This is a genomic window from Comamonas sp. C11 (genome assembly GCF_024496285.1).
Classification (GTDB): domain Bacteria; phylum Pseudomonadota; class Gammaproteobacteria; order Burkholderiales; family Burkholderiaceae_C; genus Comamonas; species Comamonas testosteroni_F.
In genome coordinates, this window is record NZ_CP101743.1 from 3,832,797 (window position 1) to 3,948,139 (window position 115,343).

Sequence of the window (115,343 nt, forward strand, 5' to 3'; positions counted from 1 at the left end):
TATGAACCGCCGGCCACCGCATGGGACCGCGCTGGATTTTCTTCAGGCAAGCCTGCCCACTTTCACAGTGTTTCGTTAGGCTCTACGCCTCCCCCCCTGGTTATTCTCACTCCACGCTTGGAGTCATTTCATGCACCTTAATGAACTCAAGGCACTGCACGTGTCTGAAGTCTTGAAGCAGGCCGAAGCGCTTGAGATCGAAAACGTCGGTCGCATGCGCAAGCAGGAACTGATGTTCGCCATCATCAAAAAGCGCGCCAAGGCCGGTGAACAGGTCTTCGCCGACGGCGTGCTGGAAATCCTGCCCGATGGCTTCGGCTTCCTGCGTAGCCCCGATACCAGCTACACCGCCAGCACCGACGACATCTATATCTCGCCCAGCCAGGTGCGCCGCTTCAACCTGCACACCGGCGACATGATCGAAGGCGAAGTGCGCATCCCCAAGGACGGCGAGCGCTACTTTGCCCTGACCAAGCTCGACAAGGTCAACGGCGGCCCACCCGAGCAAAACAAGCACAAGGTGCTGTTTGAGAATCTGACCCCTCTGTTCCCCAAGGAGCAGATGCGCCTTGAGCGCGACATCAAGGGCGAAGAAAACATCACCGGCCGCATCATCGACATCATCGCCCCCATTGGCCGCGGCCAGCGCGCGCTGATCGTGGCACCGCCCAAGAGCGGCAAGACCATGATGATGCAAAGCATTGCGCACGCCATCACCGCCAACCATCCCGATGTGCATCTGATGGTGCTGCTGGTGGACGAGCGCCCTGAAGAAGTGACGGAAATGCAGCGCTCGGTCAAGGGCGAAATCATTGCCTCCACCTTTGACGAGCCGGCTACCCGTCACGTGCACGTGGCCGAAATGGTGATCGAGCGCGCCAAGCGACTGGTGGAACTGGGCAAGGATGTGGTCATCCTGCTGGACTCCATCACCCGCCTGGCCCGCGCCTACAACAACGTCGTGCCCTCGTCAGGCAAGGTGCTGTCGGGCGGTGTGGACTCCAACGCACTGCAGCGCCCCAAGCGCTTCTTCGGCGCGGCCCGCAATGTGGAAGAAGGCGGCTCGCTGACCATCATCGCTACGGCACTGGTCGACACCGGCAGCCGCATGGACGAAGTGATCTTTGAAGAATTCAAGGGAACCGGCAACAGCGAACTGCACCTGAACCGTCGCCTCTACGAAAAGCGCGTGTTCCCAGCCATCGAACTCACCAAGAGCGGTACACGCCGCGAAGAGCTGCTGCTGGCTCCCGAGATTCTGCAAAAGACTCGTATCCTGCGCCAGTTCATGTACAACATGGACGAGATCGAGTCCATGGAACTCATGATCAAGAACATGAAGGCCACCAAGAACAACGTGGAGTTCTTCGACATGATGCGTCGCGGCGGCTAAGGCCTCTTCGTGCATCGAGACAACAAAGCCCCGCCTCGCGGGGCTTTGTTGTTTCTGCCGCTTGACTCCATTAATTGACATAGCTCAAACTGGCTTGCAAGCCGCCCCTCAATACTAGGGATATACATCTATACAAATCTTGCGATAACCGGAAGCCAAAAGCTTTCAAGTCGCAGGTTCTGCATTCATGGCCCTTTCAGCAAATCGCACACCACCCTACAACACCACATCGACGCGCCTGCTGGCAGCAGCCACATTGCTGGCAGCGCTGGCAGCCTGCAGCCCGACGGTGCCGATTCTGCAGCCACAGGCCCAGGCCAAGCTCCCGGACAAGTGGCCTCAGGAGTGGACAAAAAAGCAAGAGAACGCTGCGGCAGCAAATACGGCATCGATTGGCTGGCAAGACTTCTACCTTGACCAAAACCTGCAGGAGCTGATTCGCGCAGCTCTTGCCCACAATCAGGACCAGCGCCTCGCCTTGCTGCGTGTGCAGGAAGCCCAGGCCGCCTATGACATACAGAGTGCTGCTCGACTGCCGACGATCGGCCTTGGCAGCAGTCATGGCAGAGCACGTGTTCCCGCCGACCTCAACGCCAGTGGCCGCTCCGTCGTCGCCGGCGATCAGCAAGTCTTTGTCGGCCTCAACAGCTGGGAGCTCGATCTCTGGGGCCGTGTCAAAAGCCTCAGCGATGCCGCTTTAGGCAATTATCTGGCGCTGGATGCCACGCAGCATGCGGTTCAATCCAGTCTCGTCAAGCAGGTAGCGCTGAATTATCTGGCACTGCGCAGTCTGGATGAACGCCTGACCCTGACCCAGCGCACGATTGCCAGCCGCGAGGAATCGCTGCGCATCTTCAAGCGCCGCACCGAGGTGGGGTCCACTTCACGCTATGCGCTCACGCAGGTACAGACTCTGGTTCACCAGGCCAAGGCCATAGGCACCCAGCTGGCACAGCAGCGCGCGCTGCAGGCCAATGCACTGCTGCAGCTCACGGGAATGGATGCAGACCGCTTGCCGCAAAGCAGCTCCACCGCCGTGATCCTGAAACCCATTCCCGAAGGTCTGCCGTCCGATCTGCTGACACAGCGCCCCGACATCATTGCCGCCGAGTACGGCCTGCAGGCCGCCAAGGCCAATGTATCGGCCGCGCGCGCTGCGTTTTTGCCTCGCATCGCCCTGACCGGCAGCTGGGGCACAGCCAGCGCGGAGCTCGACGGCCTGTTCAGAAGCGGCAGCCGTGCCTGGCAGTTTGCTCCCACGATTTCGCTGCCGATCTTTGACGGCGGCCAGCGCCAGGCCAACCTGAATCTGCAGGCCGTGCGACAGAACATGGCGGTCGTCCAGTACGAAAAAACCATAGAGACCGCAATGCGCGAAGTGCTGGATGCACTGTCCAGCCGCACCATGCTCGAGCAGCAGCTCGTGGTGCTGACCGATCAGCGCGCTGCACTCAAGGAACGCGCCCGACTGGCGCGGCTGCGCTATGACCAGGGAGCCTCGCCCTATCTCGATGTGCTGGATGCCGAACGCGACCTGCTGAGCGCCGAGCAGCAACTGGTTCAGGGCCGTGAAGCCTTGCTGTCCACCCAGGTCGCTCTCTATGCCGCTTTGGGCGGAGGCTACTTTGCTCAAGGCCAGAGCAGCGCCCCCACCTCTGCGGCCCTCCAACCTTGACCAGCGAATCCATGTCCATGAACAAGAAATTGACCATCGCCGCGCTCATCGTTGCCGCAACCGCCCTGGGCGCTTATGGCTGGCAGCAATGGCGCAGCGCACAGGCATCCGAAGGCCTGATCAGCGGCAACGGCCGCATCGAGGCCACCGAAATCGACGTCGCCACCAAATATGCGGGCCGCATCGCTGAAATCCTGGTGCAGGAAGGCGAGTTCGTGAAAGCCGGTCAGCCACTGGCGCGCATGCAGATCGAAAGCCTGCAGGCCCAGCAGCGCGAAGCCATTGCGGGCCGCGAACGCGCCTCTCATGCGGTGACCTCGGCACGCGCCGAAATCGCGCTGCGCGAAAGCCAGTACGCTGCCACCATGGCCACTGTGGCCCAGCGCGAAGCCGAACTGGATGCAGCGCTGCGCCGCGTCAAGCGCTCCGAGACACTGGCACGCGAAGGTGCTTCATCGGAGCAGGAACTGGACGACGACCGGGCCCGGGTCCGCGGCGCCCAGGCCGCGCTGAAGGCTGCCGAGGCACAGGCCACGGCAGCCAAGGCGGCCATCGACGCAGCCAAGGCCCAGACCATAGGTGCGGAATCGGCGGTGACGGCCGCTGCCGCCACCGTCCAGCGCATCGATGCCGATGTGAAGGACAGCGAACTCACCGCCCCGCGCGATGGCCGCGTGCAATACCGGCTGGCCCAGCCCGGCGAGGTGATCGGCGCCGGCGGCAAGGTGCTGAACATGGTGGATGTCTCGGACGTCTACATCAGCTTCTTCCTGCCCGAGACCGTGGCTGGCCGAGTGGCCCTTGGCACCGAGGTGCGTATCGTGCTGGATGCGGCCCCGCAATATGTGATCCCGGCTCAGGTGTCCTTTGTCGCCAGCACCGCCCAATTCACGCCCAAGACCGTGGAGACGGCCAGCGAAAGACAGAAGCTGATGTTCCGCGTCAAGGCACGTATTGCACCGGACCTGCTGCAAAAGCACCTGACTCAAGTCAAGACAGGCCTGCCCGGCGTGGCCTGGATCAAGCTCGATAAAGAGCGCGAATGGCCGACCAAGCTGGAGCTGCGCACCGGCGACGCGTCGGCCTCGTGAACATTGCGGTCCCATTTGCCATGACCCAGCATGTAGCCACCTTGCGCGATGTGACGCTCGCCTACGGCAAGACGCAGGCGCTGCGCGGACTGAGCCTGGAGATTCCTGCAGGCATCATGGTCGGCCTGATCGGCCCTGACGGCGTGGGCAAGTCAAGCCTGCTGTCTTTGATTGCCGGAGCGCGCGCGCTGCAGGGCGGCGAGATACAGGTGCTGGGCGGCGACATGCGCAGCAAAAAGCACCGCGATGCCGTCTGCCCCCGCATTGCCTACATGCCTCAGGGACTGGGCAAGAACCTCTACCCCACGCTGTCGGTCGAAGAGAATCTGCAGTTCTTCGGGCGCCTTTTCGGTCATGACGCGGCCGAGCGCCGGGCGCGCATTGACGATCTGACCCAGAGCACCGGACTGCAGAAATTCCTCTCCCGCCCTGCCGGCAAGCTCTCGGGCGGCATGAAGCAGAAGCTGGCGCTGTGCTGTGCCCTCATCCACGACCCCGACCTGCTGATTCTCGACGAGCCCACGACCGGCGTGGATCCGCTGGCGCGCGCGCAGTTCTGGGATCTGATCAACCGCATCCGCGGCCAGCGCCCGCAGATGAGCGTGATCGTGGCCACGGCCTATATGGACGAGGCCCAGCGCTTCGACTGGCTGGCGGCCATGGATGACGGACTGATTCTGGCCACCGGCACCCCCGCCGAGCTGCTGGCGCGCACCGGCATGCCGGCGCTGGAAGCCGCCTTCATCGCCCTGCTGCCCGAGGAAAAAAAGCGCGGCCATGCCGCCGTGGTGATCCCGCCGCTGCAGACCAGCGATGACGACATCGCCATCGAGGCGCGCGATCTCACCATGCGCTTTGGCGATTTCGTGGCCGTGGACCATGTGAATTTCCGCATTCGTCGCGGCGAGATCTTCGGTTTTCTGGGCTCCAACGGCTGCGGCAAATCGACCACCATGAAGATGCTGACCGGGCTGCTGCCCGCCAGCGAGGGCGATGCCTGGCTGTTTGGCAAGAAGATCGATCCGCATGACGTGGCCACACGCCGGCGCGTGGGCTATATGTCCCAGGCCTTCTCGCTCTACGGCGAGCTGACCGTGCTGCAGAACCTGGTGTTGCACGCCGAACTCTTCCATGTGGATCCGGCCGAGATCCCTGCGCGGGTCGAGGAAATGCTCACCCGCTTCGGGCTCACAGAGGTGCGCGAGACGCTGCCCGGCAATATCCCGCTGGGCATGCGCCAGCGCCTGTCTCTGGCCGTGGCCATGGTGCACAAGCCGGAGCTGCTGATTCTCGACGAGCCCACCTCGGGCGTGGACCCCGTGGCGCGCGACCAGTTCTGGCGCTTGCTGATCGAGCTCTCGCGCCGCGACCGGGTGACGATCTTCATCTCCACGCACTTCATGAACGAGGCCGAGCGCTGCGACCGCATGTCCATGATGCATGCGGGCAAGGTGCTGGACAGCGACCGGCCCGCAGCCCTGACCGCCAAGCGCGGCGCGGCCACACTGGAGGAGGCCTTCATCGGCTATCTGGTGGAGGCCTCGGGCGAGGCAGCGCCCGTGCTTGATATCAAAAAGGAAGCTGCTACCGCTTGCTCGGACTCGTTTTCAGCATCAAAAGACGCTGATTCCAATTCAGGTCAATCGCAACAAGCTACTGTTTCCGCAGCGCACTCCAGCGGCACCGGCTTCAGCCTGCAGCGCCTGTGGAGCTATCTGTGGCGCGAGTCGCTGGAGCTGCAACGCGATCCCGTGCGGGCCACGCTGGCCCTGGTGGGCTCGCTGGTCCTGATGGTGGTGATCGGTTTCGGCATCAGCATGGACGTCGAAGACCTGCACTTCGCAGTGCTCGACCGCGATCAGAGCACCATCAGCCAGAACTATGTGAACAATCTCGCAGGCTCGCGCTATTTCATTGAAATGCCTCCCATCCAGGACTACGCGGACCTGGACCGGCGCATGAAGAGCGGCGAGCTGGCGCTGGCCATCGAGATACCGCCCGGCTTCGGCCGTGATGTGCTGCGCGGCTCGAAGGTAGCCGTGGGCGCCTGGTTCGACGGCGCCATGCCCCAGCGCGGCGAGACCGTCAAAGGCTATGTCCAGGCCATGCATCAGCTGTGGCTGGTACAGCAGGCGCGCGAGCGACTGGGCATACAGCTAGCCAGCCAGGTCAGCCTGGAAACCCGCTTTCGCTACAACCCCGATGTGAAAAGCCTGCCCGCCATGGTGCCGGCCGTGATTCCGCTGCTGCTGATGATGCTGCCCGCCATGCTCACGGCCCTGGCCGTGGTGCGGGAAAAGGAGCTGGGCTCCATCGTGAACCTGTACGTCACTCCCGTGACCCGCATCGAGTTTCTGCTGGGCAAGCAACTGCCTTATGTGGTGCTGGCCATGCTGAACTTCTTTCTGATGTGTGCCATGGCGGTATTCGTGTTCGGCGTGCCCATGACCGGCAGCTTCCCCCTGCTCGTCATGGCCGCCCTGCTCTTCAGCGTCATTGCCACGGGCATGGGACTGCTGGCCTCTGCCGTCACCAGCAGCCAGATTGCCGCCATGTTCTTTGCCATGCTGGGCACCTTGATTCCAGCCACGCAGTTCTCGGGGCTGACCGATCCGGTGTCCTCGCTCGAAGGCGCCGGTCGCTGGATTGGCGAGATCTACCCGGCCACCTATATGTTCGCCATCAGCCGCGGCGTCTTCAACAAGGCGCTGGGCCTGCACGACCTGGCACCGACCTTGCTGCCGCTGCTGATTGCCGTTCCCGTGATCATGGGCGTGGCCATCTGGGCTCTGCCCAAGCAAGAAAAATGATGAAGCTCCCCCTGAGCTGCTGCGCAGCTTCCCCCTCTCTCGCTAACGCGGGAGGGGGACGACAGCCTCGCTGCGGGGCGGCCCTTGCTCGCTGTCCTGGCGGTGGGCCAGCGCCAGTTTCAGCAGCAGCCCCTCGTTTTCGTCATGGAGAAACACCATGTGGCATAGCCTGAAAAATATCTGGCGCCTGGGCGTCAAGGAGCTGTGGAGCCTGTGGCGCGACCCGGTGATGCTGGTGCTCATCGTCTACACCTTCACGGCCTCGGTGTACACCGCGGCCACGGCCATGCCCGATACGCTGCACAAGGCGCCGATTGCCATCGTCGACGAAGACCAGTCGCCACTGTCCGCACGCATCACCTCGGCGTTCTACCCGCCTCAGTTCATGCCGCCGCAGATGGTGGATTTCAGCCATGTGGATCCCGGGCTGGATGCAGGCGATTTCACCTTCTCGCTGACCATTCCTCCCAACTTCCAGCGCGATGTGCTGGCCGGCAGAAAGGCCGAGCTGCAGCTGAACGTGGATGCCACGCGCATGAGCCAGGCGTTCTCCGGCAGCGGATACGTGCAGCAGATCGTGCTGGCCGAAGTCAACGAGTTCGTGCAGCGTCACCGGGGAGGCAGCGCACTGCCCGTGGACCTGGAGCTGCGCGCCCGCTTCAACCCCGGACTGAACAAGATCTGGTTCGGCGGATTGATGCAGATCATCAACAACGTCACCATGCTCTCCATCATCCTCACGGGCGCGGCGCTGATCCGCGAACGCGAGCATGGCACCATCGAGCATCTGCTGGTCATGCCCGTGACGCCTACCGAGATCATGCTGGCCAAGGTCTGGTCCATGGGCGCCGTGGTGCTGCTGGCGGCAGGTGTCTCGCTCAATCTGGTCGTGCGCGGCGCGCTCAAGGTGCCCATCGAAGGCAGTCTGCTGCTGTTCATGGCAGGCTCGGCCCTGTGTCTTTTCGCAACTACGGCCATGGGCATCTTCCTGGCCACGGTGGCGCGCAGCATGCCGCAGTTCGGCCTGCTGATGGTGTTGACGCTGCTGCCGCTGCAATTGCTGTCTGGCGGCATGACACCCCGCGAATCCATGCCCCAGCTGGTGCAGGATGTGATGCTGTTCGCCCCCACCACGCATTTTGTGGAGCTGGGTCAGGCGATTCTGTATCGCGGCGCTGGCATAGAGACCGTGTGGAAGCCCTTTCTGTGGCTGGCAGGAATCGGCGCCGTGCTGTTCTGGCTGTCGCTGATGCGGTTCAGAAAAACCTTGTCGAGCATGGCCTGAGTTCTGGCCGGGCGCCACGGCAACCATGGCGGGCGTATCGCCTGTTTCTGCTGAAAGTCTTTTGCCTTCCAGCTTCAAAGCCTCGACCCATGCCATTCACCATTGAAGAACGCCAATCACTGCTTGCCCTCAAGGGCGTGGGCACGGCGGTGCTGAGCCGGCTGGAATCCCTGGGCTACGGCTCGTTCGCCCAGTTGCGTCAGGCCAGCGCCCTGGACATCGTCGCCAAGGCCTCGGCCCTCACAGGCTCCAGCTGCTGGAAGAACAGCCCTCAGGCACGCGCGGCCATCCAGGCGAGCATCGATGCGGCCAGGCAATGCCCGGTGCAAGAGAGCGAAGCCATTCGGTAAGACGCGCAACCGCCCAGTCTCTGCTCTGGGCCACCATGAATACCTGCATGGCACCTTCAAGCCCGGCCGCCACTCGATGCATGTCAAAAAGACTATGAGTGCGCGAGAAGCCGCACCGTATCGCGGGCGGCCACCCACTCCTCATTCGTGGGCTCAACCCCCACCAGTACCCGGCTGTCTGCAGATGAAATGACCGGTGCATGGGCTGCATTGGCCCGCTCATCCAGCCCCAGGCCCAGCCATGCCAGATCGGCGCAGACGCGGGCACGAATCTCCTCGCTGTGCTCGCCAATGCCCGCCGTGAACACCAGCATGTCCAGCCCGCCCAGCGCAGCGACCAGAGAACCGATCTCGCGCACGATGCGGCGTACAAAGAGGTCCAGCGCGATGCACGCCCGCTCGCCAGCCTCACCGGAATCCCGGACATGGCGCAGGATCACACGCGGCTCGGACGAGACGCCCGACACGCCAAGCAGCCCCGAGTCGTGATAGAGCAGATGCCCCACCTCTTGAAGCGTCAGCTTCTCGATCTCCATCAGATAGAGCACGGCCCCCGGGTCCAGCGCCCCGGTGCGCGTGCCCATCATCAATCCGTCCAGGGCCGAGAAGCCCATGGTGGTCGCCATGCTTTGCAGCTGCTGCATGCCGCACAGGCTGGCGCCACTGCCCAGATGGGCGACGATGGTGCGCCCCCTGGCCCTGTCGCCATGACGCTCGGCCAGCGCGGTCGCCATATAGGCATACGAGAGCCCGTGAAAGCCATAGCGGCGCACGCCACGCTGCCACCATTCGTAGGGCAGAGGAAGGATCTGCTCCACCTTGGGCAAGCTGTGATGAAAGCCTGTATCGAAGCAGGCAATCTGCACGATGTCGGGCCGCTCGCGCAACAGGATCTCGATGGCCTCCAGCGCAAACGGCTGATGCAGCGGTGCCAGCGGCACATAGCTGCGCAAGTCTCGCAACACGCCTGCATCGATGCGGGTGGACTCGAAATACTTGCTGCCGCCATGCACCACCCGATGGGCGATCGCCGCCACGGGCCGATCCTCTAGCCGGGCCGTGATGCGCTCGCGGATGACGCGCAGCGCATCGCGATACGGATGCTCTGTGCCCAGTTCGATGGCAAAGGGCTGGACGCCGGTTTCGCCGAAGTCGGGACCGGGCCCGCCAATCCCCTGTACCTTGCCGTTCCACAGAGGCTTGCGCGGCAGCGGTGGAGCGGCCTCGAATACGGCGAACTTGATGCTCGACGAGCCACAGTTCAGGACGATGATCACGGAATTGCTCATGGCAGTACCTTTGTCTGCCGACAGGGCACAGGCTGAAGCAACGGCCAGCCTGGCGCCATCGACCATGCTTTTCAGGGCGGCGTCTGCCGGTAGTGATGTGCGAGCAGCAGCGCAATCGCGCAGGATGCAATGCGGGATTCGCGCGAATCCGCGCGGCTGGTCAGAACGATGGGCACCTTGGCGCCAAGCACGATGCCTGCGCTGGCGGCGCCGCCCAGGTACATGAGCTGCTTGGCCAGCATATTGCCGCTTTCCAGATCGGGCACCAGCAGGATGTCGGCCTGACCGGCCACCGGCGAAGTGATGCCCTTGGTACGCGCAGCCTCCATGGAGACTGCATTGTCGAAAGCCAGCGGTCCGTCCAGCACGCCTCCGGTGATCTGGCCCCGGTCGGCCATCTTGCACAGTGCGGCAGCATCCAGCGTCGCGGGCATGTTGGGGTTGACCGTCTCGACGGCGGCGAGGATGGCGAGCCTGGGCCTGGCCACCCCCAGAACCTGTGCCAGCTCTATGGCATTGCGCGCGATATCGGCCTTCTGCAACAGATCGGGGGCCAGATTGATGGCCGCATCGGTGACGATGAAGGGGCGCGGGTAGCTGGCCGTCTGCAACACAAAGCAATGGCTTACACGCCTCTTGGTGCGCAGCCCGGCACTGCTGGCAACGACAGCCGCCATCAGCTCGTCGGTATGCAAGCTGCCTTTCATCAGTGCCTCGACTTCACCGCTGGCAGCGAGCCTGACACCATGCTCGGCAGCTGCATGGCTGTGCGGAACGTCCTCGATGCGCAGGCCCTGCAGCTCGAACCCCTGTGCAAGAGCAACCGCCTCCAGCCTGGCGCGCGGAGCAATCAGGACCGGCTCGATCAGCCCCAGCCGATGCGCATCAAGCGCAGCGGACAGGCTGGTGGCATCGCAGGGATGGACCACCCCCACGCGAACCGGCGGCAGTTCCTTGACAGCCGCCAGCAGGCGGCTCAGGCCGTGATGGGAGGCAACGTCAAGCGGCTGCGCTGCGCCGCCGGATGACATGGAAACCGCTTGCTGCGGGGATGGCTGCCGGGGCTGTGCATCGTGGACGCAGAGCAGCGTCAGCGTGCCCGCGTCACGGGAGGCAACGGTGACGCGCAGGCTGTCGCCGACGGCTATGCCCTCAAACGGCTGCTGCGCCATGTCTGGGCTCGGTTGACTCATCGCGCTCCTTTCTTGCCGCGTGATGCGGCCGGTTTACGTCGCTCGGCAGCCGCAGCCCGCTGGGGAGCTGCAGGAGCCTGTGCCAAAGCCGGCGCCAGCTCCAGAGGCTCCTGGATACGAGGCTGCTGCGCCAGCGCGGCCTGCTCGAACAAGGCCTGTACCTGCTGCAAGGCCTGTCTCACGGCATCATCCTCCGCGCCTGGCTCCTTATCGATGGCTGCCATCTGGGTGATGGCTTCAGCGGCCTTGCGGATGGTGTCGGCAGGCGTGTTCTTCAGCAGGCCGGGAATGGCTTCGATGGCGGCGCTGCCGCATTGCCTCATCACCAGGGTCTGCTCGCGGATGGCGGCTCGCAGCTCGGCCAGAGTCCAGCGCCCAGGCGCTTGCTGCTCCAGCAATTGCGCAGCCAGGTGGTAGTAGCGCTCGTCCACAGCGCGACGCTGGGACAGCACGCTCAGCAAACCGCGCAGCGTGGCTTCGAGCACGCCCCCCTGATCCACACTGCTCTCGATCTGTCGCTGCCTGTCCGCCATCAGCGCCAGATGCTCGGGGGTGGAGCCAGGATGCTGGCGCACCGCTGCGCTCTCGCCATGAGCATGCCCCGCCAGCGCCTGCATGAGCGGCGAGCCATAGAGCATGTCGAACCACAAGGCGTAGATATGATCTCGCCGGTCGCGGAAATCATCGAGAGCGCGATCCAGTGCGGCCGAGCACCGCTGCTGCATCTGCAACCAGGGATTGGCCTCATCCACGGGCTGGCGATGTTCGCGTATGTATTCGGCGCTGCTGCGTATCAGGCAAGCCAGCGGATGCTGGCTGCTCCAGGCCTCGAATTGCAGGCGCATGGGATGCAAGGTCTGCAGCCAGTGTGCCGATTGGGAAGTACTCAGCGCACGCACCCAGGGTTGCCATATGCTGCGATACAGAGCCAGGTTGATGTCGGATACCCGGGCCGCCGCGTCGAAACGGCGATCGGACTCGGGATCGGGCTTGACGATATCGCGCACTTCATCGATGCCGCTGGCACGGATGCTCAACAGATAAGGATCATGGAGCAGCTTTTGCTCCTGCTTCGTGGCATCGTCCACGCTGGCGCGATAGATGCCTGCCGGCAGCAGATTGATCTGCTCGATGGCACTGGCGAACTTGCGGTGCTGCTTGCTGCCGACGGCGCCCGAAACAAAGATGCCCAGATGACCGATGCTGTCGTGCGTGCTGAAGATGATGGTCTGGTCATGAGCGCGCACATCGTCGTCACTGGCGTACAGATCGGTGATCCAGCCCAGAGCCTGGGCCGGCGGCGTGATGTTGTCGCCATAGGAGCAGAACACCAGGATGGGCGAACGGATATTGCGCAGATCGATGCGCACCCCGTCCGATGTCAGCAACTGGGCCGTCGACAGCTTGTTGCCGATGAACAGCTTGTCGACGATGTACTGCATCTCCACATCGTTGAGGAAGACATAGCCGCCCCAGTATTTCTCGAAGTCTATATAGCGCTCGGCTTCGGTGTCGGCATTCGCATAGACCTTGTACTGCTTGCTCCAGAGCGTGTTGGCCGGATCGAGCTGCTCGAAGTTCTGCACCAGATGGGCGCCGTCGAAGCGGCCGTTACCCAGATCGCTGGCCAGTGCCGTCATCCAGCTGCCCCCGAGAAGCCCGCCCGAGTAGCGCATGGGATTGTCGCCGGCCCAGTACGACAGGGGCGCTCCGGCAACAATGATGGGCCCGAACAGCTCGGGCCAGACAGCGGCCGTCATCAGGATCTGCCAGCCCGCCTGGCAGTTGCCGATGACCGCCGGCTTGCCCTCGCTCTCGGGGTGAAGCTCGGCCACGCGACGCATGAACGCGGCCTCGGCACGCATCACGTCCTCCACCGTCTGACCAGGTACGGGATCGGGCAGAAAACCGACGAAGTAGCAAGGGTGACCGGCCTCCAGCGCCGCACCGATCTCGCTATGGGGCTTGAAGCCACCTATGCCCGGGCCATGCCCGGCGCGTGGATCTATCACGACGAATGGACGCTTGGCGGGGTCGGCAGGTCGATCTTCGGACGCCTGGATACGCACCAGGCCATAGTTGACAGGTCTTGGGAGGTCCAGCCCCGACATCACGAGTTCCGCGGGGAAATGCAGCACGTTCGGCATCCTGGCCTCACGCTGAGTCCGGTACTGGTCGCCCACCTGCCGCTCGATGTCGGCATACAGCACGGCACGTTGAGCGGCATCCACCGCATAGGCCCCGGCGGCCCGCCACCATGCAAAAGGATCAACAGACCCGTTGGTCGACGGACCGATCCCGCTGGGTTTGTTCATGTCGTGCTCCCAAGGTCACAGTCTTCTCTCTCAAGAAGCTTCAAAAACAATAGCTTCCAGCGCTTTATGGATCACCATAAAACGCCGAAAACATCGGATTTTTACAATGGAGAGCCAGCTGACCAGCCGGCCCGCAGGCGGCAGCGCCGCCATCTTTGGCTGAAGCTGCGCCAGCCTGTTGCCTACTTCTGCGCCGCTTTGCCGCTCTTGTCCTGGGCGGGGTCCTGAGTTGCCGGCGCCCAGGCAGACAGCCATTGCTTGAAGATGTCCTGCAGTGGCAAAGCGGGCAGATTGGGCGCGCCGTCTGCACGCAGGGCCTCGGCCACGGATTTTTGCCAGGCCTCCAGGGCCTGCTGCAGACCGCTGGCAAAAGCCTGCTGGTTCTTGATCGCGATATCACTGGCGCTCTTGGCATCACTCATGCGGTCTTCGAGCCTGCGCATGAAAGCCTCGGCGGGCAGGCTGGCCAGTGATTGCCAGTCTTCAGCACGCAGCAGGCTTTGCAGCTCCGCCGTGGTTTCACTGATGCCTGCAGCACTGGTCTGCTGCGCGGCTGCCAGCCAGCGATGGCCACTTTCACGCATAAGCTGAGCGATGCGCAGTTGCAGCTCGGCATTGGCCTTGAACAGATTCAGAGGGGTCGCTTGAATGCTCATATCGTTCTCCCTATGGTGATGGTAGAGCCTATCGAGAGGCTGGCGGGCCGTCCGGCATATCACCGTGACCAAACGGCTTTTGAAAACTCAATGCCCGAGCACGTACTGGCCCGGAGCGTCATACAAGGGCCCGCCGCTCGTGCCGCCCATGCGCGGCGGAGCTATCGGTGTGCCGGATCTATTCTTGAGCCACTCGTCCCATGCCGGCCACCAGGAGCCCTGGCGCTGCTCGGCCTCCTGCAGCCACTGCTGGGCGACAATGTCCCGAGCGCCGACAGGCCGAGTGAGCAGCTGATAGCGGCGTCGCGGATGACCGGGCTCACTGACAATGCCGGCGTTGTGGCCGCCACTCGTCAGCACAAAGGTGATTTCAGCCGCAGTGTGATGGTGCAGCTTGAATACCGATTGCCAAGGCGCTACATGATCGGTAAGCGTTCCCACACAGAAGATGGGCACTTGCAGATTGAGAAGCGAGACCGGCTTGCCATCGACCGGATAGCGGCTTTCACTGAGATCGTTATTCAGAAACAGACGGCGCAGGTATTGCGAGTGCATCCTGGCAGGCATGCGCGTGGCGTCGGCATTCCAGGCCATGAGATCGCTCATCGGTGCCCGCTCGCCCAGCAGGTATTGATTGACCATGCGCGACCACAGCAGATCATGGGAGCGCAGCATCAGGAACGCGCCCGCCATCTGATCGGCGCGCAGATAGCCTTGCTGGGCCATCTGAGCCTCAAGCAGGCTGACCTGCGCTTCGTCGATGAACAGCGCCAGCTCGCCAGGTTCGGTGAAATCGGTCTGCGCGGCCAGCAAGGTCATCGATGCCAGACGCTCGTCTCCATCGCGCGCCATCGCGGCCGCCACAATGGCCAGCAAGGTCCCACCCAGACAATAGCCCGCTGCGTGCACCTTCTGCCCCGGGACGATGGCCGTGACGGCATCCAGCGCAGCACGCCAGCCCAGCTCGACATAGTCGTCCATGCCCAGATCTCGATCGCCGGCATCGGGGTTCTTCCAGGAGACGCAGAACACCGTATGTCCCTGATCGACCAGATACCTGATCAGCGAATTGTGCGGCGACAGATCCAGGATGTAGTACTTCATGATCCAGGCCGGCATGATCAATACCGGCTCGGGATGGACCTTGTCGGTTGTCGGCGCGTACTGGATCAGCTCCATCAACGGGTTGCGCAGCACCACCTTGCCAGCGGTGACGGCCACATCGCGCCCCACCTGAAACCCCTCGCAGCCCGCAGGCGGCATGTTTGCGAGCTGCGCGTGCACATCTTCCATCAGGTACTGGAAGCCACGCACCAGATTCGCCCCGCCCTCTTTGACGGTGCGCTCCAGAACTATCGGGTTGGTGGCAAAAAAGTTCGCAGGCGAAAGCATATCCAGCCACTGCCTGCCCCAGAATCCGACCAGACGCTCGTGGTGTCTTTCAACACCCGGAACGCCTTGGGCGGCAGCCTGCCACCAGCGCTGCTGAGCGGCAAGGCCCGCACTCATGACCGTGAACGGCCATTGCTTCCATTCAGGATCCTGAAAGAGACGCTCCGCCTCCTGTGTCTGTGGCCCGCCATAGCAAAGCCTGACCCATTCCTCCAGCGCCAGCCTTGCCAGATCCAGACGCTTTCCCGGACTGATGGCAAGGTTGCCCGCCCAATCCATCCAGGCCTGCCATTGGGACTCGGGGGAAACCGACAGCCATTGCTGCGCCCACATCGCACGCACAGCTTGATCAAGTTGCTGGCTGGAACTGAACTGAGCTTCGGCCTTGCGGTCAACCATAGCGGCCCCTTTTTTGCTGCATGGCAATAACGCAACATCTTATGCGCTGCAGAAGTTGTTGCATAGTCACGACCTACCGGGGGTTGAGCCACATCAAGCTCCCGCAGCCGGAAGCGCTCCGGCATGCGGCGGCCGGCCCCAAACACCGGGCTGCTGCAGCTAAAAGAACTCTGCAGCCTTGTCTGGATCAGGCCTGCCACCGAAGCTATTGGTCATGGTTTGCAAGCTGAACGCACACCACCGCCTGCTGACGCAAGCAGCGCTGTTTTCTCATTGTGTGCAATAATGGAGAGCTTTTATGCGGAAAGTACACCGGACAGGCTGGTGCGGCTCCCGCACTTGACCAAAGGAAAGATCATGAAAGAAGGCATTCACCCCAATTACCGCGAAGTTCTGTTCGTTGACATGTCCAACGGCTTCAAGTTCGTGACACGTTCTTGCGTTTCCACCAAGGAAACCGAAAACTTCGAAGGTAAAGAGTACCCTCTGTTCAAGCTGGATACCACTTCTGAATCGCACCCCTTCTACACTGGCACACAAAAGTCGGTGGACAACATGGGTGGCCGCGTGGAGAAGTTCCGCAACCGCTTCGGCAAGAAGTAATTCTTACTTTTTTGCTGAAAAGGCAGCCCGGGCAACCGTGCTGCCTTTTTCTTTTTTGGGTGCCGCTCGACGGAATCCCAATGCTCCTATCATCGGAGCACCAAGCGCTTTGACCTCAAGCGCTTTCGCCTGATCTGGCCGTGCAAATTCGCACAGCCGCTACTGGATTGATTGCGTGAACCAGCCCACACCCGCCATCGTTGCCCAAAGCGCTGTACGCCGCCTGCCGCGCTGGGCCCTGCTTTTGCTGTGCCTGGCCTATGTGATTCCCGGCTTTGTCATGCGCGGCCCCTGGCGCTCCAACGATATGGAGGCCTTTGGCTACATGCGCGAGCTGGCGCTGGGCAAGACCGACTGGCTGGCCCCCAAGCTCTCGGGCCTGGCTCCCAGCATGGACGGTCTGCTGCCCTACTGGCTGGGTGCCTTGTCCTTGCAGGGTTTCGAGTGGCTGCTCGGCGCCGAAATGGCGGCGCGCCTGCCCTTCATCGCCTTGCTGGTCGTGACCCTGGGCGCCACCTGGTGGGGAGCCTACTACCTTGCACGCACGCCTGGTGCGCAGCCCGTGGCCTTTGCCTTTGGCGGGGAAGCCCAGCTGATCGACTATGCCCGCGCCATGGCCGATGCAGCTTTGCTGGCCCTGGTTGCCTGCCTGGGCCTGGCCCAGCTCTCGCATGAAACCACCAGCTATGTCACGCAGCTGGGCTGCACGGCGCTGCTGTTTTTTGCAGCTGCGGCCATGGCCTATCACCCCAGGAAGTCAGCCGCGGCACTGCTATTCGGCCTGCTGGGATTGGCCCTGAGCGGCGCCCCCACTCTTTCCGTGCTGTTCGGACTTGGCTGCGGCGTGATCGCCTTCACTCAGCGCAGCTGGGGCGACAATCCCGGCCGCGCCCACCGTCAGGCCCGCACCTGGGCCGCAGCCTGGCTGGCCGCCACGGTGCTCGCAGCCAGCCTGACCACGGCCCTGGATCAATGGGTCTGGCATCTGGTGGACTCGTTCAAGGACTGGGAAGCCCTGCTGCAACTGCTGCTGTGGTTCTGCTGGCCTGCCTGGCCCCTGGCTTTGTGGACGTTGTGGGTCTGGCGCCGCCAGATTGCCTTCCCCGGCCACAACCCGCATCTGTCCATCGCCCTGCTGTTTGCCACAGTCCCGGTGGCTGCCTGCCTGAGCAGTACCCCGGCCGATCGGGCACTGCTGCTGGGGCTTCCCGCCATCGCCACCCTGGCCGCCTTCGCCCTGCCCACTTTCCGCCGCAGCATCAGCGCGCTGATCGACTGGTTCACGCTGCTGTTCTTTACGGCATCCGCAATTGCCATCTGGGTGGTCTGGCTGGCGTTTCAGACCGGATTCCCGCCCAAGATCGCAGCCAATATTGCGCGTCTGGCTCCGCAATTCGAGGCCAGCATCTCCTGGCCCACGGTCATCGTGGCACTGTTCGCCACGGCCGGCTGGTTTGTGTTGGTGATCTGGCGCACCTCGCGCAATCGCGCAGCCATCTGGAAGAGCCTGGTGCTCCCGGCCGGAGGCGCCACACTGAGCTGGGTGCTGCTGTCCACACTCTGGATGGAGCCGCTGGATCATGCTCGCAGCTATGAATTCCAGATGACACAGCTGGGCAGCGAACTCAGGCAGAACGGCGCCACAAGCTGCGTGCTGACCTACGGCCTGGGCCGTTCGCAGATTGCGGCCGTGCGCTACTACACTCATGTGGACACCGCGCTGCTGCGCCGCAGCGCCCCTGGCGACTGCGGCTGGGCGCTGGTCGATGCAGACCGCTGGGCGGGCGATCACAATCGCAAGCTGCGCCAAGGCTGGAATGAAGTCAGCCGCATCACCCGTCTGGCCGGTCAAAAGGAAGTTCTGGTACTGCTCAAGTACACCGGCCCCAAAGCCGCACCATGAAAGGCGAGCTGCAATACATAGGCCGGCATGCAGGTACCGTGCTGGCCGGGCAGCTGGCCGTCATGGCCTTTGGCACCACCGATACCATCGTGGCCAGCCGCTATTCCAACGATGCCGTGGCCACCCTCTCCGTAGGGTCGGCCATTTTCATCAGCGTCTATGCCTCACTGATGGGCATTTTTCAGGCTCTTCTGCCCTTGTGGTCCGAACAGCGGGGTGCCGGTCTGCCGCAGGCCATCGGCCATTCGCTGCGCCAGTCCATGTATCTGTGTGCACTGGCCTGCGTGCTTGGCATGGCGGTGCTGCTCATGCCCGGCGCACTGCTGCGCTGGACCGATGTGCCCGATGCGCTGCAACTGGAGGTCAAGCGCTATCTCGCCGTACTGGCCTGGGGCTTGCCACCGGCGCTGCTGTTTCGCATCTACAGCGCGCTCAACCAGGCGCTAGGCCAGCCCAAGCTGGTCACCTGGCTGCAACTCATCTCGCTGCTGATCAAGATTCCCTTGTCCATCTGGTTCACCTTTGGCGGCTTGGGCCTTGCCCCCCTGGGAGCAGTGGGCTGCGCACTGGCCACGCTGCTGGTCAACTACACCATGTTTGCCGTGGCCCTGTGGCTGATGCGCACTCAGGATTTCTATGCTCCGCTGGCGCTTTGGCAGAGGCTGGAGCGCCCTGACTGGCTGCAGCTGGGCCGCTTCTGCCGCCTTGGCATCCCTGCAGGCCTGGCCATTCTGGTGGAAGTCACCTCCTTCACCCTCATGGCCCTGTATGTGGCAAGGCAGGGCTCGCTCTCGTCTGCCAGCCACCAGATCGCCGCCAATCTGGCCGCCATCTGCTATATGGTTCCGCTGTCCCTGGCCATTGCGACCAGCGCCCGCGTCAGCTACTGGCGCGGCGCCGGTGACGAAGCCCGGGCCAGCACGCTGATTCAACAGTGTTTCAAGCTTGCTCTGCTCATCGGTATTGCGACAGCAGCTACGCTCTTGATCGCTCGCACCTGGATTGCAGACATCTACACCGACTCCCCGCGGGTGCTGGCAATGACGTCCTGGCTGCTGATCTGCGTGGCTGCATACCATGTGGCGGACTGCGTGCAGACCTATTGCATTTTCGTGCTGCGCTGCTATCGCGTGACCGTTGCGCCTCTGGTGATTTATTGCCTGCTGCTGTGGGGCGGCGGCCTGGGCCTTGGCTACTGGCTGACCTACCGATGGCAAGCAGCCGAAGGCTGGCTGGACTGGCAGGCCACGCCCATGCCCTTCTGGGTTTGCAGCGCGGCAGCCCTGTTTGTCACAGCCATGGCCTTCAGCAGCATTTTGCACAGAGCCATACGACCTCCAAAGCTGCAGGCCCAGCCCAGGGCCTCCTAATGAGAAAGTGCCTTGGCGGGTACTTCAGCAGCTGCCCGCACACGGCTGGGCGGGAAGGTGACGGCGAATTCCGACCCCTTGCCCAGCTCACTCTGGATGCTGAGCCTGGCGCCATGCCGCTGCAGCACATGCTTGACGATGGCCAGCCCCAGGCCAGTGCCGCCCGTATCGCGTGAGCGGCTGCGGTCCACGCGATAGAAGCGCTCCGTCAGACGCGACACGTGCTTTTCGTCGATGCCGGGGCCGGAGTCCTTGACGGCAAAGCGGGCCGATCCATCGGGCAGCAGTTGCCAGCGCACATCGATCTGCCCACCGGCCGGCGTGTAGCGCATGGCATTGGCCAGCAGATTGGAAAACGCACTGTGCAGCTCTGCGCTCGCACCTGCCAGATCTCCGGCCTGCCGCAGCGCCTGCTCATCAGGAAAGTTCAGCACATGGGGTTTGGCCTGTTTGCGCGTCAAGGCATTGGACAGGCCGCGAGCCTCGTTCTCACAGCGATTGAGCAGCTGCGCCACCGACACCCAGTCATTGTTGCTGGGCAGCGGGCTTCCCTCCAGGCGCGACAAGGTCAGCAAGTCCTCGACCAGATGCTGCATGCGCTCGGCCTGCTGGGCCATCAGCTCCAGATAGCGCCTGCGCTCGTCTTCCTCGAGCGGCAGGTTCTGCAGGGTCTCGACAAAACCGGCCAGCACGGTCAGAGGCGTGCGGATTTCGTGCGAGACATTGGCCACGAAGTCGCGGCGCATGGCCTCGGCCTGCTCCAGCGCCGTCACATCGCGCGCCAGCAGCAGCTTGCGCCCTTCACCGTAGCCGTAGAGCTGCACCGACAGCTTGACCGGCCGCGAAGGTGTGCTTTCGCGCCCCTGCATGACCAGGTCATGACTGAAGTCCTGCGCCGCAAAATAGGCACTGAACTGAGGATCTCGCACCAGATTACCAATGCTTTGCAGCACATCGCGCTCGGCATCAAAGCCGAACTGCTTGGCAGAAATCTGATTGCACCATTCGATGCGGCCCTGTGCATCGAGCAGCACCACACCATTGGGACTGGCCTGCAAGGCAGACAGAATGTCATTGAGCCGCTGATCGCCCTGCTGCACCTGCTGCACGCTCTGGCGAATCCAGCGGCGCATGCGCACGCTGGCCTCGCCCCAGATCCCTGCCAGATTGGGCACCGCGCCCAGCTCCGACTGACGCAGCCAGTGCAGCAGACGCGCGCCATTCCAGCTGTCCACCAGCCACCATATCCAGCCGCCGATCAAGGCGCCCGTCATGGCAGCCACGCATTGCTGCAGCACCGTCGCACCGGGTGCAACGAGATAGGCCCACAGCAGCCATACCACCACGGCTGCCGCGACCTGAGAAGCCAACAATCGAAAACCACGCCACCCCATATTTGCTTTCAGTTGTGATTTTTGACGACCCAGCCAGGCCGGGCCGAGGTTCGGGGGGAAGTGCTGTCAGGCCATGGCCTGGGCGCTGAAGCGGTAGCCCGCACCGCGCACGGTCTCAATCAGAGCACCCGCCACACCCAGCGATTCTCGCAAGCGCTTGACGTGCACGTCCACGGTGCGCTCTTCAATGAAGACATGATCGCCCCAGACCTTGTCGAGCAACTGCGCACGGCTGTGCACGCGCTCGGGGTGCTTCATCAGATAGTTGAGCAGCTTGAACTCGGTGGGACCGATCTTGAGCAGATCGCCCTGCCAGCTCACGCGGTGGGCCGCGGCATCCAGCACCAGCTCGCCAATGCTGACCTTGTCCTGCACCTGCTCAGGCGCACGGCGGCGCAGCACGGCACGAATGCGGGCCAGCAGCTCCTGGGTGGAAAAAGGCTTGGTGATGTAGTCATCCGCACCGGCATCCAGGCCAGCCACCTTGTCGGGCTCGTCGCCACGCGCCGTCAGCATGAGGATGGGCACGGCCTTGGTACGGCTGTCGGCACGCCATTTGCGAGCCAGAGACAGTCCGCTGGCACCGGGCAGCATCCAGTCGAGCAAAATCACGTCGGGCAGCACGGCATCAAGCTCGCGCTGCGCCGAAACACCGTCTTCCGCCCATACGGGCTGGAAGCCGTTATGCCTCAAATTGACCGCGATCAACTCTGCAATCGCAGGTTCGTCCTCCACGATGAGGACCATGGGCATCTTCTTCATCCCTGAGTAGCCTCCGTCTTACAACACCGCAGATTCGATTTCGGCCATGGTCTGATGGCGCACATCCTTGCCCTCGACCAGGTAGATGATCAGCTCGGCCACGTTCTTGGAGTGGTCGCCGATACGCTCGATGGCCTTGGCCAGGAACAGCAGGTCCAGGCTGGCGGAGATGGTGCGCGGATCTTCCATCATGTAGGTGATGAGCTTGCGCACAAAGCCGTCGAACTCTTCGTCGATCAGATCGTCTTCACGCAAGATGGCAACCGCCGCCTTGGTGTCCAGCCGGGCAAAGGCATCCAGGGTCTTGCGCAGCAGCTCGGAAGCCATCTGTGCCGCCATGCGCAACTCGCCGCTGGGCAGCGAACGGGCAGCGCCGCTTTCGATGATGGACTTGACCATGCGGGCCATCTTGCAGGCTTCGTCGCCCATGCGCTCCAGGTTCGCCGTGGCCTTGGAGAAGGCGATCAGCAGGCGCAGGTCGCGGGCCGTGGGTTGGCGGCGTGCAATGATGGACGACAGCTCATGGTCGATCTCGACCTCCATGGCGTTGACGCGCTGCTCGGTGCTGATGACCTGCTCAACCGCCTCGGTACTGAAGCTGGTCAGTGCATAGACGGCATTGCTGATCTGCGACTCGACCAGACCGCCCAGCTCCATGACGCGGGCAGAGACACGATTGAGTTCGGAGTCGAACTGCGTGGACAAATGTTTTTCTGTCATTTTTAAGTCCTTAGCCGAAGCGGCCTGTGATGTAGTCTTCCGTTTCCTTGCGCTGGGGCTTGAAGAACATTTTTTCGGTGTCGCCAAACTCCACCAGATCCCCCAGGTACATATAGGCCGTGTAATCGCTGCAACGGGCGGCCTGCTGCATGTTGTGTGTCACGATGACCACGGTGTAGTCGTTCTTCAGCTCCGCAATCAGCTCCTCGATCTTGGCCGTGGAGATGGGGTCCAGCGCCGAGCAGGGCTCGTCGAGCAGCAGCACCTCTGGCTTGATGGCAATGCCGCGCGCGATGCACAGACGCTGCTGCTGCCCGCCCGACAGACCAGAGCCGCTTTGCTGCAGCTTGTCCTTGACTTCGTTCCACAGTGCCGCCTTGCGCAGCGCCCACTCCACGCGGTCGTCCATGTCCGAGGCGTTTAGATTCTCGAACAGCTTCACGCCGAAAGCGATGTTGTCATAAATGGACATGGGGAACGGCGTGGGCTTCTGGAACACCATGCCGACCTTGGCACGAATCAGGGCCACATCCTGCTTGCTGGTCAGCAGGTTGTCGCCGTCCAGCATGATCTGACCTTCGGCGCGCTGCTCGGGATAGAGCTCGAACATGCGGTTGAAGGTGCGCAGCAGCGTGGACTTGCCGCAGCCCGAGGGGCCGATGAAGGCCGTGACCTTCTTCTCGGGAATATCGAGATTGATGTTTTTCAGCGCGTGAAACTTGCCGTAGTAGAAGTTCAGGTCGCGCACGGCCAGCTTGATGTTGGCGGGAGCAGTGGTTGCAGTCATGATCTTGAACTTTCGAATTATTTCTGGCGGGTGATGAAACGCGCCAGGATATTCAGACCCAGCACAGCCACAGTGATGAGGAAGACACCGGCCCAGGCCAGTTGCTGCCAGTTCTCATACGGGCTCATGGCAAATTTGAAGATGGTGACCGGCAGGCTGGCCATGGGCTTGCTCATGTCTGCATTCCAGAACTGGTTGTTCAGCGCCGTGAACAACAGCGGAGCGGTCTCGCCAGCAATACGGGCCACTGCCAGCAGCACACCGGTGATCACGCCGGCGCGGGCTGCGCGCAAGGTCACCATGATGATGACCTTCCACTTGGGCGTACCCAGCGCATAAGCTGCTTCACGCAGGCTGGCCGGCACCAGCACCAGCATGTTTTCCGTGGTGCGGATGACCACGGGAATCACGATCAGCGCCAGCGCGATCACGCCGGCCATGCCGGAGAAGCTCTTGAAGCGCACCACCACCACGGTATAGACAAACAGACCGATGACGATGGAGGGTGCCGACAGCAGAATGTCGTTGACGAAACGCGTGGTGGAAGCCAGCCAGCCTTTTTTGTCGTACTCGGCCAGGTAGACCCCTGCCATCACGCCGATAGGCGTGCCCACGAAAGTGGCCAGCGCCACCATCATCAGCGAGCCCCAGATGGCATTGGCAATACCGCCCTCCTCGTTGGGGGGAGGCGTCATCTGCGAGAACAGGGCGAAGTTCAGACCGCCCAGGCCCTGGCGAATGGTTTCCCAGAGAATCCAGACCAGCCAGAACACGCCAAACAGCATGGCTGCCATGGACAGGGTCAGCGCGACCTGATTCAGATGCTTGCGCCTGTTGTACTTGGCCTGACGCACCGCAGCCAGATCGGCTGCATCGAGCATTTTGGAGGAGGTGGAAGTCGGGCTCATGAGCGGGCTCCCTCGTTCTTCTGCAGACGGTTGAGCAGCAGCTTGGAGCAGGCCAGAACCACGAAGGTGATGAAGAACAGCACCAGACCCAGATAGATCAGCGACGCCTGATGCAGGCCCTCGCCCGCTTCGGCAAACTCATTGGCCAGCGCCGAGGTGATACTGTTCGCAGCCTCGAACACGGACAGGGAATTGAGCTGGTTCATGTTGCCGATCACAAAGGTCACGGCCATGGTCTCGCCCAGTGCGCGGCCCAGGCCCAGCATGACACCGCCCAGCACGCCGGTCTTGGTATAGGGCAGCACCACTTTCCAGACCACTTCCCAGGTCGTGGAGCCCAGACCGTAGGCCGACTCCTTGAGCAGCGCCGGCGTGACTTCGAACACATCGCGCATCACGGAGGCGATGAAGGGGATGATCATGATGGCCAGAATGATGCCGGCCGACAAGATACCGATACCCACGGGAGGGCCGGAGACAAAAGCGCCCAGATAGGGCACACCGGTCAGCAGGTTCTGCAGTGGCTGCTGCACATAGGTGGCCAGCACGGGGCCGAACACCATCAGGCCCCACATGCCGTAAACAATGGAGGGAACTGCAGCCAGCAACTCGATGGCAGTGCCCAGAGGGCGCTTGAGCCAGGCAGGCGAGAGTTCCGTCAGAAACAGGGCAATGCCGAAGCTCACGGGCACTGCAATGATGAGCGCGATGGCCGAAGTGGCCAGCGTGCCGTAAATCATGACCAGACCGCCGTATTGATCCTGCACGGGGTCCCAGACACTGCTGGTCAGAAAGCCCAGACCATATTCGGAGATGGCGGGCCAGGCACCGAAGATCAGCGAAACCATGATGGCCAGCAGCAGCACCAGCGTCAGAATCGCTGCGCTGCGTGCCAGGCCACCAAACAAACGATCCGCCATACGTCCCGAGATCATCGGAGCACGTGGCGGAGAGGGAGAGCGTCGCTTGGCGGCATCGGTGGGGGCTGCAGCCAGCGAACTGGAGGGCGACGTAGTGGACACGTGAGCGCCTTTATTCGCAAAGGGTTGAAACAAGCAGCGAACATACCGTCCGGCACGGCAGCCCGCTGCTCACTGATGACACGAAATTACTTGGAAACAACCTTGCCCGAAGTGTCCTTGATGTCGTTCCAGGACTTGAAGATCACGTTCTTGACAGCGTCGGGCATGGGCACATAGTCCAGGTCGGCGGCAGTCTTGTCACCTTGCTTGTAAGCCCAGTCGAAGAACTTCAGCGAGGTGGCGGCCTGAGCAGGCTTTTCCTGAGTCTTGTGCATCAGGATGAAGGTTGCCGAGGTGATGGGCCAGGCGTTCTTGCCGGGCTGGTTGGTCAGGATCTGGTAGAAGCTCTTGGCCCAGTCAGCGCCAGCAGCAGCCGCCTTGAAGGTCTCGTCGTCAGGAGAGACAAAAGTGCCTTCCTTGTTCTGCAGCTGTGTGTAGGTCAGCTTGTTCTGCTTCACATAGGCGTACTCGACATAGCCGATGGAGTTGGGCAGGCGACCCACAAAGGCGGCAACGCCTTCGTTACCCTTGCCGCCGGCACCGGTGGGCCAGTTCACGGCCTTGCCTTCGCCCACTTTTTCCTTCCACTCGGCATTGACCTTGGAGAGGTAGTTGGTGAAGCCGAAGGTGGTGCCGGAGCCGTCAGCGCGGCGCACGGGAGCGATGGCCGCGTCAGGCAGCGCCACACCGGGGTTCAGAGCCGTGATGGCGGGGTCATTCCACTTGGAAATCTTGCCCAGGTAGATATCGCCCAGCACCTGGCCCGACAGCTTCAGCTGGCCGGGAGCCACGCCCTTGATGTTGACCACGGGAACAATGCCGCCGATCACGGTGGGGAACTGAACCAGGCCCTTCTTGGCCAGTTCCTCATCCTTCAGGGGCTCATCGGAAGCACCGAAGTCCACGGTCTTGGCTTCGATCTGCTTGACACCGGCGCTGGAACCCACGGACTGATAGTTAATCTTGACGCCAGTGGCCTTGTGATAGTCGGCAGCCCACTTGGAATACAGAGGAGCCGGGAAGCTCGCACCGGCACCTGTGGCTTCCTGGCTGGCGTTGGCAATACCCGCTGCAGACAGAGCACCAGCCACCAGAACGTGAATCAAGGACAACTTCATGAAACGACCTCTTAGGGTTGAAAGATTCGATGGAGTGAACTTTAAAAACCTTTTATGACAAGGTCGTGACATGAAAATTTCAAGGCGCAACCGAGTGAAAGACCTCCAGCGCAGTCATGCGAGTGTCATATTTCATTCGCAAACTGCTGAGCCTTGACCCTCAGACCCGACCCGGGTAACAGCTTGTCGCAAGGCTGGAGTCTGATCGCCGGCAATATATGACATAGTCTGTCACACAGCGTGACCGCACTCTGACGGCCCAATCCGGCAAAAACCTGCAAATACCTGACTTGGCAGAGGTTGAACCCAGCGCCCAACAAGCTCGATGACGGCCCATATTGCATATTCCACTGCCCAGTGCATGTGTCGCCAGTTCCATCACGCTCATGCTCTGCCCATGCCCCAACCCGCATAACAACAACGCATTGATTGGCTCAGAAATGGCTCCTGAATCGCTGCTTGCCGCCGTAGACCTTGGCTCCAATAGTTTTCGCCTTGAAATAGGCCGCATCGGCTCGCATCAACGCATCGAGCGTGTGGAATATCTCAAGGAAACCGTGCGCCAGGGCAATGGCCTGAACTCGCGCCAGGAACTCTCCCGCGAAGCCATGGAGCGCGGCTGGGAATGCCTGGCTCGCTTTGGCGAGCGCCTCCGGGGCTTTGATGCCTCGCATGTCCGCGCTGTAGCCACCCAGACTCTGCGCGAGGCACTGAATGCCGACGAATTCGTGACGCGTGGTAGCCAGTTGCTGGGCTTTCCCATCGAAGTCATTGCCGGCGAGGAGGAAGCCCGGCTGATCTATCGCGGCGTGGCCAGCTCGCTGCCGCCCAGCCAGCAAAAACGCCTGGTCATCGACATTGGCGGACGCTCCACCGAAATCATCATCGGCCAGCACAGCCAGCCCCTGCAAGTGGCATCGTTCGCACTGGGCAGCGTCTCCTGGAGCAGCCGTTTCTTCAGCGACGGCGCACTGAACAAGGCCAACTTCCAGGCTGCCGTTGCCGCCGCCAAGCAATGCCTGACCCAGGCCCAGTTCGCCTACCCGGGCACGGCCTGGGACTGCGCCTATGCCTCCTCCGGCACGGCCAACGCCGTGGCCGATGCTCTCACAGCCCAGGGCCTGGACGGACAGGTGATCACGCCCGCCAAGCTGCGCTACCTCTACGAGCTGCTGCTGGACATCGGTCATGTGGAGCGCCTGCGCATGCCGGGCCTCAAGGAAGATCGCCGCCCGGTGGTCGCAGGCGGCATCAGCGTGATGATGGCCGTGGTCGACCTGCTGGGCATTACCGAGCTGGAAGTCGCACAGGGCGCACTGCGCCAGGGAGCTTTGCACGACCTGCTCGACCATGAGCCCCCTGCCGACAAGGAAGCCGCGGAAGTCGGCGCGCTGCAGCTGGACTTCGGCGTGGACGTACCCCATGCCCAGCGCGTGCAGCGCATTGCCACCCAGCTGTGCCAGCAAATCCTGCCCGCAGAAACCGCACCGCTGAGCACTCAGGCCCTGGCCATTGCCGCGCAGCTGCATGAGGTGGGCATGCGCGTGGCCCTGAGCGACTATCACCGTCACGGCGCCTATATCGTCGAGCATTGTGGCCTGGCCACCTGGGAGCCCGAGCTGCGCCAGCGCATCTGTCAGCTGGTGCTGGGTCACCAGGGCAAGCTGCGCAAGCTGGAGGACGCCATCGAAGAGCCGCAGCTGGCCCTGCCACTGATGGCACTGCGCATTGCCGTGCAGTTGAGCCATACCCGCCGCGACCCTGACATGCAGGGCATGCAGATCAAGCGTTCGGGTTCGGAATGCAAGCTCTCCACTCCTTCGGGCTGGATGCTGACCTACCCGCAATCCGCCCGCCTGCTCGAGGAGGAAGCCATGGCCTGGAGCAAGACGCCCTGGAGCCTCAAGCTGCAGCTGCGCTGATATCACCAGCCAGGCCGCAGCGCGGCCTGCAAAAGACAAAGGGACTGCGAGGCAGTCCCTTTGTCTTTTGCTCTGTAGAGCCCCCTCAAAAAGATAGCTGCAAGCACCTGTCAAACAATGATTTCAATACTAGAAATATCTGAAAACATTGCATATCAGGCGCAAGACGCTCCTCTTTTCAGCGTATTCAAACGCTCTTGCCGCCGTAGCGCACCATCAGGGCCTGCTGGGCGCCCTTGCCCTCCAGCGGACGCACAGGCTTTTGGTAAATGCCCGAGGCATCCAGCGTCCAGGCATCGCGGTCGTCGCCCAGATAGGCCACCAGGCACTCGTCGATCACGCGCTGGCGCAGCTTCTTGTCAAGCACCGGCCAGGCCAGCTCCACGCGGCTGAGCATATTGCGATTCATCCAGTCGGCACTGGACAGCAACAGCTCTTCTTCCTGCCCCCAGGCAAAGTAGAAGACGCGTGAATGTTCCAGAAAACGGCCGATGATGGAGCGCACGCGGATATTGTCCGTCACGCCCGGGCGCTGTGCCGGCAGCATGCAGGAGCCGCGCACGATGAGATCGATCTGCGCGCCCTTGCGACCGGCCTCTACCAGGGCGCGAATCAGGGGCTCATCGGTCAGCGCATTCATCTTGAGCACCATGCGCGCCTTCTCGCCCCGCGCCGCTGCGGCGGCCACCAGGCCGATCAGCTCCAGCATGCGGTTTTGCAGATGGAACGGCGCCATGACCAGCTTTTGCAGCTTGGGCATGGTGTTATGGCTGGACAGGTGGCGAAATACCGCATCCATATCGGCCGTGATCTCGTCATCGCAGGTCAGCTGGCTGATGTCGGTGTAAAGGCGCGCGCTGCGGGCGTTGTAGTTGCCCGTGGACAGATGCGCATAGCGCTTGAGCTGGTTGTTGCGCTTTTCACGACGCGTGATCAGCAGCATCTTGGCATGGGTCTTGAGGCCGACCACGCCGTACACCACCTGCACGCCCAGCGACTCCAGCTTTTCCGCCCAATTGATGTTGGCCTCTTCATCAAAGCGCGCCTTGAGCTCCAGCACGGCCAGCACTTCCTTGCCGCGGCTCACGGCCTCGGCCAGCAGGCTCATGATCTCGGAGTCGGTGCCCGTGCGGTAGATGGTCTGCTTGATGGCCAGCACCTGCGGATCGTTCACGGCCTCGCGCAGCAACTCTAGCACGCCATCAAAGCTCTCGAAGGGCTGGTGAATGATGATGTCGCTCTTGCGCATCTGCGCCAGGATGGAGCGGCCGGGCACGAGCTGCGTGGGCCAGGCAGGTTTCCACTTGGGAAACAGCAGGGCCGGGTCGTCGACCAGATCGATCAGCTGCATCTGGCGCACCAGATTCACCGGCCCCTTGACGCGGAACAGCGCCTCGGCGGGCAGCCCGTATTGCTCCAGCAACAGGTCAGAGAGCACCACCGAGCAGGACGAGGACACCTCCAGACGCACCGCCTGGCCGTAGTGGCGGTGGTGCAGGCCCTGGCGCAGGGCCATGCGCAGGTCGACCACATCGTCTTCATCCACGGCCAGATCGGAGTGGCGGGTGACACGGAACTGCGAGAACTCCGACACTTCGCGCCCCGGGAACAACTCGGCCAGATGGGCACGCACCACGCTGGAGATGCTGACAAACAGCTTTTGCTTGCCCGAGATCTTCTCGGGCAGGCGGATCAGGCGCGGCAAGGCACGCGGCACCTTGACGATGGCCACTTCATTGGCCCTCCCGAAGGCATCCACACCATTGAGGCGCACGATGAAATTCAGGGCCTTGTTGGCGACCTGCGGAAAGGGATGCGACGGATCCAGCCCCACTGGCATCAGCAAGGGCTGAACCTCGCGCATGAAGTACTCGCGCACCCATTTGCGCTGCGCCACGCTGCGCTCGCCGTGAGAAACCAGGCGAATCGCATGCTTGTCGAACGCGGGAATGATGGACTGGTTATAGAGCTGGTACTGCTTGGCAACCAGGCCGTGGGCCGTAGTCATCAGTCGCTCGAAGCTGGCGCGCGAGTACGGCCCCTGTTCATCACCGACCTTGGCGGCCGAGACATGGGGGGCGCAGCGCACCTCGAACCACTCGTCGAGATTGGAAGACACGATGCACAGATAGCGCAGGCGCTCGAGCAGCGGCACATCCTCGCGCTCGGCCCAGTTCAGCACGCGCTCATTGAAGACCAGAATGCTTTGATCGCGGTCCAGCAGCTCCAGAGTCGGCTCGATCACAGGCGGCATGGCTACCTCGTTCTTGGACGCCGCTCGGCGTCGGCGCGGCGCTTTGGCAGGGGCAGAAGAAACCGGTGTCGCAGCGTCGGAAACGGCACCGGGCACACCATGGTGCCCGGCCGCCCCGGCTTGCGCAACTGCAGCCGGCTCGCTCGCGGAGTTGACGACCGCCGTCGTAACGGGAGACACAAGCGAGATATGCGCCAGACCCAGGGAGGCAGGTCCCGCCTCATGCACCTGACTGTCGGTCTGCGAGGTCACTGAAGAAACTGCAGCCGGATCCTGCCCTGAAGATGAAGTGATGGAAGTGGGAAAAAAAGAGTCGGAACCAGATACGGATTGGGACATGTGGCAGCAGCCTGCGAAAGCTTGAAGCACCCCTGAGGGCATGTCCGCAGTCTGCCCATGGTTTATGACAATTAGATGACCAAAAGATGACTGTCATCATTGTTCATGACAGTCATCAGGGTTTGCACAACTTCAGCTGGCCCTGACCACCTCGGCCAGGCGCTCGGCACAGTTGCTGGCCATGTCCGCACTCCTGGCCTCGACCATGACTCGCACCAGGGGCTCGGTACCGCTGGGACGGATCAGTACACGGCCATCGCTGCCCAGCAGCTTTTCGACCGCTGCCTGCTCACCGGGCAGCTTGGCGTTGCTCTTCCAGTCCTGGCCAGGCTGCAAGCGCACATTGATCATGACCTGGGGAAACAGCTTCACGGACTCCAGCCACTGGGCAATGGTCTTCTTCGAGCGCACGCAGGCCTGCAGCACCTGCAGTGCGCTGACCAGGCCGTCACCGGTCGTGTGCTTGTCCAGCGCCAGCAGGTGGCCCGAGCTTTCGCCGCCCAGCTGCCAGCCCTTGGCATTGAGCGCTTCCAGCACATAGCGGTCCCCCACCTTGGCACGGACAAAACCCACGCCCTGCTCCTTGAGCGCCTGCTCCACCGCCATATTGGTCATCAGGGTTCCAGCCACACCGCTGACTACGTCGCCGCGAGCCAGACGATCGGCCGCCATGAGATAGAGCAGTTCGTCGCCGTTGTAGAGGCGGCCTTGCGCATCGACCAGCTGCAGGCGGTCGGCATCGCCGTCCAGCGCCACGCCATAGTCGGCATTGTTGGCTCGCACCGCCCTCACCAGCGCTTCGGGATGGGTCGCGCCAACTCCCTCATTGATATTCAGGCCGTCCGGCGAGCAGCCTATTTCCACCACATTGGCACCCAGTTCGTGAAAGACCTTGGGAGCAATCTGATAGGCCGCCCCATGGGCCGCATCCACGACGATCTTCAGGCCGCGCAATGACAGGCTGTGATCGAAAGTGCTTTTGCAGAACTCGATATAACGGCCGGCGGCATCGGCCAGACGTCGCGCCTTGCCCAAAGAGGCTGAATCCACCCAGACGGGATCTTCCTTGAGAGCGGCTTCCACATCCTCTTCCCAGGAATCAGGCAGCTTGGTGCCCTCGGCACTGAAGAACTTGATGCCGTTGTCATAGAACGGGTTGTGGCTGGCACTGATCACCACCCCCAGGCTGGCGCGCTGGGCGCGCGTCAGATAGGCCACGCCCGGTGTCGGCAAGGGGCCAAGCAACATGACATCGACACCGGCAGAGTTGAAGCCCGACTCGAGTGCACTCTCCAGCATGTAGCCGGAGATGCGGGTGTCCTTGCCGATCAGCACCAGAGGGCGCTCTTGCGTGCGGCGCAACACGCGCCCCACGGCATGCGCCAGGCGCAGGGCAAAGTCAGGCGTGATGGGCGACTTGCCCACCGTGCCGCGAATCCCGTCGGTGCCGAAATACTGTCGTGCCATATTCTCGTTGTCCTTTTTAGATTCAATATCTCTGTCATCATGCCTGCAGCGCTTGCGCATCATGCATGGCCTGCCAGACTGCCAGCGCAGCCACCGTATCCCTCACATCGTGGACACGCACAATTTTGGCCCCACGTTCGACCGCCAGCAATGCCGCCGCGACGCTGGGCACCATGCGCTGATCCACAGGCAGGCTGGTCACCTGCCCCAGGGAGCCCTTGCGCGACCAGCCCGCCAGCAGGGGGAAGTCTAGGCCCAGCAGCTCACGCTGATGTGCAAGCAAGGCAAAATTTTGTACCACGCTCTTGCCAAAACCAATACCGTAGTCCCAGGCGATGCGGGAGCGAGCAACGCCGGCCTCGAGCAAAGGCTGAGTCACCTGCAGCAGAAAGTCCCGAACTTGAACCACGGCATCGCCCTGCAGATGCTCCAGATGCATGTCTTGCGGTGTCTTGTGCATATGCATCAGGCACACGCCACAGCTGGCGTGCCTGCTCACCACCTCAAAGGCACCGGGCTGGCGCAGCGCCCAGATGTCGTTGATGATGTCCGCCCCCAGATCCAGAGACGCGGCCATGACTTCGGGCTTGTAGGTATCGATGGAGATGGGCACGTTGAGCTTGACGGCTTCGCGCAGCACGGGCAGAACGCGAGCCAGCTCGTCTTCAAGGCTCACAGCGGGCGAGCCCGGCCTGGTGGACTCGCCACCTATATCCAGAATATGCGCCCCTTGCTCCAGAAGCCGCTCCGCATGAGCCATGGCCTGGGATACACCGGCATGCCTGCCTCCGTCCGAAAAGGAATCCGGAGTCACATTCACGATGCCCATGACCTGAGGCTTGTCGAGCTGCAAGAGAAAACGCGAGGTTTGCCACTGTTGCGACATAAATCTTCCGATATCTGAGAGTGCAAAAACAAAAGGCCCCTGAGGGACCTTTTGTGTATGAGGCTTGGCGCTCAAGCCGTAGTCGGCGAAGGCTCGGCATTCGATGCGGGATTGCCTCCCGAGGAATTGCCACCATCCGACGAGGGTGGGTTGCGAGGCGTCCAGTCCTTGGGAGGACGAGGCTCCTTGCCTGCCATGATGTCGTTGAGCTGCTCGGCGTCGATCGTTTCCCAGTCCAGCATGGCCTTGGCCATGGCATGCATCTTGTCGCTGTTGTCTTCGATCAGCTTGCGCGCCAGAGCATATTGCTCGTCGATGATGCGACGCACTTCGTCGTCCACCTTCTGCATGGTGGACTCGGACAGATTGGAGCCACGGCTGAAGGTTCGGCCCAGGAAAGGCTCGCCTTCCTGCTCGGAGTAGACCATGGTGCCCAGCGCATCGCTCATGCCGTAGCGCGTCACCATGTCACGGGCGATCTGGGTCGCACGCTCGAAGTCGTTCGACGCACCAGTCGTCATCTGGTTCATGAACACTTCTTCGGCAATGCGCCCACCAAACAGCATGGCGATCTGGTTGAGCATGTACTCCTTGTCATAGGAGTAGCGGTCCTTCTCGGGCAGGCTCATGGTCACGCCCAGCGCACGGCCGCGCGGGATGATGGTGACCTTGTGTACGGGATCGCACTTGGGCAGCAGCTTGCCGATGAGAGCATGGCCGGCTTCATGGTAGGCCGTATTGCGGCGCTCTTCCTCGGGCATGACCATGGTCTTGCGCTCGGGGCCCATGATGATCTTGTCCTTGGCCTTCTCGAAGTCCTGCATCTCCACGGTGCGCGCATTGCGGCGTGCCGCCATCAGCGCAGCTTCGTTGCAGAGATTGGCCAGATCGGCACCCGACATGCCGGGCGTGCCGCGCGCGATGATGGCGGGGTTCACGTCCTGGCCCACGGGGATCTTGCGCATGTGGACATTGAGGATCTGCTCGCGGCCGCGGATATCAGGCAGCGTCACATAGACCTGGCGGTCGAAACGACCGGGACGCAGCAAGGCGGCGTCGAGAATGTCGGGGCGGTTGGTTGCCGCCACCACGATCACGCCGAGATTGGTCTCGAAACCATCCATCTCGACCAGCATCTGGTTCAGAGTCTGCTCGCGCTCGTCATTGCCGCCGCCCATGCCGGCGCCGCGCTGGCGGCCAACGGCGTCGATTTCGTCGATGAAGATGATGCAGGGTGCATTCTTCTTGGCGTTCTCGAACATGTCGCGCACGCGGGCTGCGCCCACGCCGACGAACATTTCAACGAAGTCGGAACCCGAGATCGAGAAGAAAGGCACCTTGGCTTCGCCCGCGATGGACTTGGCCAGCAGCGTCTTGCCGGTACCGGGAGGGCCGACCAGCAGCAGACCGCGGGGAATGCGGCCACCGAGCTTCTGGAACTTGTTGGGGTCCTTGAGGAAGTCCACGACTTCCTTGACTTCTTCCTTGGCCTCATCGGCACCCGCCACATCGGCAAAGGTAACGGTGTTGCTGTTCTCGTCGAGCATGCGCGCCTTGGACTTGCCGAAGCTGAAGGCGCCGCCCTTGCCGCCGCCCTGCATCTGGCGCATGAAGTACACCCATACGCCGATCAACAGCAGCATGGGTCCCCAGCTCACAAGCAGCGTCATGAGCAGCGAGCCTTCTTCACGTGGCTTGACGTCGAACTTGACGTTGTTGTTGATCAGGTCGCCCACCAGACCGCGATCGAGGTAGGTGGCGGTGGTGCGGATCTTGCGATCATCGGTGGTGGTGGCTACGACCTCGGTACCACCGGCACCTTCCTGAATGGTGGCGCTCTTGATACGGTTGTTGCGCACTTGCTCCAGGAATTCCGAGTAGCCAACATGAGAGGCACCGCCAGCACCTCGGGTGTCAAACTGTTTGAACACCGTAAACAGCACCATGGCGATGACCAGCCAGACGGCGACTTTTGAAAACCACTGATTGTTCAAGCGGGGCTCCAATGGAATATTCAGACGTAAAGGCCCGGAGGGGACTCCAGACCTAGTTGAGGTTCATTTTAGGTGTTTCAAGCGCCCAGGACGCCTATTTCCCCCTATAGCGGCCATAGGCAAGGTACGGCCCTGCGGGCAATCGGCCCTAAGCCTGTGTTTTATCAAGGCTTTGCGCTATCAGTTTCACTGGTTTGCTGCAGCAAACCATGAGGTCAAATGCCCCTATGCAAGCCGGCAACTCCGTCAAGAGCCCTGCTTGAGACCCATCCCCACCAGGAAAATCTCGGCAGACCGGTCGCGCGATGCCTTGGGCTTGATGGGCTTGACCACCTTGAAGGTCTGCTTGAACAGATCCACCAGCTCGTTATAGCCGCTGCCGTGGAACAACTTGACCACCAGCGCGCCCTCGGGCTTCATGTTGTTGATCGCAAAATCGACGGCCATCTCGATGAGCACCGCAACTCGCGCACCGTCCGTGGCACCATGGCCCGACAGATTGGGCGCCATATCCGAGACCACCACGTCGGCCTTGCCGCCGCCCATGGCCTCTTCAAGTTGCGCCAGCACCGCCTCTTCACGAAAGTCGCCCTGGATGTAATGCACGCCCTCGATGGGCTCCATGGGCAGCAGGTCCAGCGAGATGATGCGGCCGTTGAGTTCGCCCACAGCCGCACCGCTGGGCGAGAGACGGCGGCGCACATACTGACTCCAGGCGCCGGGCGCGCAACCCAGGTCCACCACGGTGTGGCCGGGCTGAATCAGCTTGAGCGACTCGTCAATTTCCTTGAGCTTGTAGGCCGCGCGCGCACGATAGCCGTCCTTTTGGGCAGCTTTCACATACGGATCATTGATGTGATCGTGCAGCCAATTCTTATTGACCTTCTTGCTTTTGGTTTTGGTTTTCATGCCTGAATTCTCGCAGCCTTGATAATACGGGTATGCCCCAAATTGAATTAACTCCCGCACAGCGCCGGGAACACCGCGCCGAAGCCCACCATCTGGACCCCGTCGTCCTCATCGGTGGCGATGGTCTGACCACTGCCGTTCAAAAGGAAGTGGACGCCGCACTCAATGCCCATGGTCTGATCAAGGTCCGCGTTTTCGGCGACGACCGTGCAGCCCGCGAGCAGATCTATCAACAACTCTGCGACGAGCTGAACGCAGCTCCCATCCAGCACATCGGCAAGCTGCTGGTGCTGTGGCGCCCTATTCCCGAAAAGGAAAAGGCCTTTGACGAAGACCGCATGCCCGGTCCTCGCGACGTCAAGGTACTCAAGTTCGGCCGCGCCGGCCAGAAGCCCGAAGTCAAGCAACTGCGTGTGCTCGGCAACCAGCGCCTGACCGCCGGCGGCACCATCAAGCGCGCCAAGCCCAAGCAGAAGTCGGTCAAGAAAGGCCGTCAGGACTGATCTGCCGATCCGCCCTGCCTGCCTGCCCACCCGCCTTTTTTCTTCGCCTAGACCACCAAGCCATGGCTCAGACCACACAGCAGCAACGCCACATTCTTTGCATGAAATGGGGCACCAAATACGGCCCGGAGTACGTCAACCGACTCTATGCCATGGTGCGCCGCCATCTCAGCGGAGATTTTCGCTTTGTCTGCCTGACCGACAGCACAGAGGGGATTCGCTCCGAAGTGGAGTGCTTTCCCATCCCCGACCTGAACATCCATCTGGCGCCCGGCCAGCGTGACGGCGCCTGGAAGAAGCTCACCACCTTCGAGCGCGACCTGCATGGCCTCAAGGGTCAGGCTCTGTTCCTGGACCTGGACGTGGTGATTGTGGGCAGCCTCGACGAGTTCTTCACGCTGCCCGGCGAGTTCCGCATCATTCACGACTATCCGCGTTTCTGGCGCTTTGGCGAACGCATTGTCGGCAACTCATCGGTCTACCGCTTCGAGCTGGGCGCCCATGCCGATGTGCTGGAGCATTTCCGCTCGCACACCGAAGAGATGCGCGGCAAGTACCGCAACGAGCAGGAGTATCTGTCACACTTTCTGCACAAGCAGGGCAAGCTCGACTACTGGCCTGCCGCCTGGTGCCCCAGCTTCAAGTACTACTGCATTCCGACCTGGCCCAGCAACTACTGGAAGGAGCCAGTGCCGCCGGCCGATGCGCGCATCGTGATCTTCCACGGCGAGGTGAACCCGCCCGATGCCCTGGAAGGCCGTCGCAACAAGCGCTTTCGCCATATCGAGCCCGCCAGGTGGATAGAGAAGGCCTGGGGCTGACTGGCTGCCGATGCAGCCGCAAAAACAAAAGGCGTTGACCGCGAGGTTCAACGCCTTTTTTGTGCCTGCCTTACCGATGGATCAGCGATATTTGGCATCAACCAGCGGATGCCCCTTCATGCGCGAGAGAATGGACAGCGGGCTGGCAGCCGGGTTGTATTCGCTGCCTGGCGGCAGAAACAAGGTCTGCTCCAGCATGTACTGCCCCGACATGACGGCATGCACTGCCTGATCGGAGAAACACACCCAGGTGGAACCTGCCGCGAAAGGCACGGTCTCCTGGGGAGCATTTTTCTGATAGTCAGGATCGCCCTTCATGCCGTCATGCAACTGCAGCATCAGATGATCGTATTCGCTGCGATAGGACTTGGTCACATGCAGCAGCTCCAGCGCCTTGGCCTGCCAGGCACTGTAGGGCTTGGCACGCGGCACAAAACGCTTGGCTACATCGGTGAACGGCTCGCCCACTCGCCAGACCCGGGGCTGGCCATCCGGATTGACATTGGTGAAGACGCGCAGAATGCGCTCGCCATAGTTGGGCCGCGAAGGAAAGGCATCCACATGCATGCGCTTGTCGTCGGCGCGCCAGGACTGCGCCCGCGTTTCCACCTGCGAAGGGCGGTAGCTGGTGGGAGCCATGCGTACCACCGGCATATAGGCGGGGAACAGGCCGGCGATCAGCGCCGTGGCCTGCTCGCGAAAGCGTCCGACCATGGCTGCCACCTGCGCCTGCATGGCCTCGTCGCCCGCAACGCCCTTGATCGAGCCATCCACATTGAGGCTGATATTGCGCGTCTTGGGATCGCGCACATCGGGGCGCAGCAGCGCTTTTTCCTGCTCGGTCAGCTGGAAGCCCAGCCGGGGAAAGTACAGCACCTTGCCGGCCTCGACGGCAGCAGTCCATTCATCGCGCCCCTGGACATTGCTCCAGTCGGTCGCGTCGATTTTTACGATTTGAGATTCCATGGCTTCGGCAGTGTACTCCCCGCAGTCGGAGCGGGCTTGCACTGGATCAAGCCGGCTTGCGGGCACCCGCCACACGCCACAGCACGATGGCGGCGCACAGCCACTGCAGCGCATACATGCCAGTGCCCACGCTGTGCCAAAGTTTGAGATTCTCGCGCGCCACGATCTTGGGCGACACGCCATACTGCACCAGCAGGGCCAGCAGCATGCCTGCGATCACAAAACCGATAGCTGCTTGCGCCCATTGTTCAAGCTTTTCAGCATGTTTCCGCTTTGCAAACACCAGCAGGAGAGCGCAACACGCTATGGAAATCCATGTCTGCGCCGCAAACAGCTTGGCCGCCATAAAGCCCGCCAGAGCCGGCGTAGGCAGATGGGAAAACAGCATGGGCACAGCCACAAAGCCGATGGCGCTCAGGCTGCCCCACCACAGAGCCGCAAAGAAAACAGGCAAGCGTTCAAACATAGTTACTGATCCAGGTAATCGGCGCGACACCCAATTCAGCAGAGACAGCAAGCAAGGGCCGCCCCGCAGCGAAGCTGTCGTCCCCTTGAGGGGAAGGCGCAAAGCGCCTCAGGGGTGGTCAAATATATTTAACGCCTACGATCTCGTAGCGACGCTCGCCGCCAGGTGCCTGCACCACGGCGGTATCGCCCTCTTCCTTGCCGATCAAGGCGCGGGCAATCGGGCTGGACACATTGATCAGGCCGTGCTTGAGGTCGGCCTCGTCCTCGCCCACGATCTGGTAGGTCACGGCCGAGCCGCTGTCTTCATCTTCCAGGTCCACGGTCGCACCGAACACAACGCGGCCGCCGGCATCCAGCTCGGTAGGATCGATCACCTGCGCGGCAGACAGCTTGCCTTCGACCTCGATGATGCGACCCTCGATGAAGCCCTGCTGCTCCTTCGCGGATTCGTATTCGGCGTTTTCGCTCAGGTCACCCTGGGCACGGGCCTCTGCAATGGCTTGAATGACGGCGGGACGATCCACCGTCTTCAGGCGTTGCAGTTCCACCTTGAGCTTTTCTGCTCCGCGCTTGGTGATTGGGATGGTGGCCATGATCGAGTCTCCAAATTCAGCAAACGCCGCGCCCAGCGCGGCACCTCTCGCACAGGCCTGAGTGACAACGTCAAACAGGGGCCTGTGCCCCAAAAGCAAACCGCCGCACGTTGCCGCGCGGCGGTTCAAATACATTACCGCAGATTATGCCGTGTTTGCAGTGGCACAAGTGCGGTAAAAACCCGGCAGCCCTTGCGGGCTGCTTCGGGCGTCAGCCTTTTCAGGCCTTGGTCAGCATGGCATGCAGCTCTTGCACCGAGTGCACGTCCAGGCTGCCGCGCATGGCCTTCATGCCTTCCACGGCCGCTTCCGCGCCGAAGATGGTGGTGAAGGTGGTCACACGTGCCAGCAGTGCGCTGGTACGGATCTGGCGCGAGTCGGCGATGGCGTTGCGGCGCTCTTCCACGGTGTTGATGACCAGGGCTATTTCGCCATTCTTGATCATGTCCACGATGTGAGGACGGCCTTCAGTCACCTTGTTGACCGCTTGCACTTCCAGGCCAGCTTCAGCAATCGCTGCAGCCGTGCCGCGTGTGGCGCACAGGCTGTAGCCCATGGCAACCAGTTCCTTGGCCACGGCCACGGCACGGGTCTTGTCGTTGTTCTTCACCGACAGGAAGACCTTGCCTTCGGCAGGCAGGTGCACGCCGGCGCCCATCTGACTCTTCACAAAGGCTTCGCCAAAGGTCTTGCCCACGCCCATGACTTCACCGGTGGACTTCATCTCGGGGCCGAGAATGGTGTCCACGCCAGGGAACTTCACGAACGGGAACACGGCTTCCTTGACGCTGAAGTAAGGCGGTGTGACTTCCTTGGTGATGCCCTGCTCGGCCAGTGTATCGCCGGCCATGCAGCGTGCAGCCACCTTGGCCAGTTGCACGCCGGTGGCCTTGGAGACGAAGGGCACGGTGCGCGAGGCACGGGGGTTCACTTCCAGCACGTAGATCACGTCCTGGCCGTCCGCTTCCTTGATGGCGAACTGCACGTTCATCAGGCCCACCACATGCAGGCCTTCGGCCATGGCTGCGGTCTGGCGCTTGATCTCAGCGACGGTTTCGGCCTTCAGGTAGTAAGGGGGCAGCGAGCAGGCGGAGTCACCGGAGTGAACGCCGGCTTGCTCGATGTGCTCCATCACGCCGCCGATGTACACGGCACCGGTCTTGTCGCGCACGCAGTCCACGTCGCACTCGATGGCGTTGGACAGGAAGTGGTCCAGCAACACGGGAGAGTCGTTGGAGACCTTCACGGCTTCGCGCATGTAGCGCTCGAGGTCGCGCTGCTCGTGCACGATTTCCATGGCACGGCCGCCCAGCACATAGGAAGGACGCACCACCAGGGGGTAACCCAGGCCGGCCGCCTTTTCCAGGGCTTCGGCTTCGGTACGCGCAGTGGCGTTGGGAGGCTGGCGCAGACCCAGTTCGTTGAGCAGCTTCTGGAAGCGCTCACGGTCCTCGGCGGCATCGATCATGTCGGGCGTGGTGCCGATGATCTTCACGCCTTCGCGCTCCAGGCCCAGGGCCAGCTTCAGAGGCGTCTGGCCGCCGTACTGCACGATCACGCCTTCGGGCTGCTCCACGTCCACGATTTCCAGCACGTCTTCCAGCGTCAGGGGCTCGAAGTACAGGCGGTCGGAGGTGTCGTAGTCGGTGGACACGGTCTCGGGGTTGCAGTTGACCATGATGGTTTCGTAACCATCTTCGCGCATGGCCATGGCAGCGTGCACGCAGCAATAGTCAAACTCGATACCCTGGCCGATACGGTTCGGGCCACCGCCCAGCACCATGATCTTCTTCTTGTCCGTGGGAGCGGCTTCGCACTCTTCGTCATACGTGGAGTACATGTATGCGGTGTTGGAAGCGAACTCTGCCGCGCAGGTGTCCACGCGCTTGAAGACGGGACGCACCTTCAGCGCCTTGCGCGCTTCGCGCACGGCCTTGTCGCTGGTGTGCAGCAGCTTGGCCAGGCGGCGGTCGGAGAAGCCCTTTTGCTTGAGGCTGCGCAGGGTCTGGGCATCCAGAGCCGCCAGGGCGCCTTCGCCCTTTTCTTCGTAGAGCTTGTCCAGCTCGAGTTCGATCTTGACGATCTCTTCGATCTGCACCAGGAACCACTTGTCGATCTTGGTGATGTTGTGCACCTCGTCCAGCGACCAGCCGGCAGCGAAAGCGTCGCCCACATACCAGATGCGGTCGGGACCGGGCTCGCCCAGTTCCTTTTCCAGGATTTCGCGATCCTGGGTCTTTTCGTTCATGCCGTCCACGCCCACTTCCAGGCCGCGCAAGGCCTTCTGGAAGGACTCCTGGAAGGTACGGCCGATGGCCATCACTTCGCCCACGGACTTCATCTGCGTGGTCAGGCGGTTGTCGGCAGCGGGGAACTTCTCGAAGGCGAAACGCGGGATCTTGGTGACCACATAGTCGATCGAGGGCTCGAACGAAGCAGGGGTCTTGCCGCCGGTGATTTCGTTCTTGAGCTCATCCAGCGTGAAGCCCACGGCCAGCTTGGCCGCGATCTTGGCGATGGGGAAGCCCGTGGCCTTGGAAGCCAGTGCCGAGGAACGCGAGACGCGGGGGTTCATCTCGATGACGATCATGCGACCGTCCTTGGGATTCACCGAGAACTGCACGTTGGAGCCACCCGTGTCCACACCGATTTCACGCAGGACGGCCAGAGATGCATTACGCATGATCTGGTATTCCTTGTCGGTCAGTGTCTGGGCCGGCGCCACGGTGATGGAGTCACCGGTGTGCACGCCCATGGGGTCCAGGTTTTCGATGGAGCAGACGATGATGCAGTTGTCGGCGGTGTCGCGCACCACTTCCATCTCGTACTCTTTCCAGCCCAGCAGGGATTCCTCGATCAGCAGCTCGTTGGTGGGCGAAGCCTCCAGACCGCGCTTGCAGATGGTTTCGAATTCCTCGGGGTTGTAGGCAATGCCGCCGCCGGTGCCACCCAGCGTGAAGCTGGGGCGGATGACGGTGGGGAAGCCCATCTGCTTTTGCACGGCCCAGGCTTCGTCCATGGAGTGGGCGATGCCGGAGCGTGCGGAGCCCAGACCGATCTTGGTCATGGCGTCCTTGAACTTCAGACGGTCTTCGGCCTTGTCGATGGCTTCGGGCTTGGCACCGATCAGCTCCACCTTGTACTTGTCCAGCACGCCGTTCTTCCACAGGTCCAGCGCACAGTTCAGCGCGGTCTGGCCGCCCATGGTGGGCAGGATGGCATCGGGGCGTTCCTTGGCGATGATCTTCTCGACCGTCTGCCAGGTGATGGGCTCGATGTAGGTGACGTCGGCGGTGGCCGGGTCGGTCATGATCGTGGCAGGGTTGCTGTTGATCAGGATGACCTTGTAGCCCTCTTCGCGCAGGGCCTTGCAGGCCTGCACGCCGGAGTAGTCAAACTCGCAGGCCTGACCGATCACGATGGGACCGGCGCCAATGATCAGAATGCTTTTTAGGTCGTTGCGCTTAGGCATTTTTGTGTTTCTCCATCAGCGCTGTGAAGCGGTCAAACAGATAGCCGATATCGTGCGGGCCGGGCGATGCTTCGGGGTGACCCTGGAAGCAGAAAGCGGGAACATCGGTGCGCTCCAGGCCTTGCAACGTGCCGTCAAACAGGCTGATGTGCGTGGCGCGGGCATTGGCGGGCAGCGACTCCAGTTCCACCGCAAAACCGTGGTTCTGGCTGGTGATGCTGACGTGGCCGGTGTCCAGGTCCTTGACGGGGTGGTTGGCACCGTGGTGGCTGTTCTGCATCTTGAAGGTCTTGGCGCCGGAGGCCAGAGCCATGATCTGATGACCCAGGCAAATGCCGAACACAGGCATCTTGGCAGCCATGATCTCTTGCACAGCGGCAATGGCGTAGTCGCAGGGCGCGGGGTCGCCAGGGCCATTGGACAGGAACACGCCGTCCGGATTCAGAGCCAACACATCCTTGGCAGGCGTCTGGGCAGGCACGACGGTCACATCGCAACCGCGCTCGGCCAGCATGCGCAGAATGTTCTTCTTCACGCCGAAGTCATAGGCCACAACCTTGAACCTGGGCGATTCGAGCTTGCCGTAGCCTTCGCCCAGCGTCCACTCGGCCTCGGTCCATGGGTAGGACTTGTCGGTGGACACGACCTTGGCCAGATCCAGACCCTTCATGCTGGGGGCGGCCTTGGCGGCGGCAATGGCCTCGTCGATCCTGGCCTGGGTGACTTCTTCACCAGCGGCCAGACCCACGATTGCGCCGTTCTGCGCGCCTTGATCACGCAGCAGTCGCGTGAGCTTGCGGGTGTCGATGTTGGCGATGGCGACGGTCAACCCTTCGCTCAGGTACTCGGACAGCGTCTGAGTGCTTCGGAAGTTGCTGGCCAGCAAAGGCAGGTTCTTGATGATGAGACCTGCGGCATGGATCTTGTCAGCTTCGACGTCTTCAGGATTGACACCGTAGTTGCCGATGTGCGGATACGTGAGCGTCACGATCTGCTGGCAATAGCTGGGGTCTGTGAGGATTTCCTGGTAGCCGGTCAGCGAAGTGTTGAAAACGACTTCGCCAACGGTGGTGCCTTGCGCACCAATCGAGTTGCCAATAAAGACCGTGCCGTCTGCGAGCGCCAGAATGGCGGATGGGAAATTTCCCTTGAGAGACAAAAGCACTGGGTTCTCCGGTTTTTTAATTACGGTTACGCCCAACGAAGCCCCGGCGTGTGCGCTGGGACATTTGTGTCTGCAGGGAATGGCGAGGAAGCGTCGCTAGGCGTATGAAGGAATGCTTGAAAGCCGCCCATTATAGGCTCTGTCCGCTTCACCCCTTTGAAGCGCCCCGGGATTACCCTCTACGGCGTAGCATGCTTACGCTGCTCGCATGCAGGCAGATCGCGGCGGCAGCAGCCACATTGAGTGACTCCTCACCTCCGGGCTGCGCAATGCTGATGCGGTGGCTCGCCATCTCCATCAGCGCATCGCCCACGCCCTGCCCCTCATGGCCCATGGCCCAGGCACAGGGCCATGGCAGATCTGCCTCATGGATCAATGTCCCCTGATGGGAGCTGGTCACTACCAGGGGGACTTGCAGGCCTTGCACATCATCGACCGATGCCGCCTCGACCAGATGCAGTCCGAAGTGAGCACCCATTCCAGCGCGCAGCACCTTCTGGCTCCACAGCGCGGCCGTGCCCTTGAGCGCCACGATCTGGGTGAAGCCGAAGGCCGACGCGCTGCGCAGGATGCTGCCCACATTGCCGGCATCCTGGACGCGGTCCAGCACCACGGTGGCAACGCCCGGCTGCACCTGCACACCCGCATCCCAGTCCATCACATAGCCCATGCGGGCGGGAGATTCCAGAGCGCTGATCTCGTCGAACAAGGCATCTGCCAGCACCACGACCCTGCTGGCGACCTGCACCCACTCCTCGGGCGCCTGAGGCCAGAAAGACTGCGCAAAAACGGCAAGCTTCGGTTTCAGACCCCGCACCAGGGCCGCACGGCAAAGATGATCGCCTTCAAGCCAGACCTGCCCCTGTTTGCGATAGGCCGTGCTGTCCTGGGACAGACGGCGCAGTTCTTTGACGAAAGCGTTGTCGCGCGAATGAATGTCCGTGACCTGGGGGCGTGCAGCCATGTCGACCTCTGAGAAAAAACAAGAACCCGGCATGCAAGCACCTGGCCGAGCCTGAAACGAGAACACGACTTACGCAAAACGGGTTCAGGCCGGGCGACTGCCTCAGAAGGCAGGCCGTTGCGGCACTCTTGTTTGCGCAAGTCCCAAAGAAGATAGAACGCCCGACGCGGCCCTGCACCGTACTCGGGAATGCAGACAATGTCGATCAGGCGCGCATCAGACGTAGAGCGATGCCTGCGACATCTGCAGGCTGGACGTCACACCCGACAGCCCGGTCTCGCAGAGCACAGGCTGCGCCGTGCCGCCTGCACACACCTGGCCAGCTTGCAGCACCTGGGCCACGGGTGCAAAGGAGCGCCGATGCTCTGCCGTCGCACCATGGGCGCGCAAGGCCTGCAGATGCGCGGCCGTGCCATAACCCTTGTGTCCGGCGAAGCCATACTGCGGGTACTGGGCGTCCAGACGTTCGCACCAGCGGTCGCGCGTGACCTTGGCCAAAATGGACGCTGCAGAAATGGCCTGCACCAGCGAGTCCCCCTTGACGATGGCCTCGGCCTGCACATCGATCTGCGGCAGCTGGTTGCCATCCACCAGCACCAGCACGGGCTTGAGACGCAAGCCCATCACCGCACGACGCATGGCCAGCAGCGTTGCCTTGAGGATGTTGATCTCATCGATCTCCTGCACCGAAGCCTGAGCTATGCAAAAGCACAGCGCCTTGGCACGGATTTCGTCGTAGAGCACCTCGCGGCGGTTGGCCGTGAGCTTCTTGGAGTCATTAAGCCCGGCAATGGGCTTCAGATCGTCCAGGATGACGGCGGCAGCCACCACCGGGCCGGCCAGCGGGCCGCGCCCTGCCTCATCCACCCCGGCAACCAGCCCGGGCGGATGCCAGGGCAGGCAGCCTTGCTCAAGCAGCGGGGGTGGCAATGATTTTTTGGATCGCATGGGCAGCCAGTTCGGCAGTATCGCGGCGCAGTTCGTGATGTAGCGCGGTGAAGCGCTCAACCAGCGCTTCAATGGTGGCAGGAGAATCCTGGCTGGCTCTGAGCCAGCCCAGTGCGGCCTGGGCCAGTGCCTCTGGAGTTGCAGCATCCTGCAGCAGCTCGGGCACGACAAAATCGCCGCACAGAATATTGGGCAGCCCCACCCACGGCTGTAGCTGTTTGCGCTTCATGAGGCGCCAGCTCCAGGGATGCATGCTGTAGCTGATGACCATGGGGCGCTTGTAGAGCGCGGCCTCCAGCGTGGCGGTGCCGCTGGCGATCAGCGTGCAGTCGCAGGCTGCCAGCACATCGTGGGACTGGCCCTTGACGATGAGGCATTTGCCCTGCATGCCGGCCTCGGCAGCAATGCGCTGCACCTCTTCGTACAGCGAAGGCACGGCCGGCACCACGATCCGGGTCTGAGGCAATGCCTTCTGGACCAGCGCCGCCGCCTTGAAAAAGCCTGAGGCAATGTAGCGCACCTCGGAGCGGCGGCTGCCGGGCAGCAAGGCCAGCACCAGACCCTCTTCGGCCAGGCCCAGGCGCGCACGCGCGGCCGCTCTATCGGGGCGCAACGGAATCACCTGCGCCAGCGGATGACCGACGTAGGTGGCTTCAATGCCGTGCTGGGCCAGCAGTTCGGGCTCGAACGGAAAGATGCACAGCACATGGTCGGCCGCGCGACGGATTTTCTCCACGCGATCGGCACGCCAGGCCCAGATCGAAGGGCAGACAAAGTGCACGGTCTTGATGCCGGCTTCACGCAGGCTGGTTTCCAGCCCCAGGTTGAAGTCGGGGGCATCCACACCGACGAAGACCGAGGGCGGATGCGCAATCAGGCGCTGACGCAGCTTTTTGCGAATACCAAGCAACTCGGCCACGCGAGCCAGCACTTCCCAGCTGTAACCGTGCACGGCTAGGCGCTCTGACTGCCACCAGGCGTCAAAGCCGCGCTCCTGCATTCTGTCACCGCCTATGCCCATGGAGCTCGCATCGGGCCAGCGCTGACGAAGACCGTCCAGCAACAGCGAAGCCAGCAGATCGCCCGAGGCCTCGCCTGCCACCATGGCAATGCTGGGCGCTATGGAATCTGGAGCAGCTTGCGCCTGCTTATTAGACATTTCAGAGCTATTCACGTCTCAAACTCAGATAGGGACAGCGCGAGTCGCTATCAACGTGTAATGCCGTTGCTTGCCGATGCCAGAAAGGACTGCATGAAGTCCACGTCCTGCACGGCTTCAGGCGTTGCCGACTTGATCGCATCCATGGCCGCAATGGCATGTTCCAGCGTCAGACCCTGGCGGTACAGCAGCTTGTGCATTTCACGCACGGCGGCAATTCGTGCATCCGAGAAGCCACGACGCTTGAGACCAATCAGATTCACACTGCGAGCGGCCAGCGGATTGCCATCCACCGTCATGAAGGGCGGCACATCCTTGTTCACATGGGCCTGAAAGCCCACCATGGCATGTGCACCTATGCGCATGCGCTGCAGCACACCGGTCAGGCCACCAATCGTCACCCAGTCGCCGACATGCACATGGCCCGCCAGCGTGGTGTTGTTCGCCAGCGTGGTCTGGTTGCCAATGATGCAGTCATGCGCGATATGCACATAGGCCATGATCCAGTTGTCATTGCCGATGGTCGTCTCGCCGCGATCCTGAGTGGTCCCCGTATTGAAGGTACAGAACTCGCGCACCGTGTTGCGATCGCCGATCACCAGACGCGTGGGCTCGCCCGCATACTTCTTGTCCTGGGGCTGCGCACCCAGCGACGCGAACTGGAAGATGTGGTTGCCTTCACCAATGGTGGTGTCGCCTTCGATCACGCAATGCGCACCCACCTTGCTGCCGGCGCCAATGCGCACCCTGGGGCCGATGACGGCATACGGCCCTACCGACACCGAGGTGTCAAGCTGGGCCGCAGGGTCCACCACGGCGGTGGGATGAATCAAGCTCACAGCCGCCATCAACGCTTATCCCACGTGACGCATGGTGCACATCAGCTGAGCTTCAGCGGCCACTTCGCCATCCACGCTGGCGACGGCGTTGAACTTCCAGATGCCGCCGCGCACGCGGTCGATGGTGATCTCCAGAGCCAGCTGGTCTCCCGGCACCACGGGGCGCTTGAAGCGAGCCGAGTCGATGCCCACGAAATAGTAGATATTGTTTTCATCGGGCACCTGGCCCATGGCGTCGAAGGCCAGCAAGCCGGCTGCCTGGGCCAGAGCTTCAAGAATCAGCACGCCGGGCATGACGGGACGGCCGGGGAAATGACCGGTGAAGAACGGCTCGTTGAAGGTGACGTTCTTGATCGCCTTGATGCGTGTGTTGCGCTCAAGCTCCAGCACCCGGTCCACCAGAAGAAAAGGATAGCGGTGAGGCAGTTGCTTGAGAATTTCTTGAATATCCATCATCAATTTCCGTTGTTGCTTTGCCGGCCCTCAGCCAGCGCTTGTTCAAGCTTCTTGACCCGCTCCCGGAGCGTGTACAACTGCCTGAAGGTTGCAGCGTTCTTTTCCCATTGCTCGTTCTCTTGCAACGGAAAGATGCCTGTATAAAAACCTGCCTTGGGCAAGGAGCGAGTGACCATGGAGGTCGGCGAAATCACCGTACCATCCGCAATCGTCAAATGCCCCAGAATATTGGCGGCTCCACCGATCTGGCAGCGCTTGCCGATGCGCGCACTGCCGGCAATACCGGTGTTGCCGGCAATCACCGTATGCGCACCAATGTGCACATTGTGGGCAATCTGCACCAGATTATCGATCTTGACGCCATCTTCAATGACTGTGTCATCAAGTGCCCCACGATCCACGCAGGTGTTGGCACCGATTTCCACATCGTTGCCGATGCGCACGGCCCCCAGTTGCTCTATCTTTTCCCATTGGCCCGCCGAGGGCGCAAAGCCGAAGCCGTCGGCTCCGATGACCACACCGGGATGCAGAATGCAGCGCTCGCCCAGTACACAGCCCTGGCTGATGGTGACGCGCGATTTCAGCACCGTATCGGCACCGATGACCGCGCCTGCCTCCACCACACATTGCGGCCCCACATAGGCACTTTCATCCACCTGGGCCGTGGCATGCACCACCGCAGTCGCATGGATGCCGCGCGGCTTGCCGCCCTGCTGGTGCGCCTTCCACCACTGGGTGGCCCGCGCGAAATAGGCATAAGGATCGGCCGTGACAATGCAGGCGCCACGCTGCGCAGCTTCATCACGCATCGTCGGCGCCACAATGACACAGGCCGCCTGTGAGGCGGCCAGTTGCTGGCGATAGCGGGGATTGCTTAAAAAGCTCAGATCACCGTGACCCGCAGAGTCCAGCGGCGCGATGCGCGAGATGGTCATCTCGCGCTCGCCGCCGATCAGTTCTCCACCGAGCGCATCGAGAATCTGTCCCAATAGAACGCTCACAAAAGTATCCTTGGGATTACTTTGTGCCGTTCAGGGCCTTGATGACCTTGTCGGTGATATCAAACTTGGGGTTGATATACACGGCCTCTTGCAAGATGACGTCGTACTTTTCAGTCTCGGCCACTTGCTTGACAACCTTGTTCGCACGATCCAGCACGGTGGCCAGCTCTTCGTTCTTGCGGGCGTTCAGGTCTTCCTGGAATTCACGGCGCTTGCGCTGGAATTCACGATCCTGATCCACCAGTTGACGCTGGCGCGAAGCACGCTGGCTCTCGGACATGGTGGTGGCTTCACGCTCGAACTTGTCCGAGGCGCTCTTCAAGGAATTGCCCTGATCGACCAAATCCTTTTCACGCTTAGAAAACTCCTGCTCAAGCTTGGCTTGGGCAGCCTTGGCAGCGGATGCCTCACGGAAGATACGATCCGTGTTCACAAAACCGGCCTTGAATTCCTGTGCATGCGCAGAGACGGCCATGGCGCCAAGCAGCACAGCCAGAGAAAGATGGCTAGAGAGAGATTTCATTAGAAAGATGTTCCGATTTGGAATTGCAGTTTCTGGATTCTATCGCCGGTTTCCTTACGGATTGGCTGAGCATACGCCAAACGCAGAGGGCCCAGCGGCGAAATCCAACTAATACCGATACCGGTGGAAGCACGCAAAGTTCCCAGATCCATGCTTTCACCTTCCGCCCACACATTACCCACGTCCACAAAGCCGAACAGACGCAGTGTTCTGTCATTACCGGCACCTGGGAACGGAACCATGAATTCGCCATTCAAGGTCAGCTTGCGCGTACCACCCAGGGCCAGATTGGTGTTCACGGAATCGTGCTTGCCCAGGGAGCCTTGCTCGAAGCCGCGCACCGAGCCCAGACCGCCCGAGTAGAAGTTCTTGAAGATGGGATAGGGATTGCCGCCAAGACCCTTGCCCCAGCCCAGTTCACCGTTCAGGGCGATGGTGTACTTCTTGTTCAGCGGGATATATTGCTGAATCTGGTAATTGGCCTTCGCATAGCGCATGTCGCTCATGAACGATGCTTCCAGATTCACACGCTGATAGCGGCCGGCATTCGGAGCCAGCGCGCTGTCGCGATTATCGCGAGACCATCCCAGCGTCAGAGGGATACCGGTCTTGGAGCAGCCGATATTCGCACCGACGGCGCCACCGCAATATTCGTTGTAGACCTCGGGCATATAGGTGCCCGGCTTGATCTCATTGCCTTCGACACCGGCACCGAAGAAGACGGTGTCCACTTCGCTGAAGGGCACGCCGAAGCGCACGCTGGCACCCTTGGTGATGATCTTGTAGGCGCCATCGTCATAGTAGGGACGGATGGTGCGGTAGTACAGGTCATAGGTGCGCGAGATACCGGTATCCGTGAAGTACGGATTGGTTGTCGACACCACCATGGTGCGGTTGTACTTGCTGGTGTTGATGTCCAGGCCCAGATAGTTGCCCGAGCCAAAAACGTTTTCCTGCTTGATACCGAAGGACAGCGAGACCTTTTCGGCGCTGGAAAAACCTGCACCCAGCTGAATCGAGCCCGTGGGCTTTTCAACCACATTGATCATCAGGTCGACCTGATCGGGAGAGCCTGGCACTTCCTGGGTTTCGATTTCAACCTGGGTGAAGAAGCCCAGACGGTCGACACGGTCGCGCGACAGCTTGATCTTCTGGCCGTCATACCAGGAGGCCTCGAACTGGCGGAACTCGCGGCGAATCACTTCGTCGCGGGTCTTGTTGTTGCCGCTGACGCTGATGCGACGGATATAGGCGCGACGCGAAGGCTGCGCTTGCAACACGATGGCCACGCGATTGTTGGCGCGATCGATCTCGGGCACAGCTTCGACCTTGGCGAAAGCAAAACCGAAATTGCTGTAATAGTCGGTAAAAGCCTTGACGGTCTCGGAAACCTGGTCGGCGTTATAGGGTTCGCCGGGCTTGATCTTGACCAGCGACTTGAACTCGTCGTCGCGATCCAGGTAGTTGCCTTCGAGCTTCACGCCGGAGACCACATACTGGTCGCCTTCGTGAATGTTCACGGTCAGGCCGATATTTTGCTTGTCCGGAGAAATGGCAACCTGTGTGGACTCCACACGGAACTCCAGATAGCCTCGCTGCAGATAGTAGGAGCGCAGCGACTCCAGGTCGGCATTGAGCTTGTTGCGCGCATAACGGTCAGACTTGGTGTACCAGCTCATCCAGTTGCCGGTGTCCTGGTCGAACAAGTCCTTGAGCGTCGATTCCTTGAAGGCCTTGTTGCCCACAATGTGGATTTCGTTGATCTTGGCCGGCTCGCCTTCGGAGACGGTGAAGGTCAGGTTCACTCGGTTGCGCTCGATAGGCGTCACCGTGGTCACCACTTCAGCGCCATACAGGCTGCGGTTGATGTACTGGCGCTTGAGCTCTTGCTCGGCGCGATCAGCCAACGCCTTGTCGAAAGGACGGCCATCGGCCAGGCCCACGTCACGCATGGCCTTGAGCAGAGTGTCCTTGTCGAACTCCTTGGTGCCGGCAAAGTTCACCTCGGCAATGGTGGGGCGCTCTTCCACGACCACCACCAGCACATTGCCATTGGCTTCGAGGCGCACGTCCTTGAACAGACCCAGAGCAAATAGCGAACGAATGGCAGCAGCGCCCTTTTCGTCGTTGTAGTCATCGCCCACGCGCAAAGGCATGGAAGCGAACACCGTACCGGGCTCCACTCGCTGCAAACCCTCGACGCGGATATCTTGAACTTTGAAGGGCTCCAATGCCCATGCCGCTTGCGCAGCTAAAACCATAGCAGCCAGGGCAGTTGCAGAGCGCACGCCCAAGCGATTGAAATGTTTTTTCATGAGTGGAAATCGCCGCGAATGCGGCCTACCGTAGCGGTAAAAATTAGCCCCAGAGCCGGTTGATATCGTTGAAAAAGGCGACTGACATCATCAGCAATATGACTGCGACGCCTGCACGCTGCAGTCTTTCAGCCCAGACATCAGAGACACTGCGCCCCGTCAAACCTTCCCAAAGATAATACATCAGGTGCCCACCATCCAGAACGGGCAATGGTAGCAGGTTGAGAACGCCCAGGCTGATGCTGATCAGCGCGAGGAACGACAGGTATTGCACCAGTCCCATGCTGGCGGACTTGCCCGCATAGTCTGCGATCGTCAAAGGACCGCTGATATTCTTGAGCGAGGCCTGACCGATCAGCATGCGCCCCATCATGCGCAGTGTCATGGAAGACAGCTCCCAGGTCTTGTGCACACCGGCACTCAGGCCATCGAGAAAGCCGCGGCGCACCAGCACCATTTCCGGCTGGCTGCCGATGACGGCGTTCACACGTGCAGTTGCAGCTTGCCCATCCTTGCCAGGTACTATTTCCGGCTGCACCCGCAGATTCAGACGCTGGCCCGCGCGCTCCACAACCCACACCTGCGGCTCAACCTGTCCAGATGCACCCGAGGCTCGAATCGCGGCACGCGCCTGCGCGCCATCCAGGACTGCCTGAGCATTGATGCTGAGCAGCACATCGCCTTTTTGCAGGCCCGCCTTGTCTGCCGGGCCTCCTGCGACAATCTCGTCAATGACCGCGCGACTCCAGGCTCCCTGCAGCCCCACCTTGTCAAAGAAAGCCGCATCTGGTTCCTTTTGTTGCAAAGAAGCGAGATCCAGCGGCACGATGCGCGCCGCGCCATGCGCCTGGTCAGCCACTTCCAGCTGCAGGGACTCGCCTTCAATGGCCGCCGTCGTCACCAGCCAGCGCAAATCACCCAGAGCACGCACAGGCTGCCACTCCTGGCCTCCCACTGCGGCACGCTGCACCCAGTCGCCACTTTGAATACCGGCCTGATGCAGCAACGTGCCTTCCGGAGGAGCCGCGAGTCGGGCTGCAGGCTCGTTGGCCCCCACCCAGTTGACCACCGCCAGCAGCACCACGGCCAGCACCAGATTGGCTGCCGGCCCCGCGGCAACAATGGCTGCACGTGAACGCAGGGGCTGATTGTTGAAGGCCAGATGTTTTTCCTCGGGCCTGACCTCACCCTCGCGTTCATCAAGCATGCGCACATAGCCGCCCAGAGGCAGCGCTGCGATCACATACTCGGTGCCCGATTTCTTGCCGGCCCAGCGCAACAGAGGCTTGCCAAAGCCCACGGAGTAACGCAGCACCTTGACGCCGCAGGCCACGGCAACGCGATAGTGGCCCCACTCATGCACTGCAATCAGAACACCGAGCGCCACGATGAAAGCCACAACCGTCAGCAACACCTGAAACTCCTTAATGCCAATCAATGCTTGGAGTGTGCAGCAAGCCGCAAGTTCAACCGCAACTCCTCAAGCACCCGAACCCGGCGCCAGATCAGCGCGCCCACTGCCTGGCTATGTCAGCCGCACGCTCGCGCGCTCGCTCATCGAGCGCCATCAACTCTTCCAGACTGCCTACGGCACCGGGCTGCACGGATTCCAGCGTCTGCAGATTGACGGCATGAATGCGGTCAAACGACAGGCGACGCTCCAGGAATGCGGCGACCGCCACTTCGTTCGCTGCGTTGAGCACCGTGGTTGTGCCCTCGGGCGCGCACAGCGCCTGCCAGGACAGATGAAGGCCCGGAAAGCGCTGCGCATCCGCCTCCTCGAAGGTCAGCGCCGCCAGCTTGGTGAAATCCAGTACAGGTGCGCCGCTCTCGATGCGCTTGGGCCAGGCCAGACCGCAGGCAATCGGCACCCGCATATCAGGCGTTCCCAGCTGGGCGAGCACCGACGAATCCTTGAACTGCACCATGGAGTGCACGATCTGCTGCGGATGGATCACCACCTTGATCTTCTCGGGCGCCATATCGAACAGCCAGCGCGCCTCGATCACCTCCAGCGCCTTGTTCATCATGGTGGCCGAGTCCACCGAGATCTTGCGCCCCATGGAGAAATTCGGGTGAGAGCACGCCTGCTCAGGAGTGATCTCGGACAGCGTCGCCGGGTCGCGTTGACGGAAGGGACCGCCGGATGCCGTCAACAGCAAGGAGTCGACGCGATCAGTCCAGGTGCGGCTGTCTTCGGGCAGACACTGGAAGATGGCCGAGTGCTCGCTATCAATGGGCAGCAAGGTGGCACCATGGCGCTTGACTGTGTCCATGAACAGGGCGCCGCCCACCACCAGGGCCTCCTTGTTGGCCAGCAGCAGACGCTTGCCAGCCCTGGCAGCCGCCAGACAGGGCGCCAGACCGGCCGCTCCGACAATCGCCCCCATGACGGCATCCACATCAGGATGCGACGCAATCACTTCAAGAGCATCCCGCTCCTGAAGAACCTGTGTTTGAAGCCCGTTTTGCTTGATTGCCTCAGCCAGTTGACGAGCATGGGGCGCACTGGCCATCACAGCGAACTGCGGCTTGAACTGCGCGCATTGCCTGAGCATCAGATCCACTTGCGTGGCTGCGCTCAGCGCGAAGATTTCGTATTGTTCAGGGTGGCGCGCCACCACATCCAGGGTATTGGTTCCGATGGAACCGGTAGAACCCAGAACCGTGATTTTCTGCTTCATGGATGCACAAAGGATGAGAGCATCATCGCCAACGGCAGTGTGGGCAGGAGAGCATCAATGCGATCCAGGACACCACCATGGCCGGGCAGCAAGCCGCTGCTGTCCTTGACACCGACGCTGCGCTTGATGAGGGATTCGACCAGGTCGCCCACCACACTCATCGCAGCCATAAACACCGCAGCCAGCAGCAGGAACCAAAGTCCGCGCGACTGCAGCACCGAATAGAAACTGGGAACACCGGCGCCGTAGTGACGATCTGCCCAGCTCCAGACCAGAGCCAGAACAATCACCCCCAGCATGCCGCCCCAGACACCTTCCCAGCTCTTGCCGGGACTGATGGAAGGAGCAAGCTTGTTCCTGGTGAACTTCAGGCCGAAAGTGCGACCCGCAAAGTAGGCAAAAACATCGGCCACCCAGACCAGCACCAGCACCGACAGCAGGAAGTTGATGCCGATATTGCGCGCCTGCACCACGGCCAGCCAGGCCAGCCACAATGCCAGCACGCCGCCGACCAGACGGACTGCTGCCGGAATATGCGGCCAGCCCGCCACGCCAGCGCGCAGCAGCAAAAAGCCCCCCAGCACCCAGAGGGAACCCGCAATCAGCCACACCGTGGGCAGAGGCTGATCCACCCAGCCGGCCCACCAGGAGCCAGCGCACAGCGCCGTACAGACAGCCCCCAGAGCCAGTGAGCCTGCCTGTCCAAAACCATTGAGTCGCCCCCACTCCCAGGCGCCGGCCGCCATGAACAACAGCATCAGTGCGGCAAAAGGCACGGTGCTGGCCGTATAAAACAGTGCCGGCAGCAAAATGGCCAGCAAAATCAAGGCGGTAATGACGCGCTGCTTGAGCATGGCACCTCTTATGGTTAAACCGTCAGGGTGACGGTGGATGATGGTTGAATCTGCTCGGAAGTCTGGCCGAAGCGGCGCTCACGACCGCCAAACACGGCAATGGCCTCGTCAAGAGCCGCCTCGTCGAAATCAGGCCACAGGGCATTGCTGAAAAAAAGCTCTGTATAAGCAGCCTGCCAGAGCAGGAAATTGCTGATGCGGGTTTCACCGCCGGTGCGGATCATGAGATCAGGATCCGGCACATGGGCCAAGGCCATGGCCCTGTCCAGATTCTCGGGAGTCAGCTCCAGCCCCTGGGCCACCAACTTCTGTGCAGCCTGGGCTATATCCCAGCGGCCGCCGTAGTTGAAGCAGACGTTGAGAACCAGACGCGTGTTGTGGGCGGTGATGCGCTCGGCCTCGGCCAAGCCCTCTCGAACCTTGTCGCTCAGCCCCTGACGGTCGCCGACAAAGTACAGACGCACGCCGTCGCGCCTGAGTTGAGCGACTTCCTTGGCCAGGGCATTGGCCAGCAGGCTCATGAGCCCCGAAACCTCTTCCTGAGGCCTGTTCCAGTTCTCGGAGGAAAACGCAAACACCGTGAGCACCTGCACGCCGCGCTCGACGCAGGCGCGAGCGCAGCGGCGCAGGGACTCCACCCCCTGCTTGTGACCGGCAAGACGTGGAAGCAGACGGCGCTTGGCCCACCGTCCGTTGCCGTCCATGATGACGGCGATATGGCGCGGAACCGCGCCGTTTTTCTTGGATGTCAAAAGTGCAAGTCCTTTGGAAAGACTCAGACCGCCATGATGTCCTGTTCCTTGGCCGCCACCAGCGTATCGACCTCGGCAATATGCTTGTCGGTGATCTTCTGGATTTCGGCTTCGGAGCGCTTCTGATCGTCTTCAGAGGCTTCCTTGTCCTTGACCAGCTTCTTCACGCCTTCGTTGGCATCGCGGCGCAGGTTGCGAACGGCAATCTTGGCGTTCTCGCCTTCGTTGCGCGCCAGCTTGGTCATTTCCTTGCGGCGCTCTTCGCTCATGGGAGGCATGGGCACGCGAATCAGATCGCCCATGGAGGCGGGATTCAGGCCCAGATCACTCTCGCGAATGGCCTTTTCCACCTTGGCAGCCATGTTCTTTTCCCAGGGCTGCACGCTGATGGTGCGGGAATCCAGCAAAGACACATTGGCCACCTGAGACAGAGGCACCATGGAGCCGTAGTACTCGACATGAATGGCATCCAGCAGCGCGGGATTCGCACGGCCGGTACGCACGCGAGCCAGGTTGTTCTTCAGAGCCTCGATGGACTGACCCATCTTGGTTTCGGTGTTCTTTTTGATTTCAGCGATCGTCATGTTCTTGTTCCTTTGCGGGCATGTGGCGGCAAAACGCTCAAGCGTACACCAGAGTGCCTTCGTCTTCACCCATGACCACGCGCTTGAGTGCGCCGGGCTTGACGATGGAGAACACGCGAATCGGCAGCTTCTGGTCGCGGCACAGCGCGAAAGCCGTGGCATCCATGATGCCCAGATTGCGCGAAATGGCCTCATCGAAAGCCAGCTTGTCGTAACGCGTGGCCGAAGGATCCTTGACCGGATCAGCCGTGTACACGCCATCCACCTTGGTGGCCTTGAGCACGACTTCGGCGCCGATTTCAGCACCGCGCAGTGCAGCGGCCGTATCGGTGGTGAAGAAGGGATTGCCCGTGCCGGCAGCGAACACCACGACCTTGCCCTCTTCCAGGTACTGCAGCGCCTTGGGACGCACATAGGGCTCGACCACCTGCTCGATACCGATGGCGGACATCACGCGAGCCGTCAAGCCCTGCTTGTCCATGGCATCTGCCAGAGCCAGGGCGTTCATCACCGTGGCCAGCATGCCCATATAGTCGGCAGTCGCACGGTCCATGCCAACCGAGCCACCTGCCACGCCGCGGAAGATGTTGCCGCCGCCGATCACCACGGCAACCTGCACACCCACCTTGGTCACTTCCACGATCTCAGCCACCATGCGTTCGATGGTTGCACGGTTGATGCCGAACTGGTCATCTCCCATTAACGCCTCCCCCGACAGCTTGAGCAAGATGCGCTTGTGGGCTGGAATGGCGTTGGACATGGTGTTTCTCCGATGGAAGTTGAATGAGTATGAAAACGGGAGGGGAATAAATCAATCGCGGCTCTAGGCCGCGATTGTTGCTAAGGCTTAGGTTTAAGCACCAGCCTTGGCTGCTGCCACCTGGGCAGCCACTTCAGCGGCGAAGTCATCAGTCTTCTTCTCAATGCCTTCACCCACGACATACATCGTGAACGCCTTCACATTGGTGTTGGCAGCCTTGAGCATCTGAGCCACGGTTTGCTTGCCGTCAGCAGCCTTCACGAAGACCTGGTCAGCCAGGGACACTTCCTTCAGGTACTTCTGCACGGAGCCTTCCACCATCTTGGAAACGATGTCGGCAGGCTTGCCGGATTCGGCTGCCTTGCCTTCGGCCACAGCGCGCTCCTTGGCGATCAGGTCAGCAGGCACGTCAGCGGAAGTCAGAGCCACGGGCTTCATGGCAGCCACGTGCATTGCCACGTCCTTGGCAGCAGCAGCGTCGCCGTCGAACTCGACCACCACGCCAATGCGGGTGCCGTGCACGTAGGCAGCCAGGCCAGCGCCGCTGAAAGCCTTGAAGCGACGGAAGGACATGTTTTCGCCGATCTTGCCGATCAGACCCTTGCGCACGTCTTCCAGAGTGGGGCCGTAGCCGTCTTGTTCGTAGGCCAGAGCGCCCAGAGCGTCCAGGTCAGCGGGGTTGTGCTCAGCGACCAGCTTGGCAGCGGCGTTGGCCATGGCCAGGAAGCTGTCGTTCTTGGACACGAAGTCGGTTTCGCTGTTCACTTCGATCAGGCCGCCCTTGCCGCCGTCGATGAAAGCAGCCACAACGCCTTCAGCAGTCACACGGGAAGCGGCCTTGCCAGCCTTGGTACCCAGCTTGACGCGCAGCAGCTCTTCAGCCTTGGCCATATCGCCATCAGCTTCGGTCAGAGCCTTCTTGCATTCCATCATGGGGGCGTCGGTCTTGGCGCGCAGTTCAGCGACCATGCTTGCAGTAATTGCCATCGTATTTCTCCAGTATCAGTTCGATTCGTTACAGGAACGACTTACGCAAACTGGCAAAGGCACGAAACTCGCCTTTGTGACACACCGCCGGTGCATTCTTTCTTGCGTAAGTCCAGTCAGGATTCCGGCTAAAAAAACGGGGCTACCTAGAGCCCCGCTTTTTCTCGCGATGCGGTCGCGCAGCCGGACTTCGCTTAGGCGGCGGATTCTTCCACTTCCACGAACTCGTCGCCGTTCTCACCGGCAGCAGCCTTCACCACGTCGTTCAGACGAGCTTCACGGCCTTCCAGGATTGCGTCGGCGATGCCTTGGGCATACAGCTGCACAGCCTTGGCGGAGTCGTCGTTACCAGGGATCACGTAGTCGATGCCGTCGGGGTTGTGGTTGGTGTCAACCACGCCGATCAGAGGAATGCCCAGCTTCTTGGCTTCAGCGATAGCGATCTTGTGGAAGCCCACGTCGATCACGAAAATGGCGTCGGGCAGACCGTTCATGTCCTGAATGCCGCCGATGTCCTTTTCCAGCTTTTCCAGTTCGCGAACGAACATCAGCTGCTCCTTCTTGGACATGGATTCCAGACCAGCTTCTTGCTGAGCCTTCATGTCCTTCAGACGCTTGATGGAGGTCTTGACGGTCTTGAAGTTGGTCAGCATGCCGCCCAGCCAGCGCTGGTCAACGAAGGGCACGCCAGCGCGCTTGGCTTCTTCAGCCACCAGCTCACGGGCTTGACGCTTTGTACCCACCATCAGGATGGTGCCGCCGTTAGCAGTCAGCTGCTTGGCGAACTTCTGGGCTTCCTGGAACATCGGCAGGGACTTTTCCAGGTTGATGATGTGGATCTTGTTGCGGGCACCGAAGATGAACGGAGCCATCTTGGGATTCCAGAAACGAGTTTGGTGACCGAAGTGGACGCCGGCTTCCAGCATCTCGCGCATTGTTACTGCCATGTTAATTACCTCAAAGGTTGGGTCTAAAATCCGGCCCAACGATTGCAGCCGCCTTGAAAAAGCGTCTGCAACACCTTGAATAGGCCGGTTTGCTATTTGCCTTGCCGACTTAAAAGCAATTGTTGCAACACACAAAACGCCATCGCATCAACCACTTTCAGAGCTTTTCAAGTCAATCCTCACGGACTAACCCTTAGCAAAGCCGCAAAATTTTAGCACACTGCCATGCAACTCGACCTCAGTCACGTCGCTCTTGAGATTCGCGAAGGCCGCCAAAGCGCCGCAAACCTCATGCAAATGAGCATTGCTGCCGCCCAAAGCCCCTTGTGCGCCAACGTTTTCAGCCAGACTTTTTTTGACGAGGCACGCTGGGCTGCTGCAGAAACGCCATCCGCTGCCCCCCTGGCCGGCCTGGCCATCTCGGTCAAGGACCTGTTCGACACGCAAGGCACACGCAGTGCCGCCAGCTCCCTGGTGCTGCAGGATGCGCCTGTCGCCCAGACAGATGCCACGGCCGTCGCCCGCCTGCGCGCAGCAGGTGCCGCCATCATCGGCCGCACCCATATGGTCGAGTTCGCTTTTTCCGGCGTGGGCGTGAACCCGCATTTCGGCACCCCCGCCGCGCTGGATGCCCGCCACCCCGCCAACCCTCAGCTGGCGCCCACGTGGCCGGCCCGCATTCCTGGCGGCTCCTCTTCAGGCGCTGCCGTTTCCGTCGCCAGCGGCGCCGCCTGGGCGGCGCTGGGCTCGGATACCGGCGGCTCCATTCGCATTCCCGCTGCACTCAATGGACTAGTGGGCTTCAAAAGCACGGCCAGGCTGGTTCCCACAGAAGGAACAGTGCCACTCTCGCCCACGCTGGACACCGCCTGCGCCATTACCCGCAGCGTGCGCGATGCCGTGCTGCTGCACGAGATTCTGGCCGAGCGCAAAGTCGCCAAGGACGAACGCAGCCTGAGCCAGTGGCGCCTGGCAGTGCCACGCCCCCTGTTCTTCGAGCAGATAGAACCTGCCGTGCGCATCGCCTTCGAACGCAGCATTGCCAAACTGCAGGCCGACGGCGCACAGATCGAGTGGATTGACCTGCCCGAGCTGGAGGAGTTGGACAACATCAACACCATCGGCGGCTTCTCACCCACCGAAAGCTATGCCTGGCACCGCCACCATCTGCAGGATCCCGCCAAAGCCGCGCTCTACGATCCCCGGGTTCGCTCCCGCATAGAGCGCGGCGCGAGCATGAGCGCTGCCGACTATCTGGATCTGCAGGCCGCGCGCAAGCGCTGGATTGCCAGGATGGAGAGCGTCATTGCCGGCCATGACGCCCTGCTCTCGCCCACCACGCCGATCACGGCACCCACGATTGCATCCGTCGCCCCGGCCAACGGCTTCGATGCTGCAGCCGACCTCAGGCGTGACGAAGAATTTTTCCGCGTCAACAGCCTGCTGCTGCGCAATACCAGTGTGGTCAACATGCTGGACGGCTGCGCCCTGTCACTGCCGTGCCACAACGCGAACGAGCTCCCCATGGGCCTGATGATCTGGCATGCCGCCCTGCACGACGACGCCGTCCTGAATATCAGCGCGGGCATAGAAGCCGTGCTCAATCGCGTCTGATTTCACTTTTTGTAGCTACAACCGCTTATGGTCACTGGTCTACAAGGCAAAAATCATCAAAACCCACAAATGCGCGACCTGAGGCTATCCTCGGACCATGCTGCGTATTTCCCCCACCGAAATCCCGCCCGCCTCCATGGCGACCGGCCAGGGCTGGCCGCTATTCAGCACCGCCGCCACACGCCAGATCGAGCAGGCTTGCGCCATCAGCCTGCCGCCTCACCGGCTGATGGAGCGCGCAGGCCTTGCGATCGCAAAACTGGCGCTGGCAATAGCCCCGCACGCACAACGCATCTGGATTGCCTGCGGTCCGGGCAACAACGGCGGCGACGGCTTTGAGGCGGCAGCTCAGCTCAGGGCCATGCTGCCCCATGCGCGAATCATGGTCAGCGAAGTGCGCGCACCTGCCGAACTTCCGCCCGACGCACAGATTTCCCGGGGCAAGGCCTTGCAGGCTGGCGTGCAGTGGCTCGATGACGCCCCCGTCGATCTGGGACCACAAGACCTGTGCATCGATGCATTGCTGGGCATAGGACTGAGCCAGCGCCCTGCCGACAAGGCCTCGACTTCCGATCAGCGCCTGCGGCAGTTGCTGGCCCAGGTTCGGCATTGCACCTGCAGCTCACTCTGTGTAGATGTTGCCTCCGGCCTCGATGCCGATACCGGCCAATATCTGAGGGAGTTCGCGCCTGGCCATATCGCCACCAACCAACGACGCTACACGCTTGCCTTGCTGACCCTGCAGCCCGGCCTGTTCACCGGTCAGGGCCGCGATGCCTGCGGAGAAATCTGGTGGGACGACCTCGGCTGCGGCATTGCCAGCGCACCCGACATAGCCAAACCCGCCGCAGCGCGGCCCACGGCGCATCTGAGCAACTCAGGGCTTGCCTCCCCAAGAGCACGCCCGCACGCCACTCACAAAGGCAGTTTTGGCGATGTGGCCGTGCTCGGCGGCGAAGGCCTGGGCTTGCGCGGCCTGTCGATGACGGGCGCAGCCTGGCTGGCGGCTCTGGCCGCACTGCACGCCGGCGCCGGCCGCGTCATGCTGGCCTTGCTGGACGAGCAATCACCGCAAGGCATTGCGCCCTGGCCGGAAATCATGTTGCGCCGGCCCGCCGAGCAGGACTGGAGCCAGGCCACTGTGGTCTGCGGCTGCGGTGGCGGCGAAGCCGTGCAGGCCTGGCTGCCCCACATACTGGCACAAGCACCGCAACTGGTGCTGGATGCCGACGCACTCAACGCCGTTGCATCCAGCCCGGCACTGGCACAGCAGCTGAGCCAGCGCGCCTCACTCCAGCAGACCACGATCTTGACCCCCCACCCGCTGGAGGCCGCGCGCCTGCTGCAAACCAGCACCGCTCAAGTACAAGCCAACCGCCTTCAATCCTGCCTGCAGCTTGCCAGCAAATTTCAGTGCACGGTGCTGCTCAAGGGCTCGGGCACGGTTGTTGCCAATCCACAGCAGCAAGTCTGGATCAATGCCAGCGGCAATGCACGCCTGGCCACGGGCGGCACGGGCGATGTGCTGGCCGGATTGATAGCGGCGCTATGGGCACAGGGTCAAAGTGCCGATATGGCTGCGACTCAGGCTGCCTTCCGCCATGGCCATGTTGCAGATTGCTGGCCAGCAGATCTCCCATTCAGCGCCAGCGCACTGGCTCTGCGTCTGGGCAATCAATAAACTGCCCAAAAACAAAGGCCTTGCCATCATCTGGCAAGGCCTTTCAGCTCTTGGCAGGAGAGCAATCAGCGCTCAGTCTTGCGCTTGCTGGTTTTGCTTGCCGGCGCAGCCTTGGCACCTGCCGCAGGCTTGGCAACCACCTTTACGGCTTTGGAAGCCGACTTCGCCACAGACTTCGCTGCGACCTTTGTTGCGGGCTTTGCAACCGACTTTGATTCGGGCTTGACCGCAGCCTTGGCAACGGAGATGGCCGGAGCATCAGGCGCAAGCAGGGCTGCAACCTTTTTCCTGCCTGCCGCCTTGCGGGGCTTGGCTTGCTGCACCGCAGTGACGGACTCCATCACAGGCTCAGGCTTGGGCACGGCGTGCTCTTGTGCGTACTCTGCCTCCAGTGCAGCCAGATTCACGCTTTTCAGCATGGCTTTCTTGGCGGCCTTTCGACCCTGCTTGGCGCGATCGGGCTCGGGGGCAGAAGCAGGACCCGCAGCGGCATTGCGCTGCGCACGATTGGCCTTGGCATCGCGGCGGCTCCACTTGTCGGCATAGCCGCCCGCACTGCGCTCGTCACGCGAATCACGGGCATCACGGCGACCACGCCCCTCATCCTTGGCTTGGCCACGACCGCTGCGTGGTGTTTGCACCAAGCCATCCTCGCCATCGCGAACCAGGCGGAAGTCGATGCGACGTCCATCCAGATCCACGCGACTGACCTGCACCCGCACTCGTGCGCCGATGCCATAGCGGACACCCGAGCGCTCGCCACGCAACTCCTGCCGGGCTTCGTCAAAGCGGAAGTAGTCGCCGCCAAGCTCGGTGATATGCACCAGGCCTTCCACATACATGGCATCCAGTGTCACAAAGACTCCAAAGGTCGTGACCGAGGAAACCGTGCCCGCGAACTCCTCGCCCAGATGCTCGCGCATATATTTGCATTTGAGCCAGGCCTCCACATCGCGGCTGGCCTCGTCGGCGCGGCGCTCATTGGCACTGCAGTGAAGGCCGGCAGCCTCCCATGCCTGGAATTCCTTGGCCGCCGAGCGCTTGCGCGGCTTTTGACCCGGATCCACCACACGCGAAGAGAGGCGCTTGGCCATCTTTGCTTCGGCTTCACCCGGCGTGGGCAGGCTGGGCAGCTTGTAGTGCGTGCCGTTCAGCTCAGCCTTGATCACGCGATGCACCAGCAAGTCCGGATAACGACGAATCGGGCTGGTGAAATGGGTATAGGCCTCAAAGGCCAGGCCGAAGTGCCCCGAGCCTTCCGGCGTATAGAAGGCCTGCATCATGGAGCGCAGCAGCATGGTGTGAATCTGCTGCGAGTCAGGGCGGTCCTTGGTGGCATTGGCAATCTGCTGAAACTCCTTGGTCGAAGGGTTTTCGCTGATGCTCATGCTCACACCCATGGCCTTGAGGTAGTTGCGCAGGATTTCCTGCTTCTCCAGCGAAGGCTTGTCGTGCACGCGGAACAGTCCAAGCTGCCCGCTCTGGTCGATGAAGTCTGCGCTGCAGACATTCGCCGCCAGCATGGCTTCCTCAATCAGCTTGTGCGCATCGTTGCGGGTGCGCGGCACTATTTTTTCGATGCGACCGTTGTCGTCGCAGACGATCTGCGTCTCGGTCGTCTCGAAGTCCACGGCACCGCGCGCCTCGCGCGCCTTGAGCAGGGACTGGAAGACGCCATACAGATTCAGCAAATCCTGCACGCGATCCTTGCGCTTGGCTGCTTCCGGGCCTCGCGTATTGGCCAGGATTGCCGCCACCTCGGTATAGGTGAAGCGCGCATGGCTGTGCATGACTGCCGGGTAGAACTGATAGGCGTGAATCTCGCCTTGCGCCGTGATCAGCATGTCGCAGACCATGCACAGCCTATCGACGTCAGGGTTCAAGGAGCACAGCCCGTTGCTGAGCTTTTCCGGCAGCATGGGAATCACTCGGCGCGGGAAGTACACGCTGGTGGCGCGATCGTAGGCATCCACATCAATGGCGCTGCCCGTGGTCACATAGTGACTCACGTCGGCAATCGCCACAAGCAGGCGCCATCCCTTGCTGCGCCCCACCTTGGCGGGCTCGCAATACACGGCATCGTCAAAGTCGCGCGCATCTTCGCCGTCAATGGTGACCAGAGGAATATCGGTCAGATCAATGCGGTGCTTGTAGTCTGCAGGTCGGACTTTCTCGGGCAGCGCCTTGGCTTGCTCGAGACAGGCGTCGGAGAAGATATGCGGCACGCCATACTTGCGCACCGCAATCTCGATTTCCATACCTGGGTCATCCACCTCACCCAGCACTTCGACGATGCGGCCCACAGGCTGACCGAACAGCGCCGGCGCCTCCGTCAATTCGACCACCACCACCTGCCCCGGCTTGGCCGCGCCTGTGGCGTTGGAAGGAATCAGAACATCCTGGCCGTAGCGCTTGTCTTCAGGGGCCACGAGCCACACACCGCTTTCTTGCAGAAAGCGACCAATGATGGGCTGGTCCGGACGCTCCACGATCTCCACCACACGGCCTTCGGGGCGACCGCGATGGTCATGACGGGCGATGCGCACCTGGACCTTGTCCTTGTGCAGCACCGCTCGCATTTCATTGGGGGGAAGGTAGATGTCACGCTCACCATCGTCACGGACGACAAAGCCGTGTCCGTCGCGGTGGCCCTGCACAGTGCCCAAAATTTCTTCGTTCATATCGGCAACTTTTGCGCGAGGGTTCATTTTCTTGATATACAATCTATGTCTTTCCTGAGATGCCCAGGTGGCGGAATTGGTAGACGCACTAGTTTCAGGTACTAGCGGGTAACTCCGTGGAGGTTCGAGTCCTCTCCTGGGCACCAAGTTTAACGACAACCTGCAAGGGTTGAAACAAACTTGGAAAACATTCCTCAAGGGAATGTTTGCAAGCCAGACGGCATCTTAGAAAATTTGAAGATTCGGATTGAATGCAAAAAAAATGCATTACAATGCGAAGCTTCCCTGAAAGCCCAGGTGGCGGAATTGGTAGACGCACTAGTTTCAGGTACTAGCGGGTAACTCCGTGGAGGTTCGAGTCCTCTCCTGGGCACCAAACACGACAAGCCGTTGCATGCAAATGCAGCGGCTTTTTCGTTTTCGTCGCCATCCTAGCTGCCGCGCAAAGTTTTCTGAAAAACCCACGTAAACCGGCATGAGCAGTACTCAAGCCGCTATATAATTCACTCACTCTGAAATGCCCAGGTGGCGGAATTGGTAGACGCACTAGTTTCAGGTACTAGCGGGTAACTCCGTGGAGGTTCGAGTCCTCTCCTGGGCACCAAACACGACAAGCCGTTGCATGCAAATGCAGCGGCTTTTTCGTTTTCGTCGCCATCTCAGCTGCCGCGCAAAGTTTTCTGAAAAATCCACGTAAACCGGCATGAGCAGTACTCAAGCCGCTATATAATTCACCCACTCTGAAATGCCCAGGTGGCGGAATTGGTAGACGCACTAGTTTCAGGTACTAGCGGGTAACTCCGTGGAGGTTCGAGTCCTCTCCTGGGCACCAAACACGACAAGCCGTTGCATGCAAATGCAACGGCTTTTTCGTTTTCATCGCCATCTCAGCTGCCGCGCAAAGTTTTCTGAAAATCCACGTAAACCGGCATGAGCAGTACTCAAGCCGCTATATAATTCACTCACTCTGAAATGCCCAGGTGGCGGAATTGGTAGACGCACTAGTTTCAGGTACTAGCGGGTAACTCCGTGGAGGTTCGAGTCCTCTCCTGGGCACCAAACACGACAAGCCGTTGCATGCAAATGCAGCGGCTTTTTCGTTTTCGTCGTCATCCCAGCTGCTGCGCAAAGTTTTCTGAAAAATCCACGTAAACCGGCATGAGCAGTACTCAAGCCGCTATATAATTCACCCACTCTGAAATGCCCAGGTGGCGGAATTGGTAGACGCACTAGTTTCAGGTACTAGCGGGTAACTCCGTGGAGGTTCGAGTCCTCTCCTGGGCACCAAACACGACAAGCCGTTGCATGCAAATGCAGCGGCTTTTTCGTTGACGAAGCCCCCACCTCCTCTGACAGGACGCAGCACATATGAAAAAGGGAGCCTAACGGCTCCCTTTTTCTCTTTAGCAACCGCCCCCATCGAGGCGATAGTCGCTTACTTGCGCAGCAATTGCTTGAGTGCGGCCTGCAGGCGACGGGCAGATGCCTCATCGCTGGCACTGCCCAGCACTGTGGCAACGTCCTGACCCCAGGTCTGCTGGGGCGAAGGATCATTGCGGCGGGTCAGCATCTGCAGCTGCAGCGCACGGCGTGCAGCCAGCTGATCGGCCGGGGTGTGCACGTCAGCAGCCATTTCCAGGCGCAGCAGGGCTTCCGCTGCATTGCCCTTGGGCGCAGCAGCCACAGCCCCGGTCCAGGAAGAGCGCACAGGTGCCGTCACCTTGCCGCCCAGTTGCTGAGCCGATGGCAGCTGCGCCGCATCACGCGCCTGCCAGGCACCCAGCAACTGGGTCAGCGCTTCGCCATGGGCCTGGGCTGCAAGCTTGCGCAAAGCCTCCTGGGCATGCTCCACAGCATCACGCTGGGCACGGAAGGCTGGATCGGCCAGGCGCGGTCCACGCTCCTCGCGCGTGAACTCGCGACGACCACGGCCGGTATCACGGCTGTCGCGACCATCACGGCCACCGCGCGCGGCATCGCGTCCACGGCCGCCGTCCTTGCGACCGCCTGGACGACCACCTGCAGCAGCTGCCGCTTCCTTCCTCATGCCAGGGCGGTCATCGCCACGCACGGCCACCACGGGGCGTGCCGGCTTGGCCACTGCAGCAGCTTCGCTCGCTTGCGCCTCAACAGCTTCAGACGCTTGCCCTGTCTGGGCCTGGGGCTGGTTCTCATCAGACTTGGCGGGCTGAGCCTTGATGGCTGCTTCGAGCTCGGCCAGCGCTGCGTGAATCTTTTGCGCATCACCGCTGGCATTGGCTGCCTCGACCGCCTTGGACGCGTCCAGCACCCGACGATCATGCTCGGACAACTCAACCGCCACCTGACTGCGACCACCACGCTCCACGCTCTTGCGATTGAAGGCATCGTCCAGCGGCTTGCGGAATGCATCCCAGAGCTTTTGCTCGTGCTTGCGATCCAGCGGCACCACCTGGGCTTCGGCCTGCCAGCGCTGCTGCAGCGCCTTCACGGCGTCGATGCGCAGGCTGGGAGCTGCCCCCAAGGCTGTCGCCTCGTCGATCATGGCGTGGCGACGCTCCAGGCTGGCCTTTTGTGCAGCCTGCAAGGGCGCTTCGGCAGCAGCCATGGCCTGCTTGAACAGGGGCTGCAGTTCGGCAAACAGCTTTTCGCCGATATGACCGCTTTCACGCCAGCGCTCGCCAAACTGGCGCAGCGCGCGCAGCATGTTCTTCCAGTCCTGGCTGGCCGCATTGGCTGCAGCCCAGGCCTTGATTTCCTCGATCAGCGCCAGGCGTTGAGCCTTGGCCTGCGTGCTGTCCTGACGAATCTTGTCGTGCCAGGACTCGACCACCTTGTAGGCTGCGTTGCAGGCCTCGTCAAACTTCTTCCACAGCGCATGATTGGCCACGGCACCTTGGTCGGCCTGCTTCCACTGTTCGCGCAGGCTGCGCAGGGTTTCCTGGATCTTGCGACCACCCAGTGCCTGACCTTCGGGGCGGTTGAGCAAGGCTTCGGCCTTGGCCACCAGATCTTCGCGCAGCTTCTCGGCCAGATGGCGCTGCCAACCTTCGGCTTCACCGGCGGCCAACAGGGCCTCATGCACTTCGCCCACCAGCGCTTCGTCCACAAAGCGACCATGGGCCTTGATGGCTGCGCGCATGGCCTGGACGGCTTCGGAGCCGGCCTGGCTGTTGCCAGCTGCAGTTTCAGCCTTCAGCGCCTGCAGGGCCTGATCCAGGCCAGCCTTGGCGGCTTCCACCTGCTCGGGCGTGGGCTTGCCACGACCGGCAGCAGCTGCACGCGGTGCAGCGGGCTTGGCCACTTCCACAGCAGCGGCTTCGGGAGGCAGACCGCGAGCCACGCGGATTTCGTCAGCCCAGACAGGAACCGTGGGCAACGGCGCTGACTCGTCGGCAGCAGCGGCCTCGGTCTGTGCCAGTGCAGACTGGAAAGCATCCCAAACCAGCGCCAGCTGCGCAGAGGCGGCTTCCAGCTGAGGAGGGAAACGTCCGTCCACGCTGCTCCAGCTGGCGTCGCCGGTCAGCTCCTTGGCCTGCTCCTGCCAGCGCGCGACATCGCCCCCCAGGGCTTCCAGCACTGCCTTGGCATCCTTCCAGGACTTGGTGGACAGTACTTCGATGCGCTGCGCCAGCAGCAGCGCCACTTCGCGCTGCACCTGGGTGCGATGCTGCAGGTCTTCCACAGCCTTCACGCGCTCGCCCAGTCGGGCCTTGAACTGCGACAGAGGCTCGCGCGACAGCGCGGCACCGGCCTTGGCGGCATCACGCTGCCAGGCGGCTGCAGCCGCGGCATCGAAGGGCTCTGCAGCCAGCAGGGCCTGAGCCTTCTCGGCCCATTCCACGGAAATTTTTTCCTGATTCGCGGTGCGACGGATTTCGTCAAGGCGCTCACGCACGGCACGGGCAGCACTCTTGTCGCCCTTGCTCAGTTCCTTGTGAACGTCCTGGAGTTGCTCGACCGTGGGCTGAGTCGCCAACCAGTCGCGAATGCGCGCGGCGCGATCACCCGACGTCTCGGCGGAGAAAGCACCACCCGTCAATGCATCCAGCGGATGTTGCTCAGTATTCTTGGCAGAGGCCGGGTTCACTTCAGATGCATCAGACATGGTGCTGCTAGGAGAAATAGATGTCATGTAAGGGTCAGAAAATGCTTGGCAGCCAGCGCAGTCAACGCTGCAACAGGCCGGTGCCAACCCACATGAGGGCAGACTTTCCAAGCGCAAGCCCAGGCACATGAGCACCTGGGCAAACCGGTATTTTCGCCTTTATTTAAAGGCAAGCCAAAAAATGCGAAATCGCAAGGCGTTTCGCAGCACTTTCATCACTGCGCAGACAGGCTCAACTGGGCACGTGGCGTCCAGTCCTTGTCCTGCACATCCAGCTTTGGAGCTCCCAGGAACAGACGCTCCAGCGGCAGCTGTTGCGTTGCCAGATAGTCCCGCACAGCCACGCCGCGCGCCAACGCCAGCTCGCGCATGGCATCGTCGGGCACCTTGATGCTGGCCACCAGCAGCGCCGTCATCTGGTCAGCAGGCAGGTCCTTGGCCATTCCGACCATGTTGCGGGGCTTTTTGATGTCGGCACGACCGTAAACGGCCTTGAGCAGAGCTGGGCGCTCGGCTTCGCTGAACTCCATCACCTCGTCGCCCCCCTTGCCTTCGCGAATCGCGTTGCGGCGCTTTTGGGCCAGCAGCAGACGATCCAGCTCTTCAATCTTCCAGGCCTCCTTGTCTTCGGCCTCACGCGACTCTCCCACCACCGTCATCTTGAGCGCCGGGCGGTCATTGAGTGCCTTGACGATCTTGGCCAGTTGCTCCCGGGCCTTGCCGTCGAGCTTGGCACTGCCCGGAGCAAAGTTGACTGCGCCCGACTCGTCGCCACCCGAGAACGCTCCCGACAGCAGCGCAAACGGCGCAGTCACGGCCTTCATGATGATGTTGCCGATCACCTTGAAGATGATGGGCGCCAGACGGAACTGCGGGTCGTTGAGCGAGCCGCTCAGAGGCACATCGAGATCGATCACACCGTTGCGGTCGGACAACAGGGCCACAGCCAGCTTGACGGGCAGCGATGCGGGCGCGCCTTCCACCTTGTCGCCGAAGGTCAGTTGGCGCAGCACCAGCTTGTTCGACGCCGTGAGCTGCCCATCAGGCTGCACCTTGTAGTTCACATCCATATAGAGCTTGCCGCGCTCGATGCCATAGCCCGCATACTTGATGGAGTATGGCGACAGCGGCGACAGCTCAAGGTCATTCATCTGGGCGCGCACATCCAGCGCCAGAGGCTTGGCCAGCGGGTTGACCTTGCCGCTGATATCGAGCTTCGCCGTGCCCTGGGCCTTGCCCTTGATTTCAAGATCGGCCATTTGCGGCTCGACCTGGCCTGCAGGAGCCTGCGAAGAGAAGGCGCTCAGACGGCCGGTCAGCTCGCTCAGATCGGCCGAGTAGTTGGGCTGAATGAAGTAGTCGGAGAACTGTACCTTGCCGCCCGTCAACACAATGGGCCCGACCTTGATGATGGGCGCGGGGCCCGCATCTTCGGGCTTTGCAGGCTCGGCCACGGGCTTGCCGAGCTCGGGCTTCTCGCCGGCAGCCGCCTTGGCGTTAGCCTCTTCGTTCTGCGCGACGGACTCCTCGGATTTTTCGGTCTTCAGGATGTCCTGCAGATTGATACGGCCGTTGCGCTGCACGATGACGCGCGCAAAAAAGTCGCTCAGCGCGGTTTCGCGCACGCTCACTCGCAGCGGCTGGGCCGGTTGCATATTCAGGTCCAGGCCGCGCACGACCAGTGTTTTCCAGGCCAGCAAATCATCGCCCAGGCCCAGGCCTGTGCGCGCGGCCAGTGCCTTGGCACGGTCTGCCGTGGAGTCATTGAGCACCGCCGTCAGCGCGCCCTTGGCGGTACTGGGCTTGCCCACCTCCTCCTGCACCGGAGCTGCAAGCGTGGAGCGTACGCGCAGGTCGTTGAGTTCCACATCGCCCGACACAGACAGCTGCGGCCCCTTGGCATGGGCCAGATAGTTAAGCTTGCCCCGGAAGTTGCCGTCGGCACGTACCAGGTCGACATTGAGCTTGTGACCGAAATACGGCTCCAGCGCATGCAACGGCACGGCACGGGCCTGCAACTGACCCTGAGCCGAAACGGGAGTCAGACCCAACTGCCCCTTGAACTGAACATGACCAGCTTGCACACGGCGACCGGCAGCGAGCTGGGCCGAGACCTCCAGCGGAGTCGGCGCCGCCTTGGCTGCGAGAGGCTCGAAAGCACCCAGGCGTACGCGCAATGCGCTCACATCCAGCTGCACAGGCCGTGCATTCCCGCCTTGCACAGGTGCCGCATCGCGAAACTGCAGCGCACCACCATCCACGGCAATCGCTGCCAGCTTCACCGACCAGGGCTTGCCCGGCTCCGCCTTGCTGTCCTTCGTTGCAGGCTTGGCTGCAGGCGCCGCCACGGGCAACCAGCGCTCGTACATCCAGTGCCCTTGTGCATCACGCAGAGCAGCGAGCTGCGGCTTCTGTACGGCAATGGCCTCCACCTGCACCTGCCGGGCAGCAAGATCGACCTGAACGCCGCTGACCTTGATCTGCTCGATATTGACAGGGGCCTGCTTGTCCTGCAGTTGCAGCTTGTCGGCGGTCAGCTCTGCCACCTCCGCCACCACCCCGCCCTCACCCCAGGAGATCCGGGCATCGGTGCCCAGCATGGCGCTGAGCTGCGGCTTGAAGTGCGCTTCCAAATAGGGCTGAACCCATTGCAGCGGCATCTGCTGCAGCTTGAGATTGAGCTTGCCCGCTTTGTCCGTGGCTTCCCCATCCACAACCAGCCTGGCCGCCCCTTCCGCCCGGGCCTGCTCAGCCGCTTGCAGACCCGCAGTGGCCGTCAATTGCAAAGGCGCATTCATGGGCCAAGCCAGATTCCTGGCCTGCAGCATCAAAGGGGCCAGAGTCAGGGCTGCAGGTGCCGCGCCTGTAGCCGCATCCCTCCAATGCACTGTAGCGCCATCAATATCGAACTGCTTCACGCTCACTGCGAGGGACTGGGCGGGCGTCTCGGCCTTGCCCCCCGCCTGGACCGAAGCCTTGGCGCCGGGGGAATCAGACTCAGGTTCTGCATTCTCGGCGGGCGCTGCCGCAGCGGCGGACGGCGCATTCAGCCCCAACCAGTTGATCACGCCTTGCGCATTGCGGCTGGCATGAATCTCGGGGTTGACCCAGCGCACAGTCTCAAGCGCAATCTGGCTTTGCAGAGGCTGAGCATTCTGGAGCTGCAGCTCCAGCGCCTCAAAGTTCAGCAGCGGTGCACTCTGGCGGTCTTGCAATGCCACATTGCTCAAGGCCAGCTTGCCGCTGATGCTGACCACAGGCTGGTCTTTTTGCTCGAAGCTGATCTGCAGATCCGTATCGAGCACTCCAGAGAGGGGTTGCACGGGAACGCTGGCAGGCACATAACCCAGGTAAGGAGCCAGATCGATATGCTCCCATTTGAGTTGCATCGCCGTCTGGCGGGTCTCGGTGAACGGCGTGCTCTCGCCCGACGTGTCGAACTTGCTGCCGTTGAGATCGAAAGCCAGATGCGGCAGCACCTTGATCTCGCGCTTGGACGCCAGATTGCTGATGAAAGGAATGCTCAGCTGCAAGTCCTTGAGTTCATGCTTGCGCTGCACAAACTCGTCATTGAGTTGGACACGGCCATCACGCAATGCAATGTTATAGAGCGCAAAGCTCACGGGCTTGGACGGCTCTTCCTTATCTGGCTCGGAGAGCCTGGCAATCACATCGTCGATATCGAGCCTGCCCAATGAATGCTGGGTCAGTCGCACCACCGGGGCATCGACCTCGATTGCATCCAGCACAGGAGCGAGCCTGAACAAGGACTGCGCACTGGCATTGATGAAGATGCGCTTGATCTCCAGCTGAGGCTCCGCTGACGACTTCAGATCTTTTTGCTCTGAAATGCTTTCCGCATCGGAACCATCAGCTACTTTTTTTATAGCTTTATCAATCACCAGATCATGCAAGGTGATGGACATGGCCCAGGGAGCAAACTCGATCCTGCCTACATGCACGCCACGCCCCAGCTTCTCGGAAGCCTGTTTTTCCAGCTGACTCTTGGCGACCCAAGGCACTACTGCCCAGAGCAGCAGCCATAACAGCAAAAGAGCAAGAACAGACCAGATCAGCCGACGAAGCCAGCGATTCGATGTGAGCAAGGACATGGGCAATTGTTATTGATGCAGAGATTGAAAGCCTTCCAAGACTCTCAGGGGCGGGACCCGCCACGCACCCGGAACACCACTGTACCTTGAGCGTACCCTGGTGTATCTAGATTGCGCTCCATATATAGATAGAGGCAAGAGGCGTTTCCAGGGAGAAGTTTGCGCTATCGGAATACCCGCCTGAGGCAGATGAGCGCGAAAAAATGCAAACAATGCGCTGCAGAAAAAGACATCGCCGGAAATGACAAAGCCCGGAAGTGGAGAAACCGACTTCCGGGCTTTACGGCCGGTACCAGACCGGGCCGTTTTTCGCGGTTCAAGGAGGGTGTGGTCCTTGCCGCTGGAAGCAACGATTGCTCCCTTTTGTGCCTCAAGCGAAGATAAAGAGCAAGTGCCAACAGCCCATGGAATCAAAGGCCTCGGCGGAGTTTGCTTTTCCTTTCCTTTGGCAAGCACCTGCAACGTGCAGGCAGATTCACTATATCTGTGCTCGTGTAGGGCTACCAGGCTTTTTGCACTTTATTTCGCCTTGATGACAAATAAAACGATGTGAGCGTATACACCTCTTGAATCCGTGATTTTTTGCTGTAATTTTTTGAGCAAACTGTACATTCATACAGTTTTTATATGAATTTAAAATCTAATAAGCATTCTTGTTAGTGTTGACTGAATATTTAGAGCGCTTCTAGAATCCGCCAGCGCTCGAAATGAGCGTTTTTTGTTTCCGCTGCCTCACGACTGAGCAGACCGATCGGCGCCCCAAGGGGCGCTTTTAATCGGCCCGCAGCAAACCTCATCGGCCAGTTGTCCTGGTTGCACCACGAGATTGATCCGGTGCGACCTCGGGCGATAGCCAAGAAAGGACAAGCTATGCCAGCGTCAGGAAAATTAATCGCCTCCGCGCGAACGTTGGGCCATAAGACGGCTCACGGTTTTCTTGCTCTCACTCACAACGGTTTCGCCCTGCTGGGCTTGGCCGTGGCCATTTCGGCCCTGATTTTGATCTCTCGTCCGGACCTGCGTCTGGCCGGCGCCACCGAGCTGCGCGAGTGGCTCGACACACGCCTGCCCGCAAGCACTGTTGTGGCCGCCGCCGATGTCGAAGAAGCTCCCGCTTCCGCCAGCATCGTCGTCGCCAGCGACCGCGCCACGGCCGTCAATCCCAAGAACCTCCCCAAGGAGCAGGCGGCTGTGGCCTACTGGCTCAGCAAAAAGTACCGCGTGGCACCCGAGCCGATTGCCGCCCTGGTCAGCGAAGCCTATGCCCAGGGCAAAGCCAACAAGCTGGATCCGACGCTGATTCTGGCCATCATGGCCATTGAATCGAGCTTCAACCCGTTTGCCCAAAGTTCGGTCGGCGCCCAGGGCCTGATGCAGGTGATGACTTCCGTGCACACCGACAAGTACGAAAGCTTTGGCGGCCAGCACGCGGCCTTCGACCCCGTGACCAATCTCAAGGTCGGCGTCAAGGTGCTCAAGGAATGCATTGCACGCGCCGGCTCCATCGAGGGTGGCCTGCGCTATTACGTGGGCGCAGCCAATCTTCCTTCGGACGGCGGCTATGCTGCCAAGGTGCTTGCCGAACACCAGCGCCTGCGCCAGGGCGTGGGTCTGCAGGCCAGCCCGCTGATGACGGCCAAGTCCGACGAAGCCACCAAGGTCTCTCACGCTCAGCAAGTGGCACTGGCCAACTCCAACCTCTAAGCGGCAGATCCCTGCATTTCTCAAGCTGGCTGCGGCCAGCTTTTTTTATGCCCCGGCCAGGGCCTGCGGGAAAAACGGGCATAGGCTCTGCAGCCATGCCGGCTCAGCTACACTAGCGGGTGTACGCAACTGGCGATAGGCGCAGAATTTTCTGCCGCTGACGTGGAATCCGGCAGACTGCAAGGTCTGTGAACCACCGGGGAGCGTACCGCCCAGAGCCGCAGCGACTGCAGCCTGCAAGCGTTTCAGCCGTTCGCCTGGGCAGCCCTTGGCCTCAAGGGAATTTCTAAGTTCACAGGACTGCCATGTTTCAACGCACCGATACCGTCGCGAAAGTCGACCCCGAACTGTTTGCAGCTATTGAAGCTGAAAACCATCGTCAGCAAGAGCACATCGAGCTGATTGCCAGCGAGAACTACTGCTCGCCCGCCGTGATGGAAGCCCAGGGCTCCCAGCTGACCAACAAGTACGCCGAAGGCTACCCTGGCAAGCGCTACTACGGCGGCTGCGAGCATGTGGACGTGGTCGAGCAACTGGCCATTGACCGCATCAAGCAGATCTTTGGCGCCGAAGCCGCCAACGTGCAACCCAATTCCGGCTCTCAAGCCAATCAGGCAGTGCTGATGGCTTTTGCCAAGCCAGGCGACACCATTCTGGGCATGAGCCTGGCCGAAGGCGGTCACCTGACCCACGGCATGGCGCTGAACATGTCCGGCAAATGGTTCAAGGCCGTCTCCTATGGCCTGAACGCCGACGAAGCCATCGACTACGACAAGCTCGAAGAACTGGCCCGTGAACACAAGCCCCGCATCATCGTGGCCGGCGCTTCTGCCTACGCCCTGCGCATCGACTTCGAGCGCTTCGCAAGAATAGCCAAGGAAGTCGGCGCCATCTTCTGGGTGGACATGGCCCACTATGCCGGTCTGATCGCCGCAGGCGTGTACCCCAACCCCGTGCCCCACGCCGACGTGGTCACCACCACCACTCACAAGAGCCTGCGCGGCCCCCGTGGCGGCGTGATCCTGATGAAGGCCGAGCACGAGAAGGCCATCAACAGCGCCATCTTCCCCGGCCTGCAAGGCGGCCCCCTGATGCATGTCATCGCCGGCAAGGCCGTGGCGTTCAAGGAAGCCCTGACTCCCGAGTTCAAGGCCTACCAGGAACAGGTCGTGAACAACGCCAAGGTGTTTGCCGAAACGCTGACCGAGCGCGGTCTGCGCATCGTCTCCGGCCGCACCGAAAGCCACGTGATGCTGGTGGACCTGCGCGCCAAGGGCATTACCGGCAAGGCAGCCGAAGCGGCCCTGGGTCTGGCTCACATCACCGTGAACAAGAACGCCATCCCCAACGACCCCGAGAAGCCCTTCGTGACCAGCGGCATCCGTATCGGCACCCCTGCCATGACCACCCGTGGTTTCGGCGAGGAAGAAGCCCGCATCACCGCCAATCTGGTGGCCGATGTGCTGGACAAGCCCGAAGACGAGGCCAATCTGGCAGCCGTGCGCGCCAAGGTGGCCGAGCTGACCGCCAAGTTCCCTGTCTACAGCAAGTAAATCCTGCTGCGCTGAGCTGCCATGAAGTGCCCCTTCTGCAACCACCCGGACACGCAAGTGGTTGAAACCCGGGAGTCCGAGGACGGGGGCTTCATCCGCCGCCGCCGCCGCTGTGGCGGCTGCGACAAGCGCTTCACGACCTACGAACGCCCCGAGGTCAGCTTTCCGACCGTGGTCAAGAGAGACGGCCGCCGTATCGAATACGAGCGCGCCAAGCTGCAAGGCTCTTTTCAGATCGCGCTGCGCAAGCGCCCCGTGAGCACCGAGCTCATCGATGCCGCCATAGAGCGCATCGAGGACAGGCTGCTCAATCTGGGCCAGCGTGAAATCGATTCCAGCCGCCTCGGCGAGCTGGTGATGGATGAACTCAAGGGCCTGGACAAGGTCGGCTATATCCGCTTTGCCAGCGTCTACCGCAGCTTCGAGGATGTGGACGACTTCAAGAACATCATGGATGAGGTTCGCAGTCCCAAGGCCAAGGCCGCCAGAAAGCCCCAGGCCTGACCGCCGCCATGCCAAAAGCCACCCTCGGGTGGCTTTTGTTTTGCGTGCCTGACGGCAGGTGCTTGCTATGAATTTATGAGTATCTAGCGCAATAATTCAAAGGATATCAGATAGATTTTTATCCAACTTCCTTAATGAACGCGCATGATGCGCTCCTTCAAAGGTAGCGCCATCGGGCCGCTGCGGCTTTGCTCGCGCACATGCCCGGCCAGGGCATCCAGATCCAGCATGCCGCCCACCACATCGATGCCTTGCGTGAAGATGCTGAAGTTGTCGCCTCCGCTGCCCAGATAGCTTTGCAGTCCCACGCGGTAGCGCTGCGACATCTCGAGCCGCCGGCCCTCGAGGCGCAGCTCGCTCACGCGCCGTCCTGCGGGCTGGCTGCGGTCAAAGCGGTAGCTGAAGCCCTCGGAGACCTGCAGAATGCGCGGCGCATTCACGGTGTTGCTGCCGCTGTCGAATTGCTGCTCCAGTGCCTGGCGAATCTGTTCGCCCGTCAGACTCATCACCATCAGCGTATTGCCGAACGGCTGAACGCTGAACAACTGTCCATAGGTCACGCTGCCGTCGCCCGCAGGCACCAGGTCGGCACGCACGCCGCCGGGATTCACAAAGGCCAGCTGCGCCCCTCCCGCAGCGGCATCGCGCGTGGCAGCGAGTATGGCGTCGGCCACGATGCGCCCCATCACGCTTTCGCCATTGGCTTGCGGCATGCGGCTGACCGCAGCGGCCAGCCGCCCTGCGCCGGCCTCTGCCAGCGGCCGGGCCGCAGCCTTGTAGCGCGCCACCAGCGCCGCCACTTCGGCATCGGCATCAAAGACCGGAAACTCGGGCTGCAAGCCCACCTGGCTGCCGGCGCTGCGATAGCCCTCGCCCTGCACGATGGTCTGGTGCGCCGATTTGCGGCTGACGCGGCCGGTGCGCGCATCCACCGTCAGTCTGACCTCTGTCAGCAGCGTGCCGTACTGGCCGGCGCTGGTCAGCAGAAACGGCTTGCGGGGATTCACCCTGGCGTAATCGCAGATATAGGAGCGATGGGTGTGACCGGAAATCACCACATCGACCTCGCCGGAGAGCTGCTCCAGAATCGGCACAATGGCGCCGGAGAGGCCTTTGCAGCTATCGTCCTGCAGGCCCGAAGTGGTGGCCCCGCCCTCATGGATCAGCAGCACGATCACATCGGCGCCCTGCGCCCTCAGTTGGGGGATCAGCGCATTGGCCGTCTGTGCCTCGTCGGCGAATGTCAGCCCTCTGACCCCGCTGGGCCGCACCATATGTGGCGTGTTCCTGAGCGTCATGCCAATGAAGCCCACGCCTATGCGCAGACCGTCTTGCTCGAAGAACTTCACCCCGGTCGCCGGAAACAGCGGCCGGCCGTCTTCACGCAACGTATTGGCCGCGAGAAAGGGGAACTGCGCGCCCCTGAAGGGCTGGCTGATCTGGCATGGCTGCTTGTTGGTGAACTTCTCACAGCCACCGTTTTGCATGCGCAGCAGCTCGGCCACGCCCTGGTCGTATTCGTGATTGCCGGTGGCCGCAAAGTCCACCCGCATAAGGTTGAGCACCTCAATCGTCGGCTCATCGAGAAACAGCGCCGAGACCATGGGCGAAGCCCCTATCATGTCCCCGGCCGTGACCAGCGCCACATGGCGGCTGGCCTGACGGCGCTGGGCGATGACCCGGGCCATGTAGGCCACGCCGCCAGCGGGCACGGCGACGCTCTGCCCCTGCGCATTCTGCGCCGTCACCGCCAGTCCGGGCGGCTCCAGATGGCCGTGCAGGTCATTGAAGCCCAGCACGGTGATCTCCATGCTGGCCGGCCTTGTCACGCCACCGCTGCATGCGCTCAAGCCCAGCGCGAGCAGCGCAGCGCAAAGGGGGACGGCGACCTTGCGAAAAGCACAACGCCAGCCTGGCGACAGGGCGCGAGACTGGCGTTGATCCGGTTTTTTGTCAGTTGCAACCATCGGACTCTCCTGAGTCAGAGGTTTTAACGCACAAAGCGGTCCGGACGATGTCAGGTGGCCGATGCCGGAATCGGGGCCAGCCCCGAATCCACATCGGCATTCTGCGCACGGTGGCGCAGCGCATGGTCCATCACCACCAGCGCCAGCAGCGCCTCGGCGATCGGCGCGGCGCGGATGCCCACGCAGGGGTCATGGCGCCCCTTGGTGATGACTTCGGTGCTCTGGCCGTGCACGTCGATGGACTCACGCGGCGTGATGATGGAGCTGGTGGGCTTGATGCCGATGCGCACTTCCAGATCCTGGCCGGTGCTGATGCCGCCCACGATTCCGCCCGCGTTATTGCTGCGGAAACCCTCGGGGCTCAGCGAATCGCCATGCGTGGTGCCGCGCTGGGCCACGCTGTCAAAGCCTGCACCGATCTCCACGGCCTTGACGGCATTCAGGCCCATCATGGCGTAGGCGATATCGGCGTCCAGTCGGTCATACAGGGGCTGGCCCAGGCCGACCGGCATATTGCTGGCGTTCACACGCAGCGCCGCACCGCAGGAATCGCCGCTCTTGCGCAACTGCTCCATGTATTCCTCGAAACGGCTCACATCGGCCACGGGCGCGAAGAAGGGGTTGTGGGGCACATGCTCCCAGCTCTCGAAGCCTATGGGCAGCTCCCCAATCTGAGTCATGCAGGCACGGAACTCGGTGCCGAATTTTTCCTTGAGCCATTTCTTGGCCACGGCACCCGCAGCCACGGTAGGGGCCGTCAGGCGTGCCGAGGAACGGCCGCCGCCACGCGGGTCGCGGATGCCGTACTTCTGGAAGTAGGCGTAGTCGGCATGACCGGGGCGAAAGCTCTGCGCGATATTGGAGTAATCCTTGCTGCGCTGATCGGTGTTGCGGATCAGCAGGGCAATCGGCGTTCCGGTGGTCCTGCCTTCGTACACACCGGAGAGAATCTCCACCGCATCGGGCTCGTTGCGCTGCGTGACGAACTTGCTGGTGCCAGGGCGACGACGATCCAGATCATGCTGGATATCCGCCTCGCTCAAGGCCATGCCCGGGGGGCAGCCATCAATCACACAGCCAATGGCCGGACCGTGGGACTCACCGAAATTGGTGACCGTGAAAATTGTGCCGAAGGTATTGCCGCTCATAGGCTGCTGATTATCGTTGAAGTGATGATTGACGGCTGAGCGCCGCCATGCCTGAAGTCTTTTCACCAGGCTCGGACCTGCATTTATTCTGGCCTCGGCCCTGGTCAGTCCGTGCTCGTCGTGCTGGCGGCCTGCGGGCTGGGACTGCGCCGCCTGCCGCCCCCATCAGCGCGAGACATGAAAAACCCCGCCTCGGCGGGGTCTGCAGCAGTCGCAGGGCTTATTCGGCGCCCTGGCGCTCGCCCTCGGGCCAGTCGCGGATATAGGCCTTGAGCATGCGGTTCTCGAAGTTCTGGCTGTCCACCACGGCCTTGGCCACGTCATACAGCGAGATCACGCCCATCAGCATGCGCTTGTCCATCACGGGCATATAGCGCGCATGGCGATCCAGCATCATGCGGCGCACCTCGTCCATATCGGTTTCCATGGTGCAGGTCATGGGCGCGTCGTCCATGGCGCCGCGCACGGTGATGTTCTCCACGCCGCCCGTCTTCACAAAGCCCTGAATCACCTCCCGGAAGGTGAGCATGCCCACCACATCGCCGTGATCCATCACGACCAGCGAGCCGATGTCCTTCTCCGACATCACCTGCACCGCCGCAGCCAGGCTTTCATCGGGCGACACCGTGTACAGGGTATTGCCTTTGACGCGCAGGATGTCACTAACTTTCATTGCTGTTCTCCGAAATCTGTTTGGCACGCTGTGGCAGCTTTTGTCCTGCATGTGTCAGCACATGGGGCATCGCTTTGCTCAGAATGCAGGTGCGTGCACAAATATAGCCCACAATGGCTTGCATTGAGAAAAACTAAAGCAATGACGAAACATATGAATTTCTACATATTCATTCGTCTATCCGACCAAATTGATATTTGATTGCATGCTCAATCACACATTGCGTCGATCAATACCAGCCATGGAGACACAACATGCCCGGCTACTCTGACCCCGGCTTCGACACCCTGAGCCTGCATGCAGGCGCTCAGCCCGACCCTGCCACCGGCGCACGTGCCGTACCCATCCATCTGACCACGTCCTTTGTCTTCGAATCCAGCGACCACGCGGCCAGCCTGTTCAATCTGGAGCGACCCGGCCATGTCTACAGCCGCATCTCCAACCCCACCAACGCAGTGCTCGAGCAGCGCGTCTCGGCCCTGGAAGGCGGCGTGGGCGCAATTGCCGTGGCCAGCGGCCAGGCGGCGCTGCACCTGTCGATTGCCACGCTGATGGGCGCGGGCAGCCATATCGTGGCCAGCACGGCGCTGTATGGCGGTTCGCAGAACCTGCTGCACTACACGCTGGCGCGCTTCGGCATAGAGACGACCTTCGTCAAGCCCGGCGACATCGATGGCTGGAAGGCCGCCGTGCGCCCCAACACCAGGCTGTTCTTCGGCGAAACCGTGGGCAACCCCGGCCTGGATGTGCTGGACATTCCCACCGTCAGCCAGATCGCCCACGAAGCCGGCGTGCCGCTGCTGGTCGACTCCACCCTCACCTCGCCCTGGCTGATCAAGCCTTTCGAGCATGGCGCGGACATCGTCTACCACTCGGCCACCAAGTTCCTGTCCGGCCACGGCACGGTGATCGGTGGTATCGTCGTCGATGGCGGCAGCTTCGACTGGGAAAAGTCGGGGCGCTTTCCCGAGCTGACCCAGCCCTATGACGGCTTTCACAATATGGTATTCAGCGAGGAATCCACCACGGGAGCCTTCTTGCTGCGCGCGCGCCGCGAAGGCCTGCGTGACTTTGGCGCCTGCATGAGCCCGCACAGCGCCTGGCTGATCCTGCAAGGCATAGAGACCCTGCCGCTGCGCATGGAGCGCCATATGCGCAACACCGAGAAAGTGGTGCAGTTCCTCGCCAGCCACCCGCTGGTCAGCCGCGTGGGCCATCCCATGCTGGAGACCCACCCCTCCCACGCACTGGCGCACAAGTTGCTGCCGCGCGGCGCCGGCTCTGTGTTCAGCTTTGACATTGCGGGCAACCGCAACCAGGGCAAGAAGTTCATCGAGACGCTGAAGGTCTTCAGCCATCTGGCCAATGTGGGCGACTGCCGCTCTCTCGTGATCCACCCCGCCAGCACCACGCATTTCCGCATGAGCGACGAGGCACTGGCCCAGGCAGGCATCGGCCAGGGAACGATCCGGCTGTCTATCGGCCTGGAAGACGCCGACGACCTGATCGACGACCTCAAGCGAGCACTGAAGGCGGCCGAGAAAGCCGTCTGAGAGACCTGAACAAAATGGTTGCCACAACTTCTGCATCGCTGGACTGGAAGCAGTTTGAACAGACTTTATTCAGCATCTACTGGCAAGATGCTCAGGCGTTCCTTGCCGCTAACCCTCAAGAGAGCATCTACGCACTGGCACTGAACGGCCTGTACCGTGAGCAGGATGGCCCCATTTACCTGCCCACGCTGTCTGCCAACAGCGAGCAGGCCTATTCACAGATGGTGAATGCCCCTGAGCCGCAGGGTCGTTTGTCCGAATTCGACCTGGATACCGGCCAGTTGGGCAGTCTGCGCTGGAACCCGCCGGATTGGGAATGGGAAGAGCTGGATTCGGCCTCGGACTCTCAGGAGTTGCAGCAACTGGAGCAAGCCTTGCTGGCCGAGGCCAATAAAAGCACGCCTGCCCACTGGTTGCGTACCGAGGCGCACCTGATCAAGGCGCTGATCCGCATCTGCAAGCAGCTGACCAAAGCCTGTCAAAAATCGCCCTGGGCCAGCCAGCTCACTCCAGGGTTTGCGGTGCTGATCCATGTGGAAGACACTCAGGAATGCGAAGCCATGGCACGCGAGAGCATGGGGGAGGCACGCTTTCTTGCATTGTTTCCCAGCCATGACCAGGACGCGCAAAGACGCGCCAGAGTTGCCGCGCTCTCCCCCGCTCAACAGCTGCAATACCATCTGAGCTGTCTTGAAGGGATCGGGCGCCCGGAACTGGGACTGAGCCGAAAAGAGGCGCAATTGCTGGGCGAAGAGGCCGAGACTGCGCTGCTTGCCATGGATCACCGCCAGGTGGCTCATGCGCTGCTGCCCATGCTGACTCGGCCCGGCAAACAGTGGCGTGCGGCCATGTTGCTGGCCCAGATGGCCTACCGGGACGAACAGGTACTGGCTGCACTGCGTCAACAGGTTCAGGCCCCCGTCCACAGCCCCAGGGAAGAAAGCGAGCGAGGCTGGTGTGCCAGTGCCTTGGGGTCGTTAGGCGACCAGGAGTGGCTGCAGCAGCAAATAGGCGCCACGGCCGTGCCTGTGGACAGGATCGCGCAAGGCATTGCCTACCCCTACCGCGCCTGGAACAGCAAGCCGGGAACCACGGCCCTGCACCTTGATTACGCGCCTCTGGAGCGGGCGCTCGACCTCAAGCACCCGGCCTTGGCCCAGGCGCTGAATGAAGAGCTATCACCCGGAACCGGCTATTGCAGCCTTCGGGTTGAGGATTTGGAGCAAGCCCTGTGCGCTATGCAGTCCGTTCACGCTCTGGTGCGCGTGCATGCTGCATGCATCATGGGAGAGCGAAGCCTTGGTGCCGCCGCGGGCAGGCGCGTCACCCCTGTACTGGCACAAGCCCTGAGTCACGACAGCAACGGAAACGTACGTTATCAGGCCATGCTGGGCCTGCGGTATTGGAAAAAAGCCGGCGCAGCGCAGCGCGCTGCGATTGAGCATGCCGCCGAACACGATGCCTGCGACAACATACGTGAGCTGGCTCGGCAATGGCTGCGTGAACACTGCTGAACCACAAAGAACAGAACCGGAGACAAACATGCAAATCAATGTGCAAGGCGCAGACATCTACGCCTACACCGGCGGCAAGGCTTTCGACGCGGCCAAGCCCACGGCCATTTTCATCCACGGTGTGCTCTGCGATCACAGTGTCTGGGCGCTGCAAAGCCGCTACATGGCCAATCACGGCTGGAACGTACTGGCCGTCGATTTGCCTGGCCATTGCAAAAGCGGCGGCCAAGCACCGGAATCCGTCGATGAGGCAGCAGCCTTCATAGGCGCGCTGATGGATGCGGCAAACCTGCAGCAAGCTGCACTGATCGGCCATAGTTGGGGCAGCCTGATTGCCATGGAGACTGCGGCCAGGCTAAAGAACCGCATCAGCCATCTGGTGCTGGTGGGTACGGCCTTTCCCATGAAGGTCTCGCCCGCACTGCTGGAGTCGGCCCTGAACACGCCCGAGAAGGCCATACAGATGGTCAACACCTTCTCGCGCGCCACGCTGGCACCGCCCAATGGCGCAGGCAGCTGGGTGTTTGGCGCCGGCATGGCCCTGGGCCGCCGCGTGCTGGCCAGCAACACTCGCACGAATCTGCTGCATGCAGGCTTCAAGGCCTGTGACAGCTATGCAGGTGGCGAAGCAGCCATGACGCAGGTCACCTGCCCGCTTCTGTTCGTGCTGGGCGAACAGGACCAGATGACACCGCCCAAGGCCGCAAAAGGCTTGATAGAAGCCGCCAAAGGCGCGGGCAAAGCAGTCAAGGTGCAGGTGATTCCAAATGGCCACAACCAGATGACGGAGTCGCCCGACGCGACGCTGTTTGCGATTCGGGATTTTCTGGCTGCATGAGCCATTAAGCTTGGGCCATGAGCCAAACCTTCCAGCACCACGGCCAACTGGCTGCCGCCTGCGCCGAATGGGCCAAGATATCACTGACCGGTTTGCAGCCCCGGCGCAATGTCAACCTGAGCGATAAAAAAGCCGACTGGAAGGAGGCACTGAGCACGCTCAAGCGCTTTGCCGGCAGCGACAGCTATAAAGCGCCCCAGGATTTCAAGGCACATGCCGCACTGGAAAACTGCTGGAAATGGAAGGAAGTAGGCGCGCAAGCGCGCTGGCTGCTGATCTACGGCATCGATCTTGGTCTGAGCGGCGATGTGCTGCGCCCCATCTACCAGGAAGTGGCCGCGCTGTGGATTGACGCTGCCTCAGTGGCAGAGCATGCACGCGCCTGCATGGCGCAGGAAACCGGCGAGGACTATGGCGTAGCTGCGCCAGTCAACACACGCACTGATGATTACGCTATTGCCGTGACCCTGCTGTCACTGGCCACACTGCTGGATGCTCAGGACGACGTCCCGGCGATTGATGAGCATGTACTGGCCTTCGATACGGACCAGTTGCTGGATTATCTGTGCGCCGGCGGTCTGCAGCTGCAGCAGGTCAGCGAGGAGCTTTTCCACAAACGCCCTTATGGCGCCATGAAGCCTTTCTTTGAACAGCTCGAAGCCCTGCCTGACCCATTGTTGCCCTATCTGCAAACCCAGTACCAGGAGTTTCACAGGCTCTCGCCCAAGCAGCAGAAAAAAGGCGGCCCATGGCTGGGCACGGGCTACTGGGCGCTGGAGGTCGCAGCCCTGGCCGTGCTCTACGACTGGGATGACAGCGCCCTGCGCAGCAGCCTCCACTATCCGGCCGATCTGGTCGACTACGCCCGCGGGCGACTGGCTCAAACAGAGTCAGGCGATTCTTGACAGAAAAGCGGCGATGCGGCTGCTGATGCGCTCGGGCAGCTCGCGGTGCGGCACATGGCCTCCGCCGGCAATGATTTCCGCCTCGCAAGGGCCCTGCGCCCAGGTGCAGATGTTCTCCGGATGCACGAGGGAGCCGAATTCATCGAGCTCGCCGTGAATCGCCAGCACCGGGCAATGCACCTGTTTCAAGGCTGCATCCAGCCGGTAATGTGCAAACGGCGGGCTCAGCCAGGTGTCCACCCAGGCCGACAGCACCCAGGCTGCCTTGTCGCCATGGTAGCGAGCGAGTCGCTCCAGCTGGCCGGGCTGGGCAAAGCTGTCGCGCGCCGCCCTGATGCCCTGCAAGGTGCGGTCTTCGACAAAGCTCTGGGCCGATTCGGTAATCAATGCCTGGCATTGCCGCCCATACACAGCTGCCACCATGGCCGCCATGCCACCGCCCACGCTGTGTCCCAGCATCACGAAATCGCCCAGGCCCAGCGCCCGGTGAAGCGGCGTGAAGCCGGCCTCGACCTCGCTTTCCACAAAACTCGGTTCAAGCCGATGCGGATTGGGGTCTGAATGGCCGAAGCCCAGGCGGTCATAGGCAATGACTTCACGCCCGGTGGCCGCGGCCAGCTGCGCGGGAAATTCGCGCCACAGATCCACGCTGCCCAAAGAGTCGTGCATCAGCACCAGCGGCGCCCTGGCCGCCCCGTCCTGCGCTTGCCAGCGTTTGACATGGAGCTGCCCGCCGGGCGCCTGAACACGGGTTTCACTGGAGCTGATCACAACGGGCGGCATGGTGTCGTCAAGCATGGGCAGGGTCTGGGTTGAATGGCGATGAGATGTGCGGCTACCTTAGCAAGAGACCGCTCATGGCAGCTCGGCCAGAAGCTGGAGTGGCCGCAAAGATGGCAAATCTGGCCGATTTTGAGCAGTCTTGCCGTATATAGCCTGTCGTTCAGGTGACGAAGACCTCCGACCGCAACTTGCAGCACTCGCTAACCCGCTGGCCTGAGCATGCGGTCGGCAGTATAAAAACAGCATCCACTTCACCGGGGGTTGCCATGTCACAGACCACGACCTCAGAGCCGGACGGCGCTGCCAAGGCCAGCGTGGACCCGCGCCAGTTCAAGAGCTTTGCCGAGTTCTACCCCTTCTACCTGGGCGAGCACAGCAACGCCACCTGCAGGCGGCTTCACTTCATCGGCACCAGCCTGTCGCTGGTGTTTCTGCTGGCGCTGTTCCTGACGGGCGACTGGTGGTATTTGCTCGCAGGCCTGATCTGCGGCTATGCCTTTGCCTGGGTCGGGCATTTCGGCTTTGAGAAAAACAAGCCCGCCAGTTTCAAGCGCCCGCTCTACAGCTTTCTGGGCGACTGGATGATGTGGCGCGACATCTTGCTGGGACGCACCAAGATGTAGTGCCACTTCCCCTCCGAAGCGTGCCCGCTGGCCTGCTTTGCGGGCAGCGAATCGGCCGTCCGGCCTTGAGTGCAGATATTCATAGATGTCCTCCCACCGCCATCAAACTCTATGAATATTTCCTCCAGGCACGGCAATCAGCTCGGCTACGGTCATGGCATCGAGCTGGGCACGCTGCCACAGCGGCCGCACGGCCTCTGAAGGCTCGAGCAACAGGCTCTGCACCAGGGGCTCGACCCGCGTGGCATGCGGATCGACCAGCAGCACATAGCGCGGCTCGGTGCTCTCCAGCGACACATAGGCATCGGGCGGCTGCACGGCCCCGACCCAGTCGAGCTTGGCCAGCGCCTGCAGCACGGGCTGAATCTGGGACGCTTCCACACGCAGGCGCCGCGATAGCTGATGCACATACAGCCCCTTGTGCGGCAGCTCACGCTCCTTGGCCAGGCACTGCAGCACCTCGACGGCCAGCTCGAACTGCCAGCCCCGATGTCCTGTCAGCCGTTCCACCCCGGCAAGCACCGTGGGCAGATAGGCCGTGACCAGCGCCCCCAGCAGCACAATGCTCCAGGCCACATACATCCAGATCAGCAAAATGGGCAGCGTGGCAAACGCGCCGTAGATCACCGAGTAGGTAGGAACCGATGACAGATACAGACCCAGCACCTTCTTCGCCACTTCCATGAACACGGCCACAAACACGCCCCCCACCAAGGCATGGCGCCAGCGCACCGGCGTGTTGGGCACATAGTGGTAGAGCCCGGCCATGCCTGCGGCCAGCACCACGAACTCTATGGAATCAAAGACAAATCGCAGGCTGCCGGGCAGTGCATTGACCAGGCCCTTGGACGCCGACATCACATAGGACGACAGCACCAGGCTAAGGCCCAGCAGCAGCGGCCCCAGCGTGATGGCAGCCCAGTAAATCAGCACCCGCTGGCCCAGCGGCCGCAACTGGCGCACGCGCCAGATGTTGTTGAGCGTGCGGTCGATGGTCAGGATCAGCGCAAGGGCCGTGACCATCAGGATGGAGAAGCCGACCAGGCCCAGCTGACTGGCCTTGGAGGCGAACTGCGTGAGATAGCCCAGCACCTGGCGCGCAATGGTCTCGGGAATCAGGCTGTCCATCAGCCAGCGCTCCAGCACCTTCTGCGCCTTGCCAAAGATCGGGAAGGCCGTGAACAAGGCCAGCGCCACGGTAAAAAACGGCACCAGCGCCAGCAGCGATGTGAAAGTAAGACTGCTGGCGGTCACGCCCAGACGGTCTTCCTTGAAGCGCGCCAGCAGCACCTGGGCCGTGTTGTGCCAGGGGAAGGTACGCAGGCGCTGCTGCGCACGGCGGCTCCTGCGGCGCAAGGCCGTCTTGAGTTCCTCCTGGCTGGGCATCTGGGGCTTGGGGATACGCCCGGCCAGATCCTTGCAGCTAGCCGCCAGCGCCCTGGCCTTGTCGAGTCTGCTGCTGCGCAGGCTCTCGGCAACGCGCTCCGAGCTGTCGCCAGGACTGTCTGTTGTGCCTGAAACAGAAGCATGCATCGCTTTTTGATCCTGGGCTTGCGTTGCATTCGGCATTGAAGAGCTGGTCCAGCCCTGAGCTCCCGTGCTGAATGCCGCCGCAGGCGATACGGCAGGAGCTGGCACGGATTCGGGCCGGGCCGAATCGTTGCCAAGATCGGGCATGGGCTCGAACACCGGCTCCAGCGGTAGGCCCGGACCATCGAGGCTGGGTTCCTGGCGCTGCTCGAACTGTCTGAGCTCGGCTGCAGCAGGTGAGGCCGCCGACGCCGGCGATGCCGCACGGTCCCGATCTTCCGTCACCGGCCTGGCTTGCTGTGCCTTGCCTTCCAGCGCAGCCCAAAAGCCGGCACGCTCGTTTTTCTTCATGACGGCGCTCCTTCACGAACGCAAAAGGAGGACGGGTGCTGCGCAACATCAAGCGCAGAACGCAAAACAAAACAACCGGATTCAAACAGAGCTGGCATGACCGATATGATGCCACTGCTATGACCGACGCCCTCTCGCCCCAAGCCGCCGAAAACACTTCTTCACCAATCCAGCAGCCCGGCTCCGACGTGGCCGCCACGCGCTGGTTGGCCGTGGGCAGCCTGCTGGCACTGATGCTGCTGTGCGTGGCCTGGGAGCTATGGCTGGCACCGCTGCGCGAAGGCGGCACCTGGCTGTTTCTCAAGGCCCTGCCGCTGGCGTTTGCCGTGATCGGCCTGCTCAAGCGCCGCATGTACACCTATCGCTGGCTCAGCCTGCTGGTGTGGCTCTACTTCACCGAAGGCGTGGTGCGGGCATGGAGCGATGCCGCGCCCAGCCGCTGGCTGGCGCTGGCAGAGGTGGCGCTGTGCGTGCTGCTCTTCATCGCCTGCGCAGCCCATGTACGCCTGCGCCAGCGTGCCGTCAAGGCGGCCCGGCTCAATCAGGCGTGATGCCTTCAAACTGCGCCAGCGTCCGCACCTGCGCCGCCAGCGCATCGAATAGCAGCTGGGCGGCCGGCGACAGCGCACGGCGCGGACGCTGAATCAGCAGCGTGCGGCGCAGAATGCGCGGCTCGTCCAGCAGGCGAAAGCCCAGGTCGCCCTGCAGACCCAGCAAGGGATGGCGCGCCGTCAGCGCCGGAACGATGCTGACACCCAGACCCAGGCTCACGGCCTCGAACAGCAATTGCGGATTGGACAGGCGCAGCGGTGTCTGCAGCAGGTTCTGCGGCATGCCCGGGGCCGAAGCCAGCAACTGGCTGATGGCGGTATCGGTGGTCAGCCCCACAAAAGCCAGATGAGGCAGTTGGGCCAGATCGGCCGCCGTCAGCCGCCCCGCCTGCAGCAAAGGCTCATCGAGCCTGGCCACCAACCCCATGGCATCGCTGATCAGCGGCTGGGTCAGCAAATCGCCGCCTGCCGGGTGCGCCGCTCCCACGCCGAAATCCACGCTGCCGGCCTGCACGCGCTGGGCGATGCCTTCGGCGCTGTCCTCGATCAAGTCGACCTCGATGCCCGGATGCCGGGCCCTCAAGGCTGGCAGCACCGGTAGCAGCAACACCGCCAGCACCGACGGAGCGGCAGCAATGCGCACCTTGCCGCGGCGCAGAGCGGCCAGATCGCCAAGATTCTGAAAGCCCTGCTCAAGGGTCTCGAAAGCCTGACGCACATCGAGCAAGAAGGCCTGACCGGCGGCCGTCAACCCCACGGTGCGCGTGGTGCGGTCAAACAGCCGCAGGCCCAGGGCATCTTCCAGCTGTCGAATGGACTCGGACAGGGCCGACTGCGTCAGGCACAGCTCGCGTGCCGCTGGGGCAAATGCGCCCTGGCGCGCCACCTCGTCAAAGGCGCGCAACTGGCGCAGGCTGACATTATTCGGAAAAACCGGCATAACCAAGCAATTTATTTCGATTGTCCCGTAGTCTGCCATGCTCTACGCTTGGGGCTTCATGGTTTTCCTGCAGCCGCCCCCCTTGCCTGGCTTAGGATTTCCGTCTGTCTCCCCTCTCTGCCGCCCCTGCTGCGGCCTGCTTGCCATGACTTCCACCGCTTTGCTTGAATCCCTGCGCCAGATTGTGGGCGCCACCCATGTGCTGACCGACGGCGACCTCAGCGCCTACGAACAGGACTGGCGCAAGCGCGTGCACGGCAAGTCCCTGGCCGTGGTGCGTCCCGGCAACACGGCCGAAGTGGCAGGCGTGGTCAAGGCATGCGCTGCAGCCGGCGTACAGATCGTGCCCCAGGGCGGCAATACCGGGCTTTCCGTAGGCTCCACCCCCGACGACAGCGGCCAGCAGGTCGTGCTCAGCCTCACGCGCCTGAACGCCGTGCGCCATATCGACAAGGACAATCTGACCTTCACCGTCGAAGCCGGCTGCATTTTGCAGAACCTGCAGGAGCTGGCCGACCAGCAAGGCCTGCTGTTCCCGCTGTCGCTGGCCGCCGAAGGCAGCTGCACGATCGGCGGCAATCTGGGCACCAACGCCGGCGGCACACAGGTGGTGCGCTATGGCAACACCCGCGATCTGTGCCTGGGCCTGGAAGTGGTGACGCCCCAGGGCGAGATCTGGGACGGCCTCAAGGGCCTGCGCAAGGACAACACCGGCTACGACCTGCGCGATCTGTTCATCGGCAGCGAAGGCACGCTGGGCATCATCACCGCCGCCACCATGAAGCTGTTCCCGCAACCAGCGGCCCAGCTCACGGCCTTTGCCGCCGTCCCCTCCATGGAAGCCGCCGTGCGCCTGCTGGGTCTGGCGCACCAGCATCTGGGTGCAGGACTGACGGGCTTTGAAGTCATGGGCCAGTTTGCGCTGAGCCTGGTCGTCAAGCACATGCCGCAGTTGCGCGTGCCCTTTGCCGACATGGGCGACGAAGCACCCTACTGCGTGCTGCTGGAGAACAGCGACAGCGAGTCCGAGCAGCATGCGCGCCTGCGCTTCGAGCACTTGCTGGAGCTGGCCTTTGAAGACGGCTGCGTGGTCAACGCCGTGGTGGCGGAAAGCCTGACCCAGGCCCATGACCTCTGGCATATCCGCGAGAGCATTCCCCTGGCCCAGGCCGAGGAAGGCCTGAACATCAAGCACGATATCTCGGTCGCCGCCTCGCGCATTCCCGCATTTGTCGAGCATGCCGACGCCGTGCTCAAGCGCGAGATTCCCGGCGTGCGTCTGGTCAACTTCGGCCATCTGGGCGACGGCAATCTGCACTACAACGTGCAGGTACCCGAGGGCGAGGACGGCAAGGCCTTTTTGCGCGACAAGGAGGCCCTGGTCAACCACCTGGTCTACGAGGCCGTGGACGCCTTCGGCGGCTCGTTCTCGGCAGAGCATGGCGTGGGCGCACTCAAGACGGACAAGCTCGAAAAATACCAATCCCCTGTTGCCCTGCAGATGATGCGCGCCATCAAGCAGGCACTGGACCCGCAGGGCATCATGAACCCCGGCGTGGTGCTGACGCGCGGCTGATCCTGGCATCGCCGACCAAAAAGCCCTGCATTGCTGTGCAGGGCTTTTTGCATTGATAGGGCTTTAGCGAGAGGCAACGATATTGCGCAGCATGTTCTCCACCGCGCTGGGCCAGGGGATGTCTGCGCCATCCACATCGGTGAATACGGTCTGCCTTCCCTCGCTGAGCAACCAGACACGCAGGCCGTTGCGTACAGGATCAATCACCACGGCGGCCATTTCCTCGCCCCCCTGGTGCTGGCGATTGCCCATCACATACAGCAGGTCTGCGGAAGGCTCCAGCGGACCCAGGGCCTGCAGGTTCTTGAGCAGCGTGTCGTACTGATGGCCCATCAGCGTCTTCAGCCGCTGGGCCAGCACGCCATCCTTCACATAGTCCACGCCATCCCAGCGGTACTTGCCCTGCAGCGGCCTGAGGCTGTCCAGGCTTGGCTCGCCGTCCTTGGCCACATGGGGAACACGCACTTCCTCGATGGAGACCGTGGCCGCCTCCTCGATCTGCGCCATGGCAGCGGGCGGGGCCGCCGCCGCAGCAGCCGCTGCCCGGACATCCTCTGCAGCGGCGGTGGGAGACGGGGCCTTGGTCTTGTCGCAAGCGACCAGCAAGGCCGCAGCGGCCAGGGCAACCGCCGCGGTGCTCACAAAATTGCGTGACATGAACTCACTCTCCTTGTTCGGCTCGGTTGTTTTCCATGACATTGTGAAGCCAGCTGCAGCAGATTCGAGGCTGTCAGGGCCGCAGGACGGGTCATTGACAGCGGGCAACTCGGCATGCTCCGGCACGTGGCACACTTCGGCTATCGCGGCCCTGCGGGCCCACCCTCTTCAAGAGCTGCGGCACCTTGTGTACGCTGCCAGCACAGCCAGTCTTTGCCAGTCTTTGACCGCTTTTTGCACCATGAACTCCAGCACCTGCACCCTGCGCCCCGTGCGCTGCCAGTACGAAACCTTTATGCGCCATGTGTTCGAGCACGGCGCGTCCAAGACCGACCGCACGGGCACGGGCACGCGCAGCGTGTTCGGCTATCAGATGCGCTTCAACCTCAATGAAGGCTTCCCCCTGGTCACCACCAAGAAGGTGCACCTGAAGTCCATCATTCTGGAGCTGCTGTGGTTTCTTCGCGGCGACAGCAATGTGAAGTGGCTGCAGGAGCGCGGCTGCACCATCTGGGACGAGTGGGCCGACAAGCAAACCGGCGACCTGGGCCCGGTCTACGGCGTGCAATGGCGCAGCTGGCCCAAGGCCGATGGCACGCATGTCGACCAGATTGCCGAAGTCGTCAAGCAGCTCAAGAGCAACCCCGACAGCCGGCGCATCATCGTCAGCGCCTGGAACGTGGCCGAGCTGGACCAGATGGCGCTCATGCCCTGCCACTCCTTCTTCCAGTTCTATGTGGCCGACGGCAAGCTCAGCTGCCAGCTCTACCAGCGCAGCGCCGACATCTTCCTGGGCGTGCCCTTCAACATCGCCAGCTATGCGCTGCTGACCCATATGCTGGCCCAGCAATGCGGCCTGGAAGTGGGCGACTTCATCTGGACCGGCGGCGACTGCCATATCTACAACAACCACTTCGAGCAGGTGCAGACCCAGCTGTCGCGACAGCCCTTCGCCTATCCGACGCTGAACATCAGGCGCAAGCCCGACTCCATCTTCGGCTACGAGTACGAAGACTTCGAAGTGCTGGACTATCAGCACCATGCCGGCATCAAGGCGCCTGTGGCGGTCTGAGCCGCCCCTTCGGATCACTATAAAAATCAAAGCTGCTTGCGCTTTCCATCCTGCGATTTCAAATACTTTCATATCTGAAGTCAATGAATAGCAAGCGCCAGCAGCTTCATTATTGATAGCTATGGCCATTCAACTCATCTATGCCCGCGCGGCCAACGGCGTCATCGGCAAGGACAACACCATGCCCTGGCACCTGCCGGAAGACATGGCGCATTTCAAGGAACTGACCCGTGGCTGCGCCGTCATCATGGGCCGCAAGACCTGGGACTCGCTGCCGCCGCGCTTTCGTCCCCTGCCAGGCCGCAGCAATATCGTCGTCACCCGCCAGGCCGACTGGCAAGCCGAGCCGGCATCCGACCAGGTTCTGCGCGCCGCCAGCCTGCCAGAAGCGCTGGAGCTGGGCCGCAAGCTCTCGCAAGACGTCTGGGTCATCGGCGGCGCGCAGATCTATGCCCAGGCCCTGCCGCTGGCCGATGCCGTGGAAGTGACCGAAATCGGCCGCGACTTTGAAGGCGATGCCTTTGCCCCCGAACTGGGCGAGCAGTGGCAAGCCGTAAGCCGCAGCGAGCATGTCTCCGCCAATGGCCTTCCCTACTGCTTTGTGCGCTTCGAGCGCCGAGGCTGACCCTTGTCTCGTGCCGTGCGGGATCGCATCCGCACGGGGCGGCCAGCAGTCCGGCAAGAGACAAAACTCTCTTGCCCTCGCGGTGTTGCGTTGCAACAATTGTCAGCTTCATTGCATGACAGCCGTATGACAATGGCAAGGCAGCCTGCTGCTGCCTGAGCCCTCCAAACCCGCAAGCCTATCGCCTTTCATCATGAGCCTAGTCCAGCCCCTGCCCCCTGGCGCCCTCGATATCGTTGGTGATATCCACGGCGAATACGCCGCGCTGGTGCAATTGCTGGGCCATCTGGGCTACGACCTGCAGGGCAATCACCCCGAAGGACGGCGACTGGTGTTTGTCGGCGACTTCTGCGACCGCGGGCCGGACAGCCCTTCGGTGCTCGCGCTGGTCGGCGCCATGCTGGCCTCGGGCACGGCCCATGCGGTGCTGGGCAACCATGAAATCAATCTGCTGCGCGAAGATGCCAAGGATGGCTCTGGCTGGTTCTTCGACAGCCGCATCGACTCCGACCAGCCCAAGTACGCACCTTTCGCGCGCATGCCGGCCGAGCAGACTCCCGCCATGCTCGAGCAGCTCGGCCTGTTGCCGATCGCGCTGGAGCGCGAGGATCTGCGCATTGTTCACGCCGCCTGGAGGCCCGAACAGATCGCCATGATTCGCCAGCTGCCCAGCGGCAGTGCACGCGCTGCCTACGACCACTTCGAGACGATTGCCGAAGAACAGTCCGTCGCCCAGTGCGTGGCCGAACGCATGCGCCAGGAAGCGCTGAGCTGGCCCTACAGCCTGGAAGACTATCGCCACGAGCCCCCCTTTTTGCAAGCGCACAGCGAAAACGAGCTCAACAAGGCCATGGTCAACCCTTTGAAGGTGCTGACGGCCGGCGTGGAGCGCGAATGTCGCAACCCCTTTTACGCGGGCGGCAAATGGCGTTTTGTCGAACGTGTGGGCTGGTGGAATGAATACGAAGAAGCGCCCGCCGTCATCGTCGGCCACTACTGGCGCCGCCTGCGCCCGGCCGACGCGCCCGCGCATGGCTCGCAGTTTGAAAACCTGTTTGGCGCAACGCCCCCCCTGTCATGGCATGGTCTGCGCGGCAATGTGTTCTGTGTGGACTATTCGGTGGGTGCCCGCTGGCTAGACCGCCTGCGCGGCGACAATCCCGTGCAGCGCAGCAAGCTTGCCGCCATGCGCTGGCCCGAGCGCGTACTGGTGTTTGACGACGGCACACAGGCCATATCGGAGAATTTCGAGCAGGCCGTGGTGCTGCGCGATTGAAGCCATCTTCCACGCCTGGCATGCCTTGCAGCGACAAGACAGCTCTCGCCTGGGCAGCGCCTTGCCAATGCCTGAATCCAGGTCTGGGCTCCAGCCTATTTCGCCGGCGGCTGCCGCGCATGCTGCACCCACTCCTCAAAGGCAGATCCATCCGGCAGCACGCAGGTATTTCGATCAGCTTCCGTCCCCTTCTCCGTGTGCAGCACCCCGCCCTGCTTTTTGCAGTTGGCTTCCGAGGGGTTGCCAAAATTGACGGAAACCGATTGCGCGCAGCCGCTGACTGCCGCAACGACGATCATCATCCCTGCCAGGCTTGAAGCATGTTTCATGCGTCCAATGTAGCAAACCCCTTCACATCGGGCTTCAGGCCCGCAAAGGCCACGCTCCGCCACCGCAGGGATCACGGCGCACAGCCTTGCCGGCGCCAGAGAGGGCCAGGCTTGCTATGCTGTCAGTCACAGTGAAAAAAATGCCCCCAAGGGCTCAGTTCGAGTAGCTAGGCTGGTAGCCAGAGGCCTTTTTCAAGAATCCGCCCCCTTGGAACCCGCATGCAATAAGGAAAGTTGAAGAAGATGAAAATTGCCACCTGGAATGTGAACTCCTTGTCCGTACGGCTGCCGCAGGTGCTGGACTGGCTTGCCGCCAACCCCGTCGATGCACTGGGACTGCAGGAACTCAAGCTCACCGACGACAAGTTCCCGCACATGGCGTTCGAGGAAGCTGGCTACAAGGCCGTCAGCCACGGCCAGAAGACCTATAACGGCGTGGCCTGGATCACTCGCGACACGGGGCGCGATGTGGTGCGCAACATCCCCGGGCTTGACGACGAGCAGGCCCGTATCATTGCCACGACCATAGACTCGCCAAACGGCGAAATTCGTCTGATCAACGGCTACTTCGTCAACGGCCAGGAACCTGGCTCGGAAAAATTTGCCTACAAGATGCGCTGGCTGCAGGCGTTGCACGATTGGATCCAGAACCAGATGGCGCTGCATCCGCGCCTGGTGCTGGTGGGTGACTTCAATGTGGCACCTGAAGATCGAGACTCCTATGACCCCGTCGGCCTCAAGGACACGATTCATCATACGGTGGAAGAACGCGACCATTTCCAGCGTCTGCTGCAGCTGGGCTTGAGCGATGCCTTCCGCATGTTCGAGCAACCGGAGAAAAGCTACTCCTGGTGGGATTACCGCATGCTGGGCTTTCAGAAGAATCGCGGCCTGCGCATCGACCATATTCTGGTCAGCGAGGCTCTCAAGAGCAAGGTCAGCGCCTGCAGCGTGGATCGTATTCCGCGAAAGAACAAACAGCCCAGCGACCACGCCCCCGTGATTGTCACACTGGACTGAGGCGCTGCGGATCAAACGGCGCCATGGCTCAGCCACTGCAAGGCCTGCAACTGGCCGCGCAACAACATCACATGGCGTTTGAGCAGCTTGGCGACTTTGACCGGCAAATCCAGCTGAACAGCGTGCTCCGTGTGCTCCAGCCAGGTCTGCAAGCGCCGCAGCACATCCATCCAGGTTTCGGCCACCGTCTCTCCCAGGTAGTCAAGCCATGTCTTGCGCACTCGCTCCAGCAGACCGCCCTCATTCAGGGCCAGGGATAGCGGGGCCACCGGAACACCATCAAGAAGCTCCTCCAGCTCGGAAACCAGCTTGTGTGAATCCCGGGAGAAACGACGCAGGGCATCGACAGCCATGCTGGAGTCCGCAGTCGTCAAGAACAGCCTGGAGCTTTGCGCAAAACGCAGTCCTGCCTGTAACGCCAGAGCAAGACTGTTCTTCGCCCTCTGACCCAGTACGACCTCCGCGCAAGGCTTGGACACGGGTGGAACAATCGCGCGGCGCCAGGCTGCCTTGACGGCTGCTCTGACCTGAGACCAGTCCAGCAGACTGCCCCCGCAATGCAGCGACCAATGCTGGCGTAGTTCGGCCTCCAGGGATTCGAAACTCCTGCTCCTCCCCGAAGCCGTCTGCCGAACCCGATATCTGCCGGCCTGCCAGCCCAGCAGATAGGCGGGGTAATACTGATCAAAGCTACGCCCCGGGACAAAGTAAGGCTCGCACATATAGCGCTCGTGCCAGAAGGCCTCCTCGGCCTCCGGCATCTGCAGCAATGGCGACAAGGTGTTCGCATCCCGCGGGAAAGACCCCGGTGCAGGCGGGAAAGTGATGGATAAAGGCAAGGCAGACAACGCAAACAGTCCAATCAACAAAAGGCCTGTTGATTGTTATCCCTGCGCCATCTGCCTCATGTCGTCAACCGTGATTGCACCATGTAGGACTAATAAAACTCACCCAGAGAGCAAGTAATCACTTCACCGATTCAATCAAAGTTCTCGTTCTCCAACCCCAGTTCCTGCAGCTTTCGGGTGATGGTGTTGCGGCCAATCCCCAGCCGGCTGGCGGCCTCCACTCTGCGACCATGCGTGGCGGCCAGAGCTGTTCGCAGCAACTGTGCTTCGAACTGATGGGACAGCTGATCCCATACATCGTGGTGGCCTTGCGACAGCAGCTCCTCGGCCTGCTTGCCCAACCCTTCCAGCCAGCCCTCGGTCAATGCCGGAGCTTCGTTCAAAGGCGTTGCCGCAGTGCCTGGCACGGACATGGCTGCCGCCTCAGGCAGGTTTGCCTTGGACTGATCCAGGCCCACACCACTGCTCAATGCACCGGCAAAGACTGCCGTGTTCATGGATGCAGAGCTGCCCAGCACTTCGGGCGGCAAGTCCTTGAGTGCAATCTGCTGGGCCGGAGCCATGACGGTCAACCAGTGACAGATGTTTTCCAGCTGGCGCACATTGCCGGGGAAGTTGAAGGCCTGCAGGCGGCTCATGGCGGCTGTGCTCATGCGTTTGGGCTCCACCCCCAGCTGACGCGCGCTTTGCTGCAGGAAATGCTGGGTCAGCATGGGGACGTCTTCCTTGCGCTCGCGCAACGCAGGCAGGCGCAGGCGAATCACATTCAGACGGTGGAACAAGTCCTCGCGGAAAGCGCCGTCCTTGACGCGCAGCTCCAGATCCTGGTGCGTCGCCGCGATCACACGCACATGGGCCTTGACGGCCTGATGTCCGCCAACCCGGTAGAAATGACCGTCGGAGAGCACCCGCAGCAGACGCGTCTGCAGCTCGAACGGCATGTCGCCGATTTCATCGAGAAACAGCGTACCGCCTTCGGCCTGCTCGAAACGCCCCCTGCGCTGGGTCTGCGCGCCGGTAAAAGCACCGCGCTCGTGACCGAACAGTTCGGACTCCAGCAGGTCTTTCGGAATGGCAGCGGTATTGATGGCTACGAACGGTCCACCAGCAACCGGAGAATGCTTGTGCAGCGCTCGTGCCACCAGCTCCTTGCCGGCGCCGGACTCCCCGGTTATCAGCACCGTGACATGACTCTGACTCAGTCTGCCGATGGCGCGAAACACGTCCTGCATGGCAGGTGCCTGCCCCAACATTTCCGCCTGCACCGGAGCCTGCACATCGGCCACCTCCTCGCGCTGACTTTCCTCCACGGCACGCCGGATCAGCTCCACAGCCTTGGGTACATCAAATGGCTTGGGCAGATACTCGAAGGCCCCGCGCTGGAATGCAGAGACTGCGCTGTCCAGATCGGAATAGGCCGTCATGATGATCATGGGCAGTCCGGGCTGCTGCGCCCTGACCTGCTCCAGCAACTCAAGGCCCGAGCCGCCAGGCATGCGTATATCGCTGACCAGCACCTGAGGAGCCTGACGCTCGGGATCGCTGTTGTCCACATCAGCCAGGGCCTTGAGCACATCGCGCGGCTGGGTAAAGCTGCGAATGGGCCAGCCTTCACGCCCCAATGCTTTTTCAAGCACAAAGCGGATGGAAGGGTCGTCGTCCACAATCCAGATTGGCTTCATTCGTGCAACATCCTTCCCTTCTTCTGCATATTGATAATGTCAGGCTTTATGGCAGCGGTATCAGGATTCGGAAATCCGTCCTCCCCGGCTGGCTCTCGCATTCGATCAGGCCATGGTGACGCTGCACAAAGGTCTGAGCCAGCGTCAGCCCCAGGCCGGATCCGCCGTCTCTGCCTGAAACCAAAGGATAGAAAATCCTTTCCTTGATGGCATCTGGCACGCCTGACCCGTTGTCGATTACATGCAATTCCAGTGCCAATCTGTAGCGCTCGCGCCCCAGAGTGACCTGTCTGGCCACACGCGTCCTCAGAATGATCTCGGCATCGCCCTCTGCAATGCGCCGCCCCAGCGCCTGGGCCGCGTTCTGAACGATATTGAGCAGGGCCTGTATAAGCTGTGCGCTATCACCTCTGAACTCGGGAATGGAGATGTCATAGTCACGCGTGATCTTGAGCCCCTGAGGGTGCTCGACCAGCACCAGCGAACGCACGCGCTCGCAGACCTCGTGAATATTGACATCGCCCACCTCATGCGGATGGCGATGCGGGGCCAGCAATCTGTCCACCAGCGCCTGCAGGCGATCGGCCTCGTGAATGATGACCGTGGTGTATTCCAGCAGCTCGGGCGTGACCAGATCCATCTGCAGCAGCTGTGCTGCCCCGCGAATGCCGCCCAGCGGATTCTTGATCTCGTGCGCCAGATTGCGAATCAACTCCTTGTTCGCCAGCGCCTGCTCTCGGATGCGCTCCTCGCGATCCTGACGGGCCTGCTGTTCCAGCGGCCACATCTCCACCATGACATGGCCGGCCTTCTCGGCCAGCGAAACGGCCGCGTGAATCGGCAAAGGTTCCTGCCCCAGACGCAGCAGGCTGGCCTCAAATCGCAGCGCAGCAAAGTCGTTGGAACGGGCGCCGCTGAGCGCCTTGTCCAGCAAGGCAGGCTCGGCAAAGCAGGTGGCGAAATCACTGCCCACCATGATGCGGCGCGACTGGCCCAGGGCGTTTTCCAGCGCCGCATTGACAAAGCGCACCATGCCGTACTCGTCAAGCACGGCAATCAGGGTGCAAAGCCAGTCCAGCGACTGGTAGCCGTGACCGTTGGCCTGATCTGGATCAGGCCTGGAGATATCGGGGAGCGGGGCTGCAGTGGAACTCATTCGATAGACCAAAAATGACCAGCCCCAGGGGCCGGATTAATTGACCGCAGGCAGCCGGTCCAGCTCTCGCCTGATGCCTGCGATATCACTTTCCTGGCGTGTGATATCGGCCTTCAGCTTGGCCACCCGCTCCGGGTAGCCCTGAGGATTGCGCAACTCCAGCGCCGTACGCACGGGGTTGCCATCGTTGTACTCGGCCTTCAGCTCGGCCAGTCTGGCCTGGGCCTTGTTCAGCTCGCCTTGCAGGATGGCTCGTGCATCGGAGTCACGCGCTTTCTGCGCGGCACTGTCGCTGCGGGCCGGCGCCGGCGCGCTCGATGCAGCGCTACTTGCCGGCTTGGGCTTGGCCGCAGCCGCAGCGGCGTTGCCACCCGAGGGCCTGGTGCCGTGAATCACCGTCACGCCACTGCCATCGACAGGCTTGCATCCCTTGGCCTTGGCCTGCGAAACATTGTTGGTGTACTCATTGCCGCAGCGGTAGATCACATCCTGGGCAGAAACCAGCCCGGATGCAAGACACAGCAGCGACAACACATAAAACTTCTTCATTCGGTCCTCTCAGGCAGACGGCGGCCGCAAGTCCGCAACACCCTGAGTATCGCTCCAAGCCTGCGGCTTTTATTGACTACTTGACCGCCACCAACCCGTTTGGTTCCTTTGCTGCTGCCCCCGCAGCAGCGGGTGTGCAATAAAAAAGGCGGCTTGCGCCGCCTTTTTTGACCTCTGCTTTACAGCGAGAAGTACATATCGTATTCGACAGGGTGCACCGACTGGCGATAGCGAGTCACTTCGCCCATCTTCAGTTCGATGTAGGCGTCCAGCATGCTGTCGGAGAACACGCCACCCTTGGTCAGGAACGCACGGTCGGCGTCCAGGGCTTCCAGAGCCTGATCCAGGCTGTGGCAGACGGTAGGCACCAGCTTGTCTTCCTCGGGAGGCAGGTGGTAGAGATCCTTGGTCGCGGCTTCGCCGGGATGGATCTTGTTTTCCACGCCGTCCAGGCCGGCCATCAGCAGAGCTGCGAAACCCAGGTAGGGGTTCATCAGAGGATCGGGGAAGCGAGCTTCCACGCGACGTGCCTTGGGGTTGCTGACGTAAGGAATACGGATGGAGGCCGAGCGGTTCTTGGCCGAGTAAGCCAGCTTCACGGGCGCTTCGAAGCCGGGAACCAGACGCTTGTAGCTGTTGGTGCCAGGGTTGGTGATGGCGTTCAGCGCACGAGCGTGCTTGATGATGCCGCCGATGTAGTACAGGGCGAAGTCGGACAGACCGGCATAGCCGTCGCCGGCGAACAGGTTCTTGCCATCCTTCCACACGGACTGGTGCACGTGCATGCCGGAGCCGTTATCGCCAGCGTAGGGCTTGGGCATGAAGGTTGCCGTCTTGCCGTAGGTGTTGGCCACGTTCCAGATGATGTACTTCTGCAGCTGCGTCCAGTCGGCACGCTCGACCAGAGTCGAAAAGCGTGTGCCGATTTCGTTCTGACCGGCGCCAGCCACTTCGTGGTGGAACACTTCGACAGGAATGCCGACCGCTTCCAGCAGCAGCGACATCTCTGCACGCATGTCCTGGGTGCTGTCGACTGGAGGAACGGGGAAGTAGCCACCCTTGACGCGAGGACGGTGACCACGGTTACCGGTTTCGAACTTGGTGCCGGTGTTCCAGGGAGCCTCGTATTCTTCGATTTCGAAGAAGGGGTTGTGAGGCTCGGTGCCCCAGCGCACGCCGTCGAAGATGAAGAATTCGGGTTCGGGACCGAAGTAAGCTGTATCGCCCAGGCCGGAAGCCTTCAGGTAGGCTTCGGCACGCTTGGCGATGGAGCGGGGATCGCGGTCGTAGGCCTTGCCGTCACCGGGTTCGATCACATCGCACTGCAGAATCAGTGTGGTTTCTTCGAAGAAGGGATCGATATTGGCAGTGTTGGGATCGGGAACCAGCTGCATGTCCGAGGCTTCGATACCTTTCCAGCCGGCAACGGAAGAACCGTCGAAAGCATGGCCCGAGGTGAACTTGTCCTCGTCGAAGTGCGACACGGGCACGGTCACATGCTGTTCCTTGCCGCGGGTATCGGTAAAGCGCAGGTCCACGAACTTGACCTCGTTATCCTGCACCATCTGCATCACGTCTGCAACGGTCTTCGCCATTAGATCTCTCCTGCCAACTTTGGCTGATCAAATAAAGAATGAATAGTATCTAGCAGTTTGCGTGCCAACTCGACCTCAGTGCCTCACAACAACATCTGCGCACCGAAACCGAGCCTTGGTGTAAAGATATTCGGCACAAGACATAAGCACTTAACAGAGCTGTATCTGCAAACTGCACCAAACAGACGCGCATTGTCTCACTGCCAGAGCACGTCTCACAGCTGCACCAACTTGGTGAACATATTTGCACCAAGATGGTGCATTTCTGAAATAAGATTGTTTTTGGTGCATGACACCTGATTCAACCTGCAGCAGATGCTGCTCAGCGAGCCACCGAAGCTGCAGCATCCGAATCATCTGCACCAGGTGCAAACGGGACCTGCGGGTCCGCAGCATTCGGCATGGTCTGCGCCCTCATCTGCTCCAGCGCAGCCAGGCAGAAGTGAGCAAACCACAGTGCAGAGAAGGCAAACACCAGCGCATAAATCCAGATCGCAATCGGAACCAGAATCCAGAAAGCGGCCAGGAACAGCAGCCCGGAAATCCAGACCACACCGGGTGCTGCGCCCAGATAGCCGCAGATCACCCCCATCAGGATGAGCGACATGCGGTGACGGGCAAAAAGGGCCCGGCGCTCGTTCTTGCTGGCATGCTCGGACAAGGCGTCAAATGCCATCACCCGGTAAGTGAGCCACCCCCAGATCAAAGGCGCCACCACCAGCATCAGCGGCGGGAACACCCAGAGCGGCAGAGTGACAAACAAGGCCAGCAGCGCAATCAGCGTGGAGCCACCCGACCAGATCAGGCTGGCGACGGTAGAGCCGCCATGTTTTTTCTCCAGCCCGGCAAAGCGTTTCTCGGCCACCAGCTGCGTCAGCACAGGCGCCATGAACAGACCCACCAGCAGCAAAACCAGCACCACGAGTACCGGCATTGCTCCCAACACGACAAAAATGGAAGCCACCACCTCCGAGGCATAACCAAGGCCCTGCCCCTGCAGCCATAGCCACAGGGAATGCAGCCATCCCACCCCGTCCAGCAGACTTTGCACCTTGAGGACCGCATCGGCCCAGAAGAAGTAACCCAAAAGCCAGGCCATCAAGGCCATGGCCAGCAGCGGCAAGAGTGACCAGACAATGACCCGCTTATGCAGGCAATACGCCAGGGCACGCCAAAAAGAGTCGAGTAGCAAGCTCATGCTGGCAAGCATACTCAAGGATTGACTTATGCGCGACCCATCAATCGCAGGACAGCCAGCCACTGCTGCGCCCAGAAGCCGCGGCCATAGTCGCGCAACTGTCCTTTTGCATTCGCTTGCACCTGGTCGCGAATGCCAGTGGGGTCATAGCGCAGATCAAAGTTGGCCGTGCCAAACAATATGTCCCACCAGGGCAGCAATACGCCGAAGTTGTTGCCATGCACCTTCTTGTTGCGTACGGGCGCCATGGGTTCGTGGCCAATACCGATGGCGTGGTGGCGGCGGTGAAAGCGCGGACTGATCCACAGGCGTTCGCCCAGCTGGCCAAACCAGATACGCACATTGGCATGCTGAAAGCTCTCGCTGAGCTGAGTCAGGGCCACGATGGCCACGAACTGCCCCGGAGCCACGCCAATCAGCTGTGCCACCAGCACGATGATGGCGTCATGGATCACGTCGTCGAGCAGGTGATTGCGGTTGTCGCTCCACACCGTCATCTGACGCTGCGAGTGGTGCACGGCATGCAGCTTCCACCACCAGGCAAGGCCGTGCTGACCTCGATGAATCCAGTACTCGACCAGATCGAAGACAACCAGATACATCAACAGGCTGACCCAGGCATTGTCCGTCACGCCCGGCCAGATATCGTCCAGATGAAAGCCAGGCATGCCCAAGACATGAAGCCTGCCCATGAGGGCATCCCACAAGGGATCGATCGTGAAGAACAATGCCAGCCGGAAAAATCCCAGCCGGTGAATCAGCGTGTAGAGGATGTCCACGCGAATCGCCTGGCGGTCCACCACGGGCTCGACCGGCCTCCAGCGCTGCAGCGGCACAATCACCGCGACCATGACCGCTATCTGCAGCAAGCCCACCAGCAGCCAGCCTGTGGCCGTGTAGCCATCTTCAAGCAGGTTCGCCATGCCGAAATGGAACAGAAACGGCTGAACCACGCCTTCAAACAAGCGTTGCTGCGCCTCTCCAAACATCTGAACCAACCAATCCACAACTCACTCCTCTTGCAGCACTCAGCGGTGCTGCGCAATCCAGCCCTGATACGCCGGATGCTCGGCCAGCGTACGAAAGCAAAAGCCCTTATCCAGCAGACCGACGATCAGTGGCTCCAGCACCGCCGGAGCCCAGGGGTCCTGGCGTGACCAGATGCCGAGGTGGGCCAGCAAGATATCGCCGCTGCCTATGTTTTTGAGTGCCTGGGCCAGCAAGCGTTCATTCGGATATTTGTCGCTGGGCAGCTCATCGCCCAGAAAGCCTGCCGGCGCCCAGCCCACATGCTGAAAGCCGCCCTGCTGCGCTGCAGCAATCAGCGCGGGCGATGTCTTGCCGCCGGGTGCACGATACAGCGGCAAGGTCTTGCGGCCCGTGATCTGGGTCAGCCGCTGGGCGGAACGGGCAATCTCCTGGCGGTATTCATCGGCAGATACCACATAGCTCTGACCGGCTCTGGGCCCGGCCGAGGGCTTGACCTTGAAATGTGTGACCTGGCCCGTGGTCTTGTCGCGAATATCGGCCAGCCAGTACATATGGTCGAAGGTATGGGATGCGAGCTGGTGACCTTCGTCGGCACGCGCCTTCCACCAGGGAGCCCAGAAATCACCCAGACTGCTGCCCCCCTCCTTCGTGGCCTCATTGGCCGCAAAGAATGTGACGGGTACCTTGTACTTTTGCAGAACCTGGGCGATCAACTGGGCTATGCCCATATGCCCGGTGTCGAAGGTCAGGTAGAGCGCCTTGGAGCAAGCGCCTGAAGCCATATTCTTTGCAGCTTCGGCAGCAAAGGCTGGAACGGCAGACAGGCCGCCGACCAGCGATCCGAGCATGAAACAACGTCTTTGCATCCACCCTCCTTGAGGTGGTCAACACGGAGACCAAGCCATCCCTGCCGTTTCGATGCAGCAGGGACAAGCACCTTAGCGCGCAGCGTGGGACAGCGTCCAGACACCGTGAGGCGACTTGCCCACATTGACCTGATTGACCACCTTCTTCTCCACCGTGTCGATCACCGACAGCTTGCGTGCCCAGCGCGAGGCCACGAAGATGTAGCGGCCGTCGGCCGAGACATCCATGCAGTCGGGGCCACCAGGCGCCGGGTAATTGGCAACGACCTGGCTGCTGACCATATCGATCTTGCTGATGGTATTGGCCACGCGATTGCTCACGTAAAGATGGCGTTCATCACCGGCGGCGCGAAAGGCATGGGCGCCGGCTGCCGTCTTGATCTGACCCAGGCTGCGTGGCTCGGGGCCGGTGATGTCGAACACTTCGACACCATCGCCGCCCGTCAGGCCGACAAACAGCTTCTTGCCGTCAGGGCTGCCATAGACGTCCGCAGGCATGGGGCCGGTGGGCACACGAGCCTTGATGGTCTGGGTGGCGATATCGATGGCCACCAAGGCGTCGCTGTCCTGCATGGTGGAGTACAAAGTCTTGCTCTGCGCGTCGATGAACAAATGGCTGGGCGTCTTGCCGGTGGAGACGCGCTTGACTAGCGTCGGCGTCTGCGTGGCCGCATCCCAGCGGTAAAAATCGATGTGATTGAGGCGGTTGGCAGCCGTGACAAACCACTTCATATCCGGTGAAAAGCGCAGGTGGTATGGGTCCACGATATCGCGGATCACACGCTGCACAGCTCCCGTGCGCGGATCCACCAGAGTCAGCGAATCGCCCAGTGCATTGGCCACCACCAGCGACTTCTCATCTGGCGTCAGATACAGGTGATGAGGCTCCTTGCCCGTGGGAATGCGCGACTGCTCCTTCCAGGTCTGCGGATCGATCACGCTGATGGATGCATCCAGGGAGTTGAGCACAAAGATGGGCGTAGGGCCTTGCACGGCACGCGCAGCCTGCGCGGGCTTGACAGCGGCTGGGGGCTGAGGCGCTGCACCAGCGGCCGGTACAGCAGCAGCGGGCGTGACTGCAGGCACTGCCGCGACCGCTGGTGCGGCTGCCTTCGCAGACTTGAAACCTGGCAAGGCCGAAGCCCCCAACCATGCCGCAGCGCCCACGCCCACGACCAATGCCACAGCAGCGCCAGTGCGCCCAATAGAAAGACGTCCCACAACCACCACCTTCTCAGAATCCATGCAGTGTAGCTGCGTCAATGCAGCCACTGCCAACACAAGCCTTCTGGTTTACAAAGCTTGTTGAAATGCCGCGCAACCTTGCCTGATCGGCACAGGCCGCATCATGACAACAATTCAAAAACAGGAGCAGCTAGCGCCTGCTTTTATTACAGTACAGCTTTAAAAAAGCTTGAAACCGTTGGAATAAAGGCACATGGCGCTCATTTATTGATGAACATCATTGCTCTATAAAAAAAGGAGCCCCAAAAGGGCTCCTTTGCCAACGTCGGTGACGGGTCCTCAGACCTTCCACTTCTCCGCAAGCTTTTCAGGATTCAGCGTGTCATAGCCTTCGAAAGGCTGGTGAATCCAGGGGTTGGTGGCCAGGAAGTCCACCGAATAGTCAGGCTCGAAGGTCGACACGCCCTTGGTCCAGATCACGGCACTGCGCAGCTCGGTGATCGGTGCGTAGTTGGTCTTGAGCATGGCGATCACGGCCTTGAGCGTGGCGCCCGAATCAGCCAGATCGTCCACCAGCAGCACGCGGCCGGAAATATCGCCCTTGGGCGTGGCGATGAAGCGGCCGATGTCCAGATGGCCCTGCACCGTGCCGGCTTCGGCGCGGTAGGAGCTGGTGGACATGATGGCCAGAGGCTTGTCGAAAATGCGGCTCAGGATGTCGCCGGGACGCAGACCACCGCGTGCCAGGCACAGGATGGTGTCGAATTCCCAGCCGGACTGGTGGATCTTGATGGCGAGCTTTTCGATGAGACCGTGGTACTCGTCGTAGCTCACATACAGGTGCTTACCGTCTTCTGTCAGCATGGGCACAGTTCCTTTGAAAGTTCAGTAAAACCCGGCCCGATCAGGCGGCGCTGTACGGGTTGTGCATCAGGATGGTGTGGTCGCGGTCGGGGCTGGTGGATACCATCGCAATGGGCACACCGGTCACTTCGGCGATACGGTCCAGATAACGGCGAGCATTCACGGGCAGCTTGTCGTACTCGGTCACACCCACGGTGGAGTCTGTCCAGCCGGGGATGGATTCGTAGATGGGCTTGCAGCGCTCGATATCGTCCGCACCCAGAGGCAGCAGGTCGATCTTCTCGCCGTCCAGCTCGTAGCCCACGCACAGTTGCAGTTCTTCGATGCCGTCCAGCACGTCCAGCTTGGTGATGCACAGACCGGACAGACCGTTGATCTGGGCCGAACGCTTGAGCAGCGCAGCATCGAACCAGCCGCAGCGGCGCGAGCGGCCGGTGGTCACGCCCTTCTCAGCGCCCACGGTGGACATGACCCAGCCGGGAGTGCCTTCCTTTTCCCATTCCAGCTCGGTAGGGAAGGGACCACCGCCCACACGGGTGCAGTAAGCCTTGGTGATGCCCAGGATGTAGTGCAGCAGACCCGGGCCCACGCCAGCGCCTGCGGCGGCATTGCCAGCCACACAGTTGGACGATGTGACATAGGGATAGGTGCCGTGATCCACGTCCAGCAGCGTGCCTTGCGCGCCTTCGAACAGCAGGTTGCCGCCTTCGGCGTGCACCGCATTGAGCTCGCGCGACACGTCGGCAATCATGGGCTTGAGCAGCTCGGCATGACGCATGGCTTCTTCGTACACGGCGTCGAACTGAACTTCGCCGTCCTTCATATAGGGAGCCAGGCCGGCACCGAAGTCGAAGTTCTTGGAACCCAGCACATTCACCAGAATGTGGTTGTGCAGGCTCAGCAGCTCGCGCAGCTTGGTGGCGAAGCGCTCGGGGTGCTTCAGGTCCTGCACGCGCAGCGCGCGGCGGGCGATCTTGTCTTCGTAGGAGGGGCCGATGCCCTTGCCGGTGGTACCGATCTTCTGCACGCCACCCTTTTCACGGGCCGCTTCACGGGCCACGTCCAGAGCCTGGTGGAAAGGCAGGATCAGCGGGCAGGCTTCGGACACGCGCAGGCGCTCACGCACTTGCACGCCGGCCTTTTCCAGACCTTCGATTTCTTCAAACAGCTTGCCCACGGAGAGCACCACACCGTTGCCGATGTAGCACTTCACGCCGGGACGCATGATGCCGCTGGGAATCAGGTGCAGAGCCGTCTTCACGCCGTTGATGACCAGTGTGTGACCGGCGTTGTGACCGCCCTGGAAACGCACGACGCCGTTGGCGCTCTCGGTCAGCCAGTCGACCAGCTTGCCCTTGCCCTCATCACCCCACTGGGTGCCGACGACGACCACATTGCGACCTTTGGATGTATTCATATTCCAATCCGATAAATCGAAGAATTAGTCAAATGCCTTGAATGGCTTGCACGACCCATTGCCCGCCGACATTGGCAAGCTCACGGTCGCAGTGGAACTCATCCACTTCGCTTTCATGCCCTGGCAGCACGCAGACCACCGTCTCGCCCTGCTGGCGCAATGCGGCAATGGCGGCAGCCACTTGCGCGTCATCACCCCAGGGGGCGCGAATGGCAGCCTTGAGCGGACGCTCGGGCACGACAGCCACCAGTTGTTTGATATCGAGACTGAAGCCGGCAGCTGGACGATTGCGCCCGAACACTGCACCGACTTCGTCGTAACGGCCACCGCGCACCAAGGCATCGCTGCCGCCAGGCACATAGATCGCAAAGCGCGTGCCGCTGTAGTAGGAGTAGCCACGCAGATCGGCCAGGTCGAAGCTGACCTTGACGCCATCCAGATGCTGCACCAGCCAGCGCAAATGTGACAGCACATTGCGCACGCCTGCAGTGCGCTCCAGCCGCTTTTCAGCCTGGTCGAGCACTTCCATCCCGCCGTACAACTGCAGCAGCGCCATCAGGCCCTCACGCGAGGCTTCGGGGAAATCGCGGGTCAGCTGAGCCAGCTCGGTTGCATCCTTGGAGGCCAGGGCCGCATGCACGCCGCGCAGCACCTGCACGTCCACCATCACGCCGGCCAGCAGGCTGCGCACGATGCGTACATCGGCCAGATCCACGATGACGTCCTTGACGCCCGCTCCCTTGAGGCAGTCGAGAGCCAGATGCAGGGCTTCGAGATCGGCTTCCAGGCCTTCATGGCCGTAGATTTCTGCACCGAACTGGAGCGGCTCACGCGTGGCACGCGGACGCTCGGGGCGCGCATGAACGACAGGACCGCAGTAGCACAGACGGGTTATGCCCTTGCGATTGAGCAAATGTGCATCAATGCGTGCCACCTGCTGCGTCATGTCTGCACGCAGGCCCATGGTGCGACCGGAGAGCTGGTCAATCAGTTTGGAGGTTTGAAGGGCAAGAGCTTCGCCTGTACCCGTCAGCAAGGACTCCAGATACTCCAGCATGGGTGGCATGACAAGCTCATAGCCATAGCTGCGCGCAGTATCGAGCAATCCTCGACGCAATTCTTCGATGTGCCGTGCCTCGGAGGGCAAAACATCGGCAATGTGATCCGGCAGGACCCAAGCAGACATGGAGAAATGGGGAGGCTGTTAAAAATGCGATTCTACCGGCTTTGCCAGCCCTGCCCAATTTGACCGCTAAGGCCTAGCCAGTATCGGCAGTATTTAAAGCAGCACCAGCATGATGGCGCCTGCTGCGATACAGAGCAATCCGCAAAAGCGCAGCTGCCCATCCCTGAGTTGCAACAACTGGGAAAACAGCTGGCGCCACAGCCCGGGCGCGAACAGGGGTAGCAGCCCCTCCAGCACCAGCAGCATGGCGATCGCCAGTCCCAGGATCTCCCACCAGTCCATTGCCCCCCCAATAGGCAATGGCCCTCAAGGGGCCATTGTTTGTATCGTTGTCAAAGCTTTCCGAACTTGCGCAAACAAGGATGCACAACAGGCATTTCTATCGGCAAAACACCATGCCTGATCCGAATTTGCGCAAGCCAAGGCCTATTTGCCAGCGGAGCCGCCACTGCGATATGCCTTGAAGAAGTCGCTTTGCGAGGGATCTAGCACCAGCACATCGCTCTTCTTGGAGAAGCTCTCCTTGTAAGCATCCAGACTGCGATAGAACTGCGCAAACTGCGGATCCTTGCCAAAGGCTTCTGCGTAGACCCGTGCCGCTTCAGCATCGCCCTCACCCTTGATCTTCTGTGCATCGCGGTAGGCATTGGCAATGGTGATGTCACGTTGACGGTCGGCCTCGGCGCGAATCTTTTCACCCTCAGCCGCGCCTGTGGAGCGCAACTCGTTGGCCACGCGCTTGCGTTCGGCCTCCATACGGCGATAGACGGACTCGGTGATGGTCTCGGCATAGTCCACGCGAGTGATGCGCACATCGACGATGTCGACACCCCAGGGCTTGGAGCCGCGCACGGTTTCCAGCACTTCACGCTTGACGTCGGCCATCAGCGTTTCACGCTTGGAAGACAGCAGCTCACGCACGGTGCGGCGGTTGATCTCTTCCTGAAAGGCATTGCGCACCACACGGTTGAGCTGCATGGCACCGGCAGATTCATCCAGACCCACGTTACGGATGTATTCCGAAGGCTCGGAGATGCGCCAGCGCACATACCAGTCGATGACCACGCGCTGCTTTTCAGCCGTGAGCATGGGCTCGGTATCGGTGCTGTCGAGCGTCAGCAGACGCTTGTCGATGTAGCGCACATTCTGCAGCGGTGGCGGCAGCTTGAAGTTAAGCCCGGGCTCGGTGATCACTTCCTTGATCTGACCCAGCGCATAGACCACACCGAACTGACGCTGATCCACGACAAACAGGGTCGAGCTCAGCAAGGCCAGCACCACGAGAATGCTGGTGACAAAAAATCCGATTCGATTCACTGCATTCTCTCCTAGCGTGCGTCACGGTCACGGCTGCGCGCATCGCGGCTGCGAGCGTCACCGGCGGGATTGGGTACTACACGTACGTTGGCAGGAGCCGAAGCTGCGCCGCCTGCAGCTGCATCACCCGACGCAGCGGGAGCAGCGGCGCTGCCACCCACGTTCTGCATGATCTTGTCCAGAGGCAGGTACAGCAGATTGGAGCCCTGGCGCGACTCCACCAGAACCTTGGTCACGCTGGTGTAGACCTGCTGCATCGCATCGATGTAGAGACGGTCGCGTGTGACCTGAGGAGCCTTCTGGTACTCGGAATACAGCGAACTGAAGCGTCCGGCATCACCCTGAGCCTGGGCCACGATCTTGGACTTGTAGGCTGCTGCCTCCTCACCCAGACGCGCCGCGGCACCCGCAGCACGAGGCACCACATCGTTGGCATAAGCCTGGGCCTCATTCTTGGCGCGCTCACGCTCCTGACCAGCCTTGAGCACATCGTCAAACGAGGCCTGCACCTGCTCGGGCGGCCGCACGCCGCCTTGCTGCATATTGATGCCCACCACCTCAACGCCCACCTTGTAGCGATCCAGAATGGACTGCATCAGATCGCGTACTCGCGGCGCGATCTGGTCACGCTCCTCAGCCAAAGCCGCGTCCATCTTCATCTTGCCGACGACTTCACGCACAGCGGACTCTGCCACCTGGATCACGGCCTCGGAAGGACTGCGGCTCTCGAACAGCCATGCTCGCGCATCGCTCAGGCGGTACTGCACGGCAAACTTGATCTCGACGATGTTCTCGTCCTCGGTCAGCATTGCCGATTCACGCAGCCCCGTGCTGCGCACGATGTTGTCGCTCCCCACCTCCGCAGAGCGAATCTGCGAAACATAGACCAGCTCATGCTTTTGAACAGGATAAGGCAGGCGCCAGTTGAAGCCCGCTCCCACGGTGCTCTTGTACTTGCCGAACTGCGTGATGACGGCCTGCTGGCCTTCCTGCACGATGAAAAAGCCCGTACCCAGCCAGATCAGCACGGCCACGCCGGCAATCAGGAAAATTCCTTTGCCAGGGTTGAAAGGCTCGCCAGGCTGACCGCCGCTGCGGCTGGGGGGCACACCACGGCCGTTGCCGGAGCCACCACCGAACAGGCCGGAAAGCTTGCGATTGAGATCACGCCACACCTCTTCCAGATCAGGCGGCTGGCCTTGCTGAGGAGAGGAAGGACGGGGTCGCTGCTCGGGTGCGGGCGGCATCGGAGGACGCTCCCCTTCGGGTGCCGAGCTGTCCGGCTTGGAACCATCTTCGTTGTTGTTATCGCCACGACCCCAGCGCGGATCGTTCAAATTGAACATCCCGCGAATGCGTTGCGGCAGCACCGCCAGGCGATGGACGCGTTGTGAAAAATTCATGCGAGACGTCTCTGTGTTTTCAAAAAGACATGGACCATGGCAAGCATTGTGCCCAATAGGAACGCAAGCCCCTAGTATTGCGCGTCGTCATCAGGGGACATCCAGTACGTATCGTCCTGCCCCTCGACTTCTTCGCGTGCCGCCTCTTCACGTACCTGCAAAACCCGGTCAGCCAACATCTGCCGCAGCTGCGCCAGCCCCTGCCCCGAGCGAGCACTGACAAACACACGCGGCACCGGCGTGCCATCGAGCTCATACATATCCTGCAGCATGGCAGGCTGACGCTCGGGCTCAATGGCATCCAGCTTGTTGAAAACCAGAATCTGGGGCACATCATCGGCCCCGATTTCACCCAGAACTTTTTGGACTTGTTGTATTTGTTCGGGGAATCCGGGGTTCGATGCATCCACGACATGCAGCAGCAGATCGGCGTCAATCGCCTCCTGCAAGGTGGCCTGGAAAGCATCCACCAGACCGTGCGGCAAGTCACGAATAAAACCGACGGTATCCGACAGGGAAACCGACTCCTCGGCCTCCGCCAGATACATCTGCCGGGTGGTGGTATCCAGCGTGGCAAACAGCTGATCTGCGGCATAGGCGCGAGCCTTCACCATGGCATTGAACAGCGTGGATTTGCCGGCATTGGTATAGCCAACCAGGGAAATGTTGAAAACTTCGCGACGCGAGCGCTGGCGCCTCTGCGTAGAGCGCTGCTTTTTGACCTTTTTCAGGCGCTCCTTGGTGCGCTTGATGGCATCGTCAATCATGCGGCGGTCAAGCTCGATCTGCTTTTCACCGGGGCCGCCACGGCCACCGATACCGCCAGCCTGACGCTCCAGGTGACTCCAGCGGCGCACCAGGCGCGTGCTGATGTATTGCAGGCGAGCCAGCTCCACCTGCAGCTTGCCTTCATGACTGCGTGCACGCTGGGCGAAGATTTCCAGAATCAGCATGGTCCGGTCGTTGACCGGCATCTGGATATGGCGCTCCAGATTGCGCTGCTGCGCCGGGCTCAGAGCCTGGTCGAACCAGACTTCCTTGGCGCCGTGCATCTGGGCCAGCATGCGGATCTCATCCGCCTTGCCACTGCCCACGAACAACGCAGGATCGGGAGCTTTGCGCTTGCAGGTCAAGCGCGCCACGGGTTGCAAGCCAGCGGTCTGTGCCAGCAGGCCCAGCTCTTCCAGCTCGTCATCGAAATGGGGAACACCAAAATCCACGCCCACCAGCAGCACTGGCGCAGACGCGGAACG

The 115,343-nt window shown here is 61.6% G+C and carries 93 protein-coding genes, 6 tRNA genes and 1 riboswitch; of the genes, 34 read left to right on the forward strand and 65 right to left on the reverse strand.

Going from position 1 to position 115,343, the window contains the following annotated elements:
* Window positions 1-130 precede the first annotated feature (130 nt).
* From rho to NOX35_RS17600, 6 genes are all read left to right on the forward strand, one after another.
* Window positions 131-1,393 (forward strand): transcription termination factor Rho, encoded by a 1,263-nt coding sequence (gene rho, locus NOX35_RS17575; protein WP_003053478.1) that lies wholly within the window; start codon window positions 131-133, stop codon window positions 1,391-1,393.
* A gap of 187 nt (window positions 1,394-1,580) precedes the next feature.
* Window positions 1,581-3,068 (forward strand): efflux transporter outer membrane subunit, encoded by a 1,488-nt coding sequence (locus NOX35_RS17580; RefSeq protein WP_182283474.1) that lies wholly within the window; start codon window positions 1,581-1,583, stop codon window positions 3,066-3,068.
* Window positions 3,069-3,079: 11 nt separating this feature from the next.
* Window positions 3,080-4,159: an HlyD family secretion protein gene (locus NOX35_RS17585; RefSeq protein ID WP_256494175.1), complete on the forward strand. Its 1,080-nt coding sequence runs from the start codon at window positions 3,080-3,082 to the stop codon at window positions 4,157-4,159.
* A gap of 20 nt (window positions 4,160-4,179) precedes the next feature.
* Window positions 4,180-6,969, forward strand: coding sequence for a ribosome-associated ATPase/putative transporter RbbA (gene rbbA, locus NOX35_RS17590; protein ID WP_256494176.1), 2,790 nt, complete (start codon window positions 4,180-4,182; stop codon window positions 6,967-6,969).
* Between the two features lie 157 nt (window positions 6,970-7,126).
* Entirely contained in the window at window positions 7,127-8,254 is a 1,128-nt protein-coding gene (locus tag NOX35_RS17595) for an ABC transporter permease (RefSeq protein WP_087081958.1), read from the forward strand.
* A gap of 89 nt (window positions 8,255-8,343) precedes the next feature.
* Window positions 8,344-8,604, forward strand: coding sequence for a helix-hairpin-helix domain-containing protein (locus tag NOX35_RS17600; RefSeq protein WP_256494177.1), 261 nt, complete (start codon window positions 8,344-8,346; stop codon window positions 8,602-8,604).
* 92 nt (window positions 8,605-8,696) lie between these two features.
* Here NOX35_RS17600 and NOX35_RS17605 read toward each other — a convergent pair whose 3' ends face one another.
* The 5 genes from NOX35_RS17605 to NOX35_RS17625 form a co-directional block, all read right to left on the reverse strand.
* The gene (locus NOX35_RS17605; RefSeq protein WP_182283478.1) at window positions 8,697-9,893 is read right to left on the reverse strand and encodes an acetate/propionate family kinase; all 1,197 of its coding nucleotides are present in this window, start codon (window positions 9,891-9,893) and stop codon (window positions 8,697-8,699) included.
* 71 nt (window positions 9,894-9,964) lie between these two features.
* Complete coding sequence (locus NOX35_RS17610; protein ID WP_256494178.1) at window positions 9,965-11,086, reverse strand: bifunctional enoyl-CoA hydratase/phosphate acetyltransferase; 1,122 nt, start codon at window positions 11,084-11,086, stop codon at window positions 9,965-9,967.
* A complete protein-coding gene (locus NOX35_RS17615) occupies window positions 11,083-13,401 on the reverse strand; it encodes a DUF3141 domain-containing protein (RefSeq protein ID WP_256494179.1) in 2,319 nt (772 codons plus the stop codon). Before NOX35_RS17615 ends, NOX35_RS17610 begins: the two co-directional genes overlap by 4 nt.
* 182 nt (window positions 13,402-13,583) lie before the next feature.
* A complete protein-coding gene (locus NOX35_RS17620; RefSeq protein WP_256494180.1) occupies window positions 13,584-14,057 on the reverse strand; it encodes a phasin family protein in 474 nt (157 codons plus the stop codon).
* Window positions 14,058-14,144: 87 nt separating this feature from the next.
* Entirely contained in the window at window positions 14,145-15,848 is a 1,704-nt protein-coding gene (locus tag NOX35_RS17625) for an alpha/beta hydrolase (protein WP_256494181.1), read from the reverse strand.
* Window positions 15,849-16,205: 357 nt separating this feature from the next.
* On the opposite strand from NOX35_RS17625, the gene NOX35_RS17630 reads away from it, so the two are divergent.
* From NOX35_RS17630 to NOX35_RS17640, 3 genes are all read left to right on the forward strand, one after another.
* Complete coding sequence (locus NOX35_RS17630; RefSeq protein WP_003053459.1) at window positions 16,206-16,451, forward strand: type B 50S ribosomal protein L31; 246 nt, start codon at window positions 16,206-16,208, stop codon at window positions 16,449-16,451.
* Window positions 16,452-16,626: 175 nt separating this feature from the next.
* Window positions 16,627-18,354: a hypothetical protein gene (locus NOX35_RS17635; protein WP_182283483.1), complete on the forward strand. Its 1,728-nt coding sequence runs from the start codon at window positions 16,627-16,629 to the stop codon at window positions 18,352-18,354.
* The gene (locus NOX35_RS17640) at window positions 18,351-19,724 is read left to right on the forward strand and encodes an MATE family efflux transporter (RefSeq protein ID WP_256494182.1); all 1,374 of its coding nucleotides are present in this window, start codon (window positions 18,351-18,353) and stop codon (window positions 19,722-19,724) included. The genes NOX35_RS17635 and NOX35_RS17640 overlap by 4 nt, the downstream gene beginning before the upstream one ends.
* Here NOX35_RS17640 and phoR read toward each other — a convergent pair.
* From phoR to pstS, 7 genes are all read right to left on the reverse strand, one after another.
* Complete coding sequence (gene phoR, locus NOX35_RS17645; protein WP_256494183.1) at window positions 19,721-21,097, reverse strand: phosphate regulon sensor histidine kinase PhoR; 1,377 nt, start codon at window positions 21,095-21,097, stop codon at window positions 19,721-19,723. The two genes, NOX35_RS17640 and phoR, sit on opposite strands and share 4 nt — an antisense overlap.
* A gap of 87 nt (window positions 21,098-21,184) precedes the next feature.
* On the reverse strand, window positions 21,185-21,880 hold the full coding sequence (gene phoB, locus NOX35_RS17650) for a phosphate regulon transcriptional regulator PhoB (RefSeq protein WP_182283486.1): 696 nt from the start codon (window positions 21,878-21,880) through the stop codon (window positions 21,185-21,187).
* Between the two features lie 18 nt (window positions 21,881-21,898).
* The gene (phoU, locus tag NOX35_RS17655; RefSeq protein WP_003067322.1) at window positions 21,899-22,600 is read right to left on the reverse strand and encodes a phosphate signaling complex protein PhoU; all 702 of its coding nucleotides are present in this window, start codon (window positions 22,598-22,600) and stop codon (window positions 21,899-21,901) included.
* A 10-nt stretch (window positions 22,601-22,610) separates the two neighbouring features.
* Window positions 22,611-23,387 (reverse strand): phosphate ABC transporter ATP-binding protein PstB, encoded by a 777-nt coding sequence (pstB, locus tag NOX35_RS17660; protein WP_003080251.1) that lies wholly within the window; start codon window positions 23,385-23,387, stop codon window positions 22,611-22,613.
* Window positions 23,388-23,404: 17 nt separating this feature from the next.
* Window positions 23,405-24,295, reverse strand: coding sequence for a phosphate ABC transporter permease PstA (gene pstA, locus NOX35_RS17665; protein WP_182283488.1), 891 nt, complete (start codon window positions 24,293-24,295; stop codon window positions 23,405-23,407).
* Window positions 24,292-25,230: a phosphate ABC transporter permease PstC gene (gene pstC, locus NOX35_RS17670; RefSeq protein ID WP_179627128.1), complete on the reverse strand. Its 939-nt coding sequence runs from the start codon at window positions 25,228-25,230 to the stop codon at window positions 24,292-24,294. The genes pstA and pstC overlap by 4 nt, the downstream gene beginning before the upstream one ends.
* Window positions 25,231-25,403: 173 nt before the next feature.
* A complete protein-coding gene (gene pstS, locus NOX35_RS17675; protein ID WP_182283489.1) occupies window positions 25,404-26,435 on the reverse strand; it encodes a phosphate ABC transporter substrate-binding protein PstS in 1,032 nt (343 codons plus the stop codon).
* A gap of 440 nt (window positions 26,436-26,875) precedes the next feature.
* On the opposite strand from pstS, the gene NOX35_RS17680 reads away from it, so the two are divergent.
* Window positions 26,876-28,357, forward strand: coding sequence for a Ppx/GppA phosphatase family protein (locus NOX35_RS17680; protein ID WP_046462525.1), 1,482 nt, complete (start codon window positions 26,876-26,878; stop codon window positions 28,355-28,357).
* Between the two features lie 187 nt (window positions 28,358-28,544).
* On the opposite strand, the gene ppk1 is transcribed toward NOX35_RS17680, so the two are convergent.
* The 5 genes from ppk1 to NOX35_RS17705 form a co-directional block, all read right to left on the reverse strand.
* Window positions 28,545-30,611, reverse strand: a complete 2,067-nt coding sequence (gene ppk1, locus NOX35_RS17685; protein ID WP_256496938.1) for a polyphosphate kinase 1 — start codon at window positions 30,609-30,611, stop codon at window positions 28,545-28,547.
* A 471-nt stretch (window positions 30,612-31,082) separates the two neighbouring features.
* Window positions 31,083-32,417, reverse strand: coding sequence for a phosphoglucosamine mutase (gene glmM / locus NOX35_RS17690; protein ID WP_003067335.1), 1,335 nt, complete (start codon window positions 32,415-32,417; stop codon window positions 31,083-31,085).
* 37 nt (window positions 32,418-32,454) lie between these two features.
* The gene (gene folP / locus NOX35_RS17695) at window positions 32,455-33,303 is read right to left on the reverse strand and encodes a dihydropteroate synthase (RefSeq protein ID WP_256494186.1); all 849 of its coding nucleotides are present in this window, start codon (window positions 33,301-33,303) and stop codon (window positions 32,455-32,457) included.
* A 71-nt stretch (window positions 33,304-33,374) separates the two neighbouring features.
* Window positions 33,375-35,297, reverse strand: a complete 1,923-nt coding sequence (ftsH, locus tag NOX35_RS17700; RefSeq protein WP_003067340.1) for an ATP-dependent zinc metalloprotease FtsH — start codon at window positions 35,295-35,297, stop codon at window positions 33,375-33,377.
* A 246-nt stretch (window positions 35,298-35,543) separates the two neighbouring features.
* The gene (locus NOX35_RS17705) at window positions 35,544-36,206 is read right to left on the reverse strand and encodes an RlmE family RNA methyltransferase (RefSeq protein ID WP_003053442.1); all 663 of its coding nucleotides are present in this window, start codon (window positions 36,204-36,206) and stop codon (window positions 35,544-35,546) included.
* Window positions 36,207-36,238: 32 nt separating this feature from the next.
* Here NOX35_RS17705 and NOX35_RS17710 point away from each other — a divergent pair, with 32 nt between their 5' ends.
* Together NOX35_RS17710 and NOX35_RS17715 are read left to right on the forward strand one after the other, a co-directional pair.
* The gene (locus tag NOX35_RS17710) at window positions 36,239-36,709 is read left to right on the forward strand and encodes a YhbY family RNA-binding protein (RefSeq protein WP_003067342.1); all 471 of its coding nucleotides are present in this window, start codon (window positions 36,239-36,241) and stop codon (window positions 36,707-36,709) included.
* 62 nt (window positions 36,710-36,771) lie between these two features.
* Window positions 36,772-37,530: a glycosyltransferase gene (locus NOX35_RS17715; protein WP_182283494.1), complete on the forward strand. Its 759-nt coding sequence runs from the start codon at window positions 36,772-36,774 to the stop codon at window positions 37,528-37,530.
* 81 nt (window positions 37,531-37,611) lie between these two features.
* On the opposite strand, the gene NOX35_RS17720 is transcribed toward NOX35_RS17715, so the two are convergent.
* The 21 genes from NOX35_RS17720 to rpsB form a co-directional block, all read right to left on the reverse strand.
* On the reverse strand, window positions 37,612-38,496 hold the full coding sequence (locus tag NOX35_RS17720) for a Kdo hydroxylase family protein (protein ID WP_182283495.1): 885 nt from the start codon (window positions 38,494-38,496) through the stop codon (window positions 37,612-37,614).
* 46 nt (window positions 38,497-38,542) lie between these two features.
* Window positions 38,543-38,962, reverse strand: coding sequence for a DUF4149 domain-containing protein (locus NOX35_RS17725; RefSeq protein WP_256494187.1), 420 nt, complete (start codon window positions 38,960-38,962; stop codon window positions 38,543-38,545).
* A gap of 118 nt (window positions 38,963-39,080) precedes the next feature.
* Window positions 39,081-39,557, reverse strand: coding sequence for a transcription elongation factor GreA (gene greA / locus NOX35_RS17730; RefSeq protein ID WP_003053437.1), 477 nt, complete (start codon window positions 39,555-39,557; stop codon window positions 39,081-39,083).
* 220 nt (window positions 39,558-39,777) lie between these two features.
* On the reverse strand, window positions 39,778-43,029 hold the full coding sequence (gene carB, locus NOX35_RS17735; RefSeq protein WP_256494188.1) for a carbamoyl-phosphate synthase large subunit: 3,252 nt from the start codon (window positions 43,027-43,029) through the stop codon (window positions 39,778-39,780).
* A complete protein-coding gene (gene carA, locus NOX35_RS17740) occupies window positions 43,022-44,194 on the reverse strand; it encodes a glutamine-hydrolyzing carbamoyl-phosphate synthase small subunit (RefSeq protein WP_182283498.1) in 1,173 nt (390 codons plus the stop codon). The genes carB and carA overlap by 8 nt, the downstream gene beginning before the upstream one ends.
* A 172-nt stretch (window positions 44,195-44,366) precedes the next feature.
* Window positions 44,367-45,158, reverse strand: coding sequence for an RNA methyltransferase (locus NOX35_RS17745; protein ID WP_182283499.1), 792 nt, complete (start codon window positions 45,156-45,158; stop codon window positions 44,367-44,369).
* Between the two features lie 216 nt (window positions 45,159-45,374).
* Window positions 45,375-46,106: a ribonuclease HII gene (gene rnhB, locus NOX35_RS17750; protein WP_182283500.1), complete on the reverse strand. Its 732-nt coding sequence runs from the start codon at window positions 46,104-46,106 to the stop codon at window positions 45,375-45,377.
* Window positions 46,069-47,265 carry a lipid-A-disaccharide synthase gene (lpxB, locus tag NOX35_RS17755; protein ID WP_256494189.1) on the reverse strand — a complete coding sequence of 399 codons (1,197 nt, stop codon included), beginning with the start codon at window positions 47,263-47,265 and terminating at the stop codon, window positions 46,069-46,071. The genes rnhB and lpxB overlap by 38 nt, the downstream gene beginning before the upstream one ends.
* A gap of 50 nt (window positions 47,266-47,315) precedes the next feature.
* The gene (gene lpxA, locus NOX35_RS17760; RefSeq protein WP_171832531.1) at window positions 47,316-48,104 is read right to left on the reverse strand and encodes an acyl-ACP--UDP-N-acetylglucosamine O-acyltransferase; all 789 of its coding nucleotides are present in this window, start codon (window positions 48,102-48,104) and stop codon (window positions 47,316-47,318) included.
* 15 nt (window positions 48,105-48,119) lie between these two features.
* A complete protein-coding gene (fabZ, locus tag NOX35_RS17765; RefSeq protein WP_003053425.1) occupies window positions 48,120-48,560 on the reverse strand; it encodes a 3-hydroxyacyl-ACP dehydratase FabZ in 441 nt (146 codons plus the stop codon).
* Window positions 48,560-49,561, reverse strand: a complete 1,002-nt coding sequence (gene lpxD, locus NOX35_RS17770) for a UDP-3-O-(3-hydroxymyristoyl)glucosamine N-acyltransferase (RefSeq protein ID WP_182283502.1) — start codon at window positions 49,559-49,561, stop codon at window positions 48,560-48,562. The genes fabZ and lpxD overlap by 1 nt, the downstream gene beginning before the upstream one ends.
* Before the next feature lie 16 nt (window positions 49,562-49,577).
* Window positions 49,578-50,084 (reverse strand): OmpH family outer membrane protein, encoded by a 507-nt coding sequence (locus tag NOX35_RS17775; RefSeq protein WP_034358744.1) that lies wholly within the window; start codon window positions 50,082-50,084, stop codon window positions 49,578-49,580.
* Window positions 50,084-52,399, reverse strand: a complete 2,316-nt coding sequence (bamA, locus tag NOX35_RS17780) for an outer membrane protein assembly factor BamA (protein ID WP_256494194.1) — start codon at window positions 52,397-52,399, stop codon at window positions 50,084-50,086. The genes NOX35_RS17775 and bamA overlap by 1 nt, the downstream gene beginning before the upstream one ends.
* Window positions 52,400-52,442: 43 nt before the next feature.
* On the reverse strand, window positions 52,443-53,813 hold the full coding sequence (rseP, locus tag NOX35_RS17785; protein WP_182283504.1) for an RIP metalloprotease RseP: 1,371 nt from the start codon (window positions 53,811-53,813) through the stop codon (window positions 52,443-52,445).
* A gap of 91 nt (window positions 53,814-53,904) precedes the next feature.
* Window positions 53,905-55,083, reverse strand: coding sequence for a 1-deoxy-D-xylulose-5-phosphate reductoisomerase (gene ispC, locus NOX35_RS17790; protein WP_256494196.1), 1,179 nt, complete (start codon window positions 55,081-55,083; stop codon window positions 53,905-53,907).
* Complete coding sequence (locus NOX35_RS17795; protein WP_256494197.1) at window positions 55,080-55,937, reverse strand: phosphatidate cytidylyltransferase; 858 nt, start codon at window positions 55,935-55,937, stop codon at window positions 55,080-55,082. Before NOX35_RS17795 ends, ispC begins: the two co-directional genes overlap by 4 nt.
* A 14-nt stretch (window positions 55,938-55,951) precedes the next feature.
* Window positions 55,952-56,689 carry a polyprenyl diphosphate synthase gene (gene uppS, locus NOX35_RS17800; protein WP_256494198.1) on the reverse strand — a complete coding sequence of 246 codons (738 nt, stop codon included), beginning with the start codon at window positions 56,687-56,689 and terminating at the stop codon, window positions 55,952-55,954.
* A gap of 23 nt (window positions 56,690-56,712) precedes the next feature.
* Complete coding sequence (gene frr / locus NOX35_RS17805; protein ID WP_003067379.1) at window positions 56,713-57,273, reverse strand: ribosome recycling factor; 561 nt, start codon at window positions 57,271-57,273, stop codon at window positions 56,713-56,715.
* A gap of 37 nt (window positions 57,274-57,310) precedes the next feature.
* Entirely contained in the window at window positions 57,311-58,033 is a 723-nt protein-coding gene (gene pyrH / locus NOX35_RS17810; protein ID WP_003053409.1) for a UMP kinase, read from the reverse strand.
* Between the two features lie 93 nt (window positions 58,034-58,126).
* On the reverse strand, window positions 58,127-59,020 hold the full coding sequence (tsf, locus tag NOX35_RS17815) for a translation elongation factor Ts (RefSeq protein WP_003067381.1): 894 nt from the start codon (window positions 59,018-59,020) through the stop codon (window positions 58,127-58,129).
* A 194-nt stretch (window positions 59,021-59,214) separates the two neighbouring features.
* On the reverse strand, window positions 59,215-59,967 hold the full coding sequence (rpsB, locus tag NOX35_RS17820) for a 30S ribosomal protein S2 (protein WP_003067383.1): 753 nt from the start codon (window positions 59,965-59,967) through the stop codon (window positions 59,215-59,217).
* Window positions 59,968-60,192: 225 nt separating this feature from the next.
* Between rpsB and NOX35_RS17825 the strand changes: the two genes are divergently transcribed.
* Window positions 60,193-61,581, forward strand: coding sequence for an amidase (locus NOX35_RS17825; RefSeq protein WP_256494199.1), 1,389 nt, complete (start codon window positions 60,193-60,195; stop codon window positions 61,579-61,581).
* A gap of 97 nt (window positions 61,582-61,678) precedes the next feature.
* Complete coding sequence (locus NOX35_RS17830; protein WP_182283508.1) at window positions 61,679-63,262, forward strand: NAD(P)H-hydrate dehydratase; 1,584 nt, start codon at window positions 61,679-61,681, stop codon at window positions 63,260-63,262.
* Between the two features lie 65 nt (window positions 63,263-63,327).
* Here the strand turns inward: NOX35_RS17830 and rnr are convergent, their stop codons facing one another.
* Window positions 63,328-65,970 (reverse strand): ribonuclease R, encoded by a 2,643-nt coding sequence (gene rnr / locus NOX35_RS17835; RefSeq protein ID WP_256496939.1) that lies wholly within the window; start codon window positions 65,968-65,970, stop codon window positions 63,328-63,330.
* Between the two features lie 34 nt (window positions 65,971-66,004).
* On the opposite strand from rnr, the gene NOX35_RS17840 reads away from it, so the two are divergent.
* The 6 genes from NOX35_RS17840 (at window position 66,005) to NOX35_RS17865 (ending at window position 67,230) form a co-directional block, all read left to right on the forward strand.
* A tRNA-Leu gene (locus tag NOX35_RS17840) sits at window positions 66,005-66,089 on the forward strand.
* 145 nt (window positions 66,090-66,234) lie between these two features.
* A tRNA-Leu gene (locus tag NOX35_RS17845) sits at window positions 66,235-66,319 on the forward strand.
* A 143-nt stretch (window positions 66,320-66,462) separates the two neighbouring features.
* Window positions 66,463-66,547 (forward strand) — tRNA-Leu (locus NOX35_RS17850).
* Between the two features lie 143 nt (window positions 66,548-66,690).
* Window positions 66,691-66,775: transfer RNA gene (locus NOX35_RS17855), tRNA-Leu, on the forward strand.
* A gap of 142 nt (window positions 66,776-66,917) precedes the next feature.
* Window positions 66,918-67,002: transfer RNA gene (locus NOX35_RS17860), tRNA-Leu, on the forward strand.
* 143 nt (window positions 67,003-67,145) lie between these two features.
* Window positions 67,146-67,230 (forward strand) — tRNA-Leu (locus NOX35_RS17865).
* A gap of 148 nt (window positions 67,231-67,378) precedes the next feature.
* Here the strand turns inward: NOX35_RS17865 and NOX35_RS17870 are convergent.
* Both NOX35_RS17870 and NOX35_RS17875 read right to left on the reverse strand, forming a co-directional pair.
* Window positions 67,379-70,030: a DUF349 domain-containing protein gene (locus NOX35_RS17870; protein WP_256494200.1), complete on the reverse strand. Its 2,652-nt coding sequence runs from the start codon at window positions 70,028-70,030 to the stop codon at window positions 67,379-67,381.
* A gap of 215 nt (window positions 70,031-70,245) precedes the next feature.
* The gene (locus tag NOX35_RS17875; protein ID WP_256494201.1) at window positions 70,246-74,142 is read right to left on the reverse strand and encodes a DUF748 domain-containing protein; all 3,897 of its coding nucleotides are present in this window, start codon (window positions 74,140-74,142) and stop codon (window positions 70,246-70,248) included.
* An 870-nt stretch (window positions 74,143-75,012) separates the two neighbouring features.
* On the opposite strand from NOX35_RS17875, the gene NOX35_RS17880 reads away from it, so the two are divergent.
* From NOX35_RS17880 to nrdR, 3 genes are all read left to right on the forward strand, one after another.
* Complete coding sequence (locus NOX35_RS17880; protein ID WP_182283511.1) at window positions 75,013-75,846, forward strand: lytic transglycosylase domain-containing protein; 834 nt, start codon at window positions 75,013-75,015, stop codon at window positions 75,844-75,846.
* Between the two features lie 115 nt (window positions 75,847-75,961).
* Window positions 75,962-76,116: riboswitch (ZMP/ZTP riboswitch) on the forward strand.
* 35 nt (window positions 76,117-76,151) lie between these two features.
* A complete protein-coding gene (gene glyA / locus NOX35_RS17885) occupies window positions 76,152-77,399 on the forward strand; it encodes a serine hydroxymethyltransferase (protein WP_256494202.1) in 1,248 nt (415 codons plus the stop codon).
* Between the two features lie 21 nt (window positions 77,400-77,420).
* Window positions 77,421-77,903: a transcriptional regulator NrdR gene (nrdR, locus tag NOX35_RS17890; protein ID WP_087081895.1), complete on the forward strand. Its 483-nt coding sequence runs from the start codon at window positions 77,421-77,423 to the stop codon at window positions 77,901-77,903.
* 131 nt (window positions 77,904-78,034) lie between these two features.
* Here nrdR and NOX35_RS17895 read toward each other — a convergent pair whose 3' ends face one another.
* From NOX35_RS17895 to NOX35_RS17905, 3 genes are all read right to left on the reverse strand, one after another.
* Window positions 78,035-79,870: a bifunctional UDP-sugar hydrolase/5'-nucleotidase gene (locus NOX35_RS17895; protein WP_256494203.1), complete on the reverse strand. Its 1,836-nt coding sequence runs from the start codon at window positions 79,868-79,870 to the stop codon at window positions 78,035-78,037.
* 50 nt (window positions 79,871-79,920) lie between these two features.
* On the reverse strand, window positions 79,921-81,018 hold the full coding sequence (gene aroC, locus NOX35_RS17900; RefSeq protein ID WP_182283513.1) for a chorismate synthase: 1,098 nt from the start codon (window positions 81,016-81,018) through the stop codon (window positions 79,921-79,923).
* Window positions 81,019-81,238: 220 nt separating this feature from the next.
* Complete coding sequence (locus tag NOX35_RS17905) at window positions 81,239-81,691, reverse strand: CBS domain-containing protein (RefSeq protein ID WP_182283514.1); 453 nt, start codon at window positions 81,689-81,691, stop codon at window positions 81,239-81,241.
* A 254-nt stretch (window positions 81,692-81,945) separates the two neighbouring features.
* Here NOX35_RS17905 and NOX35_RS17910 point away from each other — a divergent pair, with 254 nt between their 5' ends.
* From NOX35_RS17910 to NOX35_RS17925, 4 genes are read left to right on the forward strand one after another with little or no spacing between them, the layout of a single operon-like run.
* Window positions 81,946-83,244, forward strand: coding sequence for an O-acetylhomoserine aminocarboxypropyltransferase (locus NOX35_RS17910; RefSeq protein WP_256494205.1), 1,299 nt, complete (start codon window positions 81,946-81,948; stop codon window positions 83,242-83,244).
* Between the two features lie 14 nt (window positions 83,245-83,258).
* Window positions 83,259-84,758 carry a DUF4303 domain-containing protein gene (locus tag NOX35_RS17915; RefSeq protein ID WP_256494206.1) on the forward strand — a complete coding sequence of 500 codons (1,500 nt, stop codon included), beginning with the start codon at window positions 83,259-83,261 and terminating at the stop codon, window positions 84,756-84,758.
* 28 nt (window positions 84,759-84,786) lie between these two features.
* Window positions 84,787-85,596 (forward strand): alpha/beta fold hydrolase, encoded by an 810-nt coding sequence (locus NOX35_RS17920; protein ID WP_182283517.1) that lies wholly within the window; start codon window positions 84,787-84,789, stop codon window positions 85,594-85,596.
* 17 nt (window positions 85,597-85,613) lie between these two features.
* A complete protein-coding gene (locus NOX35_RS17925; protein WP_256494207.1) occupies window positions 85,614-86,501 on the forward strand; it encodes a PoNe immunity protein domain-containing protein in 888 nt (295 codons plus the stop codon).
* On the opposite strand, the gene NOX35_RS17930 is transcribed toward NOX35_RS17925, so the two are convergent.
* Window positions 86,487-87,299, reverse strand: a complete 813-nt coding sequence (locus NOX35_RS17930; RefSeq protein WP_256494208.1) for an alpha/beta fold hydrolase — start codon at window positions 87,297-87,299, stop codon at window positions 86,487-86,489. The genes NOX35_RS17925 and NOX35_RS17930 overlap by 15 nt on opposite strands.
* Before the next feature lie 251 nt (window positions 87,300-87,550).
* On the opposite strand from NOX35_RS17930, the gene NOX35_RS17935 reads away from it, so the two are divergent.
* A complete protein-coding gene (locus NOX35_RS17935) occupies window positions 87,551-87,907 on the forward strand; it encodes a DUF962 domain-containing protein (protein ID WP_256494209.1) in 357 nt (118 codons plus the stop codon).
* A gap of 102 nt (window positions 87,908-88,009) precedes the next feature.
* Here the strand turns inward: NOX35_RS17935 and NOX35_RS17940 are convergent, their stop codons facing one another.
* The gene (locus NOX35_RS17940) at window positions 88,010-89,293 is read right to left on the reverse strand and encodes a YihY family inner membrane protein (RefSeq protein WP_232538268.1); all 1,284 of its coding nucleotides are present in this window, start codon (window positions 89,291-89,293) and stop codon (window positions 88,010-88,012) included.
* A 530-nt stretch (window positions 89,294-89,823) separates the two neighbouring features.
* Between NOX35_RS17940 and NOX35_RS17945 the strand changes: the two genes are divergently transcribed.
* Window positions 89,824-90,339 carry a DUF2069 domain-containing protein gene (locus NOX35_RS17945; RefSeq protein WP_003063757.1) on the forward strand — a complete coding sequence of 172 codons (516 nt, stop codon included), beginning with the start codon at window positions 89,824-89,826 and terminating at the stop codon, window positions 90,337-90,339.
* Here the strand turns inward: NOX35_RS17945 and NOX35_RS17950 are convergent.
* A complete protein-coding gene (locus tag NOX35_RS17950) occupies window positions 90,326-91,279 on the reverse strand; it encodes a LysR family transcriptional regulator (RefSeq protein WP_182283522.1) in 954 nt (317 codons plus the stop codon). The two genes, NOX35_RS17945 and NOX35_RS17950, sit on opposite strands and share 14 nt — an antisense overlap.
* A 145-nt stretch (window positions 91,280-91,424) precedes the next feature.
* On the opposite strand from NOX35_RS17950, the gene NOX35_RS17955 reads away from it, so the two are divergent.
* Window positions 91,425-92,855, forward strand: a complete 1,431-nt coding sequence (locus NOX35_RS17955; RefSeq protein ID WP_182283523.1) for an FAD-binding oxidoreductase — start codon at window positions 91,425-91,427, stop codon at window positions 92,853-92,855.
* Between the two features lie 63 nt (window positions 92,856-92,918).
* Here NOX35_RS17955 and NOX35_RS17960 read toward each other — a convergent pair whose 3' ends face one another.
* Window positions 92,919-93,512 carry a hypothetical protein gene (locus NOX35_RS17960; RefSeq protein WP_182283524.1) on the reverse strand — a complete coding sequence of 198 codons (594 nt, stop codon included), beginning with the start codon at window positions 93,510-93,512 and terminating at the stop codon, window positions 92,919-92,921.
* A gap of 241 nt (window positions 93,513-93,753) precedes the next feature.
* On the opposite strand from NOX35_RS17960, the gene NOX35_RS17965 reads away from it, so the two are divergent.
* The 3 genes from NOX35_RS17965 (at window position 93,754) to NOX35_RS17975 (ending at window position 96,485) form a co-directional block, all read left to right on the forward strand.
* Window positions 93,754-94,584 (forward strand): thymidylate synthase, encoded by an 831-nt coding sequence (locus NOX35_RS17965; RefSeq protein ID WP_182283525.1) that lies wholly within the window; start codon window positions 93,754-93,756, stop codon window positions 94,582-94,584.
* A 121-nt stretch (window positions 94,585-94,705) separates the two neighbouring features.
* Complete coding sequence (locus NOX35_RS17970; RefSeq protein WP_182283526.1) at window positions 94,706-95,209, forward strand: dihydrofolate reductase; 504 nt, start codon at window positions 94,706-94,708, stop codon at window positions 95,207-95,209.
* Window positions 95,210-95,402: 193 nt separating this feature from the next.
* Complete coding sequence (locus NOX35_RS17975) at window positions 95,403-96,485, forward strand: metallophosphoesterase (RefSeq protein ID WP_182283527.1); 1,083 nt, start codon at window positions 95,403-95,405, stop codon at window positions 96,483-96,485.
* 95 nt (window positions 96,486-96,580) lie between these two features.
* Here the strand turns inward: NOX35_RS17975 and NOX35_RS17980 are convergent, their stop codons facing one another.
* Complete coding sequence (locus NOX35_RS17980) at window positions 96,581-96,814, reverse strand: DUF333 domain-containing protein (RefSeq protein ID WP_232537990.1); 234 nt, start codon at window positions 96,812-96,814, stop codon at window positions 96,581-96,583.
* A gap of 243 nt (window positions 96,815-97,057) precedes the next feature.
* Between NOX35_RS17980 and xth the strand changes: the two genes are divergently transcribed.
* A complete protein-coding gene (xth, locus tag NOX35_RS17985; protein WP_182283528.1) occupies window positions 97,058-97,834 on the forward strand; it encodes an exodeoxyribonuclease III in 777 nt (258 codons plus the stop codon).
* 11 nt (window positions 97,835-97,845) lie between these two features.
* Here the strand turns inward: xth and NOX35_RS17990 are convergent, their stop codons facing one another.
* The 16 genes from NOX35_RS17990 to hflX all read right to left on the reverse strand — a co-directional run bounded on the left by NOX35_RS17990 (window position 97,846) and on the right by hflX (window position 115,325).
* Window positions 97,846-98,613, reverse strand: a complete 768-nt coding sequence (locus tag NOX35_RS17990) for a hypothetical protein (RefSeq protein WP_232537991.1) — start codon at window positions 98,611-98,613, stop codon at window positions 97,846-97,848.
* Window positions 98,614-98,813: 200 nt separating this feature from the next.
* Window positions 98,814-100,364 (reverse strand): nitrogen regulation protein NR(I), encoded by a 1,551-nt coding sequence (ntrC, locus tag NOX35_RS17995; protein ID WP_256494211.1) that lies wholly within the window; start codon window positions 100,362-100,364, stop codon window positions 98,814-98,816.
* A gap of 46 nt (window positions 100,365-100,410) precedes the next feature.
* Entirely contained in the window at window positions 100,411-101,520 is a 1,110-nt protein-coding gene (gene glnL / locus NOX35_RS18000; protein WP_182283530.1) for a nitrogen regulation protein NR(II), read from the reverse strand.
* Between the two features lie 36 nt (window positions 101,521-101,556).
* Window positions 101,557-102,069 carry a hypothetical protein gene (locus tag NOX35_RS18005; RefSeq protein WP_182283531.1) on the reverse strand — a complete coding sequence of 171 codons (513 nt, stop codon included), beginning with the start codon at window positions 102,067-102,069 and terminating at the stop codon, window positions 101,557-101,559.
* Window positions 102,070-102,248: 179 nt separating this feature from the next.
* The gene (glnA, locus tag NOX35_RS18010; RefSeq protein ID WP_003077519.1) at window positions 102,249-103,664 is read right to left on the reverse strand and encodes a type I glutamate--ammonia ligase; all 1,416 of its coding nucleotides are present in this window, start codon (window positions 103,662-103,664) and stop codon (window positions 102,249-102,251) included.
* A 322-nt stretch (window positions 103,665-103,986) separates the two neighbouring features.
* Window positions 103,987-104,874, reverse strand: a complete 888-nt coding sequence (locus NOX35_RS18015; RefSeq protein ID WP_182287254.1) for an EI24 domain-containing protein — start codon at window positions 104,872-104,874, stop codon at window positions 103,987-103,989.
* A 14-nt stretch (window positions 104,875-104,888) separates the two neighbouring features.
* Entirely contained in the window at window positions 104,889-105,869 is a 981-nt protein-coding gene (locus NOX35_RS18020; protein ID WP_182283532.1) for a sterol desaturase family protein, read from the reverse strand.
* 21 nt (window positions 105,870-105,890) lie between these two features.
* Entirely contained in the window at window positions 105,891-106,718 is an 828-nt protein-coding gene (locus NOX35_RS18025; RefSeq protein WP_182283533.1) for a polysaccharide deacetylase family protein, read from the reverse strand.
* Between the two features lie 72 nt (window positions 106,719-106,790).
* Complete coding sequence (locus tag NOX35_RS18030; protein WP_182283534.1) at window positions 106,791-107,963, reverse strand: YncE family protein; 1,173 nt, start codon at window positions 107,961-107,963, stop codon at window positions 106,791-106,793.
* A gap of 279 nt (window positions 107,964-108,242) precedes the next feature.
* Window positions 108,243-108,767, reverse strand: a complete 525-nt coding sequence (locus NOX35_RS18035; protein WP_003063794.1) for a phosphoribosyltransferase — start codon at window positions 108,765-108,767, stop codon at window positions 108,243-108,245.
* A gap of 40 nt (window positions 108,768-108,807) precedes the next feature.
* Window positions 108,808-110,184, reverse strand: coding sequence for an adenylosuccinate synthase (locus NOX35_RS18040; protein WP_039048793.1), 1,377 nt, complete (start codon window positions 110,182-110,184; stop codon window positions 108,808-108,810).
* Window positions 110,185-110,212: 28 nt separating this feature from the next.
* Complete coding sequence (locus tag NOX35_RS18045; protein WP_182283536.1) at window positions 110,213-111,370, reverse strand: ATP phosphoribosyltransferase regulatory subunit; 1,158 nt, start codon at window positions 111,368-111,370, stop codon at window positions 110,213-110,215.
* A 93-nt stretch (window positions 111,371-111,463) separates the two neighbouring features.
* Window positions 111,464-111,652 carry a DUF2065 family protein gene (locus NOX35_RS18050; RefSeq protein ID WP_012839168.1) on the reverse strand — a complete coding sequence of 63 codons (189 nt, stop codon included), beginning with the start codon at window positions 111,650-111,652 and terminating at the stop codon, window positions 111,464-111,466.
* 144 nt (window positions 111,653-111,796) lie between these two features.
* Window positions 111,797-112,687 (reverse strand): protease modulator HflC, encoded by an 891-nt coding sequence (hflC, locus tag NOX35_RS18055; RefSeq protein ID WP_003063801.1) that lies wholly within the window; start codon window positions 112,685-112,687, stop codon window positions 111,797-111,799.
* Between the two features lie 11 nt (window positions 112,688-112,698).
* Window positions 112,699-114,090 carry an FtsH protease activity modulator HflK gene (hflK, locus tag NOX35_RS18060; RefSeq protein ID WP_182283537.1) on the reverse strand — a complete coding sequence of 464 codons (1,392 nt, stop codon included), beginning with the start codon at window positions 114,088-114,090 and terminating at the stop codon, window positions 112,699-112,701.
* 71 nt (window positions 114,091-114,161) lie between these two features.
* On the reverse strand, window positions 114,162-115,325 hold the full coding sequence (gene hflX, locus NOX35_RS18065) for a GTPase HflX (protein WP_182287255.1): 1,164 nt from the start codon (window positions 115,323-115,325) through the stop codon (window positions 114,162-114,164).
* Window positions 115,326-115,343: the final 18 nt, after the last annotated feature.

Coding starts and splice junctions, on each gene's coding strand:
- ppk1 (WP_256496938.1), bottom strand. CDS start 30,611: ATGCCGCCTGTGATCGAGCCGACTCTGGAGCTGCTGGACCGCGATCAA.
- phoB (WP_182283486.1), bottom strand. CDS start 21,880: ATGAAGAAGATGCCCATGGTCCTCATCGTGGAGGACGAACCTGCGATT.
- NOX35_RS17875 (WP_256494201.1), bottom strand. CDS start 74,142: ATGTCCTTGCTCACATCGAATCGCTGGCTTCGTCGGCTGATCTGGTCT.
- NOX35_RS17880 (WP_182283511.1), top strand. CDS start 75,013: ATGCCAGCGTCAGGAAAATTAATCGCCTCCGCGCGAACGTTGGGCCAT.
- NOX35_RS17870 (WP_256494200.1), bottom strand. CDS start 70,030: ATGTCTGATGCATCTGAAGTGAACCCGGCCTCTGCCAAGAATACTGAG.
- NOX35_RS17630 (WP_003053459.1), top strand. CDS start 16,206: ATGAAAGAAGGCATTCACCCCAATTACCGCGAAGTTCTGTTCGTTGAC.
- NOX35_RS17580 (WP_182283474.1), top strand. CDS start 1,581: ATGGCCCTTTCAGCAAATCGCACACCACCCTACAACACCACATCGACG.
- NOX35_RS18005 (WP_182283531.1), bottom strand. CDS start 102,069: ATGAAGAAGTTTTATGTGTTGTCGCTGCTGTGTCTTGCATCCGGGCTG.
- NOX35_RS17955 (WP_182283523.1), top strand. CDS start 91,425: ATGACTTCCACCGCTTTGCTTGAATCCCTGCGCCAGATTGTGGGCGCC.
- rnhB (WP_182283500.1), bottom strand. CDS start 46,106: ATGCGATCCAAAAAATCATTGCCACCCCCGCTGCTTGAGCAAGGCTGC.
- NOX35_RS17830 (WP_182283508.1), top strand. CDS start 61,679: ATGCTGCGTATTTCCCCCACCGAAATCCCGCCCGCCTCCATGGCGACC.
- folP (WP_256494186.1), bottom strand. CDS start 33,303: ATGTCGCAACAGTGGCAAACCTCGCGTTTTCTCTTGCAGCTCGACAAG.
- NOX35_RS17605 (WP_182283478.1), bottom strand. CDS start 9,893: ATGAGCAATTCCGTGATCATCGTCCTGAACTGTGGCTCGTCGAGCATC.
- NOX35_RS17615 (WP_256494179.1), bottom strand. CDS start 13,401: ATGAACAAACCCAGCGGGATCGGTCCGTCGACCAACGGGTCTGTTGAT.
- pstA (WP_182283488.1), bottom strand. CDS start 24,295: ATGAGCCCGACTTCCACCTCCTCCAAAATGCTCGATGCAGCCGATCTG.
- hflK (WP_182283537.1), bottom strand. CDS start 114,090: ATGAATTTTTCACAACGCGTCCATCGCCTGGCGGTGCTGCCGCAACGC.
- NOX35_RS17915 (WP_256494206.1), top strand. CDS start 83,259: ATGGTTGCCACAACTTCTGCATCGCTGGACTGGAAGCAGTTTGAACAG.
- aroC (WP_182283513.1), bottom strand. CDS start 81,018: ATGAGCGGCAATACCTTCGGCACAATTTTCACGGTCACCAATTTCGGT.
- NOX35_RS17910 (WP_256494205.1), top strand. CDS start 81,946: ATGCCCGGCTACTCTGACCCCGGCTTCGACACCCTGAGCCTGCATGCA.
- NOX35_RS17720 (WP_182283495.1), bottom strand. CDS start 38,496: ATGGAATCTCAAATCGTAAAAATCGACGCGACCGACTGGAGCAATGTC.
- NOX35_RS18035 (WP_003063794.1), bottom strand. CDS start 108,767: ATGCTGACAGAAGACGGTAAGCACCTGTATGTGAGCTACGACGAGTAC.
- NOX35_RS18015 (WP_182287254.1), bottom strand. CDS start 104,874: ATGCTTGCCAGCATGAGCTTGCTACTCGACTCTTTTTGGCGTGCCCTG.
- NOX35_RS17585 (WP_256494175.1), top strand. CDS start 3,080: ATGTCCATGAACAAGAAATTGACCATCGCCGCGCTCATCGTTGCCGCA.
- NOX35_RS17710 (WP_003067342.1), top strand. CDS start 36,239: ATGCCCCAAATTGAATTAACTCCCGCACAGCGCCGGGAACACCGCGCC.
- frr (WP_003067379.1), bottom strand. CDS start 57,273: ATGACGATCGCTGAAATCAAAAAGAACACCGAAACCAAGATGGGTCAG.
- glmM (WP_003067335.1), bottom strand. CDS start 32,417: ATGGCACGACAGTATTTCGGCACCGACGGGATTCGCGGCACGGTGGGC.
- NOX35_RS17680 (WP_046462525.1), top strand. CDS start 26,876: ATGGCTCCTGAATCGCTGCTTGCCGCCGTAGACCTTGGCTCCAATAGT.
- NOX35_RS17975 (WP_182283527.1), top strand. CDS start 95,403: ATGAGCCTAGTCCAGCCCCTGCCCCCTGGCGCCCTCGATATCGTTGGT.
- NOX35_RS17745 (WP_182283499.1), bottom strand. CDS start 45,158: ATGGCTGCACGCCCCCAGGTCACGGACATTCATTCGCGCGACAACGCT.
- bamA (WP_256494194.1), bottom strand. CDS start 52,399: ATGAAAAAACATTTCAATCGCTTGGGCGTGCGCTCTGCAACTGCCCTG.
- NOX35_RS17595 (WP_087081958.1), top strand. CDS start 7,127: ATGTGGCATAGCCTGAAAAATATCTGGCGCCTGGGCGTCAAGGAGCTG.
- NOX35_RS18025 (WP_182283533.1), bottom strand. CDS start 106,718: ATGCAAAGACGTTGTTTCATGCTCGGATCGCTGGTCGGCGGCCTGTCT.
- NOX35_RS17725 (WP_256494187.1), bottom strand. CDS start 38,962: ATGTTTGAACGCTTGCCTGTTTTCTTTGCGGCTCTGTGGTGGGGCAGC.
- NOX35_RS18030 (WP_182283534.1), bottom strand. CDS start 107,963: ATGGATTCTGAGAAGGTGGTGGTTGTGGGACGTCTTTCTATTGGGCGC.
- nrdR (WP_087081895.1), top strand. CDS start 77,421: ATGAAGTGCCCCTTCTGCAACCACCCGGACACGCAAGTGGTTGAAACC.
- tsf (WP_003067381.1), bottom strand. CDS start 59,020: ATGGCAATTACTGCAAGCATGGTCGCTGAACTGCGCGCCAAGACCGAC.
- NOX35_RS17905 (WP_182283514.1), bottom strand. CDS start 81,691: ATGAAAGTTAGTGACATCCTGCGCGTCAAAGGCAATACCCTGTACACG.
- NOX35_RS17965 (WP_182283525.1), top strand. CDS start 93,754: ATGAACTCCAGCACCTGCACCCTGCGCCCCGTGCGCTGCCAGTACGAA.
- NOX35_RS17960 (WP_182283524.1), bottom strand. CDS start 93,512: ATGTCACGCAATTTTGTGAGCACCGCGGCGGTTGCCCTGGCCGCTGCG.
- NOX35_RS17640 (WP_256494182.1), top strand. CDS start 18,351: ATGAAAGGCGAGCTGCAATACATAGGCCGGCATGCAGGTACCGTGCTG.
- rnr (WP_256496939.1), bottom strand. CDS start 65,970: ATGAACCCTCGCGCAAAAGTTGCCGATATGAACGAAGAAATTTTGGGC.
- NOX35_RS17980 (WP_232537990.1), bottom strand. CDS start 96,814: ATGAAACATGCTTCAAGCCTGGCAGGGATGATGATCGTCGTTGCGGCA.
- lpxB (WP_256494189.1), bottom strand. CDS start 47,265: ATGTCTAATAAGCAGGCGCAAGCTGCTCCAGATTCCATAGCGCCCAGC.
- NOX35_RS18040 (WP_039048793.1), bottom strand. CDS start 110,184: ATGAATACATCCAAAGGTCGCAATGTGGTCGTCGTCGGCACCCAGTGG.
- NOX35_RS17970 (WP_182283526.1), top strand. CDS start 94,706: ATGGCCATTCAACTCATCTATGCCCGCGCGGCCAACGGCGTCATCGGC.
- NOX35_RS17610 (WP_256494178.1), bottom strand. CDS start 11,086: ATGAGTCAACCGAGCCCAGACATGGCGCAGCAGCCGTTTGAGGGCATA.
- rpsB (WP_003067383.1), bottom strand. CDS start 59,967: ATGGCAGTAACAATGCGCGAGATGCTGGAAGCCGGCGTCCACTTCGGT.
- NOX35_RS17705 (WP_003053442.1), bottom strand. CDS start 36,206: ATGAAAACCAAAACCAAAAGCAAGAAGGTCAATAAGAATTGGCTGCAC.
- NOX35_RS17620 (WP_256494180.1), bottom strand. CDS start 14,057: ATGAGCATTCAAGCGACCCCTCTGAATCTGTTCAAGGCCAATGCCGAG.
- greA (WP_003053437.1), bottom strand. CDS start 39,557: ATGGCCACCATCCCAATCACCAAGCGCGGAGCAGAAAAGCTCAAGGTG.
- NOX35_RS17715 (WP_182283494.1), top strand. CDS start 36,772: ATGGCTCAGACCACACAGCAGCAACGCCACATTCTTTGCATGAAATGG.
- NOX35_RS17825 (WP_256494199.1), top strand. CDS start 60,193: ATGCAACTCGACCTCAGTCACGTCGCTCTTGAGATTCGCGAAGGCCGC.
- glyA (WP_256494202.1), top strand. CDS start 76,152: ATGTTTCAACGCACCGATACCGTCGCGAAAGTCGACCCCGAACTGTTT.
- carB (WP_256494188.1), bottom strand. CDS start 43,029: ATGCCTAAGCGCAACGACCTAAAAAGCATTCTGATCATTGGCGCCGGT.
- glnA (WP_003077519.1), bottom strand. CDS start 103,664: ATGGCGAAGACCGTTGCAGACGTGATGCAGATGGTGCAGGATAACGAG.
- NOX35_RS17625 (WP_256494181.1), bottom strand. CDS start 15,848: ATGGTTGACCGCAAGGCCGAAGCTCAGTTCAGTTCCAGCCAGCAACTT.
- pstS (WP_182283489.1), bottom strand. CDS start 26,435: ATGAAGTTGTCCTTGATTCACGTTCTGGTGGCTGGTGCTCTGTCTGCA.
- NOX35_RS17895 (WP_256494203.1), bottom strand. CDS start 79,870: ATGGTTGCAACTGACAAAAAACCGGATCAACGCCAGTCTCGCGCCCTG.
- NOX35_RS17925 (WP_256494207.1), top strand. CDS start 85,614: ATGAGCCAAACCTTCCAGCACCACGGCCAACTGGCTGCCGCCTGCGCC.
- rho (WP_003053478.1), top strand. CDS start 131: ATGCACCTTAATGAACTCAAGGCACTGCACGTGTCTGAAGTCTTGAAG.
- fabZ (WP_003053425.1), bottom strand. CDS start 48,560: ATGATGGATATTCAAGAAATTCTCAAGCAACTGCCTCACCGCTATCCT.
- NOX35_RS17600 (WP_256494177.1), top strand. CDS start 8,344: ATGCCATTCACCATTGAAGAACGCCAATCACTGCTTGCCCTCAAGGGC.
- NOX35_RS17950 (WP_182283522.1), bottom strand. CDS start 91,279: ATGCCGGTTTTTCCGAATAATGTCAGCCTGCGCCAGTTGCGCGCCTTT.
- NOX35_RS17920 (WP_182283517.1), top strand. CDS start 84,787: ATGCAAATCAATGTGCAAGGCGCAGACATCTACGCCTACACCGGCGGC.
- ntrC (WP_256494211.1), bottom strand. CDS start 100,364: ATGAAGCCAATCTGGATTGTGGACGACGACCCTTCCATCCGCTTTGTG.
- NOX35_RS17930 (WP_256494208.1), bottom strand. CDS start 87,299: ATGCTTGACGACACCATGCCGCCCGTTGTGATCAGCTCCAGTGAAACC.
- NOX35_RS17775 (WP_034358744.1), bottom strand. CDS start 50,084: ATGAAATCTCTCTCTAGCCATCTTTCTCTGGCTGTGCTGCTTGGCGCC.
- pyrH (WP_003053409.1), bottom strand. CDS start 58,033: ATGTCCAACGCCATTCCAGCCCACAAGCGCATCTTGCTCAAGCTGTCG.
- rbbA (WP_256494176.1), top strand. CDS start 4,180: ATGACCCAGCATGTAGCCACCTTGCGCGATGTGACGCTCGCCTACGGC.
- NOX35_RS17935 (WP_256494209.1), top strand. CDS start 87,551: ATGTCACAGACCACGACCTCAGAGCCGGACGGCGCTGCCAAGGCCAGC.
- pstB (WP_003080251.1), bottom strand. CDS start 23,387: ATGACTGCAACCACTGCTCCCGCCAACATCAAGCTGGCCGTGCGCGAC.
- NOX35_RS17940 (WP_232538268.1), bottom strand. CDS start 89,293: ATGCCCAGCCAGGAGGAACTCAAGACGGCCTTGCGCCGCAGGAGCCGC.
- NOX35_RS17795 (WP_256494197.1), bottom strand. CDS start 55,937: ATGCTCAAGCAGCGCGTCATTACCGCCTTGATTTTGCTGGCCATTTTG.
- glnL (WP_182283530.1), bottom strand. CDS start 101,520: ATGAGTTCCACTGCAGCCCCGCTCCCCGATATCTCCAGGCCTGATCCA.
- NOX35_RS18045 (WP_182283536.1), bottom strand. CDS start 111,370: ATGTCTGCTTGGGTCCTGCCGGATCACATTGCCGATGTTTTGCCCTCC.
- phoU (WP_003067322.1), bottom strand. CDS start 22,600: ATGACAGAAAAACATTTGTCCACGCAGTTCGACTCCGAACTCAATCGT.
- pstC (WP_179627128.1), bottom strand. CDS start 25,230: ATGATCTCGGGACGTATGGCGGATCGTTTGTTTGGTGGCCTGGCACGC.
- xth (WP_182283528.1), top strand. CDS start 97,058: ATGAAAATTGCCACCTGGAATGTGAACTCCTTGTCCGTACGGCTGCCG.
- NOX35_RS18050 (WP_012839168.1), bottom strand. CDS start 111,652: ATGGACTGGTGGGAGATCCTGGGACTGGCGATCGCCATGCTGCTGGTG.
- ispC (WP_256494196.1), bottom strand. CDS start 55,083: ATGAAGCAGAAAATCACGGTTCTGGGTTCTACCGGTTCCATCGGAACC.